The sequence below is a fragment of the Candidatus Merdisoma sp. JLR.KK011 genome, from assembly GCF_036941125.1.
Taxonomy (GTDB): Bacteria; Bacillota; Clostridia; order Lachnospirales; family Lachnospiraceae; genus Laedolimicola.
In genome coordinates, this window is sequence record NZ_JAYWSZ010000006.1 from 115,344 (window position 1) to 230,686 (window position 115,343).

The following is a 115,343-nucleotide window of genomic DNA, read 5'->3' on the forward strand; positions in this document are numbered from 1 at the left end:
TCAAAATATCATTCTCCATTATTTCATAACTCATTTCTATGCTAAAAAGAAGTTTTTTTGAACAGGTAGTTGCATAGAACTCATATTGAACGTTATATGGTTGTGGTATACGACATGAATTGAAAAGACCTACTTTTCTTGGAGGATATAGAATGCCGCTGGGGATACCAGCATCAATATAAACTTCATTTTTATTTAGCTTCTTTCTTATAGATATCACCTTAGTAAATATCATTCCGGCGGATTTTACAACTGTTCTTCCGGGCTCTGCATATACCGTAAGGCCACTGATTTTACTTTTCATAGAAGAGATTTTTTTATGTAATTGTTTGTAAAAGTCTGGTTGCAAATCGGATTCAAAACGGTAGTTTCCGCCAATATTAAGAACCTTTTGAGGCTCATTAATTGAAGAAAGTAAATACTGACATCTTTCAAGTATTGCCTTGAGCTGTTCTATCGAAAGATTCGGAATGTTATAAAATGTTACACCATCTACTTTGGTGATGCCACTATTATATTTTTCATAAAATTCTTTTTCGGTCATACCATAATCAATTGTATCATGTGATAAATCTCTGATATCTATTCGGACTATTTTTAATGCATTGGGAGCCAGTCTTTTTAATTTCTCATATTCTTCCCAACAATCGAATACAAAATATTGGCAGCCTCCCTCATAAAGTTTGGTAATCATTTCTTCCGATTTGACAGGTAAAGAACAGATAATGTCTCCTTCATATTCTGGGTTGCCTTTTGCAGCTTGAAATTCTTCAATACTACTCACCTCAAATGGAACTGCATATTTTTTCATTGAATTAATAATTGTCTGTTCTCCATTCGCTTTAAGCGCATAAAAAACCTTATCACAATCCTTAAGTAATTCACGAATATGTATATAGTTGCGCTGAATTACTGCGAGATCAAACAAATAAGATGGTGTAGTCATACCATTAACACTTTTGGTAGGTTTAATGACATATGAAGTATAGGGCATCTGTTTACAGTGATCTACAGTATCAAGGATTTCATAATTTTTAAAATTTGAAACAATCGGATATACGTGTCTATATAAGCCAGAAGAATTACGTAATAGTATTTTTTGTTCATTCTTCAAATAATCAGACAAATGATCTAAAAGCATATTTTTGTTGAAAATATGTCCTGTAATAATAATGTGACTATATGTTTCATAATTTGTAATGTTAAAAACATCGTTCTCAATGAAAATTACAGTATTGTTAGGAATAAGTTGTGCCAGCCATTTTTGGGCGAAATATATTGCTTGTTCATCAATATCAATACATGTTATTGTACAATTAAAGTTTTTCAACAAAATAGCTGCACTAATTGGCATAGCACCTGATCCAACTAATAAAACATGGCTCGTTTCATTCAGTCCAAGGAGTTTTCCTTCACGAACCATTACCGGTGAACATCTGACCATTTTTTCGTCTATAATATCAGTATGTCCCTCTAGAAAATCCTTAACACTGTTTTTTTCTATCATACATTCTATGTTGAGCAGCATTTTCCCAAACATTTTTTTCTCTTTTAGGGAATATTTTTGATTAAAATAATCTGTAAATTGATTATCATAAGAAAGTTTTTTGATTTTACGCATAAAACCGTTCAATTCTTTCACGGAAAATTTTTCAAAACCATTCTTAAAAGTCCACATATGAAATTCTATCTCTTTAAATAATTCTGTATACATTATAATTCACCTTTACATTTATAATGGATAACTTTTAATTATCCTTTATAAATTCTCGCACCTATTTCAGCCCCAAAAAAACCGACAACCAGTCCCAGCCGTCTCCCTCCATGTTTTCTTATATAATCTAAAGAAAACAAAGGAGACCACATATGAAAACAAAAGAGAAAAGAATCACAACGGCATCACAGCAACTACCCGCTTTCGAAACATCAAGGGTCCCCGAGCACAAAGCGCTAGTCAGATTTGATGTTCTCACAGTCCAATGGCTCAAAAACGTAAAGCTGAGGATCAAGGAGTCCTCCTACGTAAAGTACTACAATATGGTTCAGAACCATATTGTTCCAGAGCTTGGAACTTATCGGATGGACGAGCTGACCACAGAAATTGTGGAACAATTTGTGCAGAAAAAACTCACAAGTGGAAAACGTGACGGCAGGGGAGGCCTTTCGGAAAAAACAGTGAAAGATATTCTGGCAATCCTAAAGGAAATCTGTCTGTATGCAGCAGGACTTGACGTAGAAATCCCTTGTAGATTTGAACTCATCAAAATAAGACGCCGTGATCTGGAAGTACAGGTTCTGGATGGACAGAATTACAAGGAACTGGTCCGCTTCCTGTTCCATGATCACCATCCGAGAAAAACAGGCATTCTCTTAAGCTTATATATGGGCCTGCGCCTAGGGGAGGTCTGCGCATTAAAACGGCAGCACATATTATATAAGGAAGAAATCCTCTGCATACGAAGCACCATGCAGAGAATCCAGAACCTGGAGGAAGAGGGAAAAAGGAGGACAAAAGTGATTGTCACAGACCCAAAGAGCAGCAGCTCCGTCCGTGATATCCCCATACCGTCATTTTTAATGGAGCGGCTGGAAGATTTCCGGAGGCTTCCGGAGGATGCATATCTTTTAACAGGAAGAACCGATCGCTTTATTGAACCCAGGACGCTGGAATACACATTAAAACGCTATCTGCAGAGCTGCAGCATGGAATATGTAAACTATCATACCCTCCGCCATACATTTGCAACCCGATGTATGGAGGAGGGTTTTGATGCAAAATCCTTAAGTGAAATACTGGGCCATTCCAATGTAAATATTACGCTGAACCGATATGTACATTCTTCTATGGAACAGAAACGGAAGAACATGGGAAGGCTTTTGCCGTATAAGGAGTTTGCATCATAGTGAAAACCTGTTGGTGACAGGAAATATGACCTGTCAGAGTATTAGGCTTTTCCCATATCCAATGCCAGATGTTTGCGTACATATTGTCTGATAGAGATGGCTGGTAATCCATATAAAAAGACATAATGTACGCAAATTGTCTGAATTTTTGTGATAAAAAGGAAGTATACATTCGTGATGGGCGGACTTCGTACATTAAGGTATAATTTTCCTGAGTGAGTACAAGATGCTTCCTTTCCCAATCAGTTTGTGGTATACTAAACCAATATAAAATAAGAATACAATATACGAAGGTGGAAGATAATGAAAATAGCAGTAGCGGGAACAGGATATGTAGGATTGGTAGCAGGCGTCTGTTTTGCAGAGGTAGGGCATCAGGTAACCTGTGTGGATGTGGACGAGGCAAAGGTGCAGCTTATGAAGTCGGGCACAAGCCCCATCTACGAGCAGGATCTGGAAGAACTGATGCAGAGAAATTATGCAGCAGGCAGGCTTAACTATACCACAGACTATGCGGCAGCATACAAGGAGGCGGACGCCATCTTTATCGGAGTCGGGACGCCGGAGCGGCCGGACGGCTCCGCAGAACTGTCCTATATAGCAACCGTTGCCCGTCAGATAGCGGAAAATGTGGTTCATGACTGTCTTGTCGTCGTGAAGTCCACAGTTCCGGTGGGGACGAATGACAAGGTAGAGCAGTTTATCAAGGACTTCCTGGTCAATGACGTGAAAGTAGAGGTGGCGAGCAATCCGGAGTTCCTGGCCCAGGGAACAGCGGTTCATGACACGCTGCACGCTGCAAGAATTATCATCGGAACAGAGAGCCGGGAGGCAGAGGCAAAGCTAAAGGAGATCTACGAGCCCTTCCATCTGCCCATTGTATCCGTAAAGCGCAGAAGCGCCGAGATGATCAAATACGCCAGCAATGATTTCCTGGCGCTGAAGATTTCCTATATGAATGACATTGCCAATCTCTGCGAGCTGGTAGGGGCGGATATTGAGGACGTGGCAACCGGCATGTCCTACGATGAGCGGATCGGAAAGCGCTTCCTCAATGCAGGAATCGGGTACGGCGGAAGCTGTTTTCCCAAGGATACAAAGGCGCTGGAGTATCTGGCAAGACAGAATCACTACGAACTTAAGACCGTAAAAGCTGCCATTGAAGTAAATAAGGAACAGAAGGTGCTGCTGTTCAAAAAGGCATCCCAGCGTCTGATTACATTTCACGGCTTGAAGGTTGCCGTGCTGGGCCTGACCTTTAAGCCGGGAACCGACGATTTGAGAGAGGCGCCGTCTCTGGACAACGTGCCCCTTCTTCTGGAAGCGGGAGCAGAGATTTATGCTTATGATCCCATAGGAGCGGAACGTTTCCGAAAGAGATTTCCGGAAGGGATTCAGTATACAGAGACTGCAGAAGAGGCGCTGCAGGGGGCCAATGTCTGCTTTGCCTTTACAGAGTGGGAGGAGATCCGGAATATCACGCCCGGACAATTTAAGGAATGGATGCGGACGGCCTTGTTGTATGACGGAAGAAATATGTACGATAAGACTGCCATGGAAGAAGCAGGTGTAGAATATTATGGAGTAGGAAGATAGGGAAACGCATATGCTGGAAAAAAATGTAATATTATCTGGTAAGACGATACTGGTCACAGGAGCGGCAGGATTTATCGGGGCAAACCTGGTTATGGCGCTGCTGCGGTCAGAGCATAAGGTTCAGATTGTAGGGCTGGACAACCTCAACGATTATTACGATGTTTCGCTTAAGGAGTTCCGGCTTAAGGAAATCCAGTCTTTACATGAAAAAAGCACAGGCAGCTTCACTTTTATCAAGGGAGATCTTGCAGACAAGGCTCTGATAGATGAGATTTTCCAGAAATACCGGCCTGCGGTTGTGGTGAATCTGGCAGCCCAGGCCGGCGTGAGGTACAGCATCGACAATCCGGATGCTTATATACAGTCTAATATGATTGGATTTTACCATATCCTGGAGGCGTGCCGCCACAGCTATGATAATGGAGCCGGGGGCGTGGAGCATCTGGTTTACGCAAGCTCCTCCTCGGTCTATGGCAGCAATCGCAAGATTCCCTATTCTACCCAGGACAAGGTGGACAACCCGGTATCCCTGTATGCGGCAACCAAGAAGTCCAATGAATTGTTTGCCCATGCCTATGGGAAGCTTTATGGGATACCCTCCACAGGCCTGCGCTTCTTTACGGTTTACGGGCCTGCCGGACGTCCGGATATGGCTTATTTCAGCTTTACAAACAAACTGCTGGCCGGGGAGAAGATTCAGATTTTTAATTATGGGAATTGTAAGCGTGATTTTACCTATGTAGATGACATTGTCACAGGCGTTGTGGAAGTGATGCAGCGCAGCCCCCTTCCGAATGAGGACGGGGTGAAATATAAGGTTTACAATATCGGCAATCAGCAGCCGGAGAATCTTCTGGACTTTGTGGATATTCTGCAGGAGGAATTGAAAAAGGCGGATATCCTGCCAGAGGATTATGATTTTGACGCCCACAAAGAACTGGTGGGCATGCAGCCGGGGGATGTGGAAGTGACCTTTGCGGATGTGGCGGAGCTGGCGGAGGATACGGGGTTTAAGCCTCAGACCCCACTGAGGGAGGGGTTGAGGCGGTTTTCGGAGTGGTATAAGAAGTATTATACACCATAAGCCTTCCCCTCATAGAAGCTTGCTTTGGGTAATTACAAGCGATAGTATTGAATGTGTTGAAAGTCAAGTGATGGAAGAGGCGGTGGAGCAGTGGCTGAAAATGAAAGAGAAAAGATTCCCAAATACAGAATTCTTGGAGTTGATATTGCAGCAACTAACATGGAGCAGGTATTGCGGCTGCTGGCAAAAGAGGGAAGGAAGCTGTCCGGGGAATATATTTGTGTGTCAAATGTCCATACAACCGTAATGAGTTATGACAATCCCCAATACTGTGCCATACAAAATAATGCGTTCCTGGCCCTTCCCGACGGAAAACCCTTATCCATTTTGTGCAGAAAAAAGGGGTTTTGCGAGGCTGGACGGGTGACAGGGCCGGATTTGATGTTGGAACTGCTTAAGATGTCTGCGGCGGAAGGATACCGTCACTATTTTTATGGGGGCTCCCAGGAAACGCTGGATAAGATGCAAAAAAGGCTGCAGGCAGAATTCCCTCAGGCAATCATTGCAGGGATGTATTCTCCGCCATTCAGGCAGCTGACGAGGGAAGAGAACCGGCGTATTACAGAGGAGATTAACTGTGCAAAGCCGGATTTTGTCTGGGTGGGACTTGGGGCTCCCAAGCAGGAGATCTGGATGGCGGAACATAAAGGAAAGACCGCCGGCCTGATGATAGGTGTCGGAGCGGCGTTTGATTATTTTGCAGGTAATATAAAACGAGCCCCGGCCTGGATGCAGAAATGCTGCCTGGAATGGCTTTATCGTCTGCTTCAGGAACCGGGACGTTTATGGAAGCGTTATTTTGTTACAAATCTAAAATTTTTATGGCTTGTTTCAAGAGGAAAGCACCCTCAATGAACAAAAGGGGCAAGTGTTCGCTTATTTTGTATATTCTACAGGAGGAATTTAAGGTTCTCCGTTATAGAAGCTGCTGTTTTCATTGATAAATATAATACAGCGGTTGTCTCCGGCGTAAAAGTGAAAGCCATAGTCTTCCCATTTTCCGATAACAGTCATATTCAAATCCTGGCCAATAGCTATGAAGTCACAATTTGAACTTTGGAGCAGGGGGCCGAGGACTGTAAGGTCAGGATGTTCTTTTGCAAATTCCGCATCAATAGAAGAGCGCTGCCATCTGTCATTGACCAGTGTAATGGTTGGATTGTATTGGCGGATAAAAGGAACAAGCCAGTTAGCTCCAACAACATGAGCGCCATCCGGAAGAAAATCGGCGGTATCAATGCTTTCCTGAGTCAGCTTATAGGGATTGGATGCTTTATGAAAATTAGGTTCTCTGAGCATATAAGTTCCGCTTGTCATAATGAAGAGAAGCAGGGCGGCAAATAGGCCGAATCTTTTTCTGCCTTGAAAATGCAGAAGCATGTGAGCAGCAGTATAACAGACAAGAGGGACAAAGGGAATCAGCCATAGAGCGCGGTTATAAACGCCGTTTAATAAGCAAAAGTGAATAACCATAGCAGATATGGGGCAAAAGTATATAAAAAAGAGCAATAAAGTTCCTTGAATAAAAAATATTCTAGGAGCAGGCATTTTGTTTCTGAAAAAAAGATAAATAAGGCAGACAGGAATAAGAAGATAAATATAAGTATGCTCTGTAACGAGAGAAGTTCCTTCAAGAGCAATGAGAAACATATCTTTCATTTCAATTTCCTCCTAGTTTGCAGCCGCTGCGCGACAGCTATGAGCACTGAGTGAATTGCAGCTATTTCAAAGCAAGAGCAATAAGACCCAATATAAGGCATGGACTGCAGCTCGCAATTGTTTTTAAAAAAAAGAATGGCTTTTTCGTTTTAACAGCCCATAGTAAGCTAAGAGAACAGGCAAGGATCGGAATAAATACAATAGCCATGGAAGAAAGAAGACAGGAACTTAGAGAATGTAAAAATAGTAAGTACCAGTCTCCTCGGCAATGAGTTTCCCGTGTTAGGCGAAACATCAAATACAGAACGCCCGGAAGGGCGGCACTGGCAAGAATGGCCTTTCCCATCCAGGGAGCCAAAAGGAGATAGCTTCCTGCCAATGTATGAATATTTGGAAGAAACATATGCATGACAGCAGCAAAAATCAAAAAATATCCTTGAGCCTCTGTATCCGTTTCAAAAAAGAGCTGTCCCATAAGCAGGTAGATGAGGTACGCAAAAGGAATCGTAATAAAAGGAATCACCGTGTGAGCTATGATCGTTGGTGAAATTTGAAACCAGCTTCCTAAAAGCGCATAAAACATAGACCAGAGGGAGAGGCAGTAATGAATGGAAAAAGGAGCCTCGTTAACGCCGCGTTCTGGGTCAATGCCATAGATCATATCTTTTTGCAGAGCTTCTGTAGCTAGATTTACATAGTAAGCGTCATCCCATTCATAGTAGGTATATTTGTATACATAACATAATTGAAAAATAATTATGATAAAGGCAATTATTGTGGTCCATGCGATATAACGTTTCCAATTTTTTAAAAAGTCGGATAGAGTTTCAGAAAGGTTTTTCCAAAAAAGGAGAGAAATGAAACAGCCGATAAGCAGCACTCCGCCATACGTAAAGGATAATGTATGAAAGGAAGCCTTGCAGAAGGTCATAGGAACCAGTATCAATTCCAAGAGCCCCCATATGGTGATAATCCCCGTGAAAATATTTAAAAAAATAGTTTGATTTTTGCGAAAGCACAAATAGTTTACGAGATTTCCAATTAATAAGGAAGCCGTGAAAAAGATCAAACAGATAAAAGTAATACTTAGTTTCATTGTGGCACCAAAAGCCTTTCTCTAGAAATAATTATTGTATCAATATATCATTTGGTATGTAGAAAGTCAAGGTATCAGCAGGAAGCACGGCACCGCTTTTCCTCCATATCAAGAATGCGGTTTAAGGCTTTCTTGATATGAATCCCTTCTATCAGCCCAGGCCGGAGTTTTAAACAGTTTGCCCGGAACATTTGATACTCGTCCTGGCGGACAGAAGTGACTTTTTCTTCCAATTCGTCTAAAGAATCGATGCAGATACCAAGCTTATGCTCTCGTACAAAGTCGGCGACGGCCGCCTTAGACCAGACAATAATTGGAAGCCCGGCTGCAATATAAAGAGACGCTTTATGGGGATTGTTGTAACGAAGGTAGTTATTTTCCTCCCATACCTCATAGCTGCCCTCCCAGATAAGACCATAGCTGCCGTTTATTTCCAGAGGAAGCCGCTCGGGAGGTAAAGAGCCGCAATAAGACAGATTGGAATATTGGGGTTTAGGCATTCCATAAATGTGAAATTGCACAAGGGATGGATCAATACATAGATCAAGTTTTTCTAAAAATGGAGATTTTCCTAAGTTTCCTGCAAAGCAGATGCAGGGAACGGTAAGGGGCCTGTCTTTGGGAATGAAAGCTTCTGTCTTATAATCAAAAATGGTAAGGGGAATCAGCTGGGAGGTACAGCCGAGCTCTTCCAGCCTGTCAGCCATTTTGCCATTGTGACAGATGATATAATCACATTGATTCAACCCTTTGATTTCAGAGTCAATTTCGTGTTTGTGAGCTTTTGCGTCATCATATCGAATCGGAAAGATATCGTGGATAAGATAAATAATTTTAAAATTTTTGATTTTCTTTAGCTTTAGAATTCCCTCTAAAACCTTTGACGAGGTTTGGACAAAAAGAATGTCGTTTTTGTTAAGACGGATGAAAAGCTTCCCATAGATGGCAAGTGCTAACAGAAGCTTAAAAAACTTGCTTTTTCTAAATTTGCGCTTGTCGTTTTTGGCAATAGATTGAAAACCGCTCTGCAATACAAAGTGGGATACATCCTCCCGGGCCTTGGATGAGGCATTATATTCATTAAGTACATATTCTTCCAGCACATATTTACGCATATCGTTGCTTCCTCTTATTCAGAAATTGTATAGATTAGTCGTCTTCCTGCCGTGTTTTGTTAATTTGGAGAATCAGCTTGTCAGAGACACCGCTTTGCACTTTCCGGCAGAAGAATTTTCCGGAGCTGCTTATTTTTTCCCAGTCTTTTTCTGTTAAAATTTTGATTTTTTCTCCATATTCAAAATAATGTACAGGAGAAAGAGAGTGCAGTCCTTTGTAGATATCGCAGTATCTTTCGCCCTGGCTGGCCCATTTAGAATTGAAGAAAACGGTATGGATCCATGCTTCGCTGGGGACAAAAGAGTAACGCAGGATTTTCTGCAGCTTTTTATCCCCTGAATAAATCTGAAATATATCTTTGAGACAGTTATAGGAAAGACACCAGTATTCACTTCCAAAATAGAAATCGTACCCCAGCAAGTCGTAACGGTTCTTTTTTTTGATATGCCTCCGGTTAAGAAAAGAAGTAAATCTTGTATCCATAAAATGGTAGTACAAAAATTTGTTCTGCATAGAACCTTTTTGGGGATTAATTTTTGTTTCATGACTGACATCATATCCGATAATGAATTCTTTGTTATCAGGCGGCAATGTGAGCAGTGTACGGTTTGACACCAAAGGGTAGTCTGTTCCTGTCAGATTAAAAATTCTAAGGTAGGTTGTATTTGAAGAAAGCATTTTTTGAATCAGGTTATATTGCATCTGCACTTGGGAATATCCTCCCCAATGAACGGCCACACGCTCGCATCCCTTTAAAAAAATGACATTTGGATAATCTTGCAAAGGGGTAAGAAATTGCGAAATGCTGGCTTTGGCATCTATGTGGATATAAAAATCAACCTTATGTTCGATGTTTAAAGCATCTACGAGCCTTTTTAAAGCCAAGGGTTCTAAATACGCAGAGATTAAATAAGCATTTGTTTTTTGAGTCATAAACAACAGCGCTCCTGTTTCATAGATTGGTATTTAATTAGTTTATTATAATTTAGGATAGAAAGCAATCTTTTTATGTTTACATGCTGTCGTGTTTTATGCTATGATAGCCATAGCAAATAGCAGAGGTGTTATAGCATAAGATATGAAAAAACAGGGATCATATCGAGTTTTGCTCGTTCATAATTATTATCAGATTCCGGGTGGGGAGGATACCGTTGTGAGTAATGAAAAGCGGCTGCTGGAAGAGCACGGACATGTCGCTTTTTTTTATATGCGCAGCAATCAAGAGATTCACCGGTTTTCTCTGGTTCGGAAACTGCTCTTTCCTTTTGAGACAATGTTTTCTCGAAAGACTTACCGTGATGTCAAAAGGCTGATAAAAGAAGAACGTATAGATCTGGTACATGTGCATAATACTCTAAGCATGATAAGTCCGTCGGTATACTATGCGGCTTTTAAGTGTAAAGTACCTGTGATACAGACGGTTCATAACTTTCGGCTGCTCTGCCCTGGCGCCGTGTTTGTAAAAAAAGATATTATTTGTGAAGACTGCGTAAAAAAAGGGCTGCTATGCGCATTAAAGGGAAGATGCTACCGCAATTCCCTGCCCCAGACTTTGGTAAGTGCATTGATTTTGAAGATACACCGTGTCATGGGAACTTACAGAAAGATATATTATATTTGCCTGACAGAGTTTAATAAAAAAAAGCTTTTGCAGTTGAATAATTGTGGGAAGCAGCTGATCGAAGCGGATCATATTTTTATAAAGCCTAATTTTGTGAGAGCGGAAAGGGAATGCGTCCCCATATCCAGACGCAAGAATCAGTTTTTGTATGTGGGCAGGCTGGATGCGCTGAAAGGGATTCAGGTACTTTTGGAGGCGTGGAAGGGAATAGATGACAGCCGGCTGCTGATCTGTGGGACAGGCCCCAGACGCGCTTGGGCAGATGATTTTTTGAAGCAGAATAATATAAATAACGTGCAGCTTTTGGGACAGCTCAGCCACGAACAAGTGATGGGACTTTTACAAGAATCACGGGCGCTGCTTATGCCGACACAGTGGTATGAGGGGCAGCCTATGGTGATATTGGAGAGCTATTCTGTGGGGACGCCGGTGATAGGAAGCCGTCTTGGAAATGTGCAGGATATGATTGAAGAGGGAATCACAGGGTGTACATTTTCACATGATAAACCGGAGGAGCTGCATCGATTGCTTCAGAATCTTCCGGATTTTGAGGAGGGTGTAATCCGGAGGCATTTTGAAGAGCATTACGCAAGCGAAGAAAATTATCAAAGGCTTATGTGGATCTATCATCAAGCCATAGAGGATGTTCGAAATGGTAAAAGCAGTCATCATCACTAATATACCGGCGCCGTATAGAGTTGATTTTTTTTATTATCTGCAGACCCGGATACGTGAGACAGAGTTTTATATCATATATTCCAGCGCAGCAGAAGACAACCGAAGCTGGAAAGTGGAGCAGGAAAAGATAAAGAAGTCTGTTTTTCTGAAATCCGCCACGATTAAGATAAAGAAGAGATATGATACAAAGTATATTCACATTCCGAAGAATGTGAAAAAGACTTTGACCCAGATACAGCCGGATATTGTGATCGGCTCGGAATATAATCCTACAATTATCCAGGCAGTGCGTTATTGTAAAAAAAAGGGAATTCCTTATGTGAGCTGGACAGACGGGACTTTGTTTTCAGAACGAAATATCAATCGGCTTCAAAGGCTTCTTCGAAGCTACGTGATCCATACGGCGTCGTCCTATATTGCCAGCAGTACAAAATCGAAGGAGGCCCAACAGTTTTACGGGGCGGATGCAGATAAGATCCGAATCAGCTATCTGACTGTAGATATCGACAGATACCTGCAGGAACGCGGTCAGGTACAGGAACCAAGGCTGTTGTGTGTGGGAAGCCTGATTGAGAGAAAGGGGATCGATCTTTTACTTAGAGCCTGTGCTCGTGTAAACAGCCCCTGGCATCTTGTCCTGGCGGGCCAGGGGCCGGAGGAAACCAATTTAAGAAGGCTGGCCAAAAGCCTGGGAATTGAAGGGCAGGTAGAGTTCCTGGGATATCTGAATCAAAAGGAGCTGCTTGAAGAGTACAAAAAAAGCTATTGCCTGGTGCTTCCTACCAGGGAAGATTGCTTTGCATTGGTGATTTTAGAAGCGATGTGCTCTGGGCTGCCTGTGATTTGTTCCCGGTATGCAGATGGAGCGAACGATTTAGTTGAGGATGGAAAAACAGGATACATTGTAGATCCATTTGATGAAGCGGCTTTTAGCCAGAGCATTGAAACGCTTTTGAAGGAGCCAAAAAAGGCGCGGCTGATGGGAAAACAGGCTCAAAGAGAGACAGAAAAATTTCGATTTTCCTGTGTGGCACAGGGATTTTTAGAAGCTGTTCAACTGGCTTTGGGACAAAAGCAAATGTGAAAGCGCCGTTGAACTGAGAACAGGATAGAGAGAATGAAAAAAAGTGTTTTGGCAATCTTTACATGTTTTAACCGAAAGGAGATAACCATTTCCAGCATAAAAAGCTTGATAGAGGAAAATGCCGAAATGGATTTGTGCTTTATTGCAGTAGACGATAAGAGCACGGACGGAACCGCTGAAGAATTGGAACACCTGGAAGATGTGACGGTGGTACAGGGAACAGGCAGCCTCTACTATACAGGCGGTATGCGTGAAGGGATGAAATATGCGAAGCAGCAGAAGGCAGAGTATGATTATGTGCTTCTTTTTAATGACGATGTAGCATTTTATCCTCATGCTCTGGAAAAGCTGGCAGAAGAATTATCACCGGATGAGAAACGAGTGCTGGTTGGTGCAGTCTGTGGAAGAGATGGCAGGCTGTCATACGGAGGGGCGAAAAAGAAATCGCGTTTTCGTCCATCTTTTGAGGTGATCATGGCAAAAGGGAAAAGGAAGCGCTGTGACACCTTTAATGCAAATTGTGTTCTGATTCCATGGAAGGTGTTTTTGGAAGCTCCCATTATGGACGGACACTACCGGCATTCTCTGGGAGATTTTGCTTACGGGCTGACTCTTGGGGAAATGGGCTGCGAGATAGAGGTGGTAGATTTTTTTGTAGGATTATGTGACGATAATCCTGCTGATGGAACCTGGAGAGATCCAAAGATTCCCAGGAAAAAAAGGATTCAAATGAAAGAAATGCCCAAAGGGCTTCCTGCGAAGGAATGGTTTTATTTTGTGAAAACTTACTTTGGGACAGCCAGCGCCTGTGTTTATACAATACTGCCTTATGTAAAGATAATGCTTGGGAGGCCGACATGAAGGAATTTTTAGAGAACCACAGTGGATTGCAGAATGGTCTGGCTCTTGTTTATCGTTTTTTAGGGGGAACTAGGAAGAAGATAAAAGGAAGCAGAAATCAGGTGCGTTTACAGGGCAGCTTTTTGAAAAAATGTAAGATTGAGATATATGGTGAGGATAATGTGGTGGAGCTTGGGGAGAGATGCGTTTTTCAGGGCTGCCATATCTATATCAGGGGAAATCATAACCATGTCAGGATTGGAAAAGAATGCAGATGCGCCAAATTAGAGATATGGGTGGAGGACGATGAAAATCAAGTGGTAATCGGCCATAATACACGTGTAACGGGACAAACACATCTGGCAGTAACAGAGGGGAAAGAACTTGTGATTGGAAAGCAGTGCCTGCTGGCCAGTGAAATTGTTATACGTACGGGGGACAGCCATTCGATACTGACACAAGATGGGAAACGGTGCAATTATGCAGGCGATATTGTTGTAGGGGATCATGTCTGGATTGGCCAGGGAGTCTATATCCTAAAAGGCGTTTCGGTGGGAAGAGATGCAGTAATCGGAACGGGAGCCGTAGTTACAAAGCCTGTGCCGGAAGGAACTGTTGCAGCAGGCAACCCGGCGAAGGTGGTAAAGGAACTGATTACATGGGACAGTGAAAGGATTTTGTGATGAAGGTATTGTGGCTGTGCAATATTATGCTTCCAAAGATTGCAAAAAGTCTTTCTATGCCCTTTCGCAGTACAAGCGGATGGCTTACTGGTTTGTCAGAGGAACTGCAGAAGGAAAAAGATGTAAGCCTTGCGGTTTCCTTCCCGGTTCTGCTGCAAAGGACTCCTTTGGAAGGAACAGCAGAAGGCATGGAATATTATGGGTTTCCATGGAATGGAAAAGATTTTACCTATAGTGGGAAAACGGAGCGTTATTTTTGCGCTGTATTAACAAAAGTAAAGCCGGATCTGGTTCATATCTTCGGAACAGAGTTTCCGCATACCCTTGCAATGGTAAGAGCATGTGAACAGGCTGGGCTGATTTCGCATACGGTAATCAGCATCCAGGGCCTGGTGTCTGTCTATGCGGAGCATTATCTGGCGGCCCTGCCTGAGAGAGTGGCGCACTCCCATACTTTCCGCGATTATGTGAAAAGGGACAGTATTTTCCAGGCACAGAGGAAATACCGCATTAGAGGAAAGCTGGAGACAGAAGCGCTTAAGAAGGTGCCTCATGTGATTGGAAGGACAGACTGGGATCGCGCCTGCACAGAAATCATACAGCCGCAGGCTGCATACCATTTTTGCAATGAGACTTTACGGAAGTCCTTTTATGTCAATAGATGGAGCCTGGAGAAATGTGAGAAGCATTCTGTCTTTGTAAGCCAATGGGAATATCCGATCAAAGGCTTCCATCTGCTGCTGCTGGCTATGCCGGAATTGATAAGAAGGTATCCGGATCTAAAGGTTTATACCACCGGAAAAAGTCCTTTTGAAAGAACCGGATTTAAGAATCGATTAAAAGAAACTTCTTATCTGGTATATATTAAAAAATTGATAGAACAGTATCGTTTAAAAGAGCATATTTGTTTTTTGGGAGGAGAATTGGATGAACAGTCCATGTGCCAGGCGTTTTTGCGCTCCCATGTGTTCCTTTCGCCTTCATCGATTGAGAATTCGCCGAATTCACTGGGGGAAGCCATGATTCTGGGGGTGCCCTGTGTCTCGTCGGATGTGGGCGGCGTGAAAAATATGATGGTTCATGGAAAGGAAGGTTTTTTGTATTCTTATGATGAGTATTATATGATTGCGCATTACATCAGCCGGATTTTTGAGGACGATGCTCTGGCCTTGCGGTTCTCGGAAGCAGGAAGGCAGCATGCAGAGAGAACCCACGATCCCCATAGGAATTTGGAAGATTTGAGAAAGGCTTATTGTGAAATTGTGCAGTGAGGAGAAAAACAGATGAAGGCACCAGTGGTAATTTTCGCCTATAATCGAAAAGAACATTTGCGAAGAACAATAGAAGCTTTGGGCCTGAATATGGGAATTGAGGATACAGCAGTTTATATCTTTGCAGATCAGTTCGGCAAAAAAGAAGAACAGGAAAAGACAGAAGCTGTAAGGGCTTATATTGAGAAGCTGGAACAAGGCCATCCCTTTCAGAGCCTGCATGTGAAATATGCGGCGGAACACAAAGGGCTGGCGGCATCTGTAATATCCGGTGTCACAGAAGTGATAGAACGTTATGGAAGAGTGATTGTGGTAGAGGATGATTTGTATACTTCCAAGGATTTTTTGAAGTATATGAATCAGGCTTTGGATTTTTATGAGAAAGAACCTGTGTGGTCTATCAGCGGATATTCTTTTCCAATGAAACATTTGAAGCAATATCCACATGACATTTTTTATTGTTATCGTGCCTGCAGCTGGGGATGGGCAACCTGGAAAGATCGCTGGAGCATGGTGGATTGGGAGGTGAAAGATTTCGCAGAGTTTAGAAATGATCGGAAGGAAATGTGGAAATTTAACCGCGGCGGTACGGATCTGACACCTATGCTGTGCGAACAGATGGAGGGGAAGAGGGATTCCTGGGCCATACGCTGGTGTTTTGCACAGAGTAAAAAGGAGATGCCTTCTATATATCCGAAGGATTCCCGTGTTGTGAATATGGGATTTGACGGGAGCGGAAGCCACTGCCTGGCCTCCACAGAGTATGAGACAATATTGAATTGCAGAGAAGAGGATTGCAGATTTGAGATTTTGGATTTGGATAAACAGTTGATGAAAGAATTTAGAGATAAATATAGTGATACTTTTTGGAAAAAGGTGAAGCGCCGGTTGAAAACAGTGGGAAATAAGCGGTTGTAGAAGAGACTGGGAGGATAAAGAAATGGAGACTGAGAAAATAGGCATGGTTCGAGAAATATATCGTGCAGTGAAGAATTGGGCTATCAGCAGATTGACATATTTTTCTCCGGAGACGGTGAGTAAAATCAGATATAAGCAGGCATTAGGCCGTAATTTGAATTTAAAGAACCCACAGGAGTTTAATGAAAAACTAATGTGGTTAAAGCTGAACACATATTATAAAAACCCACGGGTGATTCAATGTGCAGATAAAGTGGAAGTAAGAAAGTATGTTGAAAAACGAGGATGTAAAGAAATATTAGTAGACTGCATTGGGGTTTACGACAAAGCATCTAAAATTTCATGGGGAGATTTACCAAAACAATTTGTGTTGAAGTGTAATCATGGTGCAGGATATAATATTGTTTGTAACGATAAGAACAGTTTGAATATTAAAGATTCAGAAAAGAATCTGAATAAATGGCTGAAGAGAGACTATTCCCTGCCGAATGCCGAGATGCAGTATCATTATATTAAACCGCGTATTATATGTGAAAAATATTTGCAGCCTCATAAGGGACTTTTGCCGGATGATTATAAGGTATACTGTTACAATGGAAAAGCCGAATATATTTTACTCTGCCAGGAGCGGGAAACGGGTCACAGTAAGTTCCATTTGTTCGATAGGGATTGGAACTTTTTGAACTGGATCGTTAGTACTTTTTATGAGCCCATGCCAGAAGTTATACAGCCGCCGTGTTTAGATAAGCTGTTGTATTATGCAGAAAGATTATCAACGGGATTTCCTTTCGTGAGGATAGATTTTTATGTAATGGGGGATAAAATATTTTTTGGAGAAATGACATTTACTCCTTGCGGCTGTTTGGACTCTGATTATACAGATGAAGGCAATCGTGGGTTAAGCGAGAAGCTGATTTTGCCATTGTAAGTTTTATAACAGAGTATCAGGATGGGAGTTTTTTATGAAAATATCGGAATGGATTTATTGGAATATAAATTGCAGCTGGAATAATTATTTTGGGAAAAAGGATGTAACCCAAGAACCGAATTATATAGACAATGCTCAGGTTCGATACTTTATTGAAGAAAAGCTGGACAAACAAGAGCCCTTTATGATAGGGAAACTAGGTGCAGGCGAGCTTTTTGTCATGCGGACAGAAGAGTTTAACTTTCGGTCAAAGAAGGAAAAAGCCTGCGCGCAGTTATGCACTTGTGCAGGCTTTTTTCCGGAGAAACAGGAGCTTATGACAGAATTCAATGAAGTAATGAAGCATGCATTGGGGAATGTGGACGTTCTGCTTCGATGGTATCAGCCTTATGAGGAGTATTTTGTTCAAAAATATGCAGCAGAACTGAAAAATGTATGTGATTGGATGAATGCCTGGACTGCAAAGAAGCCTTGGACGGCTGCTTTAAAAGGCAGGAAAGTATTAGTGATTCATCCGTTTGCAGAATCCATACAAAGCCAGTATGAACGGCGCGAAAAGATATTTTCGGATCCGGAAGTGCTTCCGGAATTTGAACTTAAAACCTTAAAAGCAGTGCAGACAATTGGGAATGAAACAGACGACAGATTTTCAGATTGGTTTGAAGCATTGCAGTACATGGGAGAGGAGGCCATGAAAATAGATTTTGATATTGCCTTGATTGGCTGCGGCGCATATGGGTTTCCTTTGGCTTCCTACATCAAAGAACATGGAAAGAGTGCGGTGCATTGGGGAGGAGATGTCCAGATGCTGTTCGGTATTCTTGGAAAACGATGGGAAAACAGGGAAGATGTAGCCAGGCTTCGCAATGAGTATTGGATATATCCTTCAGAGAAGGAGCGGCCCAAGGGCTATACAGATGTAGAAGGCGGATGCTATTGGTAGAGAGGATTACAAAATGAATATGGTGAAAAAGACACTGCAGATATTTGACAGAAAACAAAAAAATGAGATAGTAAAATTAACTGTTTTAATTCTATTAGGAGGTTTTTCTGAGCTGGTAGGAGTGTCGGTAGTTGTGCCTTTTATTAATGCAGTGATAGCTCCTGACGAGCTGATGCAGGAACCTGTTATCAGACGGGGCTGCGAAATTCTGGGAATTACAAAAGCTTCACAGCTTATCGTGGGAATTGCTCTTTTTCTTTGTATGATCTATATTCTTAAAAATTTAGTTGCCCTGCTGCTGGCAAACAGACAATACAAATTTACAGCCTATGGGCAGAGAGATTTGAAAAACCGTATTATGCGCTGCTATCTTGCCCAGGACTATTCCTTTCATCAAGACAATAATAGCGCTGATTTGATCAGAAACATTACTTCCGATACCCAGATGTTTTATGAAACAGTTTTAAACATGATTCAAGTTGCTTCAGAATGCTGTGTCAGTATCGTACTGGTGGTCTATTTATTGATTAAAGACCCGGGAATTACGCTTGGGGTATCCCTAAGCATGGGAGCGCTTGTATTTTTATTTTTAAAGAAGTTTAAAAATCTTCTCTCAGACCTGGGAAATCAGAGAAGAGATACGACTGCTGCAATGATGAAGTGCATGCAGCAGGGATTTGGCGGAATCAAAGAGATAAAAGTATCAAATAAGGAAAGCGTATTTTGTCAGGATTTCGAAAAAAGTAATCATGTGAATGCGGAAGCGACACAGAAGAATCTTTTTTTAAATATAGTGCCAAAGCCAATTATGGAAGTGATTTGTGTGTGCAGCTTGATGCTTGTTATTGCATTTAAGGTTGCATTTGGCTCCTATACAGATGATTTTATCATAACTCTTGGTGTATTTGGAATCGCAGCATTTCGCCTCCTTCCTTCCGTGAACAGGATATCCAGTTATATGGGGACGGTGATCCATCAAGGAGTTGCAGTAGACGCGATTTCCCGGGAACTGGTGCACATCAGAGAAATGGAACAGAATATAGACATAGCACAAAAATCCAGGAAAGAAGCAATACCTTTTGATAACAAGATTTCTTTGGAAGATGTGTCTTTTCAATATCCGAATACAGAGGACTGTGTTCTTGAGCATGTGCAGCTGACTATTTCAAAAAATGAATCGGTGGCATTTATCGGGCCTTCCGGGGCGGGCAAGACCACTTTGGTAGATTTGATTTTGGGAATATTAAAGCCTGTGCAGGGACAGATTCGGATAGACGGCCTTGACTTAGAAGGAAAAGAACGGGAGTGGCATGAGCAAATCGGTTACATTCCCCAGACAATTTATATGCTGGATGATACAATAAGAAATAATGTAAGATTTGAACTGTCCGAGGACAGGGAAGATGATGAACGGATATGGGAGGCTTTGGAAGAGGCCCAGCTAAAGGAATTCGTAAAAGGACTGGAGCACGGACTGGATACAGTGATTGGAGAGGCAGGAACAAGAATATCAGGCGGGCAGCGCCAGCGTCTGGGGATAGCAAGAGCTTTATACAGGAATCCTTCTCTTTTGATATTGGATGAAGCTACCTCGGCTCTTGATTCTGATACAGAGGCGGCAGTGATGGAGTCTATAGAGCATTTGAGGGGAAGAATGACTCTTTTGATCATTGCCCATCGGTTGTCCACGATTGAAAATTGTGATGTGGTTTATGAAGTGAAAGACAAGAAAGTTGCAGAAAAACAGGAAGAAGCAGACGGATGATGAATATTCAGGAGTTTTATTATAAGGGAAAGGCAAAGATTCGGTATCTGATTTATAACCACAATTTTGGAAAAAAATGGTTTCCTTTTTTATATGCTTCCTATTGGCATATGCGTCTTCAAAGAAGGCCTCCAAAGGAACGATATGAGAATTATTTTTCTGCGCGGCCCAATCCAGGCGCGGGTATCGGCCATCAGATGGCAAACTGGATTGCCGGTTACTGGTATGCGAAGCAGTTCGGGCTTAGATTTGCACATATTCCTTTTTCAAATTCACGAATTCCATATACAAAATCTTCATGGGAATCCTTTTTGGGATTCGGCGAAGGAGAGGTTTCTCTGGAGGAGCTGGTCAAAGAGAAAGGCTGCCGGATTGTGCGCCTTCCAATGTTTGGAGGAGAGATCGAAGCAGATTTGACGATGATACGGCGCATTATTCGATCTTATACCAATAAAAGGGTTGTATTTCTGGCAGAACAGGATCAATTTTACAGAGAGCAGTATGGGGTCAGAAGCATGATTCAAGATAAATTTTTTCATGCTCCTGTACAAAGAGGAAAGCTGCTCTATGATCAAAAAAAGGGAATTTCTATCGCAGTTCATATTCGCCGGGGGGATGTGACAGCGGTCTCCGATAATCCAAACATAACCATGCGCTGGCTGGATGTGGGATATTATCAGAGAGTTCTGACGGCTCTTTTAAAGGCATTGAAAGGCCTGGAAGCACAAATATATATTTTTTCCCAGGGAAAAAAGGAGGAATTTGAACCATACTTCCCATTTCCCAATGTTCATTACTGTGTGGATATGGCGGCAGAGGAAACGTTTTGGCATCTGGTAAAGGCAGATATTCTTCTGATAAGTAAAAGCTCTTTTTCCTATAAACCAGCTTTGCTCTCCAAGGGCATTATTGTGGCCCCAGAGCATTTCTGGCATGGTTATCCCGATTCGGAAAAGTGGATTGTTGTGAATGAGGAAGGGGAGGTAAATGAGAGATTATTTGATATCTCGCTTAAGCTCTTGGAGAAAGGGACTGAATAAATAAGAAAGGGGCAGTTATTTTGCCCCTTTTCCCATAATAACAACCCAGACAGTCAGAAATAAAATTTTAATGTCTGTAGATAATGACCAACTGTCGATATATTCCAGATCCAGCCTTAAAATTTCTTGAAAATCTGTGATATCGCTTCTGCCGCTGACCTGCCATAAGCCGGTCAGGCCTGGTTTAATACTGAGCCTTCGGCGGAAATATAATTCATACTGTTTAAACTCATCTAAGGTAGGCGGACGTGTTCCCACCAGGCTCATCTGCCCTAAGAGAATATTAAAAAATTGCGGGAGTTCATCAATACTGGTTTTTCGCAAAAAAGCTCCGACTTTTGTAATGCGTGGATCGTGCTCCATCTTAAAAAGCGGCCCACTCATTTCATTTTTGGCCATTAATTCTTTCTTTTTGTCTTCGGCATCTATATACATGGAACGAAATTTATAGATTTTGAAGTTGCGTCCATTTTTCCCGACTCGAAGCTGGGAAAAGAATACAGGGCCGGGGGACTCCAGCTTGATTGCGCAGGCCGCAAAAGGGGTTATGAGGATGGTTATGATACAGCCTATGAAAGAGCCGAGGATATCCATTCCGCGTTTTATAAAAAGCCTTCGATAATCAAAGGAATTGGATTCGTAGGACAGGACTGTGAAACCAGCAAAAATTTCGGTGGTTTTATGTGCTGCTACATTATCAAAATAGTCAATATTTACATGTACAGTGATTCCCATGCTTTCAAACTGCTGAATCAGCTTTTCCAGTTCCTCCTTAGAGTAATCAGGCAGATGCAGAAAAACCTCATCCACTACAACTGTGGTAAAGACATCGTAAAGATTAGACGATGAAGCAATAACAGGAATATTCCAAACAGAAGTTCCAGTCAATTCTTTATCCAGAATCACAAGTCCGGCGATTTCAAAACTCCATTCTTTGGCGGAAAGAAGCTTTTCCAGGATTTTTTCCATATAATTATTTGTAGTAATAACAATTAGCTTATTACTGCTGCTGCTGTTACGGTAGATTCTGATAAAGTACTGTTTTACAAGCAGATGGCAGAGATATGTCAGCAAAACGTTGTATATAAAAAAATAAAAAAAGATAAGCCTGGAAAAATCTTCTGCGAATTTTGCAATAAAAAGAAAGAGGCTCAAAAACAGTATCAGCACGCTGTTATATTTAAGCACCGCAATAAATTCCACAAAATATCCCCTTTGAAAAAAAGCCGTATTCCAATCAAAGAGATATGAGGACAGCAGATGGAAAAAGAGGATGCATATAATGGTGGAAATATATGTTTCTGAATAAAGGCGGTAACTGGCAGATACGCCCCGGGTAAAAACAGCCAAAACAAACGAGACAGTAATACACAGGCATTCAACGCCCAGGATGGTATAATTTTGTATGATGCGTTGCTTTTGATTTAAATTAGACATATTGCTCCTTTATAACAAAACTATTCTTCCGCTTTTTCTTCCGGAAAGGCAACAATCGTATGAAGCCCAAAGTAATTGCTTGTATTACCGTTCAGCCAGTGAGTGGGATATCCCTGCAGATCTTCAAGACCGTAAAGGCCGTTGAACTTCGTTTTGGGTTCAATGCGGTAAGTGACAATATCCAGGATTCCGGCATCTCTCTGCTGAAGGATGGAATCAATTCTTCTGTTATATACACGATAAGTATAGCCAATATCCAGCAGGCCATAGCTGTATTGGATAAAAAAGACAGCCATTAAGCTGCAGACAATGCCACAGGCCCATTTTACATGATTCTCATCTAATTGTAAAGAGAGGCAGTAAAGAAGCCCTGTCACCAGGAACAGTGCGGTTCCTAAAGCGGCACGCTCAGGATATTCGGTCACCACAAGCATTACATAATTGTTGGCCAGTGCAGTGATGCCAAACAGGGCAGCAATCCATTTTTTGTAGAATTCTATATCCTGATAGCATACAAGAACAAAAAGAAAGAGATACACAAGCAGGAAGGGAAGCATATATTCGTAAAGCATAGAATTACAGACGGCAAGACGTCCGCCGTAAGTGAGAAGGAGTCCTGTGTTTTCGGAGCTGCTCTCAAGCCGGAGGTAATTTCCGGGGGCGGCAATCATAAAAATAAATCCGAGTATCTGTGTTCCGAAACTGATCAGCATCCAAAGAGGAATTTTCCGGCCGAGTTTCCGGGCAATCAGCAACAGGACTGCAATAAAAAGAATGCCTGCACCAGAGGTATTTTCATTGCCCCATCCGGCCAGGAGACCGAGCAAGGGCATAAAGCCGATGATGATTTTATTCGTTAACAATCTGCCGGACATGACGTATTGGTAATATGGCCAGAGAAAGGTAAAAATAAATGCAGCCGGCCATAGATAGTTGCATGCTCCGATGAGCCAGAGAAAGTCTTGTCCAAAGGCGGGCACTGCAAACCAGATGCACAGATGTACAGCCAGATAAATAAGGGAATGTCCTTTTTCTGCGTGAACCGCAGCATAACGATAGAGAAGATAGGCCAGCCAGCAGTAAAGGGCTGCATTAAAAATGTTGAAAACAGGCTTTCCAATCATCAGAAATACAGTAGCGATAAAATGGGTAATGATCCGCCCGCCCCAGCTGAGATAGTGGGCGTACATAGATAAGCATGCGTCTTTGAGTGTCACAATACTGTTGTGATCATACCAGCTGAAGGTGTAGGAATAGTCATCAGCCAGCATGGGAGTGAGGAAATTAAAAATCAGTATTGCGCAGCCGAAAGCTGCAGAGACGAGAGCAGTCGTATATCTTTTATTCTTAAAAAAATTATTCAGCATCATAAAAAACTCCTGTATTTTGATAGGTTTAAAGCTATTGTAGCATTTCGGAGATTTTACTGTCAAACGGAATTGGAACAGGCTGTCTAAGGGTATAGATGATTTTTACAATTTTCTGCTGATGCAGCGTTAAAACATTCAGGAGCAGCATCCATGTAAAGGCGACAAAGACAGAAAACACCTGACAGGCACGGGGGTGAAACCTCAATGAATAAACGAGAGAAGAAACAGGGAAAAAAGTATTCCAAATCCAATCGGCAGCAAGCTCCAATTTTTATAGCGAAGAACCAGATAGGCGCCTAAAGCGAAGAATATGATAATACAAATATCTAATTCTGTGAAGGGCATGTAAATCAATCTTTTCAAAAAATACTGAAAACCAAAAGAACTTCCTACATAAAATCCTCCGGATATCATCAATACCAACAGTTGTGTTGACTGCAGTGTAGCCGTAGCTGATAATCGAAATCAGAATAAGACATCCCACGTAAGTTTTGTTTTTTGAAAAGAGTTTAATTCCTGCTTATAGGTTTCCATAATATCTCCTTAGTAAAATATGTACAATTAAAAAAAGTATAGCAATTCTATGCCTGAAAAGCAACTGTAACATTTTCTTGTCAGGGGAGCAGGTTTGTTATATACTAATTGCAAATATAAGGAATGGAGTAACTGATGTATGAAAGGCTGCAAGATAAAGGTACAGGATGTTATTTTGAGAAATATAGCCGGACAGTGGGCTGTCATATGTTTTTTTCCGGCAGCATTTTTATCAGCAGCATTTGTGTCTGGTATGGGATTGGATACACATAGATTCCGGCATTTGGCGGCAGCTCTGGTTCTTACGGCTGGAACTGTGGCACTGGGTCTTGTATGGGTGATACTGTCGGGAAAGGATAAGGGCTGCAGGGAAAGATTCAGGAAAAAAATCAGCAGCGATCGGTATCTATATGCAATATTGTTTGTTTCGGGAATTTTAAGAAGCTTCAGTTTAAATGTTATGCAAAGATGGGATGCAGGAGAGTATTATTACAGACTCGGAACTGCATGTGAGAATTTTGACTTTACATGGGAAGCGTTTTTTGAACAATTTCGTTTGTGCGGCCATCCTACTTTGGGATTCGCACCTATTTATGCCATAGGGGAATTTTTTGCGCCAAGAAGAATCTGGGGCATGGAGCTTGTAAACCTGACATTGACGCTGGCAGCAATTTTCTGTATCTACAGGATTCTGGAGAAGCTGCTTTTGGAGTGTGATAACAGGCGTCTGGCCTTATATACGTTTCTGATTTCCTGTGGGCCTTTGTTTTTGGGGACATTTCAGAATTTTAATCCTGATTTTGGGATTGCTTTGTTTGGCGTTTTTGTAATTTACAGCTGTCTGTATAAACAATATTTTCTAATGCTTTTTTGGGGCTGTGTTGTCGTACAGACAAAGGAGACAGGTATAGTGATGCAGGCTGGGCTTGTACTGGGGCTGGTTTTGTACAGCTTTTTTGGAAGAAAGCTTCCAGTGGCAGAGCGGGTAAGAGGTGTATTTAAAAATCCGGCAGTCTGGGCGGCAGGAGCCAGTGTTCTGTTTCAGATGGGATATATGAAATTCATTGGCGGAATTACCAGCTGGGCCTCTAAGGAGCAGCAGAAGTTTGTGTGGGACAATGAAGGCATGAATTGTTTCGGATTCCGCGCAGATTTTATTTTGACAAAGCTGGGGCAGCTTTTCCTTTTAAACTTTAACTGGATTTATCTGGCAGTTATTCTTACTGGAATAGTAATGCTGCTTTTATACAGGCATAAGGTGAAAAAGGTTTCAGGGGGCATATTTCTTTTGTGGGCCGTCAGCGGAAGCTTGCTTTTGTTTCTTAATTTGTATATAACGGGTGCGTTGGCAAGATATAATCTGTTTTGCGATCTGGCGTTGGCAATCACAGGGGTTGTTGTAATAGAAATCGTATTTTCCGGGAAAATACGGTACTTTATAATAGTTTCCTGTGTTGGGCTTATGCTTCTTCAAAGCTATATAACAGTAGACCCGGTAAGCTTGGCGGTGTTTCCCCATGTGGAAACAGGAAGGGCGGATATGCTTTACATGCACATACCTTCGGAAGACCTGGGCTATGTAGATACCATTGTTTATAATTATCAATATACATTTATTGACAGGGCTCTGGATAAGTGTTTTGTGGAAGGTTTCCAGGGCGATGCAGTAAATGTGGTACACTTCGGGGACTCTTACGGAGATGGTTCTCAATTTGGAGGGAACTGGTGGCAGGACTGGGTGCCCTACAAACTGCGTTGGGATAAAAAAGAAGAGAAACGTGTTCATTATAAAAATGAAAATACAGTTCGTATCAATGTTTTTGGAGAAGAATGGCTCAACATCTGGTTTGAGGAAGGAAAAGCAGAGGAAATGAAAGCGGCCGTACTGATATTTCTTCCGCAATTTGAGTATGATGAAGAGGCATGCTTAGAACAACTGGCGCCATTCTTCGAAATAGGGGAAAAACAGACCTATCGTTCTATTCTGGGCTGCGTGAACTATTATAAATTGCGTACAAAATAATGCTGCTCCATCCATTGAGTAAGCTTTGGGATTCTCAATAATCGAAACAGATAAATTCGAAACAGGTCAATTATGGAACAGGAGAAAAAGACGCTTAGTGTCAGAGCGGTAACAATGCCGAGCATAACAGCAGGTGAGGCGCAGGCAAAAGAAATGCAAGCGTTTTTCAAAAGATTCTCCCGGATAAGATTATTATTGTGTATCAGATATACACCAAAGGTCAGAGGGGCGAAAAAAAGGATACATTTTTGCATATGACGTATTTTGAGGCCGGAAAACAGGATCAGAAGTGTGCATGCAGCAAAAAGCATTGTAGGAGAGGTGTAAAGCAGCAGAAGTGTACCATTGTTAGGCGTACCTGTAAGGCCTAGTGTGATAAACTGAATGCCCCATTTGCTTATCCAGGCTGACAGAATGCAGAAGAGATATACAAATAAAAGTGTTCTTTTTTCGGCTTTTATATTCTCTTGGTTTCGTCTGATAAGTCCGCCTAAGAGATACATAAGCGACAGCCATAAAAAGCTGTATCCATCCGCAGCGCCAAAAAGATCGGTATGTCTTATGGTGGGAAGGATAGAAAACAGGATTACAATTGTAAAAAACAGTTTTTTAGACAGTAAAGGAGAGCAGGTGTCCAAAAGCTGGTTGAAAAATGGGATAAAAAAGAACATTCCAAAGTAACAGGTAAAATACCAATAATGATTTCCCATAACAGGAAAAAATGAGAACAGAATGATTTTTGTGCTGACGCTTTGGGGCATAAAAATAAAAAAGAGGCCTGCAATTCCAGCCGTATAGAATAAAACCTGCAGCCAGATAGAAACAATATTGGAGTATTTAAATTTTGCATTTGTATAGATATAGCCAGTTATTAGGGCATAGCAGTTAACTGCGCATTCAGCGGCGGTATCTAAAAGCCAGGCGATTCCATAATTAAGAGAAAACAGGCTGACATTTTCAAGGATGCCTCCAAAGCCTAAAATGTGACGCAGGACAATAAGTGCCATAGATACAATTCTTAATAGATCAATTCCAAGGTTTCGGCTGTCTCTCATGATTAAACCTGTCTTTCATAGATTTTCTGGTAGAATTTCTTATATGATACTTGATATGCCGCCTGATTTCAACAGCAAAATGAAAAGAGGCCTAAAACAGCAGACTTTATGTAAAGAGTAAAGAGAATCAGCGTATCTTGCGCAATAAAGATAAATATGCTATAGTTCAAAAAAGAATATTTAAGGCAAAGGTATCCAAGTTCTATGAAGCAGACTATAAGAAAACTAAAAACACTGATAGAAAAAATTGATAAAGAAAAAGCATGGCGCTGGTTTTCAGTCATATGGCTGGCGGCAGTCCCCTTTTTATGCTGTCTGGCATACTGCCTGAAAACAGATAATCTGATCAGCGATCTGTATCTTCCAGCAGGGCTTTGGAATGATGACATTATCTATTATAAAGAAGTAGAGGGGATTGTTCATTATGGAATCCCACAGGGATATTTTGGCTACAGCGATACCCATGCCCGGGCGGGTTCTTTTTCTGTGTGGAGTCCTGTTTTACTGCTCCCCTGGAGCATCTGGGGGCTGCTTTTTGGATGGAATTATATGTCGCCCATCTGGTGCAACATTGCTATGATGATGCTGGGTATGGGCTTTTTCGCATTTCTTGCAAAGCCGGATAAAAAGCAGGTGTTCTGGCTCTCTATGTTTTATGCTCTGTTTATCCGTCTCACCCGGTATGCGCTCAGCGCTCATGTAGAGTCGACGGTATATTTTATGGTAATGCTGCTGATGGCCTTTGTGTTTTATCTCAGAAGAGAAGATGCAAAGCAGAAGCCGGCGCTGGCTGCCATGATTGTGACTGCTATGATTCTCACATGGATGCGGCCCTACTATATTATTTTTCTGGCAGTTCCCGGTTACTATCTTGTGAAAAAGAGCCGGAAGAACGGCTGGCTGATTGCAGCGCTTACGCTTGTTACTATGGGAGTATATTTTCTCATATCCAAATACCTCTGTGCCCCTTATCTGGACGGAGGAACTCTGTTTGATACAGAATTTATCACCAGATTCTTTACACATGGAATCCTTTCCGGCACAAAAAATGTTCTTTATATTCTCCTTGCCGGCTGCGATGAATTTATGAAGTATCTGGGCAGCGCCATTGCCACGGGTCATTCCATGGGTGAGAATGCCGGGATCTCCTTTGCCATTGTGTTTGTGGGTTTTGTGTACAAGCTGGTAACGGCTGTCAGGCAGAAGGACAAAGAGACAACGCTCCGGTATGGGTATTGGACAAGCTTTTTTGTGATTATGTTTTTGGCAATTATCTTTATTTTCCGCATATCCAGCGGACAGAAGCATCTTCTTGGATTTACGGTAATCGGAATCATTCTTCTGGCAATGGACGGATTGTCGGAGGGAAAGATGTGGATGATTGCATTGATGTACAGCTATCTCTTTGTAATGATGACGCTTGATTCCACTTCCTGGGACATACCCTATGATCCGGAAGGGGCAGTGGCGGCGGAGCTTCAAAAAGGAGAGGAGGCGCTTTTTAAAGAGATACAGGTTAAAGAGGAGGGCCCTTCTTATGACAATACGGTTATCTGGGTATTTGACGATGTGGTAAATGAGGAATATGTTTTCAGCAGATGGCAGATGTTGTATGCATTGCCGCCCGGAATGGGAATTAATATGTGTCTGTTTGACAAAATCGAAAGTGATTTCAGTAATATTCAGTCAAAGTACATTTTTACTGTTCCAAATGGCCGTACAGAGAGACATCTGCAGGAAATAGATGCAAAAAAGATAGCGGAATACGGAAATTCTGTTGTATATCAGATTCGGGAATAGTGAATGCGGAGAGAATAGAATGAAAACTTTATGCTTGAAACTCTTTATAATACTTAGTCTGTTCTTTCCGGCTGTTTACAGTCCGTTTACAGAAGATTACAAAGCAGAGTATTATGTTATATTTACATTGGCATATGGGGCGCTCCTGGTCTATATGGGCTGGCAGCTGTTTCGAGGGCAGCGAAAACGGGGAGACAAGTTTTGCTTGATATATTTAGCCGGAATTCTGCTATACAATGTATTATCCTTGTATATGAACGCAGTGTATCTTCATTGGTATGGGGAGCAGATTAGCAATACGATTGCGTTTGCTTTTTTTCTGTTTTTGTGCTGGTATGAGGACAGCCTCGGTGAACAGGGCGGAAGTCTTGTGATGTTTTTGCTGCGCTGCGCCGTGATCTCGAATATATTGAGCATTCTATACTTCTTCATGGGGTATGTGAGTTATCTTATCTGTAACAATCAGTTTTGGCTTATCCGGCTTCCCGAGGGTTATTATGAATTCCGGCATCATTGGATATACAGCCACAAAAGCGACTATGCTTTGATGCTGACAGCATTCATAGCGCTGGCTGTCCGGTTCCGGAACTTGTTTCGAAGCCGGTTTACCTGGTGTTTCAGCCTGGCCGTATTTTTGGCGGCATTGTTTTTAACCCATTCCTGGACGGGATTTGGAGTAGTGGTTCTGGTATTGCTGGGAGCCTGGATGGATAGTATCGATTGGAAGAAGGTTCGGTTTCGTAAAATATACCTCCTTTGGGGAGCCGCTGCTGTTATGGGCGGAGGGATATTTTTAAAGCTTCTTATGAGAGAACGGAATCTTTTTTCTCTGGGAGGACGCCTTGATATCTGGAGAGGCGCAGTGAGAGAGATATTTGAAAAACCGGAAGGATGGGGGTATTGGTTTGGGGAGGTTCTTTTTGAGGCCTCGCCGGGATGGCAGGTGAACAATGCGCATAATGTATTTTTAAATGTGCTTCTCCGCTTTTCCGTACCGGTAGGACTGGGTTTTATTTTGCTTTTTTTGCTGATAATAGGATATTGTCTTTGGAAAAGCAGAACATGGATGGCAGCAGGGATGTGGCTTGGCTTTTTGGTATTTTTGAATATGGATTACTGCCTGCTGAATTATGAGATGGGAATGTTTCTATTTGTAGTGTATTTGGGCTGCGTAGATTACTATGAACTGCATGCAAAGTAAGCATTGCCTTGCAATGAAAAAAAGAGTATGCTATAGTGCAAAGAAGATTACAGATGGATTAAAAGGGGAAAGCAGGCAGCGGCGCGGCATATGAACGAAGCGATGCATGACAAAAGATGGAAGTGAGGAATACAAATGAAGGCAGTGATACTGGCGGGCGGTTTTGGCACAAGAATCAGTGAAGAAAGCCATCTAAAACCGAAGCCAATGATAGAGATCGGCGGAAAGCCCATTCTCTGGCATATTATGAAAGGTTATTCTCATTACGGAGTCCACGATTTTATCATCTGCTGCGGTTACAAACAGCACGTAATCAAAGAGTGGTTTGCAGATTACTATCTTCACAACAGTGATGTGACCTTCGACTTTACCAGAAGCAATGAAATGACGGTGCATAATAATGTGGCGGAGCCCTGGCGTGTGACCCTTGTGGACACGGGCCTTAATACGATGACCGGCGGAAGGGTAAAGCGCGTGCAGCCCTACATTGGCGAAGAGCCCTTCTTTCTGACTTATGGGGACGGCGTGGCAGATATTCATATTCCGGAACTGCTGGCCTTTCACCGCAGTCATGGAAAGATTGCTACCCTTACAACGGTAACCCTTGATCAGCGGTTCGGTGTTCTGGAAGTGGAGGAAGACGGGAAAATCGGATCTTTCCGGGAAAAGGCAGAGCAGGACGGCGGACGGATTAACGGGGGCTTTATGGTTCTGGAGCCGGCTGTTTTTGATTATCTGGAAGGGGACGACACCATATTTGAGCAGAAACCCCTGCAGGCTTTGGTAGAGAAGGGACAGCTTATGGCTTACCGGCACAATGGCTTCTGGCAGTGTATGGATACGGCCAGAGAAAAAGAAAAGCTGGAAAAGCTGTGGGCTTCCGGCCATGCGCCCTGGAAAGTATGGGAAGCTTAACAAAGTCAGAGGAGAGCTGATTGATGAAAGAGGAAAATTGGAAGCTGTCAGATTATTATAAAGGAAAGCGGGTATTGGTAACTGGACATACCGGATTCAAAGGTACCTGGCTTTGCAAAATCCTTTCCCTATTCGGGGCAGAGGTGACGGGATATGCGTTAAAGCCGCCCACGGCCCCGTCTTTATTTGAAATTTCGGGGATATCAGACAAGATAAACTCTATAGAGGGGGATGTGAGGGATTTTCCCCATCTGAAAAGCGTATTTGAACAGGTTCAGCCAGAGATTGTGCTGCACCTTGCGGCGCAGCCTCTGGTCAGGCGTTCTTATGAAGCGCCGGTGGAAACCTATGAGACAAATGTTATGGGAACCGTGCATATCTGCGAATGTGTACGGCTTTTTCCCTGTGTAAAATCTTTTTTAAACGTAACCACGGACAAGGTTTATGAAAACAAGGAATGGGCCTGGGGCTACCGGGAAAACGAACCGCTGGACGGATACGATCCATATTCCAATAGCAAATCCTGCTCTGAGCTTGTGACCCACAGCTATAAGAGCTCGTTTTTTCAGAATATGGACACAGCCGTTTCTACTGCAAGGGCAGGCAATGTGATAGGGGGGGGAGACTTTGCGGACAATCGGATTATCCCGGACTGTATCCGGGCTGCAGAGAAAAAAGAAGCGGTTATCATTCGGAATCCTCATTCCACCAGACCCTATCAGCATGTGTTGGAGCCCTTGTTTGTATATTTGATGATTGCGGCCATGCAGGCAGAAGAGAGACAATACGAAGGCTCTTACAATGTTGGCCCAGAGGACAGGGACTGCATTTCCACCGGGGAGCTGGCGGATCTGTTCTGCGAGAGCTGGGGAGAGGGTATGAGCTGGGTGAACCAGTATGACGGAGGCCCCCATGAGGCGAACTTTCTGAAATTAGACTGTTCAAAGCTAAAGAGCGTTTTTGGCTGGAAGCCGGTATGGGATGTAAAAACCGCAGTGGAAAAGACTGCCGCATGGTCAAAGGCCTGGCTGAACGGCGAAAACATGGATCTTTATATGGAAAAGCAGATTTTGGAATACCAGGAGCAGAGAGAAAAGGAGCAGAGAGATGTTTGAAAATAAGACAGAGCAGCAGGCAAGAGAAGAGATTCTTACGGCAGTAAAGGCCTACTGTGATACGTTTCATAATAAAAAGGAGCCTTTCAAAGAGGGACAGCGGATTCCTTACGCATCCCGTGTGTACGATGACCGGGAAATGACCAATCTGGTAGACAGCGCCCTGGAGTTCTGGCTGACCTCCGGCCGCTATACGGAAGAATTTGAGAAGAAATTAGGCGAATATCTGGGCGTGCGTTATTGCTGTCTGGTGAATTCTGGTTCTTCCGCCAATCTGAATGCTTTTATGGCTCTGACCTCACCGCTTCTTGGAGAGCGCCGGGTAAAACGGGGGGATGAGGTGATTACAGTGGCCGCCGGCTTTCCTACCACGGTTGCGCCCTTGATTCAGTACGGAGCAGTGCCGGTTTTTGTGGATGTGACCATTCCTCAGTATAATATTGACGTGACAAAGCTGGAGGCAGCATATGCGGAAAAGACAAAAGCAGTGATGCTTGCCCACACCCTGGGCAACCCCTTTGACTTAAAGGCAGTCAAGGACTTCTGCGGCCGGCATCATCTGTGGCTCATTGAGGACAACTGTGATGCGTTAGGCTCAAGATACACCATAGACGGGGAAGAACGCTTTACGGGAACCATCGGCGATATCGGAACCTCCAGCTTTTATCCGCCCCACCACATGACCATGGGTGAGGGAGGAGCCGTGTATACCAATAATGCCCTTCTTCATAAGATTATCAAATCCTTCCGGGACTGGGGCAGGGACTGCGTGTGTCCCTCCGGCCGTGACAATCTGTGCGGCCATCGGTTTGACCGCCAGTATGGAGAACTGCCCCTGGGTTATGATCACAAATATGTCTACTCTCATTTTGGCTATAATTTAAAGGCCACAGACATGCAGGCAGCCATCGGCTGTGCCCAGCTGGATAAGTTTCCCGGCTTTGCAGAGCGCAGACGGGAGAATTTTGACAGACTGAAAAAAGGATTGGAAGGTACAAGCGGAAAGCTGATCCTGCCAGAAGCCTGTGAGAACAGCAGACCCAGCTGGTTTGGGTTCTTGCTTACCTGCCGGGAGGGTGTGAACCGGGAGCGTGTGGTTCCTTACATTGAGAGCAGAGGCGTTCAGACCCGGATGCTTTTTGCAGGCAATCTTATCAAGCATCCCTGTTTTGATGAAATGCGTGCCGGCAAAAAAGGCTACCGCATTGCAGGGGAGCTTAAGAATACGGATCGCATTATGAGAGATACCTTCTGGGTCGGCGTATATCCGGGAATGACAGACGAAATGATTGACTATATGGCAGAGACCATAAAGGAAGCAGTGGCAGATGAGTAAGCAGAAAGAATGGCTTCCGGCGTTTATACAATTTGTGAAGTTCGGCATTGTAGGATTGTCCAACACGCTCATTTCCTATGTGGTGTACCTGGCGGGGGTGAGGCTTGGAATGCATTATCTTCTCGCAAGCGTCCTGGGCTTTGTCATTAGTGTGCTGAATTCCTTTTACTGGAACAATAAGTATGTTTTTCAAAAAGGAAGCGAAGAGAGAAATCTCTTTCTGACCCTTATCAAGACCTTTCTGGCTTATGCCTCTACGGGACTGATTCTGGCCAATATTCTGCTTTATATCTGGGTGGATGTGCTGGGAATCTCCGAATATCTTGGGCCCATCATCAACCTGGTGATTACAGTGCCGCTGAATTTTGTGATAAATAAGCTGTGGGCGTTTCGCACAAAGCGTAAAAATACAATAATTGTGTGAGAAAGAGGAAAGAATGGGAAATATAGAATTGCTGGACTGTACGCTCCGGGATGGAGGGTACTTAAATGACTGGGAGTTCGGCCACGACAATCTGGTAAATATTTTTGAACGCCTGGTCAGCGCCAGGGCGGATATCATCGAGGTGGGCTTTCTGGATGAGAGGAGGGAGTTTGATCCCAATCGAAGCATTATGCCGGATACAGCTTCTGTAGAGAAGATCTACGGCGGTCTTCAAAGAGGAAGCTCCATGGTTGTGGGGATGATAGATTATGGAACCTGCGGCCTTTCCAGGATTTCGCCCTGCAAGGAAAGCTATCTGGACGGAATCCGGGTGATTTTCAAGAAGCATCTGCGCCGGGAGGCCATCGCTTTCTGCAAAGAACTGAAAACCCTTGGCTACCAGGTTTTTTCCCAGGCGGTTTCCATTACAAGCTATACAGATGAGGAATTTGCCGATTTGCTGGATTTGGTAAATGATCTGGAGCCTTTTGCCATGTCCCTGGTAGATACCTATGGGCTTTTGTATGAAAAAGGCCTCCTTCATTATTTTAAGGAGGCAGATCGACGGCTGAAGGAAGAGATCGGCCTGGGATATCATGCTCACAATAATTTTCAGCTTGGCTATGCTAACTGCATCTCTGTGCTGGCTCAGGAGACAAAGCGCCGGATCATTGTGGATGGAACCTTGTACGGAATGGGAAAAAGCGCCGGGAATGCGCCGCTGGAGCTTCTGGCTACTTATCTGAATGAAAACTTTGGGAAGGACTATCAGATCAGCCAGATGCTGGAGGCCATCGACGTGACCATCCTGGACATCTATAAAAAAATGCATTGGGGCTATTCCTTTACCTTTTTCCTGTCAGCCTCCAATGCCTGCCATCCGAATTATGTCACCTATCTGCAGAACAAAAAGAAGCTTTCTGTCAAATCCATCAACGAAATTTTAAGCAGTATTACAGAAGAAAAGAAGCTGATGTATGACGGCGGGTATATCGAGGAACTGTATCGGGAATACCAGAAAAAAGACTGTGACGACCGCAGGGACAGGGAAGAGCTTTGCAGACAGCTTAAGGGGCGTAAGATTCTGCTCATTGGGCCTGGAAAGAGTATCCGTACCCAGAAGGAACGGATTAAGACCTGCATCCGGGAAAAGGATCCTTTGGTAATCTCTATTAATTTCATACCGGAGGATATTTCCTGCGATTATGTATTTATGAGCAATGCAAAACGATATGTACAGATGTCTACCATGCTCAGCAGCCAGGCCTTTTGCACGAAGACGATCGCCACCTCCAATGTGACTGCTACGACTGCTTTTGATTACGTGCTGCGATATCAGGATCTTCTGGATGAGGAGGCTTTGATTGCGGATAATCCCATGCTGATGCTCTTGAAGCTTCTGAAGGAATATGAGGCAGAAGAGATCTGTCTTGCAGGCTGCGACGGCTATTCTGTCATAGAGGAACCCAACTATATCAATCCCAATATGGAGTACTCCTACAGCACAGAGGTGGCGCAGAATATCAACCAAGATGTAATCAGCGGCATAAAGAAGCTGGAGCTTAAGATGCCGGTGGTATTTGTGACGGATTCTTATTATAAGATTTGAAAAAGAGGAGGGGAAGCTTATGCGGAAGGTACTGATAACGGGAGGATCCAGAGGAATCGGGAAAGCGACGGCTGAAAAGTTTAGAAGCTGCGGTTATGAAGTGGAAGCGCCCACCCGGCAGGAGCTGAATCTGACAGACAAGGCGTCCATTGCCGCCTATGTTGAGAAGCATAGGGACACTTATTTTGATGTAATTGTAAACAATGCGGGCAGCAACGACATCCATGAGATCGAGGACATCACAGACGAGGAGATCGAACAGATGACAGCCTTGAATCTGATAGCGCCCATTAAGCTGATCCGCGGCTTTGCAGGAAAAATGAAGGAGAACCGTTATGGCAGAATCGTCAACATCGGTTCCATCTGGGCCGTGGTTTCCAAGCCGGGCCGCTGTGTCTACAGTGCAACGAAGAACGGAATCCACGGAGTTACCAACACCATGGCGGTGGAGCTGGCCCCCTACAATATTCTGGTGAATACCGTATGCCCGGGATTTACCATGACAGAGATGACGAAAAAGAACAATACTCCGGAACAGATTGAGGAGCTTTCCAGGGAGATTCCTATGCAGAGGCTGGCTGAGCCTGGGGAGATGGCCGAGGTGATTTATTTCCTCTGCAGCGAGCAGAATACTTATCTCACAGGCCAGAAAATTACGGTAGACGGAGGGTTTTCAGAGAAATGATCATCAAGTCAAGCACAAAGGATTATCAAGTACATATAGAAGAGGATTTCTCCTTTTTTGAATCATTGCTTCAGGCAGATAACGCCTTGTTTGTAGTGGATAAAAAGCTTTTGGGTCTCTATGAGAAAGAGCTCTTTGGCAGAATTCCTGAGGATAAGCTGTATGTAATCGAAGCTTTGGAGGAAAATAAGACCATAGAGACGGCCCTTTCTGTCTGTGAGAGGATGACGGAGATTCCCGGCAAGCGCAATGCCCGTCTGGTTTCCTTTGGAGGAGGGATTGTTCAGGATATTACCGGCTTTGCCGCCAATATTCTTTACCGGGGAATCCACTGGAGCTTTGTACCCACTACCCTGCTGGCAGCCTGTGACAGCTGTATCGGAGGAAAGACTTCCTTGAATTACAAATCCTTCAAAAATCTATTGGGAACCTTCTATCCGCCGGAAGAAATCTACATTTGCCCCCGGTTCTTTTTCACTTTGTCCCAGAGGGACTTTGAAAGCGGCCTGGGAGAGGTTGTGAAGTTCAATATTATGTCAGGAGAGGCGGGCCTTGAACGGATAGAGATTCAGATGGAAGGGCTTTTAGCGAGAAAGCCGGAGGTGGTGGAAGAATTTTTGCGAACCTCCCTTGCCTTTAAAAAGGATTTTATCGAGGAAGATGAGTTTGACCGGGGCGTGCGGATTCATCTGAACTTTGCCCATACTTTCGGGCATGCCTTTGAGACAATGAGCAGGTATGAGGTTCCCCATGGGACGGCTGTTGCTATGGGAATGATTATGGCAGACCGGGTGTCTCTTCACCGGGGCGTTATGGAGGAAGATATCTGCCGCCGGGCAGAGAGGCTGTTGAAGAAAATCATTCATGTGGATCTGGAGGGGATTGACTGGAATCTGGATGAGGTCATAAAGGCCATCCGGAAGGATAAGAAGCAGATAGATGATGCTTTGACATGCGTGCTTCTGGAAGAGGGCATGAAGCTGAAAGTGGTACATGACCTAAAGCGGGAAGAGATAGAGACAGCGCTGAAGGAGATGCTGGAAGTACTGTCTTAAAGGTGCGGAACTGGAATAAGAAAGGAGAATACAAAGTGAAGATAAAGCTGTCGGAATATGTGGCGGATTTTCTGGTAAAGAACGGGATAGAGCATGTATTTACCCTTACAGGGGGAGGAGCCATGCATCTGAATGATTCCTTCGGCCACAAAAAGGAACTGACTTGCATCTATAATCACCACGAGCAGGCATGTTCCATCGGAGCAGAAGCATATACCAGGCTTACGGGGCGGCTGGCGGCTGTCTGCGTGACCAGCGGCCCGGGAGGAACCAATGCCATTACAGGCGTACTGGGCGGATGGCTGGATTCTATCCCCATGTTTGTGATTTCCGGGCAGGTAAAAAGAGAGACAACCACCTGGTCTACTACGGTGCCTCTTCGCCAGCTGGGAGATCAGGAGTACAATATCACTGCTTCCGTAGCGCCTATGACAAAGTATGCCCATATGGTCACAGAGCCTGCAGAGATTCGCTATCATTTGGAAAAAGCCCTGTATCTCAGCAAAAACGGAAGAGGGGGTCCCGTATGGCTTGACATTCCGCTGGACGTACAGGCAGCGCCTATAGAAACAGAGGAGCTGAAAGGCTTTGATCCGGCAGAGCTTGGGCGGCCGGAGACACCGAGCTATGACGGGAGACTTACGGAACAAATTCTGGATAAGGTAAAAAAAGCAAAAAAGCCCGTTGTGTTTGCAGGCTCCGGAATCCGTCTTGGAGGGGCGCACAAAGAATTTCTGGAAGTGATAGAAAAGCTTCAGATTCCTGTTGTGACAGCCTGGAATGCCCATGACGCTCTTTGGGATACCCATTCGCTCTACTGCGGCAGGCCTGGAACTCTCGGGACAAGAGGCGGAAATTTTGTGGTACAGAACAGCGATCTGCTCCTGGTTCTGGGCTGCCGTCTGAATATCCGCCAGATCAGCTATAATTATAAGGAATTTGCGCCGAATGCTTATAAAATCATCGTTGATATTGATGAAAATGAGCTTAAGAAGCCTACGGTGAAGGCGGATCTTCCGGTACATGCAGATGTAAAATCTGTTCTTTCGGCTCTGTTAAAGGCGGAGTATGCCGCAGGCAATCCGGATCATCAGAAATGGCTTGCCTGGTGCAGGCAGACGGATGCCAGGTATCCGGCTGTACTGTCCCGCTATTATGAGCAGCAGTCTCCTATGAATCCTTATGCCTTTGTGGCAGAGCTGTCTAAGGTTCTTGAGGAAGAGGATGTGGTAATCACAGGAAACGGAAGTGCTTGTGTAGTTACATTCCAGGCTATGAAGATTAAAAAGGGACAGCGTCTCTTTACCAACTCCGGCTGCGCAGCCATGGGCTACGGATTTCCGGCGGCCATCGGCGGCTGTGTGGCAAGGGGAGGAAGGAGAGTTATCTGTATCGATGGGGACGGAAGCTTTCAGATGAATCTCCAGGAGCTGCAGACGGTGGTGTATAACCGGCTGAACTTAAAGCTGCTTTATTTGAATAACAACGGATACCATTCTATCCGCCAGACACAGACGAATCTGTTCCAGCCGCCTCTGGTGGGTGTCTGCGACGGGAATGGTTTAAGCTTCCCGGAGGCCGGGAAGCTTGCAAAAGCCTACGGAATTCCTTTTTACCGTATTGACAGCATAGACAGGGCAGAGGAGCAATTGCAGGAGGCACTGGCTCTGGAAGGGCCTGTATTCTGTGAGATTGTTCTGGATCCAGGGCAGAATTTTGAACCGAAGCTTTCCTCCAAAGTGCTGCCCGACGGAAGAATTGTCTCTCCGCCTATTGACGATATGTATCCTTTCCTGGAGCGTGAGGAATATGAGTCGAATCACTTTGCTTGACAGTTCAAATAGTACAGAAAAATAGAAAATAATTAAGCAGGAACATTTTATGAAAACAGCAGTGATTACCGGTCCCACAGGAGCGATTGGGACCGCATTGACAGAAAATCTGATTGCCAGGGGCATTCATGTATATGCAGTGGTACGAAAGGATTCGGGGCGGATTGACCGGATTCCGGAAAGTCCGCTGGTCACGCCGGTGCTCCTGGGATTGGACGAGCTTTCCCGGTTAAAGAACGAGATTCGGGAAAGCTGCGACGTGTTTTATCATTTTGCATGGGCAGGCACCATCGGAAACGGAAGGAATGACCTTGAGCTTCAGAACCGCAATGTGAAGTATACCCTGGATGCTGTGAGGGCTGCGTCTGAGCTTGGGTGCAAAAGGTTTTTGGGCGCCGGTTCCCAGGCGGAGTATGGGCGGGTGGAGGGTCTGCTTAGTCCGGATACACCGGCGTTTCCGGAAAACGGCTATGGGATGGCTAAGCTCTGTGCCGGGCAGATGAGCCGGCTCTTGTGTGAACAGCTGGGCCTTGAGCATGTATGGGTGCGTATCTTAAGCGTCTATGGCCCTTGCGACGGGGCAAAAACTATGATTATGTCAGCCATAGACGCCTTTTTAAAGGATCAGTGTCCGAGGTTTACGGCAGGAGAACAGATCTGGGATTACCTTTATTCCAAGGATGCGGCCCGGGCTATGTACCTGATGGGGGAGAAAGGGATCAGCGGAAAGCTTTACTGCCTGGGAAGCGGCCGGGCCAGGCCCCTTGCAGAGTATATTACGATTCTGCGTGATTCCATTGACCCGGCCCTTAAGATGGAGCTTGGCGCCATCCCTTATGGCCCAGGGCAGGTAATGCAGCTTTGTGCGGATATCGAAGCATTGAGAGAAGATACGGGCTTTACACCGGAGTATTCCTTTGAACAGGGAATCTGCGAGACAATTGCCTGGTATCGGGAGGAAATGGGAAATGAAAAAAATTAGTGTTCTGATTCCCTGCTATAATGAGGAAGAAAATGTAGTTCCCATCAGCAAGGCCGTGACGGAGATCCTAGAAGGAGAGCTGTCAGAATATGATTATGAATTGGTTTTTATTGATAATTATTCCACAGACAGAACGAGAGATCTTCTGCGGATGATCTGCGGCCGGAATCCGAAGATCAAGGCTATCTTTAATGTGACGAACTTCGGCCAGTTTAATTCTCCCTACTATGGCATCTGCCAGACCACAGGAGATTGTACCATAGCTATGTCCTGTGATTTCCAGGATCCGGTGGAGCTGATTCCTGTGTTTGTCCGGGAGTGGGAGAACGGCTATCAGATTGTGAGCGGAATTAAGAGCTCCAGCAAGGAGAACGGTTTTATCTATTTTCTTCGGAGCATGTACTATAAAGTGATTAAAAATATGTCCTCTGTGGAGATGATAGAGCATTTCACAGGCTTTGGTCTTTATGATAAGACCTTTGTCAAGCTGCTGCGGCAGCTTGACGATCCCATTCCCTTTATCCGGGGTGTAGTGGCGGAATATGGCTATAAGCGTAAGGATGTGGAGTATGAGCAGCCAAAACGGAGGGCTGGCAAGACCCATAACAACTGGTACAGTCTTTACGATGCAGCGATGCTCAGCTTTACCTCCTACACAAAGATTGGCCTGCGTCTGGCTACCTTTGTGGGATTTCTCGGTTCGGCCTTCAGCATTCTGGTGGCGGTTGTTTATTTGACAATGAAGCTTGTCTGGTGGGATCGTTTCCCGGCCGGCATGATACCTGTTCTGCTTGGTATCTTTGTGATTGGCTCTATGCAGCTCTTTTTTATCGGGTTGTTGGGTGAGTATATTATGAATATCAATACACGTGTGATGCATAAGCCTCTGGTTGTGGAGGAGGAAAGGATCAATTTTGATGAATCATGAGAGAGTGAACAGTAATTGGATGGCAGGAATGCTGGCAATTGTGGCTGCCCAGATATTTTTGGCAGGATTTTTGAAGATCCCAGGTTTTGCTGAGCACTTAGGCAATTATGGAAATCAGAATATGCTCTTTTATGGTATGTATCTGCTTTTATTTTTATTTTGCTTTTTTTGCGGAGCTTTTATTTTAAATGGCGTAATCATTATGATACCTCAGAAGGTGGTCTGGCTGCTGAATGCCGGCAGTCTCTTGGTGGCATTGCTTTTATTGGTGTTTATATTTAAAAATGAGGGCTTTTTTCTGGCTGGAATGGTTGAGCCGTTTTTATGGCTGACAACATCTAAAGCATTTTGTATCGTAGTTGTGGCAGCAGTATCTGTATTTCTTTTTGTCCAGATAAGAGAAGGGAAGACAGGAGGAAGAGATTGGATTTTTTATTTGTTTTATAGCATCCTGTCCGTTCTTTCAGGATATTCCTTGTATATGCCCAATTATTTACAGGCGGATCCCCTCCATGGTCATGCATACTATGCTTCTTTGTACAGTGTAGTGCATGGCAGAGCATATGACGATCTCTTTACAAGTATTTATGGACATTATGCAATCTTTTTTAAATGGCCGCTAAAAATTATCGGAAACGGAAATATAAAAGACGCAGCTTTTTTGATTGCAGTATTAGGCGGCCTGGCAGCTCTTTTTATTATGCTTGTGATTCACTGCTTTTGTAAAAATTCCATGGTACGTTTTCTGGGCGGCATTGCTTGTGTACTTCCGGTAACGGGACTGCGATTGATGAATTATTGGCAGGTACAGCCTCATCGGATTTTGTTTTCCAGTATATTTCTTTTCTATACAGTATTATATTTGAAAAACAAAACAAAGCGGCTGGCAGTAGGGGGATATCTGCTGGGAGTTCTGGCTGTGATCTGGAATACGGAGACAGGAGTGGTATGTGCTGCGGCCTGGGCCGCTTTGCAGTGTTACCTTTACCTTGATGAAAATGCTTTTTGGAAAATAAAGTCTTTTCTTTTTTTTGCAGAACAAATAGCAGGAATTGTTTGTTCCCTTTTGGGAGCCTATGGAATTGTAAACGTTTATAATCTGCTTCACAAAGGGGAAATCAACAGCTTGCGGACATTTTTATATCCTCTGCTGAAAGGCGACTACATGACTGGGTATCTTCGGATGAATCTTCCTGATACCGCCGGGGGATATATGTTGGAATTAGTGCTGTTTTTAGGTGCGGTTGTGTGGAGCTTTTCAAATCATTATTTTTTGGACAAAGAGAAAAAGTGCGGAAGCAGCGAAAAGCATCAATTTCTTTTTTTTACTGGAGTTCTGGGTCTTGGACAGATTACATATTACATGAACAGGGCAGCATATTTTAATCTGGATATAGTTTATACTATATTTATTGTTCTTGTTTGTATTTACCTTGAGTCCGGAATTGGAGCCATAGGAGAAATAAAATGGAAAAAAATAAAGGAAGAATCCGGAAAGGATCTTTTAAAAATAAATACATCGATTTTTATGACAGTTATTTTGACGGCTTTATCACTGGGAACACTGGTTCAAAGCGGTCATGCGATGAATGAACGGGCCCAAAGGGGATATCAAAATATGGACAGCCTTTATGCTTTCCTGGAGGAGTTAAAGCTGGACGTTCCCATCAATACCTTCGGTTTTGGACAGGGCGTGCCGGAGCTATACGGGCTGATGGGATGGGATACCAGATGCCATGTGATCGACTTTTCCGATCGGACAGAGCTGGCTCTTCAATATGTAAGGGATAGTTTGGAGCATGAACAGGGTTTTTTTGCATTCATTCAAGATGCAGAGTTTATCCTGGAAGAGCAGCAAGGTGTATGGTATACCTATAAAACCTATGAGTATGCTGGAGATCAGTATGCATTTTTTTTAAGACAATAGAAACGTGCAAACGTGCTTAGACGGGGATTTTTGGGTTGCCGTCCCTTCCATTTAATGCTATAATACCCATATCTATGAGTATGTAAGTCAAAGGTCAAAGGCTCATACTAGATCGAGAAACCAAATATTTTGAAGGAGAAGCATCCTATGAGAACCTATCTCGTTACCGGAGGAGCCGGCTTCATCGGTTCCAACTATATTCACTACATGTTCCGCAAGTACGGCGGCAGCATCCGCATCATTAATGTAGACGCCCTCACCTACGCCGGCAATCTGGAGAACTTAAAAGACGTAGAAAAACAGGACAACTATACATTTATCCGGGCCGACATCCGCGACCGGGAAGCGATTGAACAGATTTTCGCAGACAATGACATTGACCGTGTCGTACACTTTGCGGCGGAGAGCCATGTTGACCGCAGCATCCGCAACCCGGAGATTTTCGTGGAAACCAACGTCCTGGGCACCCTGGTGATGCTGAACGCAGCGAAAAAGGCCTGGGAGCTCCCAGACGGAACATACAAGGAGGACAAGCGTTTTCTTTATGTATCTACCGATGAAGTGTATGGATCTCTGGAAGAAGGGGATACCTATTTCTATGAGACCACGCCTTTTGCGCCCCACAGCCCCTACTCGGCCAGCAAGGCGTCCGGCGACATGCTGACAAAGGCCTATTGGGATACCTACAGGTTCCCCATCAATATCACAAGCTGCAGCAACAACTACGGCCCCTATCAGTTCCCGGAAAAGCTGATTCCCCTGATTATCAATAACGCACTCCAGGGAAAGAAGCTCCCTGTATACGGCGACGGCAAGAATGTCCGTGACTGGCTGTACGTAGACGATCACGCCAAGGCTATCGACATGGTACAGGAAAAAGGCCGTCTGGGAGAACGCTATAATATCGGAGGCCACAACGAAAAACAGAATATCGAGATCATCAACATCATCCTGGAAACCTTACAGGAGATGCTTTCCGAGGATGACCCGAGAAAAGCCCTGGTCAGCAAGGAGCTTATCACCTACGTAGAAGACCGGAAAGGCCATGACCGCCGCTATGCCATAGCCCCGGACAAGATCAAAGAAGAGATTGGCTGGTATCCGGAGACCATGTTCAAAGAGGGAATCCGTCTTACCATCCAGTGGTTCTTCGAGCACGAAGACTGGATGAAGAACGTAACCAGCGGCGGATATCAGAAGTATTACGAAGAAATGTATCAGACAAAATGAAACTTACACAGGGGCAGACGCTGGAAAGTGCCTGTCCCTCACGCACGTTAAAACCGTGATGGGGACATTGCGGAACTGGAATGGAGGTTTTATAATTATGAAAGGAATCATCCTGGCAGGCGGAGCCGGAACCAGACTTTATCCGCTGACAAAAGCAATATCCAAACAGATCATGCCCGTCTATGACAAACCCATGATCTACTATCCCCTGTCTACCCTCATGCTGGCAGGAATCCGCGAGGTACTGGTCATCTCCACCCCCCGGGATCTCCCTGTATTCCAGGAGCTCTTAGGCGACGGCTCCCAGCTGGGCATGGAGATACACTATGCCGTACAGGAATATCCAAGAGGACTGGCAGACGCTTTCATTATCGGAGAAAAATTTATCGGAACCGATCATGTAGCTCTGGTTTTGGGAGATAATATCTTCTATGGCCAAAGCTTTTCCAAGGTACTGAAGAGCGCAGCCTCCCGTACCGAGGGCGCCACCATCTTCGGCTACTATGTAAAAGACCCGAGAGAATACGGTGTCGTAGCCTTTGACGAAGAGGGAAAAGCCCTCTCTATCGAGGAAAAACCCGTAAATCCAAAGTCCAACTATGCGGTCCCCGGCCTCTACTTCTACGACAACGATGTAGTAGAGATAGCCAAAAACGTAAAACCTTCCACCCGGGGCGAGATCGAGATCACAAGCGTCAATAACGAATATCTCCGCCGCGGAACCCTTCACGTAGAGACATTAGGCCGCGGCTTTGCCTGGCTTGACACCGGCAACCACGACGCCCTCTTAGATGCCGCCGACTTTGTAGCCGCCTTCCAGAAGCGTCAGGGCCTCTACATCTCCTGCATCGAGGAGATCGCTTACAAGCGCGGCTTCATAGACAAAGACCAGCTTCTAAAGCTGGCCGCCCCCCTAATGAAAACAGCCTACGGCCAGTATCTCACCGACGTAGCCAACGGCCTCTAAAAAACAAAGGGAGAGAACCACAAATGTCAAAAATAACCGTAGAAACCTGCCCCATCGAGAGCCTCAAAATCATAACCCCCTCCGTATTCGGCGACGAACGCGGCTACTTCATGGAAACCTACAACTACAATGACTTCAAAGAAGCCGGCATCGATATGGAATTCGTCCAGGACAACCAGTCCGCCTCTAAAAAAGGCGTACTCAGAGGCCTCCATTTCCAGATCAACCACCCCCAGGACAAAATCGTCCGGGTAATCAGCGGTGAAGTTTTTGACGTAGCCGTAGATCTCCGGGAAGGCTCCCCTACCTACGGCCAGTGGCACGGCGTCCGCCTCTCAGCAGAGAACAAAAAGCAGTTCTTTATACCCAAGAACTTTGCCCACGGCTTTCTGGTATTGTCTGATTACGCAGAATTTGCCTACAAATGCACCGATTTCTATCATGCCAACGACGAAGGCGGCCTGGCATGGAACGATCCGGATATCGGTGTAGAGTGGCCTATACCAGAAGGAATGGAACTCACCATCTCCGAGAAGGATCAAAAGTGGTGCGGCATCAAAGAGCTGAAGTCCGGGAAGTAAACCCGGACAGTGCTGGCAGCCGCACTAGAAAAGAGGAAAAATGAGCATGGAAGACAGCAGACGGCTTACAGCCGAGGTGTTCATAGACACAGGAAAGGATTTTCGCCCGGAGGATTCCCTGCAGGCAGAATACACCTGCATTCTGGGAGAAACCGTAACCCTGGAGTTTGACTTAAGCGTATTCGAGCACACCTGCGGCTTTCGTTTCGATCCACTGCTGGAGGACAGCAGCATGGTAAAGCTTCTGGCCCTCACCCTTACCTATGAGGATGAAGAGAGGAAAACCATAGAGTGGGATCGGATTAAAACCAACAGCGATGTAGACTTTGAACCTGTCTTTGTATATCTCCATAAGGATCCGAAGTTCTTCGTAGATGAAGCCCTCTGCTTAAAGCTTGCAAAGGCAGAGGTGAGCTTCCAGGTACTGGAGCTTGGGCTGGGAGAAAAGGACTACTGGCAGGAGATCAAAAAACACAGTGTGTCGGAAAAGGAAAAAGCGCAGATTTTAGGCAAGCTGGAGCTGGCTATGAAACAGAACCAGGCTTTAGAACAGGAAAACCGGCGGCTTAAGATTGAAGAAGCAGACATCTATGCCACAGGTATCTGGAAGCTTCAGCACGATGCAAGAGGCCCTATGAAGGTGATATTCGGAAAGGGAAATATCCTAACTTTCCTGGCAGCCGTCTACCTGGCCCTATGCTCCGAATTGTTTATCTTCAACAATGCCTACTACTCCACGCCCCGTCCCAACGATCAGGCGCTGGTTTTCAGCTTCCTGCGCTTTGGCATGGTGTGGCTGGGAGCCTTTGTGCTGATTGCAGTGATCAATGGAATGATTCAGAAAGGATACCGACGTGAGCTTACTTAGTGTATTTGTAAAATACCGGGATCTCATCGGCCAGCTGGTGAGCCGGGATATCAAAACCAAATACCGACGTTCCATTCTGGGCCTTTTGTGGACCGTTCTCAATCCGCTGCTGATGATGACTGTCCTTTCCATCGTGTTTTCCTACTTCTTTTCCCGGTATGGAAACATTGATAATTTTCCGGTGTATCTCCTCTGCGGACAGCTGATATTCAACTTTTTCAACGAGTCCACCAGCATTGCCATGGGCTCCATTGTCCACAGCGGAGAGCTGATCAAAAAGGTTTATGTGCCCAAATATCTGTTTCCTATCTCCAAGGTTCTTTCAAGCGGAGTGAATCTTTTGTCTTCCATGGCAGCCTTGGTGATTGTGATGGTAGTGACAAGAGCCCGGGTGACGCCGACGGTTCTGTTAGCATTGTTTCCCCTTTTGTACGTTCTGCTTTTTTCCACAGGGGTCAGCCTGTTCTTGTCGGCTGCGGCAGTCAGTTTTCGGGATCTGATGCACCTCTACAGCGTCATTACTACAGCCTGGATGTACTTAACCCCTGTGATTTACCCCATGGAGATTTTAGAAAATGCCCCTTCCTGGGTGGTGTTTATCGTGAACGCAAATCCCATGACGGGATTTATCAAAATATTCCGCTGCGTGGTTCTTGAGGGAGTGACGGCCCCGGCCATGCTTCATGTACAGAGTCTGATTTGGTGTGCAGCGGCTCTTCTTGTGGGTTCCTTTGTGTTTAAAAAATCCCAGGACAGCTTTATTTTGAAGATTTAGGAGAGGAACATAGAAACCATGAAGATAGAAAATGCCATAGAGGTAAAAGATGTATCCATGTGCTTCAACCTCTCCAGGGAAAAGGTGGACAGCATCAAGGAATACGTGATCAAGGCCTTGAAGCGCCAGCTTTTTTATGAAGAATTCTGGGCCTTGAATCAGGTAAGCTTTGAGATCCGCAAAGGGGATTCCGTAGGGCTTGTGGGCATGAACGGCTCCGGAAAGAGTACCATGCTGAAAGTCATTGCCGGCGTGCTGCGTCCCACAAAGGGAAGCGTGGAGACGGCCGGCACCATTGCCCCCATGATTGAGCTGGGAGCCGGCTTTGACCATGATCTGACGGCCCGGGAAAATATTTTTCTCAACGGGGCTCTTATCGGCTATCCAAAGGAGATGCTGGAGGAGCGGTTTGACGATATCATTGCTTTTGCCGGACTGGAGCGGTTTGTGGATGTGCCGATCAAGAACTTTTCCTCCGGCATGCTGGCCCGTCTGGGATTTTCCATTGCCACCATTGTGGATGCGGACATTCTCATTGTGGATGAGATTCTGGCTGTGGGAGATTACCAGTTTCAGAATAAATGCAAGAAGCGTATCCGGGAAATGATGGAACGCAATACCACGGTGCTGTTTGTATCCCACAGCATTGAGCAGGTGAAGGAGATCTGCAGGCACGCCATCTGGATCGATCACGGGCAGGTGCGGATGATGGGCGAGGCGGAGGAGATCTGCGACGCCTACGAAGCGCCCGGCCGGTAGAGAGCAGGAGAGAAATACAAGAGGTAATGTATGGATAACCAGGAATTACAGAACGATTATAAAAAATTGTACGAGGCGGAGCGGGAGAAGACAGAGGTTCTCCTGAGCAAAATTGAGGAATCCGAGAAAGAGATTGAGGAGCTGCGCTTCAAGCTGGACCGCATAAAGAACAGCTTTGCCTGGAAGCTTTCTGTTCCTCTGCGCAAAGGGCTTCATTTTTATGAGAAAACCAGGGATCGGCTTACCCGGTACGGCTCCATTCCGGGTCTGATGCGGAAGGTCCGCAGCAAGATCCAGGAGCGTAAAAACATGAAGCGTCACGGAACGGCCAGCTTTCCAACGCCGGAGGAGGCAAAGTCCCAGAGGGAGACGGTTTTTGAGCATAAGGTAAAGTTCAGTATTCTGGTGCCTCTTTACAATACGCCGGAGAAGTTTCTGACGGATATGCTGGATTCCGTCAAAAACCAGACCTATGAAAACTGGGAGCTGTGCCTGGCGGACGGAAGTGATCATGAGCATGCTTATGTGGGAGAAATCTGTGCGAAATACAAAGCAGAGGATAGCCGCATTGTTTACCATGTGCTGGATCACAATTATGGAATATCCGGCAATACCAATGAATGCTTAAAGCTGGCATCCGGCGATTACATCGGCCTGTTTGATCACGACGATATCCTGCATCCGGCAGCGCTTTTTGAATATGCAAAAGCAATCAATGAGACAGGGGCGGATTATATATACTGTGATGAGATAACTTTTGAGGGCGACAGCATTGATCACATGATTGTGCTGCACTTTAAACCGGATTTTGCCATTGATAACTTAAGGGGAAACAATTATATCTGCCATTTTTCCGCATTTTCCAGGGAGCTTCTGGATGAGGCAGGGGTATTTCGGAGCGCCTATGACGGAAGCCAGGATCACGATATGATCCTGAGGCTTACCGCAAAGGCCCGGAAGGTGTACCATGTGCCAAAAGCTCTGTATTACTGGAGATCCCACAAGGCTTCCGTAGCCCAGGATATCAATGCCAAGACCTATGCGGTAGATGCGGCCAAGAGGGCGGTGCATGATCACATTCTGGATGTCTACGGGATGGATGCCAAGGTGGAGAGCACCCGGGCCTTCCCGACAATCTTTCGGATCCGCTATCCTCTGCTGGAGAAGCCGCTGATCTCCATCGTGATTCCCAACAAGGATCATATGGAGGATTTGTCCCGGTGTGTGGAATCCATTGTGAGTAAGTCCACTTATCCCAATTATGAGATTATCGTGGTGGAGAATAACAGCGAGACAAAGGAAATCTTTGACTATTACAAGGCGTTGGAGCACAATGAGCGGATCCGCGTTGTGAAGTATGAGGGAGACTTTAATTATTCCCGGATCAATAACTTCGGCGTGTCCTTTGCAGGCGGAAAGTATGTGCTTCTGCTGAACAATGATATGAAGATCATTACCCGGGAGTGGATGGAGGAGCTTCTGATGTATGCCCAGAGGCCGGATGTTGCGGCAGTAGGCGGGAAGCTTTACTATGCGGACAATTCCATCCAGCACGCCGGCATTGTCATCGGCCTTGGCGCTCACCGTGCGGCGGGACACACCCATTATAAGGATGACAAGATGCACCTGGGCTATATGGGGCGGCTCTGCTATGCCCAGGATGTGACGGCCGTGACAGGAGCCTGCCTTCTTGTGGAAAGAAAGCAGTATGAGGAGATCGGGGGCTTAGATGAGACCTTCAGCGTGGCCTTCAACGACGTGGACTTCTGCTTAAAGCTCCGCAAAGCCGGGTATCTGAACGTGTTCACGCCTTTTTGCGAGCTCTTCCATTATGAATCTAAGACAAGAGGTATGGAGGAGGGGGAGAAGCTTAGGCGGTTTCAGAATGAGGTAGCTCTGTTCCAGAAAAAATGGAGGGCGGAGCTGGAGGCAGGCGATCCTTACTTTAATCCAAACTTTTCTCTGGATTATTCGGATTATACGATAAAATAGCAGGCGCTGCCGGGCTTTCCATTCGGAAGCGGATGGGAAGTCCGGCAGCAGGAGAGAAAGACTATGGTTATCACAGATAAAACATATAGAATCATAGAAAAAGGCATAGCGGTACTGGCAGCCTTTCTGGCGGTGGAGGGCTTTCAGCTTCTCTACTTAATCCGGGGGTCGAGCACCATGTTTGCCAACAGTGTTTTCAGCACCCTTGTTTTTGCCGCCTTTCTATTCCTGGGGTTTCACATTGTCAGCCGGGAGTTTGATCGGCGCACGCTTCTCTTTGGCCTGGCCGGAGGCTTTCTGGCATCTGTTTTGACCTGTATGGGCTTATCTGTGCATTATCTGGACACCATCTGGACTAAAAATACGTTTCTGGCAATGTTCTTTCTCACGCCTTTCTTTGGAGGATGTATGAGCCTGGTTCTTACTTCCATGAAGGAAGGGCGCAGTCTGCAATCAGCAGAAGAAAAGCCTGGACAGCGCTGGTTTCTTCTTTGCTGGCTTCTGCTGTTTTTATCCTGGATGCCGGTGCTTCTGGCTTCCTGGCCGGGAATTTTTTCTTATGATTCAGGCACTCAGCTTGTCAGCTATGTGGACGGCCAGGTGTCGGGACATCATCCCATTCTTCATACGTATCTTCTTGGAATCTGCAGGAGGGCGGGCCTTGCCCTGCTGGGCAGCAGGAACGCCGGGGCGGTCTTGTACTGTCTGATACAGATGGCTGCCATGTCGGGAATGTACGCATATGTCTGCCGTTATTTGAAGAAGAAGCAGGCTCCAAGGTGGCTGCAGATAGGAACCTTTGTGTTTCTGGCTTTTCATCCAATCAACGGCCTTATGGCCGTATGCGCCACAAAGGATTCGATATTTACGGCGTTGTTTGCCGTATTTATGATACAGCTTCTGGAGATGGCGGAGCACAGGGAGGGATTTTTTTCTTCCGTGAGACGGCAGGGATACTTCTGCTTAAGCGTATTTGCCCTCTTTGTCTTCCGGAACAATGGATTTCACACCTTTTTACTGAGTATTCCCTTCTTTTTGTGGACCTTTAAAAAATACTGGAAGCGAATGGGGATTCTGATCCTGATCTGCCTCGGCCTTTACGGGCTGTATACCGGCCCTGTCTACAAGATCCTTGGGGTGGAAAAGGGAAATCCCAGGGAAATGTGCTGCGTGCTGATGCAGTCTGCGGCCCGTGTTTACAATATGGACAATCTGGGACTTACGGAGGAGGAAAAGGAGATTTTTCTTTCGATTATCCGGGAAGAGGGAATGCAGTCTTATCTGTCCTGGTTTGCAGATCCGGTGAAGGCGCATTTTAACGGAAACAAATTTTTTGAGAATCCGGGCCCTTTTCTGAAAGCATGGTTCCAAGTGGGAATGCGCCATAAGAAGCTCTACATCGATTCCTTTCTGGCTAATACTTATGGGTACTGGTATCCGGGAAATTCAGATCATGGAAGAGATTATGTGGAATACTTCTGTTCGGAGGTACGTGAGGATGTGGATGTAGTGATGGCGCCGAAGCTTCCTGCACTGTCGGAGTTTTACAGGAAGCTTTCCCAGGAATATTCCTTCAAAAACGTACCGGTGATTTCGGCTTCCTTTAATCTGGGGGCATATACCTGGCTGCTGTTGTTTGCCTTTCTTCTTCTGCTTTACCGGCGGCAGTATGGAGAGCTGATTCTGGTGATTCCGCTGTTTATGTATCTTGTGACCACGATGCTGGGGCCGATTGTGACAATGCGGTATCATTATCCGGTGATAGCCTGCGGCCCGCTGATTCTGTTTCTCATATGGAGAGGTAAGGGAGAATGGATAAAATAGCAGTACTGATTCCCTGTTATAATGAGAGTAAAACGATAAAAAAGGTAGTGGAGGATTTCTGCCGGGAGCTTCCGGAGGCGGCGATCTATGTCTATGACAATAATTCTACCGACGGGACGGCCGTGATTGCAAGAGCTGCCGGAGCTGTGGTGCGTATAGAACGGCACCAGGGTAAGGGGAATGTCATACGCCGGATGTTCCGGGAGATTGACGCCCAGGTTTATGTGATGGTGGACGGGGACGACACGTATCCGGCGGAAGCCGCTCCGGAGATGGTAAGAAGGATTCTGGAGGAGCAGGCGGATATGGTGGTGGGAGACAGGCTTTCCTCCACATATTATACGGAAAATAAGCGTCCTTTTCATAATTTTGGGAATTCCTTTGTGAAGAATTGCATCAACCGCTTTTTTGATACGGACATCCAGGATATTATGACCGGCTACCGGGCTTTCAGCTTTCCTTTTGTAAAGACATTTCCCGTACTTTCCAGGGGATTCGAGATTGAGACGGAGATGAGCATTCATGCGGCAGACAAGCATATGCAGGTGGACAATGTGATCATTGAATACCGTGACCGCCCGGAGGGAAGCGAGTCGAAGCTCAATACTTTTTCCGACGGCTTTAAGGTTCTGACGAGGATTCTGAACCTGTATAAGAATTACAAGCCCTTCAGCTTTTTTTCACTGCTGTCGTCAGTGCTGGCAGCGCTGGGCATTGGTTTTCTGATTCCGGTGATTATGGAGTATGTTAAGACCGGGCTGGTTCCGAAATTTCCAACCTTAATTGTGTGCTGCTTTGTACTGGCTGCGTCTCTTCAATCCTTCTTTGCCGGACTGGTTCTTCAAAGCATTGAGCAGAAGAATAAGCAGGATTTTGAGATGCTTTTGATACAGGTGCAGGAGATCTATGAGCATAAGTGTAAGAGTGGGGAAGGAATGTAGGAGGATGAGAAAGGACAGCTGCCGGGCAGGCATGAGCTTCGTGCTCTCCCTTGCCTTTTCTGCTTTCTATGGTTTTATCATTTATAAAGCCATAGGCTTTTTATATGCTATCGGCGATGATGTAATTATGCGGGACATCGCAAGCGGGGCCTTTACGGGAAGACCGGACGGGCATCTGATTTTTGTCAAGTACGCCCTGGGATTTATCCTCAGCCGGTTTTATCTGTTGAATCCTCAAGTGGACTGGTATGGTTTTTTTATGGCTGGTACGCTCTTTTTGGCCCTGGCAGTGATTTTATACAGGGGGCTGTCGGCAAAGAAGGAAATTCTCTGGAAAGGACTTTATCTGGTTCTGACCTTGAGCCTTTTTACCTTGGTGATGGTATTTCATGCGGCGCAGTTTGAGTGGACTGTCAGTGCGGCGATGCTGGGGGCCTCGGGGCTGTACCTTTATATCACAAAAACGGAATCTGGAAAATGGCAGTGTATTTTGGAAGAGGTTCTTATCTGGGCTCTGCTTTTTTTGACCTTCTGCATTCGGACAGACGTATTTTTTATGGTGCTGCCGGGCTTTGGCATTTCTTTTTTGTGGAAATTTGTGAAGGGAAAAAAGGGGGTTATAAAGCTCTGTTTTTTGGAACTGGTTCTGCCGGCGGCTGTGTTTGTAACGGCCGGCGCTGTAATGCTGATGGAATCGGCGGCATATAAGGGAGAAGGCTGGGAGGAGTTTCGAAAGTTCCAGGAAGCTCGTACTCAAGTTTATGATTATTCCGGTGTTCCCTCTTACGAAGCAGATCCGGCCTTTTTTGATGAGCTTGGGCTTAGTGAGCACGAGGCGCGCAATCTCCGCCATTATGCCCTTTATCTTATAGAAGGCATGGATTGGGAGCTGATGGAGGCCTTTTGTGAGGAGTCTCAGCGCCAGAATAACATGGAAACCGGCTTTCTGGAACGGATAAAGGGAGGAATTTCCCTGGCTCTTAGGCAGTTTGTCCAAAAAGAATATTTCCCAGCCAGCCTGCCTATGCTGCTGCTTCTGGCTGGTGTTCTGGCATTGGCCTTTCTGTATGAGAAGAGAGCATTGTTTCCTTTGGCATTGTTCTGGATGGCGGAGGGCGTGCTCTGGCTTGCGTTGGGATACGTGGGGCGGCTTCCGGAGCGTGTGGCATTTTCCCTGCATCTGACGGCGCTTCTTGCCATGGCCGCTTGCTTTTACCGGCTGTATGAGGAGGAAGCGCGGGGAATCTCTTTGAAGATAAAGGCAGTCACGGTATCCGGCCTTTTGGTTCTTATTTTGGCGGGCGCTGTCTTTCAGTGGAAAGCATCTGCGGACTCCAACCGGATGAAGGCAGCCAGGGACGGCAATTATCAGTTGTTCAAGGATGCCTGTAAGGAAGAGCCGGAGAAACTTTTCTTTGTGGAAACCTTTATGGCAGAGCCTATTGGGGGAGCCGCTGTTACGGGCCGGGGAAATTTTGCGCAGAATAATTGCATAACTCTGGGAGATTGGTACAGTACCTCCCCCCTTGACCAGGAGCGTATGAAAAACCTTGGCATAGACGATGTGGAGGAATCCATTGTGTCGAATCCGGATGCATTTCTGGTGGTGAGGGATGTGGAGGATCCAGGCTTTCTCGGAAGCTATTTTGCATACAAATATCCGGAATATTCCCTTGAATTAAGGGAGGTAAAAATGATAGAAGACAGATGCTATTATCTGTATCAGATACAGAGGTGAAGATGCCTATGAAACAGACCGAAAAAGGCCTCCCGAATCTGGGAGCGCTCCTGCTTGCATTTTTCATAACAGGAATATATTTTGTATTTATTTATCAGATGCTTCCTTTTATTTATGACATCAACGATGATGTGGCCATGCGCAATGTGGCGGCAGGGGTGATAACAGGTTCTCCGGACGCACACCTGCTTCATATCAAATACCTGCTGGGTTTGGTGATTGCCGGTTTCTACAGGCTGCTCCCGGGATTTGACTGGTACGGGCTGGCGCTCATTGGGATCATGCTCTTTTCCCTGGCAATGGTTTTATATCGGGGGCTGGCGGCGAAAAAAGGGATTCTCTGGAAGCTTTGCTATACAGCGTTGACGCTGCTTCTTTTTACCTGTACAGGTCTTAGGCATGTAACAGCCTTCCAGTGGACGGTGACAGCTGCCATGGCAGGTTCGGCAGGAATCTATCTCTTTTATACAGCGGACAGGGACAGCGGCTTCTGGACCCGGATGGAAGAGGGGACAGCCGTATTTCTGCTCCTCCTTTCCCTGGCAGTCCGGGATGACGTGTTTCTTATGGTGCTCCCTGTAGCCGCTCTGTGCTTCTGGTGGAAATATGGTTCTGTGGGTAAGAGCAGCCTGGCAGATATTGAATACCAAAAGAAACTGCGGCTTTATTTTACAACAGAAAATGGAAAAAGCTGGAATGTCCAGTGGAAAGGATGGAATGCAGCCCTTTCCCATATAAATGTTATTTTGGGACTTCTGGCAGGCATCCTGGTTCTCTTGGGGACGGAAGGCCTTGCTTACCGTTCTATGGAGTGGAGGGAATTTTGTGCCTACAATGTAAACCGGGAAGCTATTATGGATTATTATGGACTTAAGAATTACGAGGAGGATCCGGCGTTTTTTGATTCCCTGGGGATTACCCCAGAGGAGGCGGAGAATCTGCAGAGATACTCTCTTTATCTGGTGGAGGATCTGTACAGCGAGAAAATGGCGGCCCTTGCCGAGCATTCACGTGAAGTTTATATCCGGGAGCATCCCTTTGGACAACGGATATCTACGGCAGTGGAAAAGATTGACGGCCACCTGGGAGAGGAAGACTATCATCCGGTGAATCTTCTGTGTCTTGGGCTTTTGGCCGGAGTTCTGGGGCTCTGCTTTGGCAGAAACAGAAGACAGCTTGGCCTTGTGCTGTCGGTTACCGGCGTATGGGCCGCTTACTGGTTCTATCTGGGATACCGGGATCGTATTGTGGAACGGGTTGGCTTTGCTTTGTATCTTTTGATGCTTTTGACGATGCTGGCTGTATGGTATCGGGTTGTTTTCCTGGAGCATGCAGGGGAAGATACGGGGAGCAAAGGAGGGAAGCTTACGGGAAGGCTGCTTACAGTGGGAGCTTTTGTACTTCTGGCTCTTTTTACCGGCCCTGCGTGGAAAGCCGTGAAGGAAAATAATACGGCGAGACGGGATTATAATCTGGAATTCCTGGATGTGAACCGTTATATGGCAGAGCATATGGAAAATGTCTACTTTATGACGACCTTTTCCATTGAGACTTACACGGATAATTTTACTGTTTCCAGGGATTTTGCTTTCAGCAATCTGCTGTCTGTGGGAGGCTGGCATACCTTTTCGCCTCTGGAAAATGTGAAGAATGAAAAGCTGGGCATTACGGATCCCAAAAAGGACCTGGCTGAGAAGGAGCAGGTATATCTCATTTCCCTGGAGCAGGTGAATCTGCGCTATATGAATCGCTATTATGAAAGCGTGTACGGCGACGGCTACCAGGGAATGGAGCTTGTGGATAAGCTGGACTATGGAGAGCGGATTTTTGAGGTGTATCGGCTTTGCGTTAAGCCCTTGGGGAAGGCCTAAGTGTACTGAGAGGGATATTACGGAACTGGAAACAGTAATATCCCCGAAGTACATAGAACAATTTACGGACGCATGTATTGCGGCCGGAAATTGTTCTCAGTGAAGATGTGCTGAGAGGGATATTACGGAACTGGAATAGAAAGGAAAAGCAATGATCGGATTTAATGTGGCGCCCTTTACGGGAAAGGAATTTGACTATATTCGGCAGGCCATTGAGGCGGAACATATCTGCGGAGACGGCATGTTTACCAAGAAATGCAATGAATGGATAGAGAAGCAGACAGGAACGGCGAAGGCGCTTCTGACCACCTCTTGTACCCATGCCACAGAGATGGCGGCCCTGCTTCTTAACATACAGCCGGGGGATGAGGTGATTATGCCTTCCTATACCTTTGTATCTACGGCTAATGCCTTTGTCCTTCGGGGTGGGGTTCCGGTGTTTGTGGATATCCGTCCGGATACTATGAACCTTGACGAGAATCTGATTGAGGCGGCTGTCACGGAAAAGACGAAGGCCATTGTTCCCGTCCACTATGCGGGAGTGGCCTGTGAGATGGATAAAATTATGGAGCTGGCAAAAAAGTACCGGTTAGCCGTGGTGGAGGATGCGGCCCAGGGCGTGTGTTCCTTTTATAAGGGAAAAGCTCTTGGAACCATCGGTGATTATGGCTGCTTCAGCTTCCACGAGACCAAAAATTTTTCCATGGGAGAGGGAGGAGCTCTGTTGATTCGGGATCAGGACCATGTGGAGGATGCAGAAATTCTCAGAGAAAAGGGAACTAACCGTTCCAGGTTTTTCCGGGGGCAGGTGGACAAATACAGCTGGGTGAACCAGGGAAGCTCTTATCTGCCAAGCGATATGAATGCGGCTTACCTCTGGGCGCAGCTTGAGATGGCAGATGCCATCACGGCTGACCGCATGGGAAGCTGGAAGGCTTACTATGAGCAGCTTCTGCCTTTGAAGGAGCAGGGAAGGATTGAACTGCCTGTGGTGCCGGAGGGCTGTGAGCAGAATGCTCATATGTTTTATATGAAGGCAAAAGATCTGAAGGAACGGACGGCTTTGATTGCGTATCTGAAGGAAGCAGGGATTCAGACGGTGTTCCACTATGTGCCCCTTCATTCTGCCCAGGCGGGTCTGGCGTTCGGACGTTTTTCTGGAGAGGACCGGTATACCACCAGAGAGAGCGAGCGTCTCTTAAGGCTGCCTATGTATTATGGACTTAAGGAAGAACAGGTTTCTTATGTGGCAGAGAGGATTAGAGAATTTTATGAGCAATAAAAAACAGGGCCTATGGGGATTGTGGCTGTGCGGCGGAATTTTGTTTGTACTGACATTTACGATGGTAAAGGTGGAAATGGGGAAAGGCCATGAGGTATTGCTGTACAGTGATTTTGCAACTCATTCCTCCTGGGCCGTGGGGGAGTTTACAGACCCCTTGTACAATAAGTTTTATTCCTATCCGGTGTGGCATCTGGCTGTCCGGGCCGTGAACCGCCTTCTGCCCATTGGCAGAGAATATGCGGGAGCCTTGGTTACGGCCTGCTGCATAGGGGCTGCGGCAGTGATTCTTTATCAGTTTTTGTGGAAGGAATTAAAGGAACGGTTATCATGGCTTTCCATTGTTTTTTTAACTATCGGTCTTTTGATACTGACAGCTCTTTATATGCCCTGGTTTAACAAAGAAGTGTATCTGGGCCAGAGCAGTCCGACAATCTGGCATAATCCCACGAATATGGCTGTAAAGCCGGTAGCGCTGCTGGCTTTTTTGGCTTTTTTACATCTTTACCCTAGTGGAGGCCGTTTGTTGATTTCTAAGGAGAGGATGCCTTTGGATATGAGCAGGATGCTGCCCGGGGAGGAGAAGGCAGGATGGCCTGACTTTTCAGTCTTTGCAGTGATTCTGCTGCTCAGCTGTTTTGTAAAGCCTTCCTTTATGCAAGGCTTTTTACCGGCAGTCGTTTTGTTTCTTTTCCTGGAGCTGATACGGACAAAAGGGAAAAGCTTCTGGCTCAGTTTTAAGCTGGGACTGGCCTTTCTCCCTTCCGGCGTCTATTTTCTGGTTCAGTTTTTTTCCGTGTTCGGAGAAGGGACAGAACGGGGGATTGGACTGGATCCTTTTGCCGTTATGAGGCTTGATACGGCGCATCCTTTGATTTCCATGGCGCAGGCGGCGGCGTTTCCGCTTTTTGTTTTGTGTATCTTGGGATGGAAACAGGTATGGAAGGATAAGCACTTATTGTTTTCGTTGATTTTTTATGTGACGGCGCTGCTGGAGTTTATCCTTCTGATTGAAGTAAACGAGCCAGCCTCCGGAAACTTTGAGTGGGGGCTGCAGCTGGCCATGTTTGCCTTTTTTGCGATGGCTGCGGTTCGGTTTTATCAGAAACAAGATAAAAAGCGGTGGGTAAATGCGATAGGAAACGGCCTGCTTCTTTACCATATTGGATCTGGCATGTATTATTATCTGTATCTTCTGGTATTAAGTCCGCTGCAGTGTTAGAGTATGTTTCAAAATGATGTTTTGACGTGGGCTAAGGGCTTTGGAAAGGAAGCATATGAAAAAAATAGTGATCATAGGGGCAAACAGCTTCCAGAATCCTCTGATTCTGAAAGCAAAGGAGATGGGCTTTGAAACCCATGTGTTTGCCTGGAAGGACGGTTCCGTGGGGGAACGGACAGCAGACTTTTTTTATCCTGTCAGCATTGTAAAGAGGGATGAGATTCTGAAAAAATGCAGGGAGATTAAGCCGGAGGCCGTAGTCTCCATCGGTTCAGATCTGGCTATGCTGACAGTGAATTATGTAGCTGGTAAGCTTGGACTTCCCTGTAACTCCATGGCCTGTACTCATGTGTCTACAAACAAATATGAGATGCGCAAGGCCTTTTTGAAGGCTGGCGTGCCGGTGCCTGGGTTCCGGGAAGCAGATTCCGGCATCCGGGCGGAAGAACTGGCAGATCTGTCCCTTCCTGTGATTGTAAAACCTACGGATCGTTCCGGAAGCCGTGGGATCACAAAGCTTACAGAATGGGAGGGGCTTTCGCAGGCTATCCGGTTTTCCGTGGAGAATTCCTTTGAGGGGAAGGCAATTGTGGAGGAGTTTCTTCAAGGGGAGGAGTATAGCTGTGAGTGTATTTCCTTCCGGGGAAAGCACCAATTTCTGGCATTGACAAAGAAGTATACCACAGGCCATCCCCACTTTATTGAAACGGGCCATCTAGAGCCGGCAGGCTGTTCTCCGGAACAGACGGGGCAGATAAAAAAAGAGGTGTACAAGGCTCTTGACGCTCTGGGAGTGGAATACGGAGCCTCCCATACGGAGTTTATGCTGGATAAAGAAAACCAGGTACGGATTATTGAGGTGGGGGCAAGAATGGGAGGCGATTGTATCGGTTCGGATCTGGTGCCTCTTTCAACTGGTTATGATTATGTAGGCATGGTGATTGACGCGGCCTGCGGAAAGGAGCCGGAACTGATTCCGTTCCGGAAGGCAGGCGCCGCCTTTATCCGCTTTATTTTCGACTGCCGGGATCTGGAGGAGCTGGAGCGGCTGAAAAGGGAGATTCCGGAGCATATTCATTTTATCAGTGAGATAGAGCCGGTTCTGGAGGGAAAGGTGACAGACAGCTCTACCCGGTTTGGTTATTATATTCTTGCTTTTGACAGCCTGGAAGAGGCGAAGGAGTATCTGAGATGAAAAAGATTTCATGGAAAACAATATTGGCCCTCCAGCTGGTGGTTATGGTTTATACCTTGTCCAGCGTGGCGGCCAAGCTGGCCTCGGGTTATGAGGCCCTTAGCCTTCCGTTCCTTTTGTTTTACGGAGTTGAGATTCTGATTCTCGGCCTTTATGCCATTGCATGGCAGCAGATTATCAAACGTTGTGATTTGTCCGTGGCTTATGCCAACCGTTCTATGGCGATTCTGTGGTCGCTGATCTGGACAGTGGTCTTTTTTCACGAGGCGCTGACCATAAAAAATATCATAGGAGTATTCGTTGTTTTCGCAGGAACAATGATTGTGAACAGTGATGGTGAATAAGTATCTGTTATTACTGGTGCTGTCTGTGGCGGTGGCATCCTTTTCCCAGATTCTTCTGAAGAAAAGCGCTGGAAAGACTTACGCTTCTGTGCTGCTGGAATATCTGAATCCTCTCGTAATTACAGGATACGGAATGATGGTTCTGTCCACACTGCTGACTGTGGGAGGATATGCAGGGCTTGAGTATAAGAACGGAGCGGTCATAGAGGCACTGGGGTTTGTGCTGGTGATGTTCTTAAGCCGATTCTTTTTCGGGGAAAAAATTACAAAGAAAAAGCTGCTTGGCAACAGCTTGATTCTTTTGGGAATATTTGTTTTTTACAGCTAGTACATTGCTGCACTAGGATTTTTCTACGTCTGTTTGATGAGAGGCATCCGGGCGGGGGCATTGTACAATCTCCCGGACGGTATACTGGGGTGCGTTGTTGATGCTGATATAGATACGTCCGATATACTCGCCGATAAGTCCAAGCATTACGAGAATCAGCCCTCCGATAAAAAAGATGGAGGCAATAATGGAGCTCCAGCCCATCTCAATGGTAGAATCTACCAGCTTGCGGATAACCACATAGAGGCCGTAACAAAAACCCAGGAAAGCGCAGGCTGTTCCGCATATCGTGGCAATCCGGAGAGGCTTGACGGAAAAGGCAGTAAAGCCGTTGAACCACAGGGACAGCAGCTTTGTGAGCGTATAGCCGGACTCGCCCGACATGCGTTCATGGTGAGTAACCGGCACGTTGGTGATGCGCATGGTGGCCCGGAAAATTAAGCCTTCAATATAAGGGTAGGGATTCTGGTAACGTGTAATCTCTTCTGTGATAAAACGTTCCATGACAAAATAGCTGGTGACCTTCAGCCCCTTTGGCTTGCCGAGGAGACTTTCTGTCATCCTTTCGTTCATCCAGGTTCCAAAGTTACGAAAAGCGCTGTGCATCTTATGTTCATAGGAGGCATAGACCACATCCCAGCCCTCTGCCATCTTATCCACCAGGGTAAAAAGCTCCCGGGCCGGCGTCTGTCCGTCGTCATCCAGGGAGATAATGAGATCTCCGGTACACGCCCGGTAGCCGGCCATCAGCGCAGAGTGCTGGCCGAAATTCCTGGCCAGGCTGATTCCGATAATATGGGGATTGTCCTGGGCAAGGGCTTTGATGCGCTCCCAGACATGATCGGGAGAGCAGTCGTTCACAAGGATAATCTCGTAATCATATTCCGGACGCTGCCGGAGGGTCTCTATAATTTCAGATGTGACAATCCCGACGGTAGCTTCCGAGCCGTAACAGGGAATCACAAAGGACAGCTTACTCATGGAAACACAGTTCCTTTCTTGAAACATCATCTTCAATGGACAAGGAGGCGTCTCCTTGTTCACAGAAGGGATACATAGGATTTATGATTCAGTACTTTAGCGGTTGCTGGTCACAGAGTGAACAGTAATCTTTAGTATACAGGTTTTTTGGGAATTGATCAATCACCGTTTTACAATTTCGGGAAAAGCGTGTATAATGATAAAACTAACGGTAAAAAGTAAGATATGGAAAATACGGAGATATTTATATGAAAAAACTAATGAGCCAGATTATGAAATTCGGAGTAGTAGGCTTTCTGTGCTTTTTTATCGACTACGGCATTATGGTAGCCCTGGTGGAGCTGGCAGGCTTTCAGGAGCTCTGGGCCAGCGCCTTCTCCTTTACCGTATCCGTGGTTGTGAATTACATTTTGAGTATCACGGTTGTATTTGACACGGACAAGAACGCAAATCAAGCGAAACAGTTTGTGGTGTTTGTGATCCTAAGCCTCATCGGCCTGGGCCTCAACCAGCTGATTATGTGGGGCGGGGTGGCATGGCTTAAGCAGTATATGGATCGGGCTTATATGATAGTGAAGATCTTTGCCACAGGCGTTGTGATGGTCTACAATTTTATCAGCCGCAAAATGTTTATTGAGAAGAAGGTGGAGTAAGCGTTCGTATCAGAGAGTGAAAAGGCTGCTGGTTACGAAGAGAACCAGGACGAAAAAGGAGCGCTATGAGAGAAAAAAGGATGATGCTTGGCATAAGTCTCCTTCTGCTTGTTCTGACAGGCGTCTCTTTCCTGTTTTTTCCGGCAGAAGAGCCTTCCATGAGCAGTATGCTCCCGGAAAGCCAGGAGGAGCTGCTGGGGACATTGGAAGATACGGAGGAAGAGCTGCTTACCAAGCTGTTGTTTGCAGGAGAGGAGCTGCCCTGTGACCGGGAGACAGGCACCTTTTATCTTCCGGTTGATATGGATAGCAAGGAGTGGGAAGCAGGGGCTTTTACCTCCGCTGAGAAAGGCGTGAAGGTTTATCTCCTTGACAATCCGCTGGAGGATGAGAAGGAAATCTCCGTCCGGGAGGGGAAGCGCTACCGTCTTCTGGCTGTCCGGGACGGGTCCTGCCGGGAATACGCCGTGGTATTTACCGGGCTTCCCATTCTGAGTATCGAGACGAATGAGGAGATACGTTACGAAGAGGTCTATGGAACCATGCGTTTTCTGCTGGCAGATGCCAAGGAGGACTGGGCCTTTGAGAGCGTGATGAGCGGACACATCCGGGGAGGAAGCAGCCGTCTCAATCCCAAGAAGTCTTATAAGATGACCCTCTACAAGGAGAATCAGACAGGAGCCGGAGAGCTGCGGAAAAACAAGGTTTCCCTCCTGGGTATGCGTAAGGATGACGAATGGCTGCTCTATGCCGTTTACAGTGAGGATACAAAGCTGAGAGATAAGCTTTCCCTGGACATATGGAACGAATCGGGAGCATTGGGTATAGAATCCAATGGCTTTTACGGTTATCATATGGAATATATCGAACTGTTTTTGAATGGAAAATACTGGGGGCTCTACGGCTTGATGGAGCCTGTGGATTACAAGCAGCTGGATTTGACGAAGGAGGGGGAGGCGCAGCCGGAGGAGTTTTTGTACAAGCAGAAGGATCCGGATGTATTTGAGCTGAAAGGAAATCATGCAGTCCAGGATGAGGCTCATATGGAAGTCCTGAACCGGTATCTGGAGCTTTTAAATGAGGGAGACGCCGTTTTTAAGCAGGAGATTCCAAAGCTGATTGATGTGGACAGCGCCCTGGAGGTCTGGGTTTATCTTCAGGCAGTTCTGGGAATGGATAATATTGAGAGAAACATTTTTTATCCTGTCCGCTATGAGGACGGACAGTACCGCATGTACTTTATGCCCTGGGACATGGATTACAGCTGGGGCAATGTCCATGATTTTGAAGCATTAAACAGGAGCCGGTTTTCGGAAGAAATCTGGACGATGCGCATTGCCTGGCGGCTGGGAGACCGTCTTGTGGAGCTTGACGTGGAGGGCGCCAGGGAGAAGGCAGCCAGCCGCTTTAAAGAGCTGCGGCAGACAGTATATTCGGAGCGCTATCTAAGAGAGCATATCCAGTCCTATGCGCACCAGATCATAGATTCCGGCGCATTCTGGAGAGACGAAATCCTCTGGTATGACAGCCAGCACAGCGAGGATTTTGAGGGGCTTGCGGATCTGGCCTGTGAGCGGATGCGATTTCTGGATACGGCGCTGGCGGATCCCCTTAAGTATCTGGAATTAAAGGAGTATCAGGAGTGAGAAGACAGAGGGCCCTTATTCTGAACTGCATATTGTTGTGCATGATCCTGGGAGCTTTGTTCCTTGTGCCTGCTCTTGGCAGTCCCATCCGGTACCGCCATCTGGATGGCGTTGAGGCGGCCCGGCTGAAGGACAGCTGCAGTGAGGCAGCGGAGCCCTTTTTTGCAGAATTGCTTTTTTCCGGGGAGAAGCTTCCCTTTGATCGGAACACCTCCACCTTTTATCTTCCCTTGGATATGAAGCAGGAGAAGTGGGAGACGGGAGAGCTTGCCAGCGGCCTTGGGGACGTCCGCCTGCTTTTTGAGGAGGAATTTACCAAGACCTCCAAGCAGGAGGCTATCCGGGAGGGAAAGGCGTTCCGCTTTTACGCCGTGAGGGGGACAGAGTATCAGGAGTGTTACCTGCTGATTACCGGGCTTCCCATTCTTTCCATTGAGACGACAGAGACGGCAGATACCGGCGTCTTTGGGGGAACGCTCTGTTACTGGGATGCCAGGAGCAAGCGGGACTGGACGGGATCCAATATTCTGGAAGCGCATATCCGGGGCAATACCAGCCGCACATATCCCAAGAAGGGCTATAAGCTTTCCCTGAAAACGCAGAATAAGAAGGGTGAGGTTGTTCCCGATAAAAAGCCGCTTTTCGGCCTGCGCACCGATGACGAATGGATCTTAAATGCCATGTACAGCGATTCCTCCAAGATTCGGGACAAGCTTTCCGTAGATCTGTGGAATGGCTATGGATCTAGGGTATCCGAATTTCCCGAAGCAAAATTCGGATCCGACCTGGTGTATGTGGAGCTCTTTTTCAACCAGGAATACTGGGGGCTTTACGGGCTGATGGAGCCGGTGGATTCCAAGCAGCTTGATCTGGCGAAGGAAGAAGAGGGAGAAGCGGCGGAGTATTCCTATAAGGCAGTGGGGCTGCAGGGCGGAGACGCCGACCGCCTTAAGGACGCTTCCCCCCTTGAGCGCAGCCTGGCAGGCTTTTCTCTGAAAGGAAACCATGACAGTAATGAGGCGGCCTCCTGGGAACCGCTGATTTCCTATCTTTCTTTACGGAATCAGGAGGATGATGAGGCCTTTGCACAGGAAGCTCCGCTTTTGATGGATACGGAGGGGGCCTTGAATGCCTGGATCCATTTCCAGGCGGTTCTTGGAATTGACAACCGGGCGAAAAACATGTATTATGTCGCAAAGAGAAGTCATGAGTCTTATCGCATCTATTTTGCGCCCTGGGACATGGATCTGACCTGGGGTGACGCCTTGAGCGAGAAGGATCCAGCGGAACTGAAGGGAGAGGCGGACGAGGCTGTCTGGGATGTGGGAATGAACACGGCTCTTTATTCCGAGCGTATCAACTGGGAGCCGGGCGACCGGCTTGTGGCCCTGGATGTGGAGGATGCAAGATCCAGGGTGGAGGAAAAATGGCGGACTCTCCGGGAAGGGGTGTTCTCCGATGAGAGCCTTACGGGGCATGTAGACCGCCTGGCCCATGAGCTTCAAGATTCCGGAGCCCTGGCACGGGATGCCCTTCGCTGGCCGGACAGCAATTACGGAGAGGATTATGAGCGCTTCAAGCGGATGGCCCTTTACCGTATGAGGATTCTGGATTATTATTTTGACGGGAACCTGGAGGCTTATCTGGGGCTTGGGTATCAATAAAGATAAGGAGCAGAAGATGGATTACAGGCATGAACTGAAATATATAGTGACAGAAAAAGAGATGGCTCTTGCAAAAGGCCGTATCCACGGCCTGGTTTCCCTGGATGTCCACGCGGAGGAGGCCGGTATATACCGTATCCGCAGCCTCTATTTTGACGATTGGTGGAATAACTGTTATCTGGAAAATGAGACAGGGACGGATCCCAGGGAGAAATTCCGAATCCGGATCTATAACGGAAGTAAGGAGCAGATTCACCTGGAATTGAAGCAGAAGGAACACGGCATGACACGGAAGCTGTCCTGCAGGCTTACAGAAGAGCAGTGCAGGACGCTGATGACTGGCAGGATGCTTCCTGTGAACGGAAATGATCCGCCGCTGCTTCAGAAGCTGAATTTACTTATGCGGACCAGATTTTTGAGGCCCCGGGTGATTGTGGAGTATGACAGGATTCCCTTTGCGGAGCGGCTGGGGAATACGCGGATTACTCTGGATCGGAACATAGCGTCCTCGGACGCGCTGCTGCGCTTTTTGGATCCGGAGCTGCCGAGACGGCCCATTATGGCGGCCGGGCAGCATATTCTGGAAGTGAAATACGATGAATTCCTTCCGGATTATATTTACCAGAACCTGCAGCTTAACACCTTAAGGCAGACAGCCTTTTCAAAATATTATCTATGCAGGCGGTATAGTCTGAAAGGGAATTTAAAATAGGGATATTACGGAACTGGAATAGGAGGATAAAAGTATGGGATTTCAAGACGTATTTAAAAAATCATTTTTGGAGGGCTTCACAAGCATGGATATCTCCGCGGGACGGATCATGGCCGTCTTTGCGGTGACCTGCATTCTGGCCTGTTATATTTTTGCAATCTACCGGCTGATGACGCGGAAGTCATTTTATTCCAAGGGCTTTAACGTGTCCCTGGCAGCTCTTTCCGTGATTACGGCGGCAATTATTCTGGCTATGCAGTCTAACCTGGTGATTTCCCTTGGTATGGTGGGAGCGCTCTCCATTGTCCGCTTCCGTACTGCCATTAAGGATCCCATGGATCTGGTATTTTTGTTCTGGTCCATCAGCGTGGGCATCATCTGCGGCGCAGGACTCTTTGAGGTAGCACTTTTGACCTGCCTGGTGGTGACGGTGCTGGTGCTGGTGCTGGAGAACATCCCCTCCTCCAGGGCTCCCATGATGCTGGTGGTGAATCTGTCCGATACCGGCAGCGAGGGACAGGTTCTGGATGTGGTGAAGAAGTTCAGCCGTTTCCACAAGGTGAAGTCCAGAAATCTTTCCGGCGGAAGTATGGATATGGTGGTAGAGGTCCGGGTGAAGGAGGAGGGCACTTTTGTCAAAGAAGTGTCGGCTCTTGGGACGGTACAGACCGTATCTCTGATTTCCCATGACGGAGAGGTAACCTTTTGAGTAATGTTCAGATAACAGGGAGCTTCTATGATCCAGATATTTAAGCTGTGTGGGCGCGGACTGCGTTATGTGAGGCAGTACGGGCCCACTCAATTGTATTATAAGATAAAAGAACGCCGGGAGAGAAACCGGGCGGAGACGGGGTATGAGACGTGGCTTCGGGCACAGATCGAAGCGGAAGAAGCCGCTTCCCCTCAGGCGGAGGAGCTGTCAAAGACAGGGCCTCTTTTCAGCATACTGGTGCCTGCTTATGAGACGCCGGCTCTTTTTCTGCGCCAGATGATAGAATCGGTATTGACCCAGAGCTATAAAAACCTGGAGCTGTGCATTGCAGACGGCAGCCCCTCCGGCGAGGTGAGGAAGATTGCAGAGGCGTATGCAGGGAAAGATTCCCGGGTGCGCTATCAGAAGCTGGAACAGAATCTCGGAATCTCCGAGAATACCAATGCAGCTCTTGCCATGGCGTCAGGTGATTATATAGGCCTTCTGGATCATGACGATCTTCTGCTGCCCGGCGCACTGTATGAGGCGGCAGAGGCGCTGAAGGAAGCAGGAGGCGCAGACGCCCTTTATACCGATGAGGATAAGGTGAATATGGACTTATCCCGTCATTTCCAGCCTCATTTCAAACCGGATTTTAATTCCGAATATCTGCTGAGCAATAATTATATCTGTCATTTCTTTGTAGTGAAGAGGGAGCTTGCCCTGGAAACAGGAGGATTTCACAGCGGCTTTGACGGGGCTCAGGACTATGATTTTATCCTGCGGTGCACGGAAGGAGGGCGCAGGGTGCTTCATATTCCGAAGATTCTCTACTCCTGGCGCTGCCATGAGGCTTCTACGGCGGCCAATCCCGAAAGTAAGCTCTATGCTTACGAGGCTGGGAAACGAGCCGTAAATGCCCATTTAGAGCGCATGGGAACCCCGGGAGAGGCTCTTGCCACTTCTAACTACGGCTTCCATCGGATTCGGTTTTTCCGAAAGGGTTCGAAAATCTTAATAAATTCTTTTGCAAATTTAAATGGACAAACTGGCATAAAAGTTGTATATTATGATAAAGCATGTAACAATTCTGTAACAATTCCGGAGAGCAGTGATTATGTGCTTTTTACGTGTGTCCGGAAGGAAAGGCTTTCCGAGGATTTTTGGGAGGAGCTCTTATCCTCCTGCCAGCGTCCCGGGATCGGCATTGTCTGCGCAAGGGTCTATGACAGAAGAAAGCGGCTTTCCACGGATATTCATATGGAGGGCGTAAGGGATCCTTTTGGGAGGAGCTTACAGGGCCTTAAGAGGGGCGGCAGCGGATATTTTCACAGGGCTGTGCTCTGCCAGGAGCTTACAAAGCCTACAGACTGCTTTCTGGTAAAGGGAAGTCTTTTGAAAGGGGCAGGGAAGCTTACCATAGGCGGGCTGTGCGTATATATCAGAAAACAAGGATACCGGATGGTTTACAATCCGTGGGCGGTGGTGTATGAAGGCAGATAACAGGGTATCTGTGGTGGTTCCCAATTACAACGGAATAGCCTTTGTGGAGCGGTGTTTTAAGGCGCTTATCAAAGATGCGCCTAAGGCAGAGCTTCTTCTTGTGGACAACGGATCCACGGACGGAAGCAGAGAGCTTACAGCCCGGCGTTTTCCGCAGGTCCGGATTATTGCTCTTAAGGAAAATTACGGCTTCTGCCGGGCGGCAAATGAGGGAATGAAGGCGGCTTCCTCCCCCTATGTGATTCTCTTAAACAATGACACGGAAGTGCTGCCGGGCTTTACGAAGGCTCTTGTGTCGGCGCTTCAGCTTGAGCCTCGGGCATTTTCCGCCGGGGCGAAGATGATTCAGCTGCATCACCCGGAAAAAATTGACGATGCTGGTAATTTTTACTGTGCTTTGGGCTGGGCTTTTGCGAGAGGAAAAGACAAGTCTGTGGAATACTATGAAGAGCCGGACGAAATCTTTGCAGCCTGCGGCGGAGCCGTGATTTACCGAAAAGCCGTTCTTGAGCGGATCGGGTATCTGGACGAGTCCCATTTTGCCTATCTGGAAGATATTGATCTGGGCTGGAGGGCAAAAACCGCAGGCTGGAAAAATATTTATGCGCCGGAGGCGAAGGTTCTGCATGTGGGAAGCGGAACCAGCGGTTCCAGGTACAATGAGTTTAAAGTGTCCTTAAGCTCCAGAAACAGCATTTATCTGGCGTATAAAAATATGCCCGCGCTGCAGCTTTTTATAAATCTTCCTTTCCTGCTGGCAGGTTTTGGCATAAAATATCTTTTTTTTGTAAAAAAGGGTTTTGGTAAAACCTATCGAAAAGGCTTGAAAGAAGGGCTTTTGATGTGCCGAAGGGAGAAGAAAGTAAAGTTTTGTTGGAAAAATCTCCCCTGTTATGGTAAAATCCAGTTAGAGCTTTGGATGAATATTGGGAAGAGATTTAGGTGAGAGACATTGATAAAGGATAACCAGCAGCATTTTAACCGGCTGCACGTACTGATAGACGCCCTTGTGATTGCGGCCTCCTGGATGCTGGCCTGGGTGATACAGTTTCAGATGATAGGCGCAACCACGGGACTTACCTTTGGGCAGTATATGATTGTGCTGGCCTTTCTGGTGCCTGTGTATCTGCTGCTTTATATGGCTTTCAGCCTGTATACCACCAAGAGCGTGCGCAGAAAGAGAGTAGAGCTGGGAAAGATTGTGCAGGCCAACACCATCGGTCTGGTGCTGTTCCTGGCTGGCATGTATCTCCTTCGAAGTGCGGCGGATGTTACAGACTATTATTCCAGAATGATGCTGTTTTACTTTTATGTCATTGACATTCTTCTGGAGGGCCTGGTCCGCACGCTGATTCGGTTCGGCCTTCAAAGGCTCCGCCGGAAGGGCTTTAATCAGAAGCATATGATTCTGGTGGGCTACAGCCGGGCGACGGAGGAATACATTGACCGAATCAAGGCCAACCCGGAATGGGGCTATGAGATCATGGGCATTCTGGATGATAATGTGGAGTGCGGCATGCGCTACCGGGGAGTACAGGTATTCGGAAGGACAGAGGAGATTGAGGAGCTGCTTTCCCGGACTGCTCCCGACGAGATTGCCATTACTCTGGGCTTAAGCGAGTATTCCAAGCTGGAGCACATTGTTGCCGTCTGTGAGAAATCCGGCGTGCATACAAAGTTTGTTCCAGATTACAATAATATTATTCCAACCCGTCCTTACACCGAGGATCTGATGGGCCTGCCGGTGATTAATATCCGGCATGTGCCTCTGACCAACACCTTCAATGCAGTGGTGAAGCGGGCCATGGACATTGCCGGAGGCCTGGCGGCCATTGTGCTTTTTTCGCCGGTGATGCTGATTACGGCCATTGCCATCAAGGCCACTTCTCCAGGGCCTCTTATCTATGCCCAGGAGCGGGTGGGGCTTCACAATAAGAACTTCCGCATGTATAAGTTCCGGTCCATGGATGTGCAGTCTCCCAAGAAAGAACGGGGGGCCTGGACCGTGCCGGACGATCCCCGGGTTACTTCTGTGGGAAAGATTATCCGTAAGACAAGCATTGACGAGCTTCCGCAGCTTTTCAATATTTTAAAAGGCGATATGAGCCTGGTAGGTCCCCGGCCGGAGCGCCCCTTCTTTGTGGAGAAGTTCCGGGAGGAGATTCCCAGATATATGATTAAACACCAGGTACGCCCGGGCATGACCGGGTGGGCCCAGATCAATGGCTACCGGGGGAACACTTCTATCCGGAAGCGAATTGAATATGATTTATATTATATTGAAAACTGGACACCTGGGTTTGATATAAAAATCTTATTTCTGACTATCTTTAAGGGATTTGTGAACAAAAATGCTTACTAAATGTCGGAAAGTAGAAAGGGTTATGTTATGGCAGCCAATACAAAAGCAGGAAACACGAGAGGGAGACAGGAGCGTAAGCTGAGCAAAAAGCAGAAAAAGATCAGGAGGAGAAGAAAACTGATTGGGATACTGGCTGCAGAGCTTCTGCTGCTTCTGATTCTGGGCATCGGCGTCTGGGGACTTGGAAAGCTGGATAAATTCCAGAATCTTGACGTGTCGCCGGAGGACGTGGAAATGAATGATATGGAGGATGCTACGGAGGAGGTGCTGAAGGGCTACACCAACATCGCTCTCTTTGGCCTGGATACCCGTGAGATGGGAGAGCTGGGAGCCGGAAACCGGAGTGATACCATTATCATTGCCAGTATCAACAATGAAACCAAGGAGGTAAAGCTGGCCTCCATATTCCGTGATACCTATCTGAACCGTGCCGATGATACCTACGGAAAATGCAACGCAGCATACAAGGCGGGCGGCCCCAACCAGGCCATGGCTATGCTGAACAAGAATTTTGACCTGAACATCAAGTATTTTGTCAGCGTGGATTTCCTGGCGCTGATTAAGACCATCGACCTGCTGGGCGGCGTGGATGTGGATGTGAAGGACAACGAATGGGAATGGATCAACAATTATATGTATGAGACAACGGCGGTGACGGGAGAATTCGGCGTATTTGTGGAGGGGCCGGGACTTCAGACTTTAAGCGGCCTCCAGGCTACGGCTTACTGCCGGATACGTGCCGTGGGCAATGACTACGGCCGGACGGAGCGTCAGAGAACCGTGATCTCACTGATTGCACAAAAGGCCAAGAAGGCAAGTCTCGGAACCATCAACAAGATTATTGACGAGGTATTTCCGCTGATTGCCACCAATATTCCAAAGGCAGAGATGATTAAGATGGCCGCCAGCATGATGTCCTACGAGATGGGTGAGACCAGCGGATTTCCTACCATGCGAGAGGACGTAAAGATTAACAAGGCGGATGTTGTAGCGCCGGCGGATCTGGAGGCCAATGTCAGAGAGCTGCATAAGTTCCTCTTTGACGAGGATGATTACTATCCGTCGCCGACTGTGATTCAGTTTAATGATGAGATATGCAGCCAGACAGGCGTATATGCCAAGGAAGACAGCGGCACATAAGACAGAAAGCTACATGGTTACTGGCCAAAGAGCGGACAGTAACACGAAATGAGGCCGTCGGGAAATAAGACATCAGCCATTTCCCGGCAGCCTCATTTTTGGAGAGATAACGCAGTATGAAGATTGACGTCATTATTCCGGTTCATAAGCCGGGAAAGGAATTTGCGGAGCTTTTAAGGAGGCTGGAATCCCAGACACAGGCCGTTCATAAAATAGTGATTATGAATACCTGGGCAGGAGATTTTCCGGAGGAAGAGGTAAGGGCTTATAAGAACACAGAGGTTCATCATCTGCGGCAGGAGGAGTTTGACCACGGAGGCACCCGGAATGCAGGGGCGGCCTGTTCGGATGCAGACTATCTGCTGTTTATGACCCAGGACGCCCTGCCGGCAGATGCATACCTTGTGGAACGGCTGGCAAAGACCTTTGAGAATCCTCTGGTGAAGGCCGCCTACGCAAGGCAGCTTCCCAGGAAGGACTGCCGGGAGCTGGAGCGGTACAGCCGCAGCTTTAACTATCCGGATAAAAGCCGGATTCAGACCAGGGAGGATTTGGACACTCTGGGGATCAAGGCTTTTTTCTGCTCGGACGTGTGTGCCATGTATGAAAGAGAGACCTTCCTGGAGCTTGGGGGATTTGCGGATCGCACCATCTTCAATGAAGATATGATTTATGCAGGAGGGCTTCTTAAAAAGGGCTATGGGATTGCCTATGCGGCAGAGGCCCGGGTGATTCATTCCCACAATTACAGTGGGATAAAGCAGTTTCAGCGTAATTTTGACCTGGCAGTATCCCAGGCAGACCATCCCGAGGTCTTTTCCGGTATAGCGTCCGAACAGGAGGGAATCCGTCTGGTGAAACAGACTGCGCTCCATTGTATCAAAATAAGGAAGCCATGGCTGATATTTAGTCTTGTGTTTTTCAGCGGATGCAAGTATATTGGTTATAAGCTGGGAAGAAATTATAAAAAACTGCCCATGTGGGCGGTCCGGCACTGCACTATGAGTAAGTGGTACTGGAGATAGATTTACAGACACATGTTTTTGTGGCTGGAAATTGATTTACTACCCGTGTACTTTGAGGGATATTACGGAACTGGAATAAAAAACAGTAATATCCCTCAAAGTGCACAAATCGATTTACAGACACGTGTTTTTGTGGCTGGAAATTGATTTACTACCCGTGTACTTTGAGGGATATTACGGAACTGGAATAAGAATAGGAGAATGTCTATGTGTGGAATTGTTGGTTATATCGGAAGCGAACAGGCGGCGCCCATTCTGCTGGACGGTTTGTCCAGGCTGGAATACCGGGGTTATGACTCGGCCGGCGTTGCCATTTACAACGGAGAAGAAATCAAGGTGGTGAAAGCAAAAGGCCGTCTGAAGGTGTTAAGCGAGATGACCCATGACGGCGCAGCCCTGCCAGGAACCATCGGCATCGGCCATACCAGGTGGGCAACCCACGGGGCTCCCTCAGATACCAATGCCCATCCCCATTACAACCAGGATGAATCCATTGTGGTGGTACATAACGGTATCATCGAGAATTATTTAAAGCTGAAGAAAAAGCTGGAGGAACGCGGCTATACCTTCCGCTCCGACACCGATACCGAGGTGGTGGCCCATCTTCTGGACTATTATTACAAAGGGGATCCCCTGGAGGCCATTGGAAAGCTGATGCACCGGGTGGAAGGCTCCTATGCCTTCGGGATTCTCTTTGCAGATCATCCGGGGGAGATCTATGCGGCCCGCAAGGACAGTCCCCTGATTGTAGGAAGCTCCGAAAGCGGAAATCTGATTGCCTCCGACGTGCCGGCGGTTCTGCGCTATACCAGAAGCGTCTACTACATTCAGAACCAGGAAATAGCCCGGCTGACCAAGGATTCCATGACCTTCTACAACATTGACGAGGAAGAGATTGCCAAGGAGCCGGTGACCATTGAGTGGGACATCAATGCGGCGGAAAAGGGCGGCTATGAGCACTTTATGCTGAAAGAGATCTACGAGCAGCCGGGAGCTGTGAGAGATACCTTCAGTCCAAGGCTTAAGAACGGGGACATTGTCATTGAAGAGCTGGGCATGACAGACGAAGAGATGCTGGCCGTAAAGAAGCTCTGCATCGTGGCCTGCGGTTCGGCTTACCACACCGGCATGACCTGCAAATATGTATTTGAAGGGCTTGCCAGGATTCCGGTAGAAGTGGATCTGGCCAGCGAGTTCCGCTACCGCAATCCGATTCTGGAAGAGGGAACTCTTGTGGTGATTATCAGCCAGTCGGGAGAGACGGCAGATTCCCTGGCGGCTCTTCGGGAGGCAAAGTCTCAGGGAAGGAAGGTTCTCGCCATTGTCAACGTAGTGGGCAGCTCCATCGCCCGGGAGGCAGATAATGTGATGTACACCTGGGCAGGGCCGGAGATTGCCGTTGCCACTACCAAGGCTTACAGCACTCAGCTTATCGCACAGTATCTTCTGGCTATGAAGCTGGCGCGGGTGAGAGGAACCATAACAGAGCAGGCATTCAAAGAGATGCTCTCAGATCTGGAGCGCCTTCCGGCACAGATTGAGCTGCTTCTTGGAAATAAGGAACGGATTCAGCGGTTTGCCAACCGGTATCTGGCGGCGAAGGAGGTATTTTTCATTGGCAGGGGAATCGATTATGCCATTTCCATGGAAGGCTCCTTAAAGCTGAAGGAAACTTCCTATATCCACTCGGAGGCCTGTGCTGCCGGAGAGCTGAAGCACGGAACCATATCGCTGATAGAGGAGGGAACACTGGTGGCGGCTGTTTCCACCCAGGATCACCTCTTTGCCAAGATGATCAGCAATATTGCAGAGGTCCGCACCCGGGGCGCCTTTGTGATGGCGGTTACCAATGTGGGGAATGTGGAGATTGAGAAGAATGCGGATTATGTTATCTACATTCCCAGAACCAATCCATGGTTTACCAATTCCCTGGCGATCATCCCGCTGCAGCTCTTTGCCTACTATATTTCCCTTGGCCGCGGCTGCGACGTGGATAAGCCCAGGAATCTTGCAAAATCAGTGACAGTAGAATAAAACTGTAAAGTCGAAGGGATTTTACCCTTTCGTGCTGTTCCACAGCGGCTTTGAAACAGTAATATCCCTCAAAGTGCACAAATCAATTTGCAGACACATGTTTTTGCGGCTGAAAATTGATTTTATACCCGTGTACTTTGAGGGATATTACGGAACTGGAATAGGAGGAGCTAATTTATGATAAATAAATTGATTGCAAAAATCGAAAAAACAAAGGCGCCCATCGTTATCGGCTTAGACCCTATGCTGAACTATATCCCGGAGCACATTCAGAAAAAGGCATTTGCAAAATACGGGGAAACCCTGGAGGGGGCGGCAGAAGCTATCTGGCAGTTTAACAAGGAAATTGTAGACAAGACCTGGGATCTGGTTCCGGCAGTAAAACCTCAGATTGCCATGTATGAGCAGTTCGGCATTGAAGGCCTAAAGGCATACCAGAAAACCGTGGATTACTGCCATGCAAAGGATCTGGTGGTGATCGGAGACATCAAGCGCGGGGATATCGGCTCCACCTCTGCCGCCTATGCAGTGGGACATCTGGGGAAAATCCAGGTGGGAAGCAAGTGCTGCACGGCCTTTAACGAGGATTTCGCCACCGTGAATCCATATCTGGGAAGCGACGGCGTAAAGCCTTTTATCGAAGTGTGCCAGGAGGAAAATAAAGGAATTTTTATCCTGGTGAAAACCTCCAACCCCTCCAGTGGAGAGTTCCAGGATCGTCTGATTGACGGTCGTCCCCTCTACGAGCATGTGGGAGAAATGGTTGCTCAGTGGGGTCAGGAGCATATGGGAGATTCCTACAGCTATATCGGAGCGGTAGTAGGAGCCACATATCCGGAAATGGGGAAGATTCTGCGGAAACTGATGCCGAAGACCTTTATTCTGGTGCCCGGCTACGGAGCCCAGGGGGGAACCGGAAAGGATCTCGTTCATTTCTTCAACAACGACGGACTGGGAGCAATCGTAAATTCCTCCAGAGGAATTATTGCAGCCTATAAGCAGGAAAAATACGCTTCCTTCGGATCGGAGCATTTTGCAGAGGCTTCCAGGGCGGCGGTAGAGGATATGGCGGCGGACATCCGCCAAGCCCTGGAGGAATCTCTATGAAATACAAAGAGACGGCAGTAATTGTAGAACAGCAGGAAATTGCTACAGATATCTTCAGCATGTGGCTTCAGACGGAAGCCATTGCAAAGGAAGCCGTGCCGGGACAGTTTATTTCCGTGTACAGCAGCGACAAAAGCAGAATGCTTCCGCGGCCAATCAGCATCTGCCAGATCGACAGGGAAAAGGGCAGAATCCGCCTGGTATACCGGATTGCAGGAAAGGGCACGGAGGAGTTTTCCGGCTGCCGTGCGGGGGATGCCCTGGAGATTCTTGGGCCCCTTGGCAACGGCTTTCCCCTTAAGAAGAACTATGAGAAGGTCCTCCTACTGGGGGGCGGAATCGGAATTCCCCCTATGGCAGAGCTTGCAGCAGGGCTGCCCGGGGAAAAGCTGATAGTGGCCGGTTACCGGGATGGGGAGATCTTTTTGAAAGAAGAACTGGAAGAAAATGGGAAATTATATATTGCCACTGAGGACGGAAGCGTCGGAACAAAGGGCAATGTGTTGGATGCCATACGGGAAAATCAGCTGAGCGCACAGGCCATATTTGCCTGCGGCCCGGCGCCCATGCTCCGGGCATTGAAAGCTTATGCGGCAGAGCGGGGCATGGATTGTTACCTCTCCCTGGAGGAGCGCATGGCCTGCGGCGTGGGGGCTTGTCTGGCCTGTGTCTGCCGTTCCATGGATGTGGATGCTCATACGCATGTGAAAAATAAGCGGATCTGCAAGGACGGCCCTGTCTTTTCGGCGGATGAGATCGAACTATAACGGAAATACAAAAGGGGGGAAAAACATATGGAATGCAGGACAAGTGTGAATCTGGCAGGAGTAGAGCTGAAAAATCCCGTTATGACAGCTTCCGGAACCTTTGGTTCCGGTGCGGAATACAGTGAATTCTATGATTTGGGAGCCCTGGGGGCAGTGGTTACAAAGGGAGTGGCCAACGTGCCCTGGCCGGGCAATCCCACCCCCAGAATTGCCGAGACAGCCAGCGGCATGCTCAATGCCATCGGCCTCCAAAATCCGGGGATTGATGTATTTATCAAAAGAGACATTCCCTTTCTGCGTCAGTTTGATACAAAGATCATTGTGAATGTCTGTGGAAAAACCATTGCCGATTACTGCGAGGTGGTGGAAAAGCTCTCCGATCAGAGCGTGGACATGCTTGAGATCAATGTATCCTGCCCCAATGTGAAGGAGGGCGGCATTGCCTTCGGGCAGAAGCCGGAAGCGCTGGAGGAGGTTACAAGGGAAGTAAAGAAATACGCCAGACAGCCGGTGATTATGAAGCTCAGCCCCAATGTGACGGACATCACAGAGATGGCGAAGGCTGCGGAGGCCGGCGGAGCAGATGTGCTCTCCCTTATCAATACTCTTACAGGGATGAAGATTGACATTCACAGAAGAACTTTTGCCATTGCCAATCAGACGGGAGGGCTGTCCGGCCCGGCCGTGAAGCCGGTGGCTGTGCGCATGGTGTATCAGACGGCCCAGGCTGTGTCTCTGCCGATCATCGGTATGGGTGGAATCTGCAGCAAAGAGGATGCTCTTGAGTTTATCCTGGCCGGAGCGTCGGCCGTGTCCGTGGGTACGGCGAACTTTACCAATCCCTATGCGGCAAAAGAGACGGCGGAGGGCATCCGGGCTTATATGGAGAGGTATCAGGTAGAGGACATCAAAGATTTAATAGGGGCCGTACACCAATAATAAGAGCTTGGAGGGGCAGAAGCGGAAGAGAACCTCTGGCTTTTCCATATCCTGTGTTCGGACGGTTCTCGTACAGACGGTCTGCTCTCATAAAATCATAATCACCAGCCGGCCTCCTTCTGCATATTCTAGATCGTAAAGAATAAATGCAAAAGGAGAGCTTATGGCAACAAAGATTGTAGTAGATGCGGGACACGGAGGAAGCAATCCGGGAGCCGTGTACCAGGGCCGCCGGGAAAGCGACGATGCCCTGCGGCTTGCGATGGCAGTGGGAAAGATTCTGGAGTCAAACGGGTATGATGTGACCTACACAAGAACCAGCGACGTTACCCAGTCTGTGGGACAGAAGGCGGCGATTGCCAATGAGGAGGGAGCGGATCTCTTTGTATCCATTCACCGGAATGCGGGAGAGTATCCGGGACAGTATTCCGGAGTTCAGACTCTTATCTATGACGATTCCGGGATCAAAAAGCAGATGGCTGAGAATATTGACGCCAATCTGGAAGCGCTGGGCTTCCGTAATGCAGGCGTGAGCATCCGGCCCAATCTGGTTGTACTTAACAGCACGCAGATGCCGGCTCTTTTGGTGGAGGCCGGATTTATCGACAGTGACACGGATAACCGTCTCTTTGACAGCCGGTTCCAGGCTATGGCCCAGGCCATTGCGGACGGAATTATGGAGACTTTGGAGGGCGCGCAGGTAACCTCCAGCAATGTATCCGAGGAAGAGCCGGGAGAGGAAGGGCGCCGCTGTCCTCCTATGGACAGACCGCCCCACCGTCCGCCTATGCGTCCGCCCATGCCTCCCATGCCGCCTGCGCAGCCCGAAGAGCCCGAGGAGCTTTACCGGGTTCAGGCAGGCGCCTTCCGGGAGCGTCAGAATGCGGATAATCTTCTGCAGCTTCTGGAAAATGACGGATTCCCGGCCTTTATCGTCTACCAGGACGGCCTTTACAAGGTTCAGGTGGGCGCGTTCAGCCGTTTGAGCAATGCCATTGCCATGGAGCGTGAGGTACGGGAGAAAGGGTATAATACGTATATTACTACTTAAAGAGCTTTGACAGCTGACAGCAGCGGAAAATGAGAGAAGAGCTGCCGGAAAATGCGGCATCAGCAAAGCCTGGTGCTGCATTTCCCGGCAGCCTTTTCAATATCAGTGCCCCATTCCCGGCGGTTCCTTGTCCGCTTTGGGGAAGCTATGAGAACATCAGCAAAGCCTTATTGTTTGTGACAATACTGGGGCCGGAGGTATAGTTAGAAAAATCATCGTCCGCAAGGGTAAATTTGTTCAATATATTGGATTCAGAACCAGAGTGCATTTTGATGAAAGCAGTTTTTTATAATAATCCTCATAGGGCTTATTTCTGTCATCAAAACCGATGGGATAGAAAAGCTTAATTAAAATATTGGTATCTAGTAAGAAAATGTCCCTTTTCTGGGGTTTATAATCAGATAGATGTCTAATTCTTCTTTCCATAATCAGTGATACCCATTCGTTACGGCTTCGTTAAAGGACTGTGAATCTTTGTAATAGCTTTTGGCATTGGAAATAACGATTTCAAAGATGTTGAATTGTTCGTCGGAAATTCCCAATATATTCAGATTATCGTTTAAAGTATCACTGGAATATTTGTTATACAGCTTCCCCACGGCTACATTTAAAAATGGTGACAGGATGCTTTCAATATCTGAAAAGTCAAGGGATACCTTATCGCCGGCATCTATAACTTCGCATATTTTTTTGTAGATAACCTGTCCCTGTTCTCTTGTAAGCGCAGTAGTTGTTCCAAGAATCTCTGATACGTGTAATATTTGTTCCATATTGCCTCCTAAAATACTAGTTTTTTCTGTGTTTCCCAAAAAGACATTTCCAGAGATAAAGGTTACATGAACAAAATCTACGTTTACCAATGCATCATTTAGAATCGAAAAGTCGTAACAGAGCTTGCCAAGGCATTGATAGGATGCCTTCGTATTTTTTAGCTGAGTCGCTGATGCATACCTTGACGGACGAAGTCCGCCCATCCCGAAGGGATATATGTTAATGGGGTGCCCGTAGGGTATATGTTTCTGTAAGAATAAACAGGCTCCCAATTGGACACGTCGGTGAGAGGTGTGGGAGCAGTTTTCGCTTGTATTATATGCAAAATGCCCTGGAAAAGTCAACAGAAATGGGAAAAGTTTAACAAAAAATTCATATAGGGTTACTGGGCGCGGAATGAACAGTAATGTAACCATATAGGACGCAGCAGTTTGGCACAGATTACAGTTGAAAAAAATATTCATATCATATACCATAAGAAAGCAGGAGAAACTAGAACCATGAAGTTTGCATATGAGATTCAGGACAAAACGGTAATAATCCGGCGCTGCTTTGGCTATGGGGACGAAATCGAGATTCCAGGAAGCCTGGCGGGGTATCCGGTGACGGAGCTTGCGCCTTATATATTTTCGGAGCATTTCCGGGAAGAGGAGCTCAAGGAGGGAATTGAAGCCGGGCGGGTCTTTTTCTTTGGGGAAGACGGCGGCCGGGCTTTGTGCGGCTCCCGTCTGCGAAAGGTATCTCTGCCGCCGGCGCTTCAAAAAATAGGAGCCTATGCCTTCTACAATTGCAGCAATCTGGAGGAGCTTTCTTTTTATGGAGGTCTTGAGGATCTGGGAGCCGGACTGTTTACAGGCTGCCATCGTGTGAAACAGCTTAGGCTGGCCCTAGGCCATACAGGCACGTCCTGTCTCCAGGAGATGCTGATGGAGCTGAACGAAGAGCTGCGCCTGACGCTCTGTGGGGAGAACCAGGAAGCAAGGCTGGTATTTCCGGAGTTTTACGAGGAAGGTGTGGAGAATACCCCGGCCCGGATTTTGATGACGCAGATGCATGGCAGCGGTATGCATTACCGGAACTGCTTTTATCAGAAAAAATTCGATTTCCATGCCTATGACGGCTGCTTTTTCCGGGCAAGGGCCCAGGAGAGGGAAGTACTCGTGCTGGAGCTGGCCGTAAGCCGCCTGCGCTTTCCCATGGGCCTGGGAACAGAGGAAAAGGCAGTTTACGAAGGCTGGCTTAGAGAGCATCTGCCGGAAGCCGGGCGGCAGGCGGCAGAGCACAGAGACATGGAGCTTTTGCGCTGGCTTGTCGGTGGCTTCCTTTTTGGAAAAGAGGCTTCCGGGGAGAAAAAATATGCCGGAGAAAAACAGTCCCAGGAGAAGAAGGAGCTTCTGCGCCATATGCTGGGACAGGCAGCAGAGCGGGGCTTTGCGGAAGGCAGCGCTTTTCTTCTGGATGTTTTACATCAGCGGTTTCCGGTCGGGGAAGAACGCTTTGAGTTTTGAACATGGAGGCATGTTCCTTTTAGATATTAGGAGACAAAAAATGGTGATTTACCAGGAACAGGAATTACATCAAAGGCAGGAGCTGCTCGGCGTCCGGATCCTAAGCCAGGCCAGGAATGAGCTCTACCTGCATCTGCGCTTTCTCGATCTGGCTCTTGGAAGCCTCCCGGTAAAGCCGGGAAAAGGCGTCCATCCGGCCGGAACGGACGGCGGCGCGCTCTTTTTCGAGCCGGAGGAGCTGCTGCGGCTTTACCAGACGGGACGCGCCCCTGTGACGCGCCTGTATCTTCACAGTCTCTTTCACTGTCTGTTCTGTCATCCCTTTTACCGGAAGGAGCGAGAGGCAGAGGTCTGGAATCTGGCCTGTGACATTGCCGCAGAGTCGGTTTTGGACAGCCTGCTCTTAAAATGCGTGCATGTTCCCGGCTCTTTACGCCAGGCCGTGTATGCAAGACTGAGGGAAAAGCTTTCCGTGCTCACAGCCGGAGCCGTTTACCGGGAGCTGCTCCGGCTTGAGCTTGGCGGGCCGGAGCTGGCAAGGTGGGAGAAGGCGTTCCATGTGGACGACCATATGCTCTGGGATCGGGAGCAGCCCCCGGCCAGGACAGAGCGGAACCGGAAGCAGTGGGAGAACCTGCGGGAGCGGATGGAAATGGACATGGAGATTTTTTCCAGTGAAGCGGCGGAGGGGAGCCGGGGACTTTCGGAGCAGCTTCGGATAGAAAACCGCCGCCGTTACGATTACCGGGAATTTTTGCGCCGGTTCTCCGTCATAAGGGAAGAAATGCAGGTAGATCTGGATTCCTTTGACTATATTTTTTACAACTATGGCATGAACCTCTACGGAAATATGCCCCTGATTGAACCCCAGGAGACAAAGGAGGTTCAAAAGATTGAGGAATTCGTGATTGTGATTGACACCTCCATGTCCTGCAAGGACACACTGGTGCGCCGGTTCCTGGAGGAGACCTACAGCATCCTGAAGGAGTCGGAGAGCTTTTTTCGCAGCATCCGCATACGGATTCTCCAGTGCGACGACTGTGTTCAGGCAGACACGGAGATTGCAGGCCGGGAGGAGCTTGAGGCTTATATGGAGCACCTGGCCATAAAGGGCCAGGGAGGGACGGATTTCCGCCCGGCCTTTGCCTATGTGGAGGAGCTGCTGGCAGAAAAGAAGTTTTACCACCTGAGGGGGTTGATTTATTTTACCGACGGGTACGGAACCTTTCCGGTGAAAATGCCTCCCTATGAGACGGCATTTGTATTTCTGCAGGACAATTACCGGGATGTGGATGTGCCGCCCTGGGCGGTTAAGCTGATTCTGGGAGAGGAAGAGCTGCTTTACAGATGAATCTGTTTTTCGATTTTAAAAAGAACCCAGGAAGGAGAAATCAATGAGATGAACATAAAACGGGCAAAACAGGAAATCAAGGACACGGTCAGCGCTTACCTTTTAAAGGACGCCTGGGGCGCATACGAGATCCCCTCTATCCGTCAGAGGCCTCTTCTGCTTCTGGGCGCGCCGGGAATCGGAAAGACACAGATTATGGAGCAGATTGCCAGGGAATGCGGCATTGCCCTGGTTTCCTATACCATCACACACCACACGCGTCAGAGCGCCATCGGCCTGCCCTTTATTGTGGAGAAGGATTTCGGAGGGGAGAAAAAAGCAGTTACGGAGTATACCATGAGCGAGATTGTTGCCTCTGTCTACGAGAAGATGGAGAAAACAGGCTTAAAGGAAGGCATTCTCTTTATCGACGAGATCAACTGCGTGTCCGAGACTCTGGCTCCGGCCATGCTTCAGTTTCTCCAGTGCAAGACCTTTGGCTCCCACAAGGTGCCTGAGGGCTGGATCATTGCGGCGGCAGGCAATCCGCCGGAGTACAACAAGTCGGTTCGGGAGTTCGACGTGGTCACCATGGACCGGGTGCGGAAGATCGAGGTGGAGCCGGACTTCCAGGTCTGGAAGGAGTATGCAGTTTCCGCCGGGATTCATGCGGCCATCCTCTCTTATCTGAATGTCCGCCCGGCTCATTTCTACCAGATGGAAAATACGGTGGATGGCCGGCAGTTTGTCACGCCCAGGGGCTGGGAGGATCTGTCCCGGATGCTGGAGGTCTGCCGGCGGATTGGGAAAACGGCAGACAGGGAGGTGATAGCCCAGTATCTGCAGCATGGGCGGATTGCCGGGGATTTTGCCAATTATCTGGAGCTTTATTACAGGTATCAGAAGGATTATGGGATCGAGGAGATCTTAAAGGGAACTATCAAGGAGGCAATGCTCAAGAAGCTGGCCCACGCTTCCTTTGACGAGCGTCTCAGCGTAGTAAGCCTGCTTTTGTCCGGCTGTAAGACTGGATTTTATGAGGGACAGCGTCAAAAGCGGTTTGTGGAGCTGCTGTTTGGAAAGATGAAGGAGGCCAGAAAGCTTCTGACGGCAGGGGAGAAGAAGGGGCCTGCGTCCTGGGAGGTCTTAGAGCAGCTTCGCCGGGAAAATGAGTCCTTCCGGAAAAGCCAGAAGGAGGCGGAGCTTCTGACCAGGGAGCGCGAACAGGAGCTTCTGCGGCTTTGTGCAGTCCTGGATGCTTACGGGCTGGAGCTTAAAAAGGCGTCCCCTGCCACGGGAGAGGAGGCGCTGGATCTTTTGAGGGAGCTGTTTGCCGGGGAACGGGCGGCTTACGAGGAAGGGAAGCTAAAGAATGCCTCTTACCTGGAAAATGCTTTTGATTTTATGGAGCTGGCCTTTGGGGACAGCCAGGAGACGGCAATCTTTGTCACGGAGCTGAACAGCGATCCGGCGGCAGTGGCGTTTCTGGAGGATTATCCCTGCGAGCGGTATGACAGGTATAACCAGAGGCTTTTGTTTGAACAGGGAGATCGGGAGATTCTGGGAGAGATTGACGAGCTGCTGAAGTAAAAAATACGGGGAGAAAAAGAGTATGGAAAAATTAGTGATTCTAGGCACGGGCAATGCCAATGCTACCAAGTGCTATAATACCTGCCTGGCCCTTCAGAATGAACAGGGATATTTTCTGGCAGACGCCGGAGGCGGAAACGGGATTCTGGTTCAGCTTGAGAAGGCCGGAATCCCTCTGGAGGAGATCCATGAGATTTTTTTAAGCCATGAGCATACGGATCACATTCTTGGAATGGTCTGGGTGATACGGATGATTGCGGCCCGGATGAAGCAGGGGAAATACCGGGGAAACCTCAATCTCTACTGTCACCGGGAGCTGGTGGAAACCCTGCTGACCATTGTGCGGCTGACGGTTCAGGGGAAGTTTGTGAAGCTGATTGGAGAGCGTATTTTCCTGCATCCTCTGGAGGACAAGGATGTGAGGGAGATACTTGGGTATGAGATCCGGTTTTTTGATATTCAGTCTGTGAAGGCGAAGCAGTATGGGTTTACCTTCCGGCTTAAGAGTGGGAAGCGGTTTACCTTTGCGGGGGACGAGCCGTACCGGGAGTGTGAGTACGCCTATGTGAAGGATGCAGACTGGCTGCTCCATGAGGCCTTCTGCCTGTACAGCGAAAGAGAGCGGTTCAAGCCCTATGAGAAATGCCACACCACTGTGAAGGATGCCTGCGAAACGGCGGAGCAGCTGGGAGTGAAGAATCTGATTCTGTATCACACAGAGGATCGGAATATAGCCAGACGAAAGGAGCTTTATCTGGCTGAGGGAAAGCCCTGCTTTTCCGGAAGGCTGTTTGTGCCGGAGGATCTGGAAGTGTTTGACTTAGCGTAATTTGAAGCCGTAAAGGGACTTTCCCGTCTTTTTGCCATCGGAAAGGGAGGGCCGGGCAAAATAGTACTCGACTTGTCCTGGGTTTCGGGGTAAAATAAAAGACAGGAATTCAGTTTATGGAAAAGCAAGGAAAAGGAGCGGAAGAATCGATGAACAATTTTCAATATTATACCCCTACGAAGGTCGTATTCGGAAAAGACACGGAAAAAGAAACAGGCGCCCTTATAAAGGAGCAAAGATGCAGTAAGGTTCTGGTACATTACGGAACGGGGAGCGTGAAAAAGAGCGGACTTCTGGACAGGGTGTATGAAGCCCTGGACAAAGAAGGCGTTACCTATGTGAGCCTTGGAGGCGCAGTGCCCAACCCCCGTCTGTCTCTGGTGTATGAGGGCATTGAGCTGTGCCGGAAGGAAGGCGTGGACTTTATTCTGGCCGTAGGCGGCGGCAGCGCCATAGACTCGGCCAAGGCCATTGCTTTGGGGACGAAGTATGAGGGGGATGTGTGGGATCTGTATCTGAAAAAGGACTCTGCAGCGGATGCGCTGCCTTTGGGAGTGATCCTGACCATTGCCGCTACGGGAAGCGAGATGAGCGATTCCACCGTAATCACCAATGAAGAGGGGTGGCTGAAGCGCGGCCTCCACAGCAGCCTGGTCCGCCCGGGCTTTGCGGTAATGAATCCGGAGCTGACCTACACCCTGCCGGAATATCAGACCATGAGCGGATGTACAGACATTCTGATGCACACTATGGAGCGGTATTTTTCCCATGAGATGGATACGGATCTGGTGGACGGCATGGCGGAGAGCCTTCTGAAATCCGTGATGCGTGCGGCCAGGGTTCTCTTGAAGGAGCCGAAGAACTACGATGCAAGGGCAGAGGTTCTCTGGGCGGGAAGCCTGTCCCACAACGGACTGACCGGCTGCGGCCGTACCGGAGACTGGGCCTGCCATCAGCTGGAGCACGAGCTGGGCGGCATGTTTGACGTGGCCCACGGAGCCGGCCTTGCGGCTGTGTGGGGAAGCTGGGCCAGGTATGTGTACAAGGAGGATGTGGCGCGCTTTGCCAAGTTTGCGGTGAATGTGATGGGAGTGGCCTATGATTATGGGGATCCGGAAAAAACGGTTCTCATGGGAATTGAGGCCATGGAGGAATTTTTCCGCACCATTCATATGCCGGTGAGCATCCATGAGCTTGGAGTGGAACTGACGGACGAGCAGATCGGAGAGCTGGCTTACAAGTGTACGTATATGGGGCAGCGGATGATCGGCGGAATCAAGAAGCTTGGAAAGGACGATATTGCCAGGATCTATGAGATGGCCAGATAATGCATAGGCATCGGATGTATTTTTGAAGATTCTGTCAGGAAGTGAAGAAAATGGAAGATACTAGAACAGATCTGGGAACGGAGAAGGTCAGCCGCCTGCTTGTGCGGCTGGCCATTCCCACGATTACTGCCCAGATTGTAAATATGCTTTACAATATCGTGGATCGCATTTACATCGGACATATACCGGGGGAGGGTGCTCTGGCCCTTACGGGGCTTGGGTTATGCTTCCCGGTGCTGATGCTTGTGACGGCTTTTTCGAGCCTGGTGGGTATGGGAGGCGCCCCCCAGGCTTCCATCAGAATGGGGCGTCAGGACATAAAAGGGGCACAGGAGATCCTGGGGAACTGTTTTACCATGCTGGCGGTTTTGGCGGTGATTCTGACAGTGGTATTCCGCCTCAACGGACGGGCGCTTTTGTTCCTTTTCGGAGCCAGTGAGGATACCATCGGCTATGCCCTGGATTATCTGAATATTTATATTCTGGGAACGGTCTCGGTGATGTTTTCCCTGGGGCTCAATGCCTTTATCACGACCCAGGGGTTTACGAAGATCAGTATGCTGACGGTAGTGATTGGGGCGGCGGTTAATATTGTGCTGGATCCGGTTTTTATCTTCGGCCTGGGAATGGGCGTTCAGGGGGCGGCTCTGGCTACCATTATAGCCCAGACGGTTTCGGCGGTATGGGTTTTGAAATTCCTTCTTGGGAATAAAACGATTCTGAGGATTCAAAAGGAAACGATGAGAGTCCGGGCTGCCGTGATTCTGCCTGTCCTGGCTCTGGGGCTGTCGCCCTTTATTATGACCAGCACGGAGAGCCTTCTGAATATCTGCTTTAATACGTCTCTGCAGAAGTACGGCGGAGATCTGGCAGTGGGGACGATGACCATTCTCTCAAGCTGTATGCAGGTGTGCAGTCTGCCTCTCCAGGGCCTGGCCCAGGGAGCGCAGCCTATTATCAGCTATAATTTCGGAGCAAGGAATCTTTCCAGGGTGAAGGAGGCTTTCCGGCTGCTCTTTATCAGCGCCATCTGTGCTTCCTCGGTGATCTGGATCATTGCCATTTTTGTGCCCGGCTTTTTCCCGTCCCTGTTTTCCGGGGATGAAGAGCTTATTACATATGCTTCCTGGGCAATCCGGATTTATCTGGGAATGGCCTTTGTGATGGGAGCCCAGATGTCATGCCAGCAGACCTTTGTGGCCATCGGGGAGGCGAAGATTTCCCTGTTTCTGGCTCTGTTCCGAAAGATTATCGTGCTGATTCCGCTGATTTATCTTCTGCCGAACTTCTTTGCGGATAAAGTGTTTGCGGTGTTCCTGGCGGAGCCAGTGGCGGATACCACGGCGGCGCTTACGACGACGACGCTGTTCTTTTGGAGATTTCGGAAGCTGTCCCAAGGAACGGACTGGACAGAAAAAGCAGGTGTGTAAAATGGAGACTCAGATTAAAAAACTGGATGCGAAAGCATTGGATATGAATGTGATAGCAGAAGCCGGGAGAGTGCTGAGAGAAGGCGGTCTCGTTGCATTTCCTACGGAGACGGTCTACGGCCTGGGCGGAGACGCCCTGAATCCGGCATCCTCGGAGAAGATCTATGCGGCCAAGGGAAGGCCCTCAGACAATCCGCTGATTGTGCATATTGCAAGGGAAGAGGATGTGTACCGGATAGCAGCAAAGGTGCCTAAGGAAGCAAAGGGGCTGATGGAAGCCTTCTGGCCGGGCCCTCTGACTTTGATTTTTCCGAAAACGGATCTGGTGCCGGGGAAGACCACCGGAGGGCTTGCTACGGTGGCGGTGCGGATGCCAAGCGATAAGGTTGCCCAGGCGCTTATCCAGGCGGCGGGCGGCTTTGTGGCGGCTCCCAGCGCCAATGCCTCCGGGCGGCCCAGCACCACCACGGCGGCCCATGTGGCGGAGGATCTGGACGGAAGGATTGAGATGATTCTGGACGGGGGACAGGCAGTGATTGGCCTGGAATCCACCATTGTAGATGTAAGCGAGGGGAAGCCGGTGATTCTGCGTCCGGGAGCAATTACAAAGGCTATGATGGAGGCAGTGATCGGGCCTTTGGATGTGGATGCGGCGGTGATTGCCGCAGATTCCGGCGTAAAGCCTAAGGCTCCCGGAATGAAATACCGCCATTATGCCCCGAGAGCGCAGCTGACTATTGTGGAGGGGGAGACGGAGGCGGTGATTGCTGCGGTGAACCGCCTGACAGCCGAGGCAGAGGCGGCAGGAAAGCAGGTTGGGATCATAGCCACGGACGAGACGGCGGGCCGGTATAAAAAAGGCCTGGTTAAGAGCCTTGGCGCTCGCAGCTGCGAGGAGGAGATTTCCAGACATTTGTTTGAGGTCTTGAGGAGCTTTGACGAGACAGACGCAGATTATATTTATTCGGAGTCCTTTGAGACGGCGGCCATCGGGCAGGCAGTTATGAACCGGCTTCTGAAGGCGGCGGGGTATCGGGTGATTGAGGTGTAGCGGATAGAACGCAAGAAGTAAAGAATTCAGCGAAAGATATTCTGGATAGTGAAAGCAGAGAGGTGTGATTTTAACGAATGGCATTTCTCTGCTTTTTTGTTATCCGGATTTCTTCCTTTTCTTTTCATACATATGATGTTTATAATAATGCATAGGACAATTTTAACAAAACAGTGTTATATAAATTATATGTTTTAAAAGAAAACAGTTATAATAAATAACAGAAGTTCTTCCCTGGGAGGAACCGTCTATCTAGATCAAGATCGATTCGGTCATATTTTCCAAGAACAAAAATTTAGATGAAAAGGAGGTCGGCAGGAGCTTAATCTGCTGGATGATTTTCTCTTTGATGCAGCTACGGAGGATTTGGAGGCATGTCAGATAATGATTGAGCTTTCAATGGGTATTACCTTGAAGAGTATCCGCTGGAAGGAAGGTCAGAAGGTAGTACATAATCTGCCGGGAAAACGGGGGATTCGGATGGATTTTTGCGTGGAGGACGGAGACGGGAATTTCTTTGACCTGGAGATGCAGAAGCAGAACCAGGGCAATATCCCCAAGCGGACCAGATTTTATCAGGCGCTTACGGACGCTCCCTTTTTGAAAAGCGGAGAGGTTGGTTTTGATAATCTGAAGCCGGCATATCTCGTTGTTATATGTGGCTTTGATTTGTTTGGCTTTGGGAATTATCGCTATACCTTCGGAAATTACTGCGAGGAGATCCCAGGATTATACCTTGGAGACGGCTGTAAAAAGATTTTACTCAATACCGGAGGGAATAATGACAAAGAAGTGGATAAAACGCTGATAGATTTTCTTCACTATATGGAGAACAGCGACGAAGCCGCACTCCCGGCAGGGTGTGATGAACGTCTTAGGCATCTGCATAAAAAGATTGTGAATATCAAATCCAGTGAAGAGATGGAGGTAACTTATATGAAGATGCAGGAACGTGACAGATTGATTTAGGAAGAAGGAGAAAACCGGGGCAGAGAAACCGGAAAGGCAGAGGGTAAAGCGGAAGAACTGGTACGGATTATTTGCAAGCTTATGAAGGAAAACCGGACGCCGGAAGAGATTGCCGATCTTCTTGATGAAAAAGAAGATAAAATCAGTGCCATATGCCAGGCTGCAAAGTTGTGCGAACCCGAATGTGACTGCGGAGAAATCTGTGCAATTCTGGCAAAAAAACAAAATTAAAAATTTATTTTGCTTGAAAAAAGTTGGAAATTTGTTAATCAGATATGGAAAGGCGAATATGACATAGAAAAAACACAAAAAACACTATCCAAAACCATAAATATCACTGCTTACAGTGACAACACACTTGTAGGCTGCCTGCGTATTCTATCAGATGGTTATTACTTTGGAACAATTACGGCGCATTTTATGCGCCGCCGTTTGTCCCCAGCAGCTTGTTTCACAGTCTGCGTGTAAAAAGGTGTAAACATTTTTACAATGCATTTTGTTACACACCCTAACATAAAAAATACGATAAATACGGCATCTCTGCTATATTTATCGTATCCCTAACCAATGCGGAAGATGGGACTTGAACCCACACGGCACGAATGCCACAAGATCCTTAGTCTTGCTCGTCTGCCAGTTCCGACACTTCCGCAGCTCTTGCTGCCTTCAAGCTGTTATCTCAAAGCGCTTAATCATACTACCATTTTCAGAAGAAAAAGTCAAGTGCTATCTTAATAAAAAATGTCAAAAAATTTAGAAAAAAAGTGTTGACATTTGAATGGAAATTCGGTAGAATACTATTTGTTCGCAGGAGTGGCGGAATGGCAGACGCGCAGGCTTCAGGTGCCTGTAGTCGCAAGGCTGTGTGGGTTCAAGTCCCATCTCCTGCATAGATTAAAGATGTGATAAATATAGCAGAGATGCCATGTTTATCACATTTTTTAATGTTTGGGTATAAGAAAAGTGAGTGTAAAAATGCTTACAGTTTTTACGCAGACAGTGGGTTAGGCCGTTCTATCCATTTGCCGTCTTGCTTATTTTTACAGATAATTTCAAATAAAAGGGAAAAACAGGAAAAATAAAAAACGATAGTGCCAGACAATGCCGATATGTGATAAAATAAATCATATATCGGCATTTCCTGTTTTAGGGAAAGCAATGCCAGAGGAAAGGGGAAAACATATGAAAAGCGAAGCAATCAAAAAATTGTGTGAAGAAAAGCAGATCCGTATGATCGATTTCAAAATGACAGACATCGACGGACGCTGGCGCCACATCACCATTCCGGTAGAACGGTTCGGGGAAAGCACCTTTACCCAGGGAATCGGCTTTGACGGCTCCAACTACGGCTACGCCCCCATCGAGAAAAGCGATATGGTGTTCCTGCCCGATCCGGACACAGCCTACATAGACCCATTTGCAGAGGTTCCGACACTGACCATGTGCGGCAACGTATGCACCATCGGAAAGGGTGAAAACAAACCCTTCGACCAGTACCCCAAAAACGTAAGCCTCCGGGCTATAGAATATATGAAGGAAACCGGCATTGCCGACCGCATGGTCATCGGGCCGGAATTCGAATTCTACCTCTTTGACAGCGCCCGGTTCGAGGTCTCACCCCGCCAGTGCGGCTACCGCATCGACGCCAGACAGGCCGACTGGAACTGCAGCCTTGACACCAGAGGCAACAACGGTTACGAGGTTCCCTACAAGGGCGGCTACCATGTGGCGGCTCCCCAGGATGTAGGCTACGATCTCCGCAGCCGCATGTGCATGATGATCGAGGACTGGGGCATCCAGGTAAAATACCACCACCACGAGGTAGGCGGCCCCGGCCAGATGGAGATCGAAGTAGAGCTTGACGACATGCCCAGCATGGCCGACAACACCATGATTATCAAATACATCATCAAAAACCTGGCAGCCGAGGAAGGAAAAACAGCCACCTTCCTGCCCAAGCCCATCTATCAGGAGGCAGGCAGCGGCATGCACGTACATATGCTGCTTCTGAAAGACGGCCAGCCCCTCTTCTACGATGAAAACGGCTACTCCGGCCTAAGCCGCACAGCCCACTACTTTATAGGAGGACTTCTGAAGCACATCGCATCTCTGTGTGCCTTCACCAACCCCTCCACCAACTCCTTCAAGCGTCTCGTACCCGGCTACGAGGCTCCCGTGACCATCGGCTACGCCACCTCAAACCGCAGCGCCGTCATCCGGATCCCGGCCTACGCCAAAACACCGGAGACCAAGCGCTTCGAGCTTCGGAACCCCGATGCCACAGCCAACCCCTACTACGCCTACGCCGCCATCCTCATGGCCGGCCTGGACGGAATCGGGAACAAAATCGATCCCTCCGAACAAGGCTGGGGCCCCTACGACTTCAACCTCTACACCCTGTCCGAAGAAGAACAGAAAAAAATCAAAGGCCTCCCCAAGTCCTTAGGCGAAGCCCTTGACGCCCTGGAAGCTGATCATGATTACCTGACCAAAGGCGGCGTATTCCCAGAACGCCTCATCAACGTATGGCTGACCAGAAAACGCTCAGAACTAAAAAAACTCGACCAGATCCCCAGCCCCGCCGAGTTCAAAATGTACTTTGACCTCTAAACCACCGATAATTAACACACATCCGCAACACCCCTTAACCTGCAGCGTCTCACAACAAAACCGCTGCAGGTTAAACATTTACCACATAATCCCAAAACAAAAGAGCTGGAAATAGTACTCCCACTCTTGTCCGCCTTAAAAAAACAAAAATAATTTCTCTGCATCCAAACGCCGCCCAGATAAGTCTAATAAGTGAATGTACATTCAAGCAACCCTAAGGAGGTAAGGAATGAAAAGAGACAAAACGGAAGAGCTGCTTTTGAAAGCCAGAGCCTGTGACGGGGATGCGTTTGTGGAACTGATGGAGCTGCACAAGCAGTCCATGTACAAAGTAGCAAAGGCATATCTGAAACGGGAAGAAGATGTGGCGGACGCCATATCGGAGACCATACTGGACTGCTTCGAGCATCTGGAAAGCTTACGGGAAACACGCTATTTCGGAACCTGGCTGGTACGGATTCTCATCAATAACTGCAACAATATAAGAAAATCCAACCAGCGCACCGAATGCACAGATCAGATAGAGGTTCTGTCGGGAGGAGGCAGAACCGACGAGAGGACGAGAGCCTTTCTGGATTATCTGGAACCCTTGGAAGAGCAGGACAGGCTCCTGATGATCCTGTATTACGTATGGGGCTTTCGAACCAGAGAAATATCGGAAATTCTCCGTATGAAGGAGGCAACCGTAAAATCCCGAATGCAGCGGGGCAGACAGAAAATCAAGCAGGCATTTTTTCCCATGGTGGTGTAGAGGAGGCAAGATTATGAGCGAGGATAGAAAAAGATTAGAAGAGCAGGTATTAAAGCAGAGTATACCCATTTCCAGGATAACCGAGGATAAGATCCAGGCAGCCTATGACATTGTACGGGCCAAGAGCCGTCAGAAGGCCAAGGTAACACCTATGCGCAGCAGACGTTCCCTCCGCCATGTTTGGGCGGCCGGCCTGGCAGCAGCTCTTATAGCCGTTTCCGGCCTGGGTGTTATGGCGTCTATGGGATATTTTACAAAGAATGTACAGGAGGCAGACGGCAAAGTGTCCTACTCCTTTGAGGTAAATTACGAATTAAAGCCGGTAGAAGTCAAAGCAGAGCCAACCTACCTGCCGGAAGGCATGACCAGGCAGGAGGAAGGAAAATACTTCCTTGACGGTAATTATGGTCATGGTATTTCCATTATGCCGATGAACATGGTAAATATTGACGCGCAAAAGGAAATGCTGGACTTCAGCCGCGTGGAGCAGGTGGAAAAAACCACCATCCAGAATATGGAGGCCCATATCATTACCTATCAGGAGAGGGACAAATATTTAACAGGCGAGGATTTGTTCTTATTCAATCCGGAGGACGGCTATGTAATCCGCATTTTCGGTGACAATGCAGTTCCTGTGGAGGAAGTAAAGAAGGTGGCCGAGGGCTTGAAGATCACTGTTACGGAAAATGAGGATCTGACCTATGCTCTGACTCCGGAAGAGCGGCAGAAGCAGGCGGCGGCAGAAGCCGACGACGCAGAGTGGGAGAATCTGGTGGAAAAGGGCGTTGCCACCGATCAGATTACCAAGCTGGGCGAAACTTTGAAATGCGAAGGATACGGCGCAAGCTACACGGTAAACGAAGTAAAGATTTACGACAGTCTTTTTGATGTTCCCGGCTACACGGAGCAGGGCGTCTACGATATGGAGAGATTGAGCCCCTGGCTGAACGCCGACGGAACCCACAAGCCCTATCAGCGCATGCACCTTGATCAGGAGGGTGAAATTCTGGAAGAGACAGAGGCAGCGCCGAAATTCCTGGCAGTGCAGGTTACGGCAGAGCAGTATATCGGCTACAATGAATTTGATAATGAAACTACGCAGGATTCTACCGCTCTGGATGCATCCCTGGTTTACGTGGAAAAGCGCGCCGACGGAACCTGGAACTTTAAGAAGGACAGCTACGAGGCAGTTCCAAGTGAGCGGTATGAGCTTCAGATGGATCATTCCGCCTTCTACTTAAGCCAGCCCGAGAACGTAAGCGGCGAGGGACGGATGCATTCCTTCTTCTACCGTTCTATGAAAAAGGGCGAGAGCCTGGATTATACGCTGATCTTCGCGGTAGACGCAGACCAGATGCCGGGCGGCAGCCTTGAGAATATCGTTCTTTGCTTTAACGGCACAGGCAATGATCCGACAAATCCCATGTGGAGCGCACTGACAGAGATGAAGTGAGATTTAAACAATATAACAGGGAGATGCAGCTTGAATCCGCTGCATCTCCCTGTTATGTTGGACTGTCAGCTTTCTGACAGTCCGTCTTATGTAAAAGGCATCTGCCTGTTGTTGTTTGCCGAAGCTGGTCAGCACCCATAAGCACCGGCAGCCTCTTTCTTTGTTAGTTCTATCTTATAAAAAGATTATGTCAAATATGTGTCTGAATTCTGAAAAAAAGGTGAGGAGATTCTAAATTATTTCTAAATTATGCCATGGATCTCTTGTAACCTCCATGTTAATCAAAGAAAATCCATTGACGCCTTTTTTTCAAGAACGTATAATAGGAGGCAGCAAAGCAGACAGGTAAGGAGAGGTTATGGGCCAGAAGAAGATTTATGCCGTAAAGAAAGGGAAGACAACAGGACTGTTTGATTCCTGGAGCATGTGCAGCGATGCGGTGAAAGGATATCCCGGCGCAGAATTTAAGGGCTTTGAGACAGAAGAGGAGGCCAGGGCATATCTGGGAATGGAGCCTGGGGAAGGGAACAAAGAAATAGAGAAGCATGCAGAAAAGATACCAACAGGACAGGTGATCGCATACGTGGACGGAAGCTTTGACCAGGCAATTGGAAGGTACTCCTTTGGCTGCGTCCTTCTGATTCCGGGCGGCGGAATCATCCGGGAGTCGGGCAGCGGAAGCGAACCGGATTCCCTGGCCATCCGCAATGTTGCGGGTGAGATGTTAGGCGCTATGTACGCAGCCCAGTGGGCTCTGGCAAAGGGGTATAAGGCCATAGAGATCCGCTACGACTACCAGGGAATTGAGAAATGGGCCACAGGCGCATGGAAGACAAACAATGAGCTGACAAAGAAATATGCCGCATTCATGCAGCGCAAGCAGACCCAGATCCGTATTTCCTTTCAAAAGGTAAAGGCTCATTCCGGGGATTATTACAACGAGCAGGTGGACAAGCTGGCGAAAGCTGCCTTGACAGAAGCTGATGGAATTCCCAAGATTTGCAAAGGGGAGCCCGGGACAGAATAAAAGATATGGGCGGAAGATAAAAAAGCTCTCACAGCAGACTGTGGGAGCTTCGGCTTAAAACAGGAAAGCTGGAAAAGAGACTTGAACTCTCGACCCCTTCATTACGAGTGAAGTGCTCTACCGACTGAGCTATTCCAGCTTGTGCTTTTCAGCATTTGATATTATAATCCAAAAAGAGCATTTTGTAAAGGGGTAAATTAAAATGAATAAGAAACAATTGTGTAAATGGAGTAAAAAGAGCGGAAATTGGCTGATTTTTGCCCTGTGTCTCTTCCTTTCCGGCTGTGGAACGGAAGATGCGTCAGAGGGCGCCGTACTTGCGGAGGCGCCTTTGGTCAATGTGGAGGCGGCGGGCCGGGAGATTCAGATGGAGCTTGAGCAGAAAGCAGAAGAAGAGAGAAAAGCTGCCCAGGAAGCAAAACAGGCGGAAGAGGAGGAGAGGCTTCGCGCAGAGCAGGAGAAAGCCGAGGAGGAGGCCCGGCAGGCAGAAGAACAGAAGGCTGCAGCAGGCAGGTATCTGGTAGCCATCGATCCGGGCCATCAGGCAAAGGGCAATTCCGAAAAGGAGCCCATAGGGCCGGGAGCTTCCGAGATGAAGGCCAAGGTAGCCGGCGGAACCTCCGGTGCAGCCAGCGGCTTAAGGGAGTATGAGCTGACCCTGCAGGTAGCCTTAAAGCTGAAAGAGGAGCTGACGGCCCGGGGATATGAGGTGTTGATGATCCGGGAAACCAGCGATGTAAATATCAGCAATGCAGAGCGTGCCCAGAAGGCAAATGAGGCCCAGGCAGACGCATTTATCCGAATCCATGCCGACGGCTCCGAGAACAGTTCGGCCAGCGGCATTATGACCATCTGCCCTACGGCGGATAATCCTTACACACCGGGAATCTATGAGAGCAGCCGGGCCCTGTCAAAGGCAGTTCTGAATCATATGGTAAGCGTCACGGGGGCAAAGGCAAGAAAGGTCTGGGAGACAGACACCATGAGCGGAATCAACTGGTGCCAGGTGCCGGTGACCATTGTGGAGATGGGATTTATGACCAACCCGGAGGAGGATCTTAAGATGGCCTCGGAGGAATACCAGCAGAAGCTCGCCCGGGGCATGGCGGACGGCCTGGACGAGTTCTTCGGCATTGCGGCTGCTGGAAGCTCCCCGGAAGGAGAGATCAGCGAATAGCGATTTGACACATTTTCATGGCATTCAAAGCATTCTCGTGGCTTTCCGGCATAACGCCGGCGCAGCAGGAAGCGGTGACGCTCACGGGAAGCTCCGGGAAAAAGGCTTTTAACACCATGGCATTGGAAATGACGCAGATATCCGTACAGAGCCCGATAAGCTCTACGCTTTCCAATCCTCTTGGATAGTGGGTTTCCAGGTAGGCCGGCAGATCCTTTGCCCCGAAGGTGAGCTTGTCCAGAACCGGGGAATGCCCGGCGTCACGCAGAGCCTTAAGCTCTGGGCAGAGCTCCCAGCCGGGCGTGCCCTTGATACAGTGGGGAACCGGAAGATTCTTCCCCTCCTGAGTCTCCATATAATCTTCGGAATGGGTATCTCTGGTGTAGAGCACATCCCCCTCAAACTCCTGGATGCGCTTTACAACATTCGGAACAATAGCCTCAGCCTCCTTCGTGCCGAGGGCGCCGTCGATAAAATCATTTTGCATATCAATAACGAGAAGAAGCTTTTTCATGCACATACCTCCATAATTGTAATAAAGCTATTATAATTCCGGAAGGAGATACTGTAAAGGAAAGCATTAGACAAATTTTTTAAATTTCCTTATTGACAATTCACTTTAGAAATGCTAATATAATCTAGCGCATTAAGCGTAGATGCTGATGTAGCACAGGCGGTAGTGCGTCGCATTGGTAGGGAGATTCTTACCGGCAGCAACAATTTCATACTAAGCTGCTATAGCACAGTCGGTAGTGCGCAACATTGGTAGTGTTGAGGTCACCAGTTCGATTCTGGTTAGCAGCTCTGAAATGATTAAAAATAAAGGCTTTTCAAGGAAATTACTCTTTGAAATGTCTTTATTTTTATTCTACTGTCTGAACCAATGATTCTTTTCTATCTTCTATCTGTTTTGAGGTAGGAATTTCGTGGTTTTGGGAAGAAATCATACTATTACCATACTATTTACTAAGGGAGTGTGAACCGGACCATTAAATTTTAACGGGATTCATGGAGAGATACTTGGGTTACTGTTCACTCACCGCTATTCCGCGAGGTGTTTCCGCACATTTTGTGCGGAAATCCCGAGTTTTTCAGTGCGAAATCGCATCTTTTTGTGATTTCTGTGCATTGCGAAGCGCGTTACTGGTCACGGAGTGAACAGTAGCATACTTGGTAGTCCAACATTTTTTTAATCACAAATTTATTGTTTTCCAAGTATTGGTTTGTTATAATTTAGTTGATATAGTATAAAATTATGAAGTAACAGAAAGTATATTTTGTGTCGTGTGAGTATTTCCATATCACTCTTAACGTATATGAGATATGGACATAGTTGAAAGGATGTGTTTTTATGGCGTATGATACGTTAGTCAGAGAAGCGAAAGACCTTCCAGAAGATATGATAGAGCAGGTAATTGATTTTATGAGGTTTTTGAAATACGCTTCGGAAAAAGAGCAGGCAAAGCATTCTAGTAATAATATTACATTTCGCAGAGCGGTAAATCCGTTAGCGGATGAATTTATTTCTATGGCAGAGGATTTTGACGAAACACCGGAATGTTTTAAGGAGTATATATAATGTATCTATTGGACACCAATGCCCTCTTATACTTTTTGTATGATAGCGGAAAACTTTCAAAAAGAGCATCAGACATCATTTACCGTAATGATGAAAAAATCAATGTAAGTATTGTTTCTATGTGGGAAATTGCGATTAAGTCAAGCATTGGGAAATTGGAAATTAAAAGTTCAATTTCTAAAATTGCGGAAACTTGTGAAAACGAGCAATTTGATATTCTTCCTATAAAACCGTTTCATCTGGACAAAATCGAACGACTCCCTGCGATTCATGGAGACCCATTTGACCGACTGATTATTTCACAGGCCATTTCAGAAAATCTTGTAATTATTACGAAAGACGGAACAATACCAATGTATAATGTTAAGGTTTTATGGTAAGCTGAATTTAAGGATATCTGCATAGCTGTTCCACAGGACGTCCGAGGATTGATTTTAAGGATTGGGATTTTTAAAATATATTGACAATTTTCAGAATTCAGAATATTTGATATAATTAGATAAATTTAAAGAGTTGATAGATGATTTATCAGTTTGACTGTGTGACAGTTGCAAGTGCTTAGAGAAGCAAAAGTTTACCTAATGGGGTAAGTGCGCTTTTCTTTTTTTGTTGTCTGAAAACTCAAGTTTGACACCAAAATCAATGGGAGGCCGGTAAAATGAAGGCTTTTCGAGGTACAATGCTTCGAAAGGCCTTTTATTTCATTTAGGATATTAATATAAGATAATAAGAAGCGAGAAGCAAAATTTTATATAGAGCAGCTTTAGGAGAAGCAGATTGCCGTTCATGGCAGTCTGCTTCTCCTTTTTTGCTGCCGCTGGTTGGAGAAAGGCGACGGCGGCTGGCATCAAATGGTACAAGTATCTAAAAAATAGCTGATATCATATACTGATATAAAACGGTATAGGAAAGAAGATTATGTCAAATGAATTGCTTGTGGCCGTGGTTGGACTAATTGGAAGCCTTTGTGGTTCTGTAATCGGCGTATTCGGAAGCGCAAAAGTCCTTACATACCGTGTTGCAGAGCTTGAAGAAAAAATAAAAAAGCAGTATGAAAGCTGCTCCGTGATAGATGGCCGTGTAGATAGGCTTGAAGAAAAGCAGGCGGTAATGGAGGAAAAAATAAAGATGGCAGACCGCAGGATTGAAAACCTAGAAAAGAGAGGACGAAAAGTATGAAAAAAATTGACTGGGCAAGAAAACTGACGAGCAGGAAGTTCTGGGCGGCGGTTGCAGGATTCGTAACCCCGCTTATGACAATGCTGCACGTATCTGACAGCACGGCAGTGCAGGTTACGGCTCTCATTATGGCTGGAGGTACATTGATTGCCTATATTATCGGCGAGGGATTAACAGATGCTGCAAATATTGAAATGAAGGAGAATGTAAATGAGCAAAAAAGTAATTGACGTATCCAGTTACCAAGGAGAGATTGACTGGGGCAAGGTAAAGGCTTCCGGCATCCAGGGCGCAATCCTTAAGGTGATCCGCAAGGATCTGAACCCAGACAAACAGTTTGAGAATAACTGGAAAGGATGCGAAAAGGCCGGCGTTCCGATTGTTGGAGTATACAATTATTCCTATGCTGCCACAGCGTCCAAAGCCAGAACGGATGCGGAAAAGGTGTTGTCTATCCTGGCCGGACGCAAAACTAAGGTTTGGCTTGATGTGGAGGATGCCAGCCAGAAGGGGCTGGGAATCACCCTAATCCATATCATCCAGGCATACCAGGAGGTAATAGAGGGGGAAGGCCTGGAATTCGGAGTTTATACCGGCCTGTCATTTTATAACAGCTATATTAAGCCCTGGGCCGGTTATCTGACCTGCCGGTTTTGGATTGCCCGGTATCCTTCCAGTGCAGCGATGCCGGTGGATGAGCTTCCGTCTATCGTTGAGCAGCCGGTAATCAAGCATATCCTGGAAGGATGGCAGTATAGCAGCAAGGGACGAATTACGGGGATTTCCGGAAATGCGGACATGAATCTCTGGTACGGGGAAATTATGAGTACGCCTGAAGTACCGCAGAAAAACCCTTATTCGGCCCCGGATAAAATCCTTGAGCTTAAACTTATCCGGATGCGCGGTGATGATGTGGGCTGGGTACAGTATCATTTGGTCCGCCTTGGCTTCCTGCCGGCCGAAAACAGCAAGGGAAAGAGTAATATTGATAAAATCTTCGGCCCGGCCACGAAAGCGGCTGTCATGGCGGCACAGGCGCATTACGGCATCTCTGTGGACGGTATTGTCGGATCTGTGACGGTATATGTTCTGCGCTACAATTAAAATTTGTCATGGAAATGGAAAAGTATTAAAGATACAATGGTTTTAGATAGTAGTAATAAAATTATTTATGTTGAAATGCACTCCCATGTAGTATATACTATAAAAGCACAGGAATTCAGTGCATAAAACCAGAAAACAAAGGATGGAGAAAAATTATGGCATTACTGAAACAGTGGCGTGATATGGCTTATGACCAGGAAGCGAACAAGGGAGACATTCAGAGATTTTGGGCAAAATATTTTGACATAGAAAAAGGCATCTACGAGCAGCTTCTGGGAGATCCGGACACAGAGGTAAAGGGAACTGTAAAGGAGCTTGCAGAAAAGTACGGCCAGGATGTTATGACCATGACCGGCTTTCTGGACGGCATCAACGACAGCCTGGCAGAGCCCAACCCCATTGACGATATGGAGGAGGACACAGTTGTATCTCTGAAGTTTGACAAGGAAATGCTGTACAAGAACATGGTAGCGGCAAAGGCAGACTGGCTCTACGAGCTTCCCCAGTGGGAGGCGGTTTTCTCGGAGGAGAAGCGCAAAGAGCTTTATCTGGAGCAGAAAAAGTCCGGTACCATTGTAAAAGGGCCTAAGATCGGAAGAAACGATCCCTGTCCCTGCGGAAGCGGCAAGAAGTACAAAAAATGCTGCGGAAGATAGAACGGATGGGAATGATATTCCTGGCGCTTGGGGCTTTATGCGTCCTCTATTATATAGGGATTGTGCTTTACGCCGGTCTGAGGGCTTCCTTTTCATGGTTCTGGCTGTTTCTGGGAGGGGCCTTTTTTCTGGCGGGGGCAGTCTGCCGCATTCCGGTGCTTCATACGGCTTTTGAGCGGCTCCCCTCTCTGGTAAAAGTCATGGGCGGCATTTTTTTGGCAGCCGGCCTGGCAGGATTTTTGTTTGTGGAGGGATGCATTATAAGCGCAATGACAGGAAGCGGGGAGGAGCCGGTGGATTATCTGATTGTCCTGGGTGCCCAGGTAAAGGGAACCAGGGTAAGCAAAGCCCTCAGCCAGCGCCTTTCCAGGGCGGCAGAGTATCTGATGGAGCATGAAGATACCATCGTCATTGTGTCCGGCGGACAGGGGCAGGGAGAGGACATTTCCGAGGCTTCTGCCATGAAAACATGGCTTATCAGCCGGGGAATCGAAGAAGAGCGGATCCTGGAAGAGGACAAGTCCGTCAATACCAGCCAGAATATCCGTTTCAGCAAAGAGCTGATGGAGAATCCGGAGGCTTCGGCGGGCATTGTGTCCAATGATTTCCATGTGTTCCGGGCTGCGCACATTGCCAAAGCCCAGGGACTTGATGCCATTCCCATTCCGGCGCCTTCGTCTCTTGGCATGTATCCTCATTATATGGTGAGGGAGGCCTTTGCAGTTGTGAAGGATTTGGCAGTGGGGAATATGGTATTTTAGAGGATTTTATCGGGCGTTTTTTTGAGGCTTTGATTCCGGCCTTGTGCAAAAGAATCTTGGTGTTCTGGTTCTTTTCGCAAGGCTGTTTTTATCCGGACTTTAATGGAAAAGAAACGATAGGGATATTATGGAACTGGAATTAAGAAGGTAAAGTCGCAAAGGCGCACGAGAGGAACTTTTATGAGTGTTCTTTCGAATAAAAGTTTCTCTCATTACCGGTGTGTCGAAGCGACTTTACCCTTTAGTGCTATCGCGCAGCGATTTTTACTAGGAGGACATATAATGTTATTTATTGAGTACCCAAAATGCAGTACATGCCAGAAGGCAAAAAAATGGCTGGAAGCCAACCACATTGAATTTGAGGATCGCCATATTGTAGAGCAGAATCCCACAGAGGAAGAGCTGAGAACCTGGATCAAGGAGAGCGGCCTGCCCCTCAAGCGTTTTTTCAACACCAGCGGCATGAAATACCGTGAGCTGGGACTGAAGGACAAGCTGGAAACCATGAGCGGGGAGGAGCAGATCCGTTTGCTGGCCACAGACGGCATGCTGGTAAAACGCCCCCTTGTCATCGGCGAAAAGATTCTCACGGGCTTCCGGGAAAAGGAGTGGACAGAGGCTCTCCTTGTGCAGAATAGATAAACCTTTAAAAGAAAGAATGCCATTATTGACAAAAATTACAATTAATGGCACAATAGAGTGAGAAACGGTTATCATAAAATTCTGCAGGAGGTATGGTTATGGATCAATATGGGATGATTCGGGAAATTCTGGAGAAAAGCGCTTACACAGTTGCCATGTGCGGCACAGACATGATGAAGGAGTCGGGAATGCAGAGTATGCGCGCTCCCGAGATTTCCTATAAGGTGGAGAGGGAGTACGGCTACTCCCCGGAAGAGATCTTTTCCTCCGTATTCTACACCAACCGCACAGAGACATTTTTTAAGTATTATAAGAAAGAGATGCTGGAGCCCGCCCTGGAGCCAAGCGAAGGCTTTTCCGCTCTTGCAGAGCTGGAGCGAAGGGGACAGCTTCAGTATTCCATCACCAACAATGTTTACGATCTTCCGGAGAGAGCCGGCTGTAAGAACGTTCTGAATCTTCACGGAACGATTTTTGACAATGAGTGCCCCCGCTGTGGGAAAAAGTACCTTATGGAGTACATACGGGACGCAAAGAAGATTCCCCTGTGCGAAAAGTGCCAGATCCCTGTGCGGCCGAAGGTGATGCTGTTCGGAGAGCAGGTAGACAATCAGCTGATGACCAAGGCAGTCAATGAGATTTCCAAGGCGGACGTGCTCCTTCTTCTGGGCACAACCTTCAGCTCCGGTCTCTGCGAGCAGTATGTGAAGTATTTTGAGGGAAGCAGTCTGATTCTGATAAACAGCCAGGAGCATTTCATGGATGAAAAGGCAGATGTCATCCTCCGTGAGGAGGTAAAAACCGCCCTGCCCAAGATTGTCTGGCCGGAAGGAAAAAAAGCATAAAGAAAAACGGAGGGGCTGTTTTGACAGCCTCTTTTCAGCTTACAAAAAGCATTTCATTACGACAGAAAAGGAGAAGCAGTCATATGAAATTACTGGAAGAAAGGATTTTGCAGGAGGGAATTGTCCTTGGGCAGGATATCCTTAAGGTAGACGGATTTATCAATCACCAGGTAGACATAGAGCTGATGGAGGCCCTGGGACAGGATATGGCGGAGCATTTTAAGGGGCAGGGAATCACGAAGGTATTTACCATCGAATCCTCCGGAATTGCCCCGGCCCTGTTCACTGCCAGATATCTGGGCGTACCTATGGTAATATTGAAGAAACAGATTTCAAAAAATCTGCAGACAGAAGTATGGCAGACAGAAGTGGCTTCCTATACAAAGGACGTTTCCTATGAGCTGACTCTTGCGAAGAATTACATTTCAGATACAGACCATATCCTGATCATAGATGATTTCCTGGCAAACGGCGAGGCGGCTACAGGGGCAGTCAGGCTTATCCGCAAGGCCCATGCCACCATAGCTGGCGTAGGCATCCTCATTGAAAAAGCTTTCCAGCCTGGACGGACGAAGCTGGAGAGCCAGGGAATCACCGTGTACGCTCAGGCAAGCATCCGGGCATTTGAGGACGGACGGGCAGTATTTTAAAGAATCGTTATAGAAAGAAGGAAGATCAATCAAATGAAAATTGCGTCATGGGGACTGGAAAAGCGGGATTTGCCCCGGCTGTTCACAGCCGTTGCAGGAATGCTGGTCTTTTCCGTCGGAATCAATCTCTTTGTAGTTCCGGCAGAGCTTTACAACGGAGGTGTACTGGGAATCAGCCAGATCCTGCGTACCCTCCTTATCCGCTATGCCCATCTCAACTTCGGAAGCGTGGACATTGCCGGACTTATTAACCTTTTGTTCAATATCCCTCTGTTTTTTCTGGCCTACCGTTCTATCGGCAGAGGCTTCTTTGTGCGTACCCTGATCTGCGTTATCAGCCAGACCATGTTTCTCACCGTTATTCCCATACCGGCCGTCCCTCTGGTAGAAGACACCCTGACGGCCAGCCTTATCGGGGGAATCGTAGCAGGGGCCGGAATCGGCATTTCCCTCAAGAACGGCGGATCCAGCGGCGGCTTGGACATTCTGGGCGTCTACTACACCAAGCGCCGCCAGGATTTCAGCGTAGGCCGCCTGTCTCTGAGCGTAAACTTGTTTATTTATCTGGCCTGCGCCCTGCTGTTTGATATCACCGTAGTCATCTACTGCATCATCTACACTGCGGTCAGCACCCTGATCATGGATCGCACCCACAGCCAGAATATCAGCACCGAGGTCTTTGTATTCACCAAGGAAGAACCCGATCAGATTATGGACTACATTCTAAAAGAGCTGGTCCGGGGGGCCACCTATTGGGAGGCAAAAGGCGGCTACACCGAAGAAACCACCAACATTATATTTACCGTAATCTCCAAGCATGAACTCTCGGCCCTCAAGCGCCGGCTCCGCATCCTGGATCCCCAGGCTTTTGTCGTGAGCAAGGAGCACGTAGGCATCGAAGGAAAATTCGTAAAGCACCTGTAATATTTCCGAACAGCCTTTTCATAAAAAAGCATAAAAAATTAGGGGTTATGCGCAAATATTTCAAGTAGACTTATTTTATTTCATAAGGTATAATGAAATCTCAATCCGCCATATACGGTAAATATCATCGCATGTGAACCTGAATTCGAATCCGGTACAGACCTGCTGTGATTGCCCTGCAGAATTATCTGCAGAGACATCTGGAAGATTGAAAAGGATTAGAATTGCTTCAAAGAGTAGTATTTTTGAAGCGTCTGCCTGCCAAAAAAGAAAAAATAACGACAGGAGAAAAGAGATGAACAAGTGGAAACAACGCAGCAGAAGGATACTGGTATTTCTTCTTATTCTGGGATTTGCCGGTACAATGATGGATCATTCCCAGCTCAACGCAGCTGCAGCCGATGCAGTAACAGAGAAAGAAGCTTCCAAGGCTGACAGCGCCGCAGCGGCAGAAGAGCCTGCAGGCAGCGGGGATCAGACTGCAGAAGAAGCAGAGAAACCGGAAGAAGCCGGGGAGACGAAAGAGAACGTGGAACCGGAAGAGCCAAAGGAAACAGAGGAACCGGAACAAACCGAGGAATCCAAAGAAAAGGAAGAACCGAAAGACACTGAGGAATCCGAAGAAAAGGAAGAACCAAAAGAAGACGGCGGCTCTGCAGGCAATGAAGAACCTGAGCCCGGCAGCGATGAGATTCAGTCGGAAGAACCGGAAAAGAACGGAACCTTGGCAGCAGAGGATTCTGCCAAGACGGAAGAAGAAACTTCTAAGCTTCAGGAAGATGCAGATGTGACGGCAGTGAGAGAGCTTTTAGAAGGGCTTCCGCTGCTGGAAGAACTGAAGACCTTAGACCAGGAGCAGAAGGCAGAGGTCTTGGAGAAGCTTGAGGCGGTTATAGAAGCCTATGAGAAACTGAATGAAGAACAGAAAGCGCTGCTTCCGGGAGCAGATGCGCAGCTGAAGGAACTGCTGGATTATCTTACAGAGCCGGCTGTGCCGTTGGCAACAGATCAAGATATTGAAAATGCTCGGAATGCAATGACACAAGCCATGAAGAACTGGGATTCGGAAGTGGAATTGTCAAGCTACAACCTTACCGCAAGTGACTGGGGGCGTATCTGGCCGGATGTGGTACGGAACAACCCAGATCTGTTCTATGTATTTGATTGTAAATATTTTACAGAGAACGGAATTATTACAAAGTGTCAGCTTTTTTATAATTCAGTGTATAATCAAAACAGCGTTACGGAGTATAGGAATGCGATAAACAGGGTATTTGCTGAGGTTATTGATAAGAATGGTACTATGACCGATGTGCAGAAAGCAACAGCCCTCCATGATTATCTAGTGCAGCATATGGTATATGACCAGAATGCAAATAACAATCTGGGAATTGAAAAGAGAAATGCCTACGAAGCCCTGGTAAATGGAATCGGAGTCTGCGAGGGATATACACTGGCTTATGCCGCATTGTTGGAAAAAGCCGGCATAGAAGTTGGTTATTGCAGAAGCGAGTCGATGAACCACATATGGAATTATGTGAAACTGGACGGAAACTGGTATCATGCAGATCTTACCTTTGATGATGCAACCGCTGCCAGCCAGGTAGGAGAGACCGGTTATGTAAAGCATGAATATTTTCTGCTCAGCGATACTGCTATGAAAAATGCATCCCATAACTGGGAGCCAAACGGCATTACATGCACGGATACCAGCTATGATAATTCATGGCATAAGACAGCTCCGCTCAAAGAATCTGCTATTTATACCGTGGGTGGAAATTCATACTATCTCAAAAGCGAGATTGTGGATGGCGCGCCGAACACGATTATAAGAGGCGCAGCCTTAATGAAGAGAGACAGCAGCGGAAACGTGACTACAGTGAAAAGCTTTGATATAAAAAATCTGGGAAATGCAGCTGGAAATTGGCCCATGTATAATATATGCTTTTCCAGGCTTTCTTGTTCTCAAGGTGTATTATACTTTAATGTAGGAAATTCCATATATGCCTATAAGCCGTCGGCATACACTGAGCCCGTAGAGATTTATCAGTATACAGATGCGAATAATAGGATTGTAACAGGACTTCTGTCAGATGGGAACGAGATGACGCTGGAGATTTACAATCCGCAGAGTAAACAAATAGAGGAAAAGATAGAAGTTTCTGTTTTTACCTTAAGAGCCAGTGAAACTATAGTGAAGGTCGGCTACACAACAGCCCCAGTCTTGACAGCAAATCCGCAGGCGACAGGGTTTACCTGGTCGAAGCAGCTAAACGGCTCATGGGAGACCATAAACGGAGCGAACGGCTCTAGCTATACCATAGAGACAGGCCTTCCAAAAGGAAGCTACCGCTATCGTGTAAGTGCCACTCTGAATGGGAAAGCTGTGTCAGATGAGATTGTCATAATCGTGACGGATCAGGAAGAACAGAAAAACTTCTCCTTTTCCGAAAAATCAAAGACAGTGACCTATGGCGACAATCCCTTTATGCTGACAGCCCAGGGCGCAGAGACCGGATCGGCTGTCCGCTACAGCAGCTCCAATCCGTCAGTGGCATCAATTGAACCAGCCTCCGGCAGGGTGACAATCCACAAGGCCGGCAGCGCCGTAATCACAGCCATAGCCTCTGAAACAGAGAAGTATCTGGAAGCAAGGAGCACCTGCAGGCTGACCGTCTCCCCCAAGGCATTGACATGGGACGTAAGCGCTCTGAAAGCAGGCGACCGTCTGGATCTGATTAAAGGCAGCACAGCAACCCTCTTCGGCGAGCTGAAGCTTGCAGGCATTTTAGAAAAAGACAAAGGAACCGTCCGCTTTGAATGTAAAGCAGACAAACTGGCCGCCGTCTACGAGACCGTGGCAGCAGGAAGCCAGAAAGTGAAGCTATCCTGGAAAGACACACAGAATCCAGCCGTGCTTCAAGGAGACGGAATCGGAAATTACACAATTCCGGCAAACCTTCCAGAGATACAGGGCAATATCCGCCTGGAAGACGGAACAGCCTACAAGACAGAAGTAGAAACCGGCATTTCCAAAGTACCAGAAACCTTTAAGAACAAAGAGCATCTCAATACACCCAGCAAGATAATAAAAGAGATAAAGCAAAAACTCCAAGAGAAATTCAAAGAAATCCCAGCAGCCAATATCGCAGTCTACGACGTAGAGCTTCTAGTAAACGTCAACGGCTTCGGCTGGGAAAAGGCAACAAAAGAAAACTTCCCATCCCAGGGCCTGACCATAACACTGCCCTATCCGTCAGGCACAGGAAAAAACAGCCATAACTTTGCAGTAACCCACATGTTCACAGAAGACATGAACGGTTTCCGCGCAGGAGACGTAGAACATCCGGCAGTGACCAAGACAGACAACGGCCTTACATTCACCGTACACGGCTTATCACCAATCGCCATCGGCTGGGAAGAAGCAGGCAGCGGTTCATCCGGAGGCACAAACAGCAGCAAATCCGAATCCTCCGCCGTCAAAGTAAAGTCACCCCGCACCGGCAACACATCGCCAATCCTGCTCTACCTGCTATTAACCCTGGCATCAACCGCCACAGCAGCCTGGCTTTACTACAAAACCAAAAAATTCAAACTATAAGCCCAGAAAAAAAATAAAAGCCACCTAAGAGCGCCCCACTTCGCCCTAAACAAAACAGCAGCACCAGATCCACCCCCAACCCCAGGATACACCGCAGAGGAGGGCCCCAGGCTTTTCCAATATCATGTGTCCGGCTGTTCGCGAACGCTCTGTCTGCGCTGAGCGGACATTACCACAAAAACAAAAGCCCCTGTAAAGGGCAAAACGGTAATGTCCGATCAGCGCAGACAGAGTGTACGCGAACCGTCCGAACACAGATATGGAAAAGCCTGGGGCCCTCCTCTGCGGTGTATCCGTCCCCCAAAAAACAAAAAAATAAAAAAGTTGAAGACACCCCCAAACCATTTTCGTTATAATAATGAACAGATAATTACCTGTCAAAAACAAAAGACAAAAAAACAGGAAAAAAGGAGGGGAGGCGGATGCAATTACTCGAGACGAACAGCTGGAAGAGCTGATAGACCGATACCAGAACCTGGTATTTTCCATCTGCTACAAAATAACTGCCGACTACTTCACCGCCGAAGACCTGGCACAGGAAACCTTCCTGTCCGCATATGAAAAATACACCACCTTCGACGGCAGAAACGAAAAATCCTGGATTTGCAGAATCGCCACCAACAAAGCTTTAGACTATCTCAAGCATTCCGGCCGAAAGCAAATCCCCTCCGAAGACCAATACTTCACGGCCCAGGAGGATCAGAGTCAGACTCCGGAAGAAGCCTGTCTGGAAAAAGAGGTACGAGAAGAATTGTACCAGACCTGCAGGTCACTGAAACCGCCCTACGACGAGATAGCTCTGGACTACTATTACCACGAAATGGAAGCAGCCGAGATCGCTCAAAAGCGCAATCGCAACATAAAAACAGTCCAGACACAAATCTACCGTGCAAGAGGAATGCTCCGAAAACACTACGACAAAAAGGAGGGAAAGCGCGCATGAGAACAGAATACGACAAAATCAAAGATTTGGACGCCTACACCGAGCAGCTCATCCGCCAGGTAGAGAAAGAAGGCCTTATCAAAGCGCCGGCTCATATGAAGCAGGAAATCCTGGAGCGTTCAAAACGGCTTGACTACCAGCTGGCGGTAACCACCCGAAAGGTATCAAAGCAGATGCAGCTTTTCTTCTACAGCCTGAAAGTAGGGGCAGCCGTAGTAACAGCCCTGTTCTTACTGTTTATGGTGCCCAAGGAGATCCCCCAGGCAGAGCCCATAGCTCCGAAAGAGGCGGCAAGGCAGCAGGAAGAAACCCTGAACCGCAGGCTGAACAACGGCATGCGGGAACTCGACCAGATGCTGAACGAAATGCTGGACTGGGAGTGGAAGCAGAGCGGAAATTAAAAAAAATTAGGATATTGCGGAATTAAAAAAACAGCAATATCCCGACAGCGCCAGAAGGATTTACGGACACATGGCCTTGTGGCCGGAAATTCTTCTCAAAAAAGGGCGCTGGAGAGGATATTGCGGAACTATAAATGGAGGACGAAAAATGACAAAGAAAAAAAGCGGCTTTTTGACCTTTATATTCTCCTGGCTCCCAGGAGCGGGAGAAATGTATATGGGATTTATGAGAATGGGAGTCAGTCTGATGGGACTGTTTTGGGGAATCATAGCCCTGTCCATTTTCTTCAATACAGGATTTTTGATGCTTGTAGATGTGATAGTATGGTTTTACGGCTTCTTTCATGCCAACAACCTGCGCGCCATGGACGATGAAGACTTTTATGCACTGGAGGATCACTACCTGATTCCTGTAGATACGGACAGTGAATTCTGGAGCAAAATAACGATTGAGAAATACCGCAGGCTTTTGGCCGGAGTTTTGATCGTGTTCGGCGCAGCAGTACTGTGGAATTCCATTCTGGATTTACTTTACTGGATTTTCCCGGATTATGTATGGAATTATGTGAATAGCATCAGCCGTTTTGTTCCCCAGATTGTTCTGGGAATCGGAATCATCACAGTAGGAATCTTTCTGATCCGCGGCAAGAAACAGGAACTTTTAGAGGAAGATGGGGGGGAGGAGCATGCAGGAGAAGCAGAGCATTCGCATTCATAGAGTGGGAACCGTCACCTTCGGGCTGGTACTCGTAATCCTTGGCGTGTTGTGCCTGCTGAGACTCATTTTCCCGGTAGTGGACTATGAGCTGATCTTCCGCCTTTGGCCAGCCGTATTTATCTGTTTGGGCCTGGAAGTGCTTGTGAGCAGCCGCAGGCCGGAACGGCGTGTCGTCTATGACGGGGCGGCTATTTTCCTCTTGGTGCTTTTGATACTCTTCGCAATGAGCATGGCCGGCATGGACTGGATATTCACCCACTACCCAGAGTGCTCAAGCAGCGTGGTTACCTGGTAACAGAGGACAGGGAAAAAGCATAAGATAACATATCAGAGGCAGTATTCAATCATAAATAGGCTCCGATTTACGAAAACCTATCCCGTGCATATCCGGAATATGTTCTTATATGGAAAAAGCCTGCGATCCGCAAGAGGGGATCGCAGGCTTTTTGCGCAGATTTCTTTTGCCCTGGAAAGGCAGATCATGTATAATAAGAGTAATTGCACAGATGATAAGCTAAGAAGACAGGAATTGCGAACTGGAAACAAAATCGAACAGGAGATCCCCATGTATACCATAGTAATAGCAGACGATGAAGCCGAACTGCGCCAGGCGCTGGTTCGGCGGATTAACTGGAAGGAAGTAGGCTTCGAGGTTGTAGGAGAGGCAGAGAACGGCGCCGAAGCCCTGGAGCTTGTAGAAAAGCTGGAGCCCGACCTGCTCCTTACGGACGTTCGGATGCCCTTTATGTCCGGCATTGAGCTTGCCCGGGCAGTCCGGGAGATCCGCCCCAACATACAGATTGCCTTCCTAAGCGGCTTTGACGACTTCACCTACGCCCAGCAGGCCATTCAATATAACATCATCAGCTATCTCCTAAAGCCCATTTCCTCAAAAGAGCTGACAGAAGAGCTGAAAAAAATCAAGCAGAAAATCGACGTCAAATTTCAGGAATTTACCAAAAAAAATGCGGAGCAGGAACAGCAGAACCTTATGGTTTTCTTTATGCCCCTTCTTCTGGACTCCTTCTCTGACACCCAGGGAGAGGATAGGGAGGAGGCCCTGACCCAGGAGGCTGTAAGCCGGGGATTTATTAAGCCGGAGCATACGTATATGCACTATACAGTTCTGGTTACAAGCTTCTGGGACGAAAAAGGAAGGAACCGTACCTCCGAGGGCGACATGAATGCAGTAAATCTCATTCTGAGAAAATACATTCGCTATGTGAGCTTTTACACAGACGGCCGGATTGTATCCCTGTTAGCCGGAACCCGGACAAGCCTTACCAAATACCTGCATATCATTGTGGAGGATATATCCCAGAGTGTCAGGCGGATTATGAGCCTTACGGCCTCCATCGGTGTCAGCCGCATGGTGCCGGGGCTTGGACACTGTCACGAGGCATACCTGGAGGCTATGGATGCCCTTGGCTACGCCAGACGCAGCGACACCGGCGTTTCCTTTATTTCCGATATTGAGCGGACGGCCACACTGGACCAGGAAATGGTGCAGGCGGCTGTCAACGAGATTGAGAGCCTCCTTAGAAGCGGAACGGAGGAGGAGCTCCGGGCTTACCTGGAACAGCTTTTTGCAGATTTGGAGCAAGAGGATACCCCGGCCATGAATATTCAGCTTGTGATGGTACAGCTGATTGCAGCCGTATTCCGTGTGGTGAATGCAGTGGCGGACAGCGAAGCTATTCAGAATCTTCAGAAGACCTTCCCCCTTTTGGGACAGCTCTTTTTTGAAAATCCCAGGGAAATGAAGGAGCGCTATCTGGCTTTCTGTCTTGCGGCAAGGGAGCTGGCCGCCGAGCATCGGAAAAAAAGCAGCTCTGTAATCTGCGACCGGGCCCTGTCTATTATGGAGAGCCGGTTTATGGACCCGGAGCTGTCCTTGAATTCCATCAGCGGTGAGATTTCCGTGAGCCCCAATTACCTGAGCACCCTCATAAAACGCTCCACAGGCAGCACCTTTATTGATCTGCTCACCAGAAAGCGCATGGCCGCCGCCAAAAAGCTGCTTTTGGAGACTCCTATGAAGATCCGGGAGATTTCGGAAAAATGCGGCTACAACGATCAGCATTATTTCAGCTACTGTTTTAAAAAATACGAAGGCATTTCCCCCAATGCATGCAGGAGGAAGCATGAAGAAGGATAGGTGCAAGAGCCGGATCTCCCTTTCCGCCGTTATGACCTGTGTGGTTGTGGGGCTGGTGCTGACGGTGCTGGGATCGGTACTTTTCTTTTTTATTGATTTTTATCAGAGCTCCATGGAGCAGAATGCAGCCATCACCAGCGAGCAGGCTGTGGTGCAGGTGATGAATACGGTGGAGGACTACACCGAGGGCATGGCGGATTCCATGCGGCTGATTTCTGTCCACATGGGAACGCCCAGGGAGGAACGGGACGAATTTTTCCGCAGCTTTATGGAGATACGTTCCGATGTGGTGGCGGTTACCACTTACAATGAAGAAGGAGAGCTTTTGGACTGCTGGTCTGACGGCCTCAAGCGAAAAAGCACCATTTTGCAGAATCTTTCCTATATGGAGGAACCAAAGGGGAAGGGGCTGTGCATTTCCAAACCCCATGCGGAGACGCTTTTTGAAGAGTACTATCCCTGGGTGGTTACCATCTGCCAGAATATGAGGGATGCATCCGGGCAGGAACTTAAGGTTTTTATGGACATCCGCTTTTCCAATATTGCCAGGTATGTGGACGATGTGGGAATCGGACAGCATGGCTACTGCTATATCCAGGATACGGAGGGCAATCTCATCTACCATCCCCAGCAGCAGCTCATTTATTCCGGCCTGAAGGAGGAAATGACAGGGGAGCTTGAGAGCCTTCCCGACGGCTCCCATACCCGTACCAATGTGATTTATACCATTCATACGCTGGAAAACTGCAACTGGAGAGTGGTAGGCGTAAGCTATGTGGACGAGCTGATCACAGGCCGCGTGGAGGGAATGATACGCGTCTGCGTTGCGCTTTTGCTGCTGGTTCTTCTGACAGCGGTGCTGGTGGGCATGCTTTTTTCCTGGATGTTTGCCAAGCCTGCCAAGCGGCTTACGGGAGCTATGGAGGCCTTTGAGCAGGAGGCGGAGAACTTTCAGTTTGCGGCTGTGCGGGGAACCAGTGAGATTTCGGCCTTGTCGGACTCCTTCGGCCATATGGTAGTGCGGATCCAGGAGCTGATGGAGCAGGTGCGGCAGGAGGAAATCACCCTGCGCAAGACGGAGCTCAATGCGCTGCAGGCCCAGATCAATCCCCATTTCCTGTATAATACCCTGGATTCCATTGCCTGGATGTGCGAGGAGGATCGGACAAAGGAGGCGGTGGAGATGGTGAATGCCCTGGCCAGGCTGTTCCGCATCAGCATCAGCAAGGGACACGAGCTGATTACTTTGGAGCGTGAGGTGGAGCACGCCAAAAGCTATCTGAAAATCCAGAATTACCGCTACAAAAATCAGTTTACCTATGCTTTTGACGTGGAGGAAGGCTGTCTTTCCTACCTGTGCAATAAGATTACCCTGCAGCCTATTATAGAAAACGCCATTTACCACGGGATTGACCGTATGGTGGACGAGGGCTTTATCGAGATACGGATCCGGGAGGAGGAGACGGCTGTCCGGATAACCGTCACAGATAACGGCGTGGGCATGACCAGAGAGCAGTGCCAGGAGATTCTTCACCGGGAAGCAAAGGATCGGACGGGAATCGGCATCAAAAACGTTAACGACCGCATCCGCATCTACTTTGGGGAAGAATACGGGCTTCGCATCACAAGCGAGCCGGACGAAGGCACCTGCGTAGAAATCCGCATACCAAAGCTGAAACAGTGAGTAAGTGTGTCGAAGCGGCTTTACCCTT

The 115,343-nt window shown here is 47.3% G+C and carries 102 protein-coding genes, 4 tRNA genes and 1 pseudogene (1 of these 107 only partly in view); 94 read left to right on the forward strand and 13 right to left on the reverse strand.

Annotated elements, in window-relative coordinates; genetic code table 11:
* Positions 1-1,714, reverse strand: the 5' portion of a protein-coding gene (locus tag VV089_RS24005; protein ID WP_334337708.1) for a nicotianamine synthase family protein. It extends 107 nt beyond the left edge of the window; 1,714 of the gene's 1,821 nt are visible here — the first part of the coding sequence; it begins with the start codon at positions 1,712-1,714; its stop codon lies off the left edge, out of view.
* Positions 1,715-1,866: 152 nt separating this feature from the next.
* Between VV089_RS24005 and VV089_RS24010 the strand changes: the two genes are divergently transcribed.
* From VV089_RS24010 to VV089_RS24025, 4 genes are all read left to right on the forward strand, one after another.
* Complete coding sequence (locus VV089_RS24010) at positions 1,867-2,904, forward strand: tyrosine-type recombinase/integrase (protein ID WP_334337709.1); 1,038 nt, start codon at positions 1,867-1,869, stop codon at positions 2,902-2,904.
* Between the two features lie 303 nt (positions 2,905-3,207).
* Entirely contained in the window at positions 3,208-4,500 is a 1,293-nt protein-coding gene (locus VV089_RS24015) for a UDP-glucose dehydrogenase family protein (RefSeq protein WP_172543072.1), read from the forward strand.
* Positions 4,501-4,510: 10 nt separating this feature from the next.
* A complete protein-coding gene (locus tag VV089_RS24020) occupies positions 4,511-5,584 on the forward strand; it encodes an NAD-dependent epimerase/dehydratase family protein (protein WP_334337710.1) in 1,074 nt (357 codons plus the stop codon).
* A gap of 90 nt (positions 5,585-5,674) precedes the next feature.
* Positions 5,675-6,439 carry a WecB/TagA/CpsF family glycosyltransferase gene (locus VV089_RS24025; protein ID WP_334337711.1) on the forward strand — a complete coding sequence of 255 codons (765 nt, stop codon included), beginning with the start codon at positions 5,675-5,677 and terminating at the stop codon, positions 6,437-6,439.
* A gap of 48 nt (positions 6,440-6,487) precedes the next feature.
* Here the strand turns inward: VV089_RS24025 and VV089_RS24030 are convergent, their stop codons facing one another.
* From VV089_RS24030 to VV089_RS24045, 4 genes are all read right to left on the reverse strand, one after another.
* A complete protein-coding gene (locus tag VV089_RS24030) occupies positions 6,488-7,243 on the reverse strand; it encodes a hypothetical protein (RefSeq protein WP_172543074.1) in 756 nt (251 codons plus the stop codon).
* 61 nt (positions 7,244-7,304) lie between these two features.
* Positions 7,305-8,339 (reverse strand): DUF6077 domain-containing protein, encoded by a 1,035-nt coding sequence (locus VV089_RS24035; RefSeq protein WP_172543075.1) that lies wholly within the window; start codon positions 8,337-8,339, stop codon positions 7,305-7,307.
* Positions 8,340-8,413: 74 nt separating this feature from the next.
* Positions 8,414-9,454: a hypothetical protein gene (locus VV089_RS24040; protein WP_172543076.1), complete on the reverse strand. Its 1,041-nt coding sequence runs from the start codon at positions 9,452-9,454 to the stop codon at positions 8,414-8,416.
* A 34-nt stretch (positions 9,455-9,488) separates the two neighbouring features.
* Positions 9,489-10,388: a beta-1,6-N-acetylglucosaminyltransferase gene (locus VV089_RS24045; protein ID WP_172543077.1), complete on the reverse strand. Its 900-nt coding sequence runs from the start codon at positions 10,386-10,388 to the stop codon at positions 9,489-9,491.
* A gap of 145 nt (positions 10,389-10,533) precedes the next feature.
* Between VV089_RS24045 and VV089_RS24050 the strand changes: the two genes are divergently transcribed.
* The 10 genes from VV089_RS24050 to VV089_RS24095 are packed head-to-tail and all read left to right on the forward strand — an operon-like array spanning position 10,534 to position 21,226.
* Positions 10,534-11,754, forward strand: coding sequence for a glycosyltransferase family 4 protein (locus VV089_RS24050; protein ID WP_334337712.1), 1,221 nt, complete (start codon positions 10,534-10,536; stop codon positions 11,752-11,754).
* Positions 11,729-12,838: a glycosyltransferase family 4 protein gene (locus VV089_RS24055; RefSeq protein ID WP_172543079.1), complete on the forward strand. Its 1,110-nt coding sequence runs from the start codon at positions 11,729-11,731 to the stop codon at positions 12,836-12,838. Before VV089_RS24050 ends, VV089_RS24055 begins: the two co-directional genes overlap by 26 nt.
* Before the next feature lie 33 nt (positions 12,839-12,871).
* On the forward strand, positions 12,872-13,699 hold the full coding sequence (locus VV089_RS24060) for a glycosyltransferase family 2 protein (protein WP_172543080.1): 828 nt from the start codon (positions 12,872-12,874) through the stop codon (positions 13,697-13,699).
* On the forward strand, positions 13,696-14,361 hold the full coding sequence (locus VV089_RS24065; RefSeq protein WP_172543081.1) for an acyltransferase: 666 nt from the start codon (positions 13,696-13,698) through the stop codon (positions 14,359-14,361). Before VV089_RS24060 ends, VV089_RS24065 begins: the two co-directional genes overlap by 4 nt.
* Positions 14,361-15,632, forward strand: coding sequence for a glycosyltransferase family 4 protein (locus VV089_RS24070; protein ID WP_334337713.1), 1,272 nt, complete (start codon positions 14,361-14,363; stop codon positions 15,630-15,632). The genes VV089_RS24065 and VV089_RS24070 overlap by 1 nt, the downstream gene beginning before the upstream one ends.
* A gap of 12 nt (positions 15,633-15,644) precedes the next feature.
* A complete protein-coding gene (locus VV089_RS24075; RefSeq protein WP_172543083.1) occupies positions 15,645-16,550 on the forward strand; it encodes a sugar transferase in 906 nt (301 codons plus the stop codon).
* A gap of 22 nt (positions 16,551-16,572) precedes the next feature.
* Entirely contained in the window at positions 16,573-17,478 is a 906-nt protein-coding gene (locus VV089_RS24080; RefSeq protein ID WP_334337714.1) for an ATP-grasp fold amidoligase family protein, read from the forward strand.
* Positions 17,479-17,512: 34 nt separating this feature from the next.
* A complete protein-coding gene (locus VV089_RS24085) occupies positions 17,513-18,421 on the forward strand; it encodes a GT-D fold domain-containing protein (protein ID WP_334337715.1) in 909 nt (302 codons plus the stop codon).
* Between the two features lie 13 nt (positions 18,422-18,434).
* Positions 18,435-20,186, forward strand: a complete 1,752-nt coding sequence (locus VV089_RS24090; RefSeq protein WP_334337716.1) for an ABC transporter ATP-binding protein — start codon at positions 18,435-18,437, stop codon at positions 20,184-20,186.
* Complete coding sequence (locus tag VV089_RS24095) at positions 20,183-21,226, forward strand: hypothetical protein (RefSeq protein WP_334337717.1); 1,044 nt, start codon at positions 20,183-20,185, stop codon at positions 21,224-21,226. The genes VV089_RS24090 and VV089_RS24095 overlap by 4 nt, the downstream gene beginning before the upstream one ends.
* A 15-nt stretch (positions 21,227-21,241) precedes the next feature.
* On the opposite strand, the gene VV089_RS24100 is transcribed toward VV089_RS24095, so the two are convergent.
* Both VV089_RS24100 and VV089_RS24105 read right to left on the reverse strand, forming a co-directional pair.
* Complete coding sequence (locus VV089_RS24100) at positions 21,242-22,663, reverse strand: sugar transferase (RefSeq protein ID WP_334337718.1); 1,422 nt, start codon at positions 22,661-22,663, stop codon at positions 21,242-21,244.
* Positions 22,664-22,683: 20 nt separating this feature from the next.
* On the reverse strand, positions 22,684-24,033 hold the full coding sequence (locus tag VV089_RS24105) for a DUF3329 domain-containing protein (protein ID WP_334337719.1): 1,350 nt from the start codon (positions 24,031-24,033) through the stop codon (positions 22,684-22,686).
* A 673-nt stretch (positions 24,034-24,706) separates the two neighbouring features.
* Here VV089_RS24105 and VV089_RS24110 point away from each other — a divergent pair.
* Positions 24,707-26,590 carry a hypothetical protein gene (locus VV089_RS24110; RefSeq protein WP_334337720.1) on the forward strand — a complete coding sequence of 628 codons (1,884 nt, stop codon included), beginning with the start codon at positions 24,707-24,709 and terminating at the stop codon, positions 26,588-26,590.
* Here VV089_RS24110 and VV089_RS24115 read toward each other — a convergent pair.
* Entirely contained in the window at positions 26,569-27,645 is a 1,077-nt protein-coding gene (locus tag VV089_RS24115; protein WP_334337721.1) for an acyltransferase, read from the reverse strand. The genes VV089_RS24110 and VV089_RS24115 overlap by 22 nt on opposite strands.
* A gap of 204 nt (positions 27,646-27,849) precedes the next feature.
* On the opposite strand from VV089_RS24115, the gene VV089_RS24120 reads away from it, so the two are divergent.
* From VV089_RS24120 to VV089_RS24260, 29 genes are all read left to right on the forward strand, one after another.
* Positions 27,850-29,445, forward strand: a complete 1,596-nt coding sequence (locus VV089_RS24120; protein ID WP_334337722.1) for a hypothetical protein — start codon at positions 27,850-27,852, stop codon at positions 29,443-29,445.
* 19 nt (positions 29,446-29,464) lie between these two features.
* Positions 29,465-30,646 carry an O-antigen ligase family protein gene (locus tag VV089_RS24125; protein ID WP_334337723.1) on the forward strand — a complete coding sequence of 394 codons (1,182 nt, stop codon included), beginning with the start codon at positions 29,465-29,467 and terminating at the stop codon, positions 30,644-30,646.
* A gap of 135 nt (positions 30,647-30,781) precedes the next feature.
* Positions 30,782-31,561, forward strand: coding sequence for a glucose-1-phosphate cytidylyltransferase (gene rfbF, locus VV089_RS24130; RefSeq protein WP_172543093.1), 780 nt, complete (start codon positions 30,782-30,784; stop codon positions 31,559-31,561).
* Positions 31,562-31,584: 23 nt separating this feature from the next.
* Positions 31,585-32,676, forward strand: a complete 1,092-nt coding sequence (gene rfbG, locus VV089_RS24135) for a CDP-glucose 4,6-dehydratase (protein WP_334337724.1) — start codon at positions 31,585-31,587, stop codon at positions 32,674-32,676.
* Complete coding sequence (gene rfbH / locus VV089_RS24140; protein WP_334337725.1) at positions 32,669-34,012, forward strand: lipopolysaccharide biosynthesis protein RfbH; 1,344 nt, start codon at positions 32,669-32,671, stop codon at positions 34,010-34,012. Before rfbG ends, rfbH begins: the two co-directional genes overlap by 8 nt.
* Positions 34,005-34,436 carry a GtrA family protein gene (locus tag VV089_RS24145; protein ID WP_172543095.1) on the forward strand — a complete coding sequence of 144 codons (432 nt, stop codon included), beginning with the start codon at positions 34,005-34,007 and terminating at the stop codon, positions 34,434-34,436. Before rfbH ends, VV089_RS24145 begins: the two co-directional genes overlap by 8 nt.
* 13 nt (positions 34,437-34,449) lie before the next feature.
* Complete coding sequence (locus tag VV089_RS24150) at positions 34,450-36,045, forward strand: aldolase catalytic domain-containing protein (RefSeq protein ID WP_334337726.1); 1,596 nt, start codon at positions 34,450-34,452, stop codon at positions 36,043-36,045.
* Between the two features lie 19 nt (positions 36,046-36,064).
* A complete protein-coding gene (locus tag VV089_RS24155) occupies positions 36,065-36,730 on the forward strand; it encodes an SDR family NAD(P)-dependent oxidoreductase (protein WP_172543097.1) in 666 nt (221 codons plus the stop codon).
* Complete coding sequence (locus VV089_RS24160; protein ID WP_334337727.1) at positions 36,727-37,785, forward strand: AroB-related putative sugar phosphate phospholyase (cyclizing); 1,059 nt, start codon at positions 36,727-36,729, stop codon at positions 37,783-37,785. Before VV089_RS24155 ends, VV089_RS24160 begins: the two co-directional genes overlap by 4 nt.
* 35 nt (positions 37,786-37,820) lie before the next feature.
* Positions 37,821-39,617: a thiamine pyrophosphate-binding protein gene (locus tag VV089_RS24165; protein ID WP_334337728.1), complete on the forward strand. Its 1,797-nt coding sequence runs from the start codon at positions 37,821-37,823 to the stop codon at positions 39,615-39,617.
* 49 nt (positions 39,618-39,666) lie between these two features.
* The gene (locus VV089_RS24170; protein WP_334337729.1) at positions 39,667-40,599 is read left to right on the forward strand and encodes an NAD-dependent epimerase/dehydratase family protein; all 933 of its coding nucleotides are present in this window, start codon (positions 39,667-39,669) and stop codon (positions 40,597-40,599) included.
* A complete protein-coding gene (locus tag VV089_RS24175; protein ID WP_334337730.1) occupies positions 40,586-41,527 on the forward strand; it encodes a glycosyltransferase family 2 protein in 942 nt (313 codons plus the stop codon). Before VV089_RS24170 ends, VV089_RS24175 begins: the two co-directional genes overlap by 14 nt.
* Positions 41,517-43,454, forward strand: coding sequence for a hypothetical protein (locus tag VV089_RS24180; protein ID WP_334337731.1), 1,938 nt, complete (start codon positions 41,517-41,519; stop codon positions 43,452-43,454). The genes VV089_RS24175 and VV089_RS24180 overlap by 11 nt, the downstream gene beginning before the upstream one ends.
* 147 nt (positions 43,455-43,601) lie before the next feature.
* Positions 43,602-44,684, forward strand: coding sequence for a dTDP-glucose 4,6-dehydratase (gene rfbB / locus VV089_RS24185; RefSeq protein WP_172543102.1), 1,083 nt, complete (start codon positions 43,602-43,604; stop codon positions 44,682-44,684).
* Positions 44,685-44,781: 97 nt separating this feature from the next.
* Complete coding sequence (rfbA, locus tag VV089_RS24190) at positions 44,782-45,651, forward strand: glucose-1-phosphate thymidylyltransferase RfbA (RefSeq protein WP_334337732.1); 870 nt, start codon at positions 44,782-44,784, stop codon at positions 45,649-45,651.
* Positions 45,652-45,674: 23 nt separating this feature from the next.
* Positions 45,675-46,232 (forward strand): dTDP-4-dehydrorhamnose 3,5-epimerase, encoded by a 558-nt coding sequence (gene rfbC, locus VV089_RS24195; protein WP_334337733.1) that lies wholly within the window; start codon positions 45,675-45,677, stop codon positions 46,230-46,232.
* A 46-nt stretch (positions 46,233-46,278) separates the two neighbouring features.
* A complete protein-coding gene (locus VV089_RS24200; protein WP_172543105.1) occupies positions 46,279-47,100 on the forward strand; it encodes a hypothetical protein in 822 nt (273 codons plus the stop codon).
* On the forward strand, positions 47,087-47,875 hold the full coding sequence (locus VV089_RS24205) for an ABC transporter permease (protein WP_172543106.1): 789 nt from the start codon (positions 47,087-47,089) through the stop codon (positions 47,873-47,875). The genes VV089_RS24200 and VV089_RS24205 overlap by 14 nt, the downstream gene beginning before the upstream one ends.
* Before the next feature lie 18 nt (positions 47,876-47,893).
* A complete protein-coding gene (locus VV089_RS24210) occupies positions 47,894-48,634 on the forward strand; it encodes an ABC transporter ATP-binding protein (protein WP_172543107.1) in 741 nt (246 codons plus the stop codon).
* A gap of 30 nt (positions 48,635-48,664) precedes the next feature.
* Positions 48,665-50,626: a glycosyltransferase family 2 protein gene (locus tag VV089_RS24215; RefSeq protein ID WP_334337734.1), complete on the forward strand. Its 1,962-nt coding sequence runs from the start codon at positions 48,665-48,667 to the stop codon at positions 50,624-50,626.
* 63 nt (positions 50,627-50,689) lie between these two features.
* Positions 50,690-52,450: a DUF6020 family protein gene (locus tag VV089_RS24220; RefSeq protein WP_334337735.1), complete on the forward strand. Its 1,761-nt coding sequence runs from the start codon at positions 50,690-50,692 to the stop codon at positions 52,448-52,450.
* A complete protein-coding gene (locus VV089_RS24225) occupies positions 52,438-53,391 on the forward strand; it encodes a glycosyltransferase family 2 protein (RefSeq protein ID WP_334337736.1) in 954 nt (317 codons plus the stop codon). Before VV089_RS24220 ends, VV089_RS24225 begins: the two co-directional genes overlap by 13 nt.
* Before the next feature lie 4 nt (positions 53,392-53,395).
* Entirely contained in the window at positions 53,396-55,129 is a 1,734-nt protein-coding gene (locus VV089_RS24230) for a hypothetical protein (protein ID WP_334337737.1), read from the forward strand.
* A gap of 8 nt (positions 55,130-55,137) precedes the next feature.
* Complete coding sequence (locus tag VV089_RS24235) at positions 55,138-57,000, forward strand: hypothetical protein (RefSeq protein WP_334337738.1); 1,863 nt, start codon at positions 55,138-55,140, stop codon at positions 56,998-57,000.
* Between the two features lie 151 nt (positions 57,001-57,151).
* Positions 57,152-58,282, forward strand: coding sequence for a dTDP-4-amino-4,6-dideoxygalactose transaminase (gene rffA, locus VV089_RS24240; RefSeq protein WP_172540752.1), 1,131 nt, complete (start codon positions 57,152-57,154; stop codon positions 58,280-58,282).
* Complete coding sequence (locus VV089_RS24245; protein ID WP_172540753.1) at positions 58,272-59,504, forward strand: hypothetical protein; 1,233 nt, start codon at positions 58,272-58,274, stop codon at positions 59,502-59,504. Before rffA ends, VV089_RS24245 begins: the two co-directional genes overlap by 11 nt.
* A gap of 55 nt (positions 59,505-59,559) precedes the next feature.
* Entirely contained in the window at positions 59,560-60,699 is a 1,140-nt protein-coding gene (locus VV089_RS24250; protein ID WP_334337739.1) for an ATP-grasp domain-containing protein, read from the forward strand.
* The gene (locus VV089_RS24255; protein WP_172540755.1) at positions 60,696-61,043 is read left to right on the forward strand and encodes a transporter; all 348 of its coding nucleotides are present in this window, start codon (positions 60,696-60,698) and stop codon (positions 61,041-61,043) included. Before VV089_RS24250 ends, VV089_RS24255 begins: the two co-directional genes overlap by 4 nt.
* Positions 61,033-61,371, forward strand: a complete 339-nt coding sequence (locus VV089_RS24260) for an EamA family transporter (RefSeq protein WP_172540793.1) — start codon at positions 61,033-61,035, stop codon at positions 61,369-61,371. Before VV089_RS24255 ends, VV089_RS24260 begins: the two co-directional genes overlap by 11 nt.
* 12 nt (positions 61,372-61,383) lie before the next feature.
* Here the strand turns inward: VV089_RS24260 and VV089_RS24265 are convergent, their stop codons facing one another.
* Positions 61,384-62,352 (reverse strand): glycosyltransferase family 2 protein, encoded by a 969-nt coding sequence (locus VV089_RS24265; protein ID WP_172540756.1) that lies wholly within the window; start codon positions 62,350-62,352, stop codon positions 61,384-61,386.
* 248 nt (positions 62,353-62,600) lie between these two features.
* On the opposite strand from VV089_RS24265, the gene VV089_RS24270 reads away from it, so the two are divergent.
* From VV089_RS24270 to VV089_RS24345, 16 genes are all read left to right on the forward strand, one after another.
* On the forward strand, positions 62,601-63,005 hold the full coding sequence (locus VV089_RS24270; protein WP_334337740.1) for a GtrA family protein: 405 nt from the start codon (positions 62,601-62,603) through the stop codon (positions 63,003-63,005).
* A 65-nt stretch (positions 63,006-63,070) separates the two neighbouring features.
* Positions 63,071-64,651 carry a CotH kinase family protein gene (locus VV089_RS24275; RefSeq protein WP_334337741.1) on the forward strand — a complete coding sequence of 527 codons (1,581 nt, stop codon included), beginning with the start codon at positions 63,071-63,073 and terminating at the stop codon, positions 64,649-64,651.
* Positions 64,648-66,315, forward strand: coding sequence for a CotH kinase family protein (locus VV089_RS24280; protein WP_334337742.1), 1,668 nt, complete (start codon positions 64,648-64,650; stop codon positions 66,313-66,315). The genes VV089_RS24275 and VV089_RS24280 overlap by 4 nt, the downstream gene beginning before the upstream one ends.
* A gap of 16 nt (positions 66,316-66,331) precedes the next feature.
* Positions 66,332-67,027 carry a polyphosphate polymerase domain-containing protein gene (locus VV089_RS24285; RefSeq protein WP_334337743.1) on the forward strand — a complete coding sequence of 232 codons (696 nt, stop codon included), beginning with the start codon at positions 66,332-66,334 and terminating at the stop codon, positions 67,025-67,027.
* Between the two features lie 34 nt (positions 67,028-67,061).
* Positions 67,062-67,736 (forward strand): DUF4956 domain-containing protein, encoded by a 675-nt coding sequence (locus tag VV089_RS24290; protein WP_334337744.1) that lies wholly within the window; start codon positions 67,062-67,064, stop codon positions 67,734-67,736.
* A 27-nt stretch (positions 67,737-67,763) separates the two neighbouring features.
* The gene (locus VV089_RS24295) at positions 67,764-69,221 is read left to right on the forward strand and encodes a glycosyltransferase family 2 protein (protein ID WP_334337745.1); all 1,458 of its coding nucleotides are present in this window, start codon (positions 67,764-67,766) and stop codon (positions 69,219-69,221) included.
* Positions 69,208-70,167 (forward strand): glycosyltransferase family 2 protein, encoded by a 960-nt coding sequence (locus tag VV089_RS24300; RefSeq protein WP_334337746.1) that lies wholly within the window; start codon positions 69,208-69,210, stop codon positions 70,165-70,167. Before VV089_RS24295 ends, VV089_RS24300 begins: the two co-directional genes overlap by 14 nt.
* Positions 70,168-70,173: 6 nt before the next feature.
* Positions 70,174-71,583: an undecaprenyl-phosphate glucose phosphotransferase gene (locus VV089_RS24305; protein WP_172540764.1), complete on the forward strand. Its 1,410-nt coding sequence runs from the start codon at positions 70,174-70,176 to the stop codon at positions 71,581-71,583.
* A 27-nt stretch (positions 71,584-71,610) separates the two neighbouring features.
* Positions 71,611-72,723: an LCP family protein gene (locus VV089_RS24310; RefSeq protein WP_172540765.1), complete on the forward strand. Its 1,113-nt coding sequence runs from the start codon at positions 71,611-71,613 to the stop codon at positions 72,721-72,723.
* 116 nt (positions 72,724-72,839) lie between these two features.
* A complete protein-coding gene (locus tag VV089_RS24315) occupies positions 72,840-73,748 on the forward strand; it encodes a glycosyltransferase family 2 protein (protein ID WP_334337747.1) in 909 nt (302 codons plus the stop codon).
* A gap of 207 nt (positions 73,749-73,955) precedes the next feature.
* Entirely contained in the window at positions 73,956-75,782 is a 1,827-nt protein-coding gene (gene glmS, locus VV089_RS24320) for a glutamine--fructose-6-phosphate transaminase (isomerizing) (protein WP_172540767.1), read from the forward strand.
* A 177-nt stretch (positions 75,783-75,959) separates the two neighbouring features.
* Entirely contained in the window at positions 75,960-76,889 is a 930-nt protein-coding gene (gene pyrF, locus VV089_RS24325) for an orotidine-5'-phosphate decarboxylase (RefSeq protein WP_334337748.1), read from the forward strand.
* Positions 76,886-77,656, forward strand: coding sequence for a dihydroorotate dehydrogenase electron transfer subunit (locus tag VV089_RS24330; RefSeq protein ID WP_334337749.1), 771 nt, complete (start codon positions 76,886-76,888; stop codon positions 77,654-77,656). Before pyrF ends, VV089_RS24330 begins: the two co-directional genes overlap by 4 nt.
* 27 nt (positions 77,657-77,683) lie before the next feature.
* On the forward strand, positions 77,684-78,595 hold the full coding sequence (locus VV089_RS24335) for a dihydroorotate dehydrogenase (RefSeq protein ID WP_172540770.1): 912 nt from the start codon (positions 77,684-77,686) through the stop codon (positions 78,593-78,595).
* Positions 78,596-78,758: 163 nt separating this feature from the next.
* Positions 78,759-79,646, forward strand: coding sequence for an N-acetylmuramoyl-L-alanine amidase (locus VV089_RS24340; RefSeq protein ID WP_172540771.1), 888 nt, complete (start codon positions 78,759-78,761; stop codon positions 79,644-79,646).
* Positions 79,647-79,675: 29 nt separating this feature from the next.
* The gene (locus VV089_RS24345) at positions 79,676-79,849 is read left to right on the forward strand and encodes a hypothetical protein (RefSeq protein ID WP_334337750.1); all 174 of its coding nucleotides are present in this window, start codon (positions 79,676-79,678) and stop codon (positions 79,847-79,849) included.
* 225 nt (positions 79,850-80,074) lie between these two features.
* On the opposite strand, the gene VV089_RS24350 is transcribed toward VV089_RS24345, so the two are convergent.
* Entirely contained in the window at positions 80,075-80,416 is a 342-nt protein-coding gene (locus VV089_RS24350; protein ID WP_334337751.1) for an STAS-like domain-containing protein, read from the reverse strand.
* A gap of 501 nt (positions 80,417-80,917) precedes the next feature.
* Here VV089_RS24350 and VV089_RS24355 point away from each other — a divergent pair.
* The 9 genes and pseudogenes from VV089_RS24355 to VV089_RS24395 all read left to right on the forward strand — a co-directional run.
* On the forward strand, positions 80,918-81,925 hold the full coding sequence (locus VV089_RS24355) for a leucine-rich repeat protein (protein WP_334337752.1): 1,008 nt from the start codon (positions 80,918-80,920) through the stop codon (positions 81,923-81,925).
* 40 nt (positions 81,926-81,965) lie between these two features.
* Entirely contained in the window at positions 81,966-83,276 is a 1,311-nt protein-coding gene (locus VV089_RS24360; protein WP_334337753.1) for a vWA domain-containing protein, read from the forward strand.
* Between the two features lie 48 nt (positions 83,277-83,324).
* Positions 83,325-84,845 carry an ATP-binding protein gene (locus VV089_RS24365; protein WP_172540777.1) on the forward strand — a complete coding sequence of 507 codons (1,521 nt, stop codon included), beginning with the start codon at positions 83,325-83,327 and terminating at the stop codon, positions 84,843-84,845.
* Between the two features lie 22 nt (positions 84,846-84,867).
* Positions 84,868-85,674 carry an MBL fold metallo-hydrolase gene (locus tag VV089_RS24370; RefSeq protein ID WP_172540778.1) on the forward strand — a complete coding sequence of 269 codons (807 nt, stop codon included), beginning with the start codon at positions 84,868-84,870 and terminating at the stop codon, positions 85,672-85,674.
* A gap of 149 nt (positions 85,675-85,823) precedes the next feature.
* Positions 85,824-87,002, forward strand: coding sequence for an iron-containing alcohol dehydrogenase (locus tag VV089_RS24375; RefSeq protein ID WP_172540779.1), 1,179 nt, complete (start codon positions 85,824-85,826; stop codon positions 87,000-87,002).
* Between the two features lie 50 nt (positions 87,003-87,052).
* Positions 87,053-88,432, forward strand: a complete 1,380-nt coding sequence (locus tag VV089_RS24380; protein ID WP_172540780.1) for an MATE family efflux transporter — start codon at positions 87,053-87,055, stop codon at positions 88,430-88,432.
* Between the two features lies 1 nt (position 88,433).
* The gene (locus VV089_RS24385) at positions 88,434-89,483 is read left to right on the forward strand and encodes an L-threonylcarbamoyladenylate synthase (protein WP_334337754.1); all 1,050 of its coding nucleotides are present in this window, start codon (positions 88,434-88,436) and stop codon (positions 89,481-89,483) included.
* 384 nt (positions 89,484-89,867) lie between these two features.
* Entirely contained in the window at positions 89,868-90,452 is a 585-nt protein-coding gene (locus VV089_RS24390; protein ID WP_334337755.1) for a PD-(D/E)XK nuclease family transposase, read from the forward strand.
* Between the two features lie 237 nt (positions 90,453-90,689).
* Positions 90,690-90,863 (forward strand): annotated as a pseudogene (locus tag VV089_RS24395) (GNAT family N-acetyltransferase); the annotation flags it as partial.
* A gap of 157 nt (positions 90,864-91,020) precedes the next feature.
* Here VV089_RS24395 and VV089_RS24400 read toward each other — a convergent pair.
* Positions 91,021-91,104: transfer RNA gene (locus tag VV089_RS24400), tRNA-Leu, on the reverse strand.
* 155 nt (positions 91,105-91,259) lie between these two features.
* Here VV089_RS24400 and VV089_RS24405 point away from each other — a divergent pair.
* The 5 genes from VV089_RS24405 to VV089_RS24425 all read left to right on the forward strand — a co-directional run bounded on the left by VV089_RS24405 (position 91,260) and on the right by VV089_RS24425 (position 96,293).
* Positions 91,260-91,342 (forward strand) — tRNA-Leu (locus VV089_RS24405).
* Positions 91,343-91,634: 292 nt separating this feature from the next.
* Positions 91,635-93,062, forward strand: a complete 1,428-nt coding sequence (glnA, locus tag VV089_RS24410; RefSeq protein ID WP_334337756.1) for a type I glutamate--ammonia ligase — start codon at positions 91,635-91,637, stop codon at positions 93,060-93,062.
* 229 nt (positions 93,063-93,291) lie between these two features.
* Positions 93,292-93,813, forward strand: coding sequence for an RNA polymerase sigma factor (locus tag VV089_RS24415; protein ID WP_172540788.1), 522 nt, complete (start codon positions 93,292-93,294; stop codon positions 93,811-93,813).
* A 13-nt stretch (positions 93,814-93,826) separates the two neighbouring features.
* On the forward strand, positions 93,827-95,266 hold the full coding sequence (locus VV089_RS24420; RefSeq protein WP_334337757.1) for a DUF4367 domain-containing protein: 1,440 nt from the start codon (positions 93,827-93,829) through the stop codon (positions 95,264-95,266).
* Between the two features lie 358 nt (positions 95,267-95,624).
* Positions 95,625-96,293, forward strand: coding sequence for a ribonuclease H family protein (locus VV089_RS24425; protein ID WP_334337758.1), 669 nt, complete (start codon positions 95,625-95,627; stop codon positions 96,291-96,293).
* A 66-nt stretch (positions 96,294-96,359) separates the two neighbouring features.
* On the opposite strand, the gene VV089_RS24430 is transcribed toward VV089_RS24425, so the two are convergent.
* Positions 96,360-96,432: transfer RNA gene (locus VV089_RS24430), tRNA-Thr, on the reverse strand.
* A gap of 63 nt (positions 96,433-96,495) precedes the next feature.
* On the opposite strand from VV089_RS24430, the gene VV089_RS24435 reads away from it, so the two are divergent.
* A complete protein-coding gene (locus VV089_RS24435) occupies positions 96,496-97,470 on the forward strand; it encodes an N-acetylmuramoyl-L-alanine amidase (protein WP_334337759.1) in 975 nt (324 codons plus the stop codon).
* Here VV089_RS24435 and VV089_RS24440 read toward each other — a convergent pair.
* Complete coding sequence (locus VV089_RS24440) at positions 97,460-97,984, reverse strand: cysteine hydrolase family protein (protein ID WP_334337760.1); 525 nt, start codon at positions 97,982-97,984, stop codon at positions 97,460-97,462. The two genes, VV089_RS24435 and VV089_RS24440, sit on opposite strands and share 11 nt — an antisense overlap.
* 217 nt (positions 97,985-98,201) lie before the next feature.
* On the opposite strand from VV089_RS24440, the gene VV089_RS24445 reads away from it, so the two are divergent.
* From VV089_RS24445 to VV089_RS24535, 19 genes are all read left to right on the forward strand, one after another.
* Positions 98,202-98,274 (forward strand) — tRNA-Thr (locus VV089_RS24445).
* Between the two features lie 547 nt (positions 98,275-98,821).
* Positions 98,822-99,049, forward strand: a complete 228-nt coding sequence (locus VV089_RS24450) for a DUF2281 domain-containing protein (protein ID WP_172542405.1) — start codon at positions 98,822-98,824, stop codon at positions 99,047-99,049.
* Positions 99,049-99,429, forward strand: a complete 381-nt coding sequence (locus tag VV089_RS24455; RefSeq protein WP_172542407.1) for a type II toxin-antitoxin system VapC family toxin — start codon at positions 99,049-99,051, stop codon at positions 99,427-99,429. The genes VV089_RS24450 and VV089_RS24455 overlap by 1 nt, the downstream gene beginning before the upstream one ends.
* Before the next feature lie 538 nt (positions 99,430-99,967).
* On the forward strand, positions 99,968-100,228 hold the full coding sequence (locus tag VV089_RS24460) for a hypothetical protein (protein WP_172542409.1): 261 nt from the start codon (positions 99,968-99,970) through the stop codon (positions 100,226-100,228).
* Entirely contained in the window at positions 100,225-100,458 is a 234-nt protein-coding gene (locus VV089_RS24465) for a hypothetical protein (RefSeq protein WP_172542411.1), read from the forward strand. Before VV089_RS24460 ends, VV089_RS24465 begins: the two co-directional genes overlap by 4 nt.
* Positions 100,439-101,332, forward strand: a complete 894-nt coding sequence (locus VV089_RS24470) for a GH25 family lysozyme (protein WP_334337761.1) — start codon at positions 100,439-100,441, stop codon at positions 101,330-101,332. Before VV089_RS24465 ends, VV089_RS24470 begins: the two co-directional genes overlap by 20 nt.
* Before the next feature lie 155 nt (positions 101,333-101,487).
* Positions 101,488-101,988 carry an SEC-C metal-binding domain-containing protein gene (locus tag VV089_RS24475; protein ID WP_172542414.1) on the forward strand — a complete coding sequence of 167 codons (501 nt, stop codon included), beginning with the start codon at positions 101,488-101,490 and terminating at the stop codon, positions 101,986-101,988.
* Positions 101,973-102,749, forward strand: coding sequence for a YdcF family protein (locus tag VV089_RS24480; protein ID WP_334337762.1), 777 nt, complete (start codon positions 101,973-101,975; stop codon positions 102,747-102,749). Before VV089_RS24475 ends, VV089_RS24480 begins: the two co-directional genes overlap by 16 nt.
* A gap of 282 nt (positions 102,750-103,031) precedes the next feature.
* Positions 103,032-103,391 carry an arsenate reductase family protein gene (locus VV089_RS24485; protein ID WP_172540561.1) on the forward strand — a complete coding sequence of 120 codons (360 nt, stop codon included), beginning with the start codon at positions 103,032-103,034 and terminating at the stop codon, positions 103,389-103,391.
* Positions 103,392-103,489: 98 nt separating this feature from the next.
* Positions 103,490-104,236 (forward strand): SIR2 family NAD-dependent protein deacylase, encoded by a 747-nt coding sequence (locus tag VV089_RS24490; protein WP_334337763.1) that lies wholly within the window; start codon positions 103,490-103,492, stop codon positions 104,234-104,236.
* An 83-nt stretch (positions 104,237-104,319) separates the two neighbouring features.
* The gene (locus tag VV089_RS24495) at positions 104,320-104,886 is read left to right on the forward strand and encodes a xanthine phosphoribosyltransferase (RefSeq protein ID WP_334337764.1); all 567 of its coding nucleotides are present in this window, start codon (positions 104,320-104,322) and stop codon (positions 104,884-104,886) included.
* A 33-nt stretch (positions 104,887-104,919) separates the two neighbouring features.
* Positions 104,920-105,810: a YitT family protein gene (locus VV089_RS24500; RefSeq protein WP_172540564.1), complete on the forward strand. Its 891-nt coding sequence runs from the start codon at positions 104,920-104,922 to the stop codon at positions 105,808-105,810.
* Positions 105,811-106,105: 295 nt separating this feature from the next.
* Complete coding sequence (locus VV089_RS24505; RefSeq protein ID WP_334337765.1) at positions 106,106-109,411, forward strand: transglutaminase domain-containing protein; 3,306 nt, start codon at positions 106,106-106,108, stop codon at positions 109,409-109,411.
* Between the two features lie 454 nt (positions 109,412-109,865).
* Positions 109,866-110,354: an RNA polymerase sigma factor gene (locus VV089_RS24510; protein ID WP_334337832.1), complete on the forward strand. Its 489-nt coding sequence runs from the start codon at positions 109,866-109,868 to the stop codon at positions 110,352-110,354.
* On the forward strand, positions 110,351-110,755 hold the full coding sequence (locus VV089_RS24515) for a hypothetical protein (RefSeq protein ID WP_172543027.1): 405 nt from the start codon (positions 110,351-110,353) through the stop codon (positions 110,753-110,755). The genes VV089_RS24510 and VV089_RS24515 overlap by 4 nt, the downstream gene beginning before the upstream one ends.
* A 148-nt stretch (positions 110,756-110,903) precedes the next feature.
* Positions 110,904-111,473, forward strand: coding sequence for a hypothetical protein (locus VV089_RS24520; RefSeq protein ID WP_172543026.1), 570 nt, complete (start codon positions 110,904-110,906; stop codon positions 111,471-111,473).
* Positions 111,442-111,768 (forward strand): LiaI-LiaF-like domain-containing protein, encoded by a 327-nt coding sequence (locus tag VV089_RS24525; RefSeq protein WP_172543025.1) that lies wholly within the window; start codon positions 111,442-111,444, stop codon positions 111,766-111,768. The genes VV089_RS24520 and VV089_RS24525 overlap by 32 nt, the downstream gene beginning before the upstream one ends.
* A gap of 270 nt (positions 111,769-112,038) precedes the next feature.
* On the forward strand, positions 112,039-113,631 hold the full coding sequence (locus VV089_RS24530) for a response regulator (RefSeq protein WP_172543024.1): 1,593 nt from the start codon (positions 112,039-112,041) through the stop codon (positions 113,629-113,631).
* Complete coding sequence (locus tag VV089_RS24535) at positions 113,618-115,315, forward strand: cache domain-containing sensor histidine kinase (RefSeq protein ID WP_172543023.1); 1,698 nt, start codon at positions 113,618-113,620, stop codon at positions 115,313-115,315. The genes VV089_RS24530 and VV089_RS24535 overlap by 14 nt, the downstream gene beginning before the upstream one ends.
* Positions 115,316-115,343: the final 28 nt, after the last annotated feature.

Excerpts from the sequence above, each read along its gene's own strand:
- VV089_RS24375 (WP_172540779.1), top strand. The coding sequence starts at position 85,824 with ATGAACAATTTTCAATATTATACCCCTACGAAGGTCGTATTCGGAAAA.
- VV089_RS24270 (WP_334337740.1), top strand. The coding sequence starts at position 62,601 with ATGAAAAAACTAATGAGCCAGATTATGAAATTCGGAGTAGTAGGCTTT.
- VV089_RS24250 (WP_334337739.1), top strand. The coding sequence starts at position 59,560 with ATGAAAAAAATAGTGATCATAGGGGCAAACAGCTTCCAGAATCCTCTG.
- VV089_RS24265 (WP_172540756.1), bottom strand. The coding sequence starts at position 62,352 with ATGAGTAAGCTGTCCTTTGTGATTCCCTGTTACGGCTCGGAAGCTACC.
- VV089_RS24085 (WP_334337715.1), top strand. The coding sequence starts at position 17,513 with ATGAAAATATCGGAATGGATTTATTGGAATATAAATTGCAGCTGGAAT.
- VV089_RS24275 (WP_334337741.1), top strand. The coding sequence starts at position 63,071 with ATGAGAGAAAAAAGGATGATGCTTGGCATAAGTCTCCTTCTGCTTGTT.
- VV089_RS24120 (WP_334337722.1), top strand. The coding sequence starts at position 27,850 with ATGAAGCAGACTATAAGAAAACTAAAAACACTGATAGAAAAAATTGAT.
- VV089_RS24390 (WP_334337755.1), top strand. The coding sequence starts at position 89,868 with ATGATTGAGCTTTCAATGGGTATTACCTTGAAGAGTATCCGCTGGAAG.
- VV089_RS24100 (WP_334337718.1), bottom strand. The coding sequence starts at position 22,663 with ATGTCTAATTTAAATCAAAAGCAACGCATCATACAAAATTATACCATC.
- VV089_RS24350 (WP_334337751.1), bottom strand. The coding sequence starts at position 80,416 with ATGGAACAAATATTACACGTATCAGAGATTCTTGGAACAACTACTGCG.
- VV089_RS24255 (WP_172540755.1), top strand. The coding sequence starts at position 60,696 with ATGAAAAAGATTTCATGGAAAACAATATTGGCCCTCCAGCTGGTGGTT.
- VV089_RS24015 (WP_172543072.1), top strand. The coding sequence starts at position 3,208 with ATGAAAATAGCAGTAGCGGGAACAGGATATGTAGGATTGGTAGCAGGC.
- VV089_RS24290 (WP_334337744.1), top strand. The coding sequence starts at position 67,062 with ATGGGATTTCAAGACGTATTTAAAAAATCATTTTTGGAGGGCTTCACA.
- VV089_RS24125 (WP_334337723.1), top strand. The coding sequence starts at position 29,465 with ATGAAAACTTTATGCTTGAAACTCTTTATAATACTTAGTCTGTTCTTT.
- VV089_RS24335 (WP_172540770.1), top strand. The coding sequence starts at position 77,684 with ATGGAATGCAGGACAAGTGTGAATCTGGCAGGAGTAGAGCTGAAAAAT.
- VV089_RS24210 (WP_172543107.1), top strand. The coding sequence starts at position 47,894 with ATGAAGATAGAAAATGCCATAGAGGTAAAAGATGTATCCATGTGCTTC.
- VV089_RS24145 (WP_172543095.1), top strand. The coding sequence starts at position 34,005 with ATGAGTAAGCAGAAAGAATGGCTTCCGGCGTTTATACAATTTGTGAAG.
- VV089_RS24360 (WP_334337753.1), top strand. The coding sequence starts at position 81,966 with ATGGTGATTTACCAGGAACAGGAATTACATCAAAGGCAGGAGCTGCTC.
- VV089_RS24020 (WP_334337710.1), top strand. The coding sequence starts at position 4,511 with ATGCTGGAAAAAAATGTAATATTATCTGGTAAGACGATACTGGTCACA.
- VV089_RS24440 (WP_334337760.1), bottom strand. The coding sequence starts at position 97,984 with ATGAAAAAGCTTCTTCTCGTTATTGATATGCAAAATGATTTTATCGAC.
- VV089_RS24220 (WP_334337735.1), top strand. The coding sequence starts at position 50,690 with ATGGTTATCACAGATAAAACATATAGAATCATAGAAAAAGGCATAGCG.
- VV089_RS24420 (WP_334337757.1), top strand. The coding sequence starts at position 93,827 with ATGAGCGAGGATAGAAAAAGATTAGAAGAGCAGGTATTAAAGCAGAGT.
- VV089_RS24465 (WP_172542411.1), top strand. The coding sequence starts at position 100,225 with ATGAAAAAAATTGACTGGGCAAGAAAACTGACGAGCAGGAAGTTCTGG.
- VV089_RS24370 (WP_172540778.1), top strand. The coding sequence starts at position 84,868 with ATGGAAAAATTAGTGATTCTAGGCACGGGCAATGCCAATGCTACCAAG.
- VV089_RS24010 (WP_334337709.1), top strand. The coding sequence starts at position 1,867 with ATGAAAACAAAAGAGAAAAGAATCACAACGGCATCACAGCAACTACCC.
- VV089_RS24150 (WP_334337726.1), top strand. The coding sequence starts at position 34,450 with ATGGGAAATATAGAATTGCTGGACTGTACGCTCCGGGATGGAGGGTAC.
- VV089_RS24310 (WP_172540765.1), top strand. The coding sequence starts at position 71,611 with ATGGCAGCCAATACAAAAGCAGGAAACACGAGAGGGAGACAGGAGCGT.
- VV089_RS24535 (WP_172543023.1), top strand. The coding sequence starts at position 113,618 with ATGAAGAAGGATAGGTGCAAGAGCCGGATCTCCCTTTCCGCCGTTATG.
- VV089_RS24470 (WP_334337761.1), top strand. The coding sequence starts at position 100,439 with ATGAGCAAAAAAGTAATTGACGTATCCAGTTACCAAGGAGAGATTGAC.
- VV089_RS24415 (WP_172540788.1), top strand. The coding sequence starts at position 93,292 with ATGAAAAGAGACAAAACGGAAGAGCTGCTTTTGAAAGCCAGAGCCTGT.
- VV089_RS24095 (WP_334337717.1), top strand. The coding sequence starts at position 20,183 with ATGATGAATATTCAGGAGTTTTATTATAAGGGAAAGGCAAAGATTCGG.
- VV089_RS24355 (WP_334337752.1), top strand. The coding sequence starts at position 80,918 with ATGAAGTTTGCATATGAGATTCAGGACAAAACGGTAATAATCCGGCGC.
- VV089_RS24090 (WP_334337716.1), top strand. The coding sequence starts at position 18,435 with ATGAATATGGTGAAAAAGACACTGCAGATATTTGACAGAAAACAAAAA.
- glmS (WP_172540767.1), top strand. The coding sequence starts at position 73,956 with ATGTGTGGAATTGTTGGTTATATCGGAAGCGAACAGGCGGCGCCCATT.
- VV089_RS24080 (WP_334337714.1), top strand. The coding sequence starts at position 16,573 with ATGGAGACTGAGAAAATAGGCATGGTTCGAGAAATATATCGTGCAGTG.
- VV089_RS24340 (WP_172540771.1), top strand. The coding sequence starts at position 78,759 with ATGGCAACAAAGATTGTAGTAGATGCGGGACACGGAGGAAGCAATCCG.
- VV089_RS24105 (WP_334337719.1), bottom strand. The coding sequence starts at position 24,033 with ATGATGCTGAATAATTTTTTTAAGAATAAAAGATATACGACTGCTCTC.
- VV089_RS24425 (WP_334337758.1), top strand. The coding sequence starts at position 95,625 with ATGGGCCAGAAGAAGATTTATGCCGTAAAGAAAGGGAAGACAACAGGA.
- VV089_RS24500 (WP_172540564.1), top strand. The coding sequence starts at position 104,920 with ATGAAAATTGCGTCATGGGGACTGGAAAAGCGGGATTTGCCCCGGCTG.
- VV089_RS24045 (WP_172543077.1), bottom strand. The coding sequence starts at position 10,388 with ATGACTCAAAAAACAAATGCTTATTTAATCTCTGCGTATTTAGAACCC.
- rfbC (WP_334337733.1), top strand. The coding sequence starts at position 45,675 with ATGTCAAAAATAACCGTAGAAACCTGCCCCATCGAGAGCCTCAAAATC.
- glnA (WP_334337756.1), top strand. The coding sequence starts at position 91,635 with ATGAAAAGCGAAGCAATCAAAAAATTGTGTGAAGAAAAGCAGATCCGT.
- pyrF (WP_334337748.1), top strand. The coding sequence starts at position 75,960 with ATGATAAATAAATTGATTGCAAAAATCGAAAAAACAAAGGCGCCCATC.
- VV089_RS24170 (WP_334337729.1), top strand. The coding sequence starts at position 39,667 with ATGAAAACAGCAGTGATTACCGGTCCCACAGGAGCGATTGGGACCGCA.
- VV089_RS24110 (WP_334337720.1), top strand. The coding sequence starts at position 24,707 with ATGAAAGGCTGCAAGATAAAGGTACAGGATGTTATTTTGAGAAATATA.
- VV089_RS24490 (WP_334337763.1), top strand. The coding sequence starts at position 103,490 with ATGGATCAATATGGGATGATTCGGGAAATTCTGGAGAAAAGCGCTTAC.
- VV089_RS24530 (WP_172543024.1), top strand. The coding sequence starts at position 112,039 with ATGTATACCATAGTAATAGCAGACGATGAAGCCGAACTGCGCCAGGCG.
- VV089_RS24155 (WP_172543097.1), top strand. The coding sequence starts at position 36,065 with ATGCGGAAGGTACTGATAACGGGAGGATCCAGAGGAATCGGGAAAGCG.
- VV089_RS24460 (WP_172542409.1), top strand. The coding sequence starts at position 99,968 with ATGTCAAATGAATTGCTTGTGGCCGTGGTTGGACTAATTGGAAGCCTT.
- VV089_RS24070 (WP_334337713.1), top strand. The coding sequence starts at position 14,361 with ATGAAGGTATTGTGGCTGTGCAATATTATGCTTCCAAAGATTGCAAAA.
- VV089_RS24175 (WP_334337730.1), top strand. The coding sequence starts at position 40,586 with ATGAAAAAAATTAGTGTTCTGATTCCCTGCTATAATGAGGAAGAAAAT.
- VV089_RS24435 (WP_334337759.1), top strand. The coding sequence starts at position 96,496 with ATGAATAAGAAACAATTGTGTAAATGGAGTAAAAAGAGCGGAAATTGG.
- VV089_RS24225 (WP_334337736.1), top strand. The coding sequence starts at position 52,438 with ATGGATAAAATAGCAGTACTGATTCCCTGTTATAATGAGAGTAAAACG.
- VV089_RS24060 (WP_172543080.1), top strand. The coding sequence starts at position 12,872 with ATGAAAAAAAGTGTTTTGGCAATCTTTACATGTTTTAACCGAAAGGAG.
- rfbA (WP_334337732.1), top strand. The coding sequence starts at position 44,782 with ATGAAAGGAATCATCCTGGCAGGCGGAGCCGGAACCAGACTTTATCCG.
- VV089_RS24520 (WP_172543026.1), top strand. The coding sequence starts at position 110,904 with ATGACAAAGAAAAAAAGCGGCTTTTTGACCTTTATATTCTCCTGGCTC.
- rffA (WP_172540752.1), top strand. The coding sequence starts at position 57,152 with ATGATCGGATTTAATGTGGCGCCCTTTACGGGAAAGGAATTTGACTAT.
- VV089_RS24235 (WP_334337738.1), top strand. The coding sequence starts at position 55,138 with ATGAAACAGACCGAAAAAGGCCTCCCGAATCTGGGAGCGCTCCTGCTT.
- VV089_RS24505 (WP_334337765.1), top strand. The coding sequence starts at position 106,106 with ATGAACAAGTGGAAACAACGCAGCAGAAGGATACTGGTATTTCTTCTT.
- VV089_RS24035 (WP_172543075.1), bottom strand. The coding sequence starts at position 8,339 with ATGAAACTAAGTATTACTTTTATCTGTTTGATCTTTTTCACGGCTTCC.
- VV089_RS24055 (WP_172543079.1), top strand. The coding sequence starts at position 11,729 with ATGGTAAAAGCAGTCATCATCACTAATATACCGGCGCCGTATAGAGTT.
- VV089_RS24245 (WP_172540753.1), top strand. The coding sequence starts at position 58,272 with ATGAGCAATAAAAAACAGGGCCTATGGGGATTGTGGCTGTGCGGCGGA.
- VV089_RS24295 (WP_334337745.1), top strand. The coding sequence starts at position 67,764 with ATGATCCAGATATTTAAGCTGTGTGGGCGCGGACTGCGTTATGTGAGG.
- VV089_RS24480 (WP_334337762.1), top strand. The coding sequence starts at position 101,973 with ATGCTGCGGAAGATAGAACGGATGGGAATGATATTCCTGGCGCTTGGG.
- VV089_RS24075 (WP_172543083.1), top strand. The coding sequence starts at position 15,645 with ATGAAGGCACCAGTGGTAATTTTCGCCTATAATCGAAAAGAACATTTG.
- VV089_RS24315 (WP_334337747.1), top strand. The coding sequence starts at position 72,840 with ATGAAGATTGACGTCATTATTCCGGTTCATAAGCCGGGAAAGGAATTT.
- VV089_RS24050 (WP_334337712.1), top strand. The coding sequence starts at position 10,534 with ATGAAAAAACAGGGATCATATCGAGTTTTGCTCGTTCATAATTATTAT.
- rfbB (WP_172543102.1), top strand. The coding sequence starts at position 43,602 with ATGAGAACCTATCTCGTTACCGGAGGAGCCGGCTTCATCGGTTCCAAC.
- VV089_RS24450 (WP_172542405.1), top strand. The coding sequence starts at position 98,822 with ATGGCGTATGATACGTTAGTCAGAGAAGCGAAAGACCTTCCAGAAGAT.
- VV089_RS24160 (WP_334337727.1), top strand. The coding sequence starts at position 36,727 with ATGATCATCAAGTCAAGCACAAAGGATTATCAAGTACATATAGAAGAG.
- VV089_RS24380 (WP_172540780.1), top strand. The coding sequence starts at position 87,053 with ATGGAAGATACTAGAACAGATCTGGGAACGGAGAAGGTCAGCCGCCTG.
- VV089_RS24330 (WP_334337749.1), top strand. The coding sequence starts at position 76,886 with ATGAAATACAAAGAGACGGCAGTAATTGTAGAACAGCAGGAAATTGCT.
- VV089_RS24495 (WP_334337764.1), top strand. The coding sequence starts at position 104,320 with ATGAAATTACTGGAAGAAAGGATTTTGCAGGAGGGAATTGTCCTTGGG.
- VV089_RS24385 (WP_334337754.1), top strand. The coding sequence starts at position 88,434 with ATGGAGACTCAGATTAAAAAACTGGATGCGAAAGCATTGGATATGAAT.
- VV089_RS24285 (WP_334337743.1), top strand. The coding sequence starts at position 66,332 with ATGGATTACAGGCATGAACTGAAATATATAGTGACAGAAAAAGAGATG.
- VV089_RS24475 (WP_172542414.1), top strand. The coding sequence starts at position 101,488 with ATGGCATTACTGAAACAGTGGCGTGATATGGCTTATGACCAGGAAGCG.
- VV089_RS24525 (WP_172543025.1), top strand. The coding sequence starts at position 111,442 with ATGCAGGAGAAGCAGAGCATTCGCATTCATAGAGTGGGAACCGTCACC.
- VV089_RS24300 (WP_334337746.1), top strand. The coding sequence starts at position 69,208 with ATGAAGGCAGATAACAGGGTATCTGTGGTGGTTCCCAATTACAACGGA.
- VV089_RS24230 (WP_334337737.1), top strand. The coding sequence starts at position 53,396 with ATGAGAAAGGACAGCTGCCGGGCAGGCATGAGCTTCGTGCTCTCCCTT.
- VV089_RS24455 (WP_172542407.1), top strand. The coding sequence starts at position 99,049 with ATGTATCTATTGGACACCAATGCCCTCTTATACTTTTTGTATGATAGC.
- VV089_RS24215 (WP_334337734.1), top strand. The coding sequence starts at position 48,665 with ATGGATAACCAGGAATTACAGAACGATTATAAAAAATTGTACGAGGCG.
- VV089_RS24260 (WP_172540793.1), top strand. The coding sequence starts at position 61,033 with ATGGTGAATAAGTATCTGTTATTACTGGTGCTGTCTGTGGCGGTGGCA.
- VV089_RS24115 (WP_334337721.1), bottom strand. The coding sequence starts at position 27,645 with ATGAGAGACAGCCGAAACCTTGGAATTGATCTATTAAGAATTGTATCT.
- VV089_RS24065 (WP_172543081.1), top strand. The coding sequence starts at position 13,696 with ATGAAGGAATTTTTAGAGAACCACAGTGGATTGCAGAATGGTCTGGCT.
- VV089_RS24485 (WP_172540561.1), top strand. The coding sequence starts at position 103,032 with ATGTTATTTATTGAGTACCCAAAATGCAGTACATGCCAGAAGGCAAAA.
- VV089_RS24515 (WP_172543027.1), top strand. The coding sequence starts at position 110,351 with ATGAGAACAGAATACGACAAAATCAAAGATTTGGACGCCTACACCGAG.
- VV089_RS24365 (WP_172540777.1), top strand. The coding sequence starts at position 83,325 with ATGAACATAAAACGGGCAAAACAGGAAATCAAGGACACGGTCAGCGCT.
- VV089_RS24180 (WP_334337731.1), top strand. The coding sequence starts at position 41,517 with ATGAATCATGAGAGAGTGAACAGTAATTGGATGGCAGGAATGCTGGCA.
- rfbG (WP_334337724.1), top strand. The coding sequence starts at position 31,585 with ATGAAAGAGGAAAATTGGAAGCTGTCAGATTATTATAAAGGAAAGCGG.
- rfbF (WP_172543093.1), top strand. The coding sequence starts at position 30,782 with ATGAAGGCAGTGATACTGGCGGGCGGTTTTGGCACAAGAATCAGTGAA.
- VV089_RS24345 (WP_334337750.1), top strand. The coding sequence starts at position 79,676 with ATGAGAGAAGAGCTGCCGGAAAATGCGGCATCAGCAAAGCCTGGTGCT.
- VV089_RS24030 (WP_172543074.1), bottom strand. The coding sequence starts at position 7,243 with ATGAAAGATATGTTTCTCATTGCTCTTGAAGGAACTTCTCTCGTTACA.
- VV089_RS24200 (WP_172543105.1), top strand. The coding sequence starts at position 46,279 with ATGGAAGACAGCAGACGGCTTACAGCCGAGGTGTTCATAGACACAGGA.
- rfbH (WP_334337725.1), top strand. The coding sequence starts at position 32,669 with ATGTTTGAAAATAAGACAGAGCAGCAGGCAAGAGAAGAGATTCTTACG.
- VV089_RS24040 (WP_172543076.1), bottom strand. The coding sequence starts at position 9,454 with ATGCGTAAATATGTGCTGGAAGAATATGTACTTAATGAATATAATGCC.